Genomic DNA, 112,993 nt, shown 5'->3' on the forward strand with positions numbered 1-112,993 from the left:
CGAACACCACGACCAGGAAGCCACCGCCACCATCACCGACAGCTGGATCGTCGAGAACACCGCCGGACGCTTCGGCGGCGGCATCTTCAACGGCGACCAGAACGCCCGCATCGTCGAAGGCTTCCCGCAGAACCAGCACGGCGACGACGACAACGCCACCCTGACCCTGCGCAACACCGAGGTCAAGGGCAACACCGCCCTCAACGGCGGCGGCATCTTCAACAACAAGGGCACGGTCACCCTGAACCGCACCCACGTCACCAAGAACACCGCCACCGACCCGTCCAAGACCCACCGCGCCGCCGGCGGCATCCTCAACAACGAGGGCAAGGTCCGCCTCGACGACGAATCCACCATCACCAACAACGACCCCACCAACTGCGCCGGCACCGTCAAGGACTGCTTCAACTGACGGACGTACCGCGGCGCGAGCGCGCAACGGTCCGGCCCCCTGCCACCTGACGGTGGCAGGGGGCCGGACCCCGTTCGGCGTCAGCTCCGCACGAAGACCGCCACGCTGCGCGGCGGCACGGTGAACGTGCCGTCGGCCCGGTCGAACGAGGCGGTCCGCAGCGCCGGGTCGGCGGAGTCGCGCAGCACCGGGTGCAGCGCCACGTTCGCGCCGCGCAGGCCGGTCACCGTCTGCTTCGCCGTCGCCGGGGTGGCGTTGAAGACCACGGTCACCGACTGCCACGACCCGCCCAGCCCGCGGGCGTCCAGGGTCATGGTGAGCACGCCCGGGGTCTCCCGGTCACCGGAGAGCGGGAAGGCGACCCGCTGCTGCACCTGGCCGGCGGTGGCCAGCCCGAACACCGGCGAGGACCGGCGGATCTCCAGCAGCTCGGCGTACCGGGCGTCGGCCAGGCCGATCGCCGCGCAGTCGGGCACCAGTGCCGGGTCGGCCAGCAGCGGCTTCGCGTACGGCCACTTGTCCTTGTTGTCCTGCTCGGGCGGGAGGCCGGCGCCGAAGCCGTTGCCCTCGGCGCAGTCCCACCGGATCTGGTTGAACCAGTCCCCGGAGTTGTAGGAGTTGCGGTCCAGCGACTTGGAGCGCAACCGCTCCGAGCCGGCCGTGACGAACCCGGTGCCCTGCCCCAGCACCACCGTGCCCAGCGCGAGCACCTGCATCCGGGCCCGGTCCGGGGCCGAGGTGGCCTGCGGCAGCTTGTACGCCAGCGCGTCGTAGAGGATCTCGTTGTCGTGCGCGTCGACGTAGGTGACCGCCTCCCCGGGCGCCGCCGTGTAGCCGGCCGGCGAGCCGTTGTAGTCGACCTGAGCGCCGGTGACCCGCCGGCCCGAGGAGTCGGTGAACCGGTAGTCCCGCAGGTTGCCGGTCAGCCCCACCTTGATCAGGTCCTGCTGGTGCAGCAGCCGCGCCCGCTGCTCGGCGGCCGAGCCGTTGGCGCCGTCGCCGTTCGGGTCGGTGAACAGCCCGGACGCGAAGCCCTGCAGCCGCGGGTTGCCGTCGAACGGCCCGCCGCCGCGCACCGCGTCGCGGAGCCGGTCGTTGAACGTGCCGATCCCGGTGCCGGCCATGTTGGCCTGGGTGGCCTGCACGAACCGGGCGTCGTCGGCGACCTCGCCGAAGTTCCAGCCCTCGCCGTAGAGCAGGATCTTCTTCCCGTCCACCCCGTCGCGGGCGACGGTGAGCCGGTCCAGCGCGGCCCGGACGGCCAGGATGTTGGCCTTCGGGTGGTGGCCCATCAGGTCGAACCGGAAGCCGTCCACCTTGTACTGCTTCGCCCAGGTGACCAGGGAGTCCACCACGAGCTTGCCCATCATGGCGTGCTCGGGGGCGGTGTTGGCGCAGCAGGTCGAGTTGGCGACGCTGCCGTCCTCCAGCAACCGCTGGTAGTAGCCCGGCACGATCTGGTCGAGCACCGACTTCGGGTCGGTCCCCGCCGCCGAGGTGTGGTTGTAGACCACGTCCATCACCACGCGCAGGCCGGCCCGGTTGACGCCGGCGACCATCTGCCGGAACTCGGTGGTCCGCTTCGCCCCGGTCGGGTCGACGGCGTAGCCGCCCTCCGGCACCGTGTAGTGCAGCGGGTCGTACCCCCAGTTGTAGCCGTCGGTGTCGGCGACCGCCGCCACGCACTTCTGCTGCTGGTCGGAGTCCGGCGGCAGCGCGGCCAGGTCGCAGGCGGGCTGCTTCTGGTCGGCCCGCTTCTCGGGGATGGTGGCGAAGTCGAAGGCCGGCAGCAGGTGCAGGTAGTTCACGCCGGCGTCGCCGAGCGCCTTCAGGTGCCTCATGCCGGCCGTGTCCGGGTCGGTGAAGGCCAGGTAGGTCCCGCGCCGTTCGGCCGGTACGGTGCCGTCGGCGATGGAGAAGTCGCGGACCGACAGCTCCTGGATCTGCGCCTTCGCGGGTGGCACCGCGGCCGGTTTGCGCAGGTCGGCCCAGCCGGCCGGGGCCAGTGCCCGGTCGTTCAGGTCGACGATCTGGCTGTGTGTGGAGTCCGCCGCCAGCGCCACCGAGTACGGGTCGGTCACCGACGCGGTGACCACCTTCTGCGCCGCCGGCTGCCACGCCTCGACCTGGTAGCGGTAGTACTTGCCGGTCCAGGCCCGGCTGCCGCGTACCGACCAGACGCCGGTGCCGTCGTCGCGGCGCATCGCCACCGTCTTCGCCGGCGCGGTCGGCGAGTCGTAGAGCTGGAGCGACACCGCGCGGGCGGTGGGCGCCCAGACGGCCAGGGTCGGCACCCCGCCGGTGAAGGTCGGCCCGAGCCGCGCGTCGGTCGCGCCCCGGTAGACGTCGTCGAGCACGCCGGGGATCTGTACCCCCGTGGCGCCGAGCAGGCGCCCCTCGGCGTCCCGCTCGGTCACCACGAGTTGCCCGCGCAGCGCCGCCGGAACCTTGGCCAGGTCGGCCCGATCCAGGGTGAACGCGCGGTAGGCCCAGAGCTGGGGGTACGCCTGCCGCTGGGCCTCGGTGAGCCCGTTGCGCCGCGCGGCCAGCGGCAGGGTGGTGTACGTCCCGGTCAGCTCGCCGTCGGCGATGCCCAGCCCGCCGGTCGGTGCCGCCACCAGGGCGTACCGTTTGCCGTCGGTGGGGCCGGTCGACCAGGCGATGGTGGCGCGGTCGATCCACTGCGCCTTCTGCTTGGTGAGGTCGAGATCCTTGGCGACGCCGGAGGTGGTCGGCGGAAGCAGCCGGCCCTTGACCCCGGCCAGCAGCCAGACCTCGGGCCCGGCGGTGGCGAGGTCGAGCCGCTGGTCGTCCGGCTGGTCCTTGGTGTCGCCGCGGTGCACGATGTAGCTCAGCCCGGTGGCGCCGGCCGCGAGGGGCACCCGGAACACCGCCCCGTACGCGTCGATCTTCTCCGGCATGAGCGGGCTGCCCCAGTCCGTCGGGGTGGCCGCGCCGTCCCAGAGGTGCAGGCCCCAGCCGGCGTAGTCGCCGTCGGCCTTGCGCCAGTGGATGACCGCGGTGCTCGGGTCGGCCGGCGGGTCGGGCTCGCCGGTGGCGGCCTGCCGGGTCGGGTAGAGCGTCGGGTCGCCCTGCTTGACCCAGACCTCGCCGGTCTGTGTCACGTCGATGGTGCGGTCGTTCGCGACGTCCTTGGTCCCGTCGGAGTCGACCACGAGGAAGCCGACCGACGTGGCACCCGGCTTCAGCTTGACCCAGGCGAACCGGCCGTAGGAGTCCTCACCGGCGAACGGCTGCCCCTTCGGCCAGTCGGTCTGGTACGCCGGGTCGATGTCGCCCCAGGTGTAGAGGCCCCAGTCGGCGTACCCGCCGGCCGGGCGCTGGTAGTGCACGACCGCCCAGTCCCGCGACGCGCCCTGCGCCGGGGTGCCGACCACGCCGGTGGACCGGGTGGTGGCGAGGCGGCCCCGGCCGTCGCGGACCACGGCCTTGTACTCGACCTGCGTCCCGCCGGCCAGGCCGGTCAGGTCGTGGTGGACGGTGTACGGGGCCCGGTGCGCGCTGCCCAGCAGCGTCCACTTCCCGCCGGGCACCCGGGCGGCGAAGGTGACCGTCGCGAGCGGGTCGCCGGTGACCTGCGCGGTCACGGTGGCGGTGGTGGCGACCGGGGCGTCGCCCGGCGCGGTGAGGGTGATCGTCGGGGCGGCCCCGGCCGGCGGGATGGCCCGGTCGGCGCGGAGCACCACGGCCGACATGGCCGGCACGGTGACGGTCAGCTTGCCGTCGCCGGCCACCGTCGCGCTCGCCGCGCCGCCGTAGACGCCGGTGAAGCGCGCGCCGGCCGACCAGGTGTCCACCGTGACAGTCTGCGGGCTGGCGGCGTTGTTCACCGCTGCCACGTACTCGACCCGCTCGGACGGCTGGACCCGGGAGAAGGCGAAGACGCCGGGGCCGTCGGCGGCGTACCGGGTGACCTGGATGCCGTCGCGCAGCGCCGGGTGGGCCTGCCGCAGCCGGCCCAGCTCCGCGATGGTCCGGTACAGCGGGTGGCCGGTGTCGTACTGGTCGGCGGCGTGGGTGCGGGTGGTGCCGATCAGGTCGTCGTCGAGGTAGTCCGCGGTCTTCGAGGCGAACATGTCCTGCCGGGCGTCCTTGTCGCCGCCCGGGCCGGTGAAGCCCTGCTCGTCGCCGGAGTAGACGACGGGCTGGCCGCGGGTGAGGAACATCAGCTGGTGGGCGACCTGGTCCCGGTTGAGCTGGGCGGCGTCGTCCCCGCCGGTCGCCGCGATGAAGGAGCCGATCCGGCCCATGTCGTGGTTGCCGAGGAAGGTGGTGAGCCGGTTGGCGTCGGTGTTCCGCGCGGCGTACAGGTCGTCCCTCGCGTACACGTCGGCGAGCGCCTTGGCGGAGCCGTCGGCGGCGGCGTAGCCGCGGGCGGCCTCCTGGAAGGAGAAGTCCAGGGTGGCCGGCAGCCCGCCGCGCCGCACGTACGTCGACTCGATCTCCTGGTCGGCGCTGTAGACCTCGCCGAACATGAAGAAGTCCGGCTTGCCGGCCCGGGCGGCGGCGGCGTTGATGCCGCGGGTGAACTGCGGCCAGAAGTCGAGGTTGGTGTGCTTGACGGTGTCCAGCCGGAAGCCGTCCACGCCGGCCCGGCCGATCCACTGCGCGTAGATGTCGGTCATGCCGCGGACCACCTCGGGGCGCTCGGTCCAGAGGTCGTCCAGCCCGTAGAAGTCGCCGTACTCGCTGTTCTCCCCGGCGAAGGTGGAGTCGCCGCGGTTGTGGTACATGGTCGGGTCGTTGAGCCACGCCGGGACCTTGACCTTCGCGTCGGCCGGGCTGGCGAAGGTCGGCGTGTACGGGAAGGACTCCTTGTCGACCCGCGGGAAGGCGCGGGTGCCGTCGGCGTAGTTGCGGTCCTCGAAGGCCCGGCCCTGCGCGTCGGTGTACGGCGCGGTCTTCTTGTCCACGTAGCCGTACTTGTCCTCGGCGTACCGGATCACGTCGGCGGTGTGGTTGGCGATGATGTCGAGGTAGACCTTGATCCCGCGCCGGTGCGCGAGGTCGACCAGCTTCTTCAGCTCGGCGTTGGTGCCGAAGTGCGGGTCGACCTGGGTGAAGTCGGTGATCCAGTAGCCGTGGTAACCGGCCGAGACGTCGGCGCCGGTGCCCTGCACGGGCCGGTTCTTGAAGATCGGGGCGAGCCAGATGGCCGTGGTGCCCAGGCCCTGGATGTAGTCCAGCTTGTCGATGAGGCCGTTGAGGTCACCGCCGTGGTAGAAGCCCTTGTCCGTCGGATCCAGGCCGGTGGCGAGCCGGTCGCCGGTCAAGCCACCGGTGTCGTTGCTCCGGTCGCCGTTGGCGAACCGGTCCGGCAGGACGAAGTAGAACTGCTCGGCCTTGGCGTCGTCGTTGCCGGCCTTGAGCAGCGTCTCGGCGGACGGCTCGGTGCGCCACTGGGGTGCGCCGGCGGCGGCCAGCACGTCGGGGGTGGCGGGTACGCCGCCGTCGGCACCCAGCTGGTGGATGGCCACCGGCACGCCGACGAGGGTGAGCACCAGGGAGGAGACCAAGGCCAGCAGGGCCTTGCGAGATATCGGCGGGGGTTTCATCGACGGCCTTTCTCTGGTCGCTGATTCGCCCGCACGCTAGCCCTTGCCGAAACATTCTGCAATACCTTGCAAACCAGGTCGCAACAAAGCAGCAACCTTGCGAAAGCGCAGCATGAGCGATCTGCGGACCTACCGGCGTACCGCCGACGGCGGTCGATGCGTCAGCCGACGGTGCAGGGCGACCCGTCGACCGTGCAACTGGCCGGCCGGGTGGTGCCGGTGTTCTCGGCGTGGAAACGCAACCGCACCACCTCGCCCGGCTTCAGGTCCACACCGCTGCGATAGGTGAAGACACCGTCGACGACCGTGGCGGTCCCCTGCTCGGCGCCCTCCACCCAGGACGTGACGACCCGTCCGCGCGAGAAGGACAGCCGGACCGTCCAGCCCCGGGCGGCGCCGGCGGTGTTGGTGAGCCGCACCTGGCCGATGAAGCCACCGTCGAAGCTGCTCACCACCCCGTACCGGCCGGTCACCGCGGAGGACACGACCGGCGAGGCCGCCGAGGCCGGCGGTGGGGTGGCGGACCTCGGCGGGACCGGCCGGTCGCCGCCGGGAGTCCGGGTGGCCGACGCGCTCGACGTCGGCCGGCCGGAGAGCGCCGTCGACCGGGGTGACACCCGGGGCGCCACCGGAGCCGCGGCGGAGGTCGGCGGGGCCGACGCCGTGGTGGCCGCCAGGGCGGGCAGCGTCATCCGCCCGTCCGGTGGCAGCGGCGCATCGGCGTACGGACGCCGGCTCCGGGTCGCGCCCAGCGCGACGAGCAGCAGCACCACCATGACGAGCACGCCGATCGAGACCACGATCCAGGGCGACGACGCGATGGCGGCGCCGGCCGACGGGCGGGCACGCCGCGTGCGGGACATGATCCTCCCCCTGTTCCGGGGGTCAGCGTACCCCCAGCTGCCCCGTCGCGGCGCCAGCGTAGCCAGGGACAACGGCCGTTCCCAGCCGGGCCGGGGCGATCCGCCCGTCCGGTCGACGCGAGCCGGAGAACGGATGACCGGTGCGCGGCGGTTCGGCCCGGCCGCCCGGGGATCCGGCCGGTGCCGGACAGCCGGACGGCACCTCGACCGGGACGGCGAATCGGGGATGTGCCGACACGCCGCGCATCCGATGGACCGCAGCGCGTTGTCGGCTACGCTGTCCGGGCTCATCGATTGGAGATCCATAAATGGCTCGATTCCGGGCGATGTCGCGCAAGCTCGGATCGTCGGTCCACTGTGAATGACCAGTCGGCGGGCCCACCCCTCGCAGCACCGGCCGCGACCGGGGCCACGCCCGGCCGCCGGCCCACCCGTCCCATCCCGACAACCCATCCCTCACCCCGACTCGGAGCACCCCCCATGCAGATTGCCAGCGCGCCAACCGGGCTGATCCGCAAGTCCCTCGGGACCAGCGCCCTGTTGGTGTTCAGTGCGACCGCCTCCTCCCCCATGGCCGTGCTCGCCGGTGCGATCGTCGCCACGTACGCCTCGACCGGCGTCACCGGCACACCGCTCGGCTTCCTCGTGATGGCGGCCGCGTTGCTCTTCTTCTCCGTGGGTTACCTCGCGATGGCCCGCTACGTCTCCAGCGCCGGGGTCTTCTACGCCGCCCTCGCGGCCGGCTTCGGACGCTTCTGGGGCGTGGTCGCGGCCCCCGTCGTGCTGCTGGGCTACAACGCCATCCAGATCTGCCTGTACGGCCTGCTCGGCGCGGTGGCCAGCGGCAGCCTCGGCGGCGCCTGGTGGCTCTGGGCGCTCGTCGCCTGGGCCGCCGTCGCGCTGATCGGCGTGTTGAAGTCCCGGATCAGCGTCGGCCTGCTCGGCGCGGTGCTGGCCGTGGAGGTCGCCGTCATCCTGCTGTTCATCCTGGTCTCGTTCGCCAACCCGGCCGGCGGCACGGTCAGCTTCGCGCCCCTGAGCCCGGGCAACCTGCTGGTGCCCGGCATCGGTGGTGTGGTCGCCTTCTGCGCGGCGTCCTTCGTCGGCTACGAGTCCGCCGCCGTCTACTCCGAGGAGTCGCGGTCGCCGCAGGCGGTCTCCCGGGCCGCCTACTCCGCGCTGATCCTGCTCGGCCTGCTCTACGCCCTCGCGGCGTGGGCGCTGGCCGTGGCGGTCGGGCCGGACCGGGTGGTCGACGAGTCCCGCGACCCGGCCTCCGGGCTGCCCTTCTCGATCCTGGAGACGCACGCCAGCCCGCTGCTCGGCAGCGTGGCGACCGCCCTCGTGGTGACCAGCGTCTTCGCCGCCATGGTCAGCTTCCACAACTCGATCGCCCGGTACGCCTTCAGCCTGGGCCGGGAGCGGGTGCTGCCGGCGGTGTTCGAGCGGATCGGCCGGGGCGGCGCGCCGGTCGCCGGCTCGGTGCTCCAGTCGGCCGTCGCGCTGCCGGTGATCCTGATCTTCGCGCTCACCGGCGCCGACCCGGTGGCCATCATGTTCAGCTGGCTCTCCGGCGTCGCGGCCATCGCGGTCCTGCTGATGATGGCGGTCACCTCGCTCGCCGCGGTCGCCTTCTTCCGCAAGGGCGGCGGCTCCACGGAGAGCGCCTGGCAGCGTACGGTCGCGCCGCTGATCGGCGCGGTGCTGGTCGGCGCGGCGCTGCTGACCACCCTGGTCAACCTCTCCGCCGTGCTCGGCACCCCGGCGGACTCGGCCACCAAGTGGCTGGTCCCCGGTGCGGTCGCGCTGGCCGTGGCGGTCGGCCTCGGCTGGGCGTCGGTGCTGCGGGCCACCCGCCCCGAGGTGCTGGAGAACGTCGGGCAGGGGCAGCCGCGGCCGCTCGCCGTGATCGAGCAGGACCTGGTCGGTCGCTCCCTCTGACCGGCACACCACGGCCCGCCCCCGGACCCCGGGGGCGGGCCGTTCCTCGTGCTGGTCAGCGGCGGCGGCGACCGCCGGCCACGGTGGCCGAGGTGACCGCCGCCTTGCGCTCCTGACCGAGCATCGCCAGCTGGTTGAGGCGCCGCAGCCAGGGCCAGGCCGGATCCGCCTGCTGCTCCGCGGTGAACGGCCGCCAACTGCGGTACTCCACCCCGCCGCTGGTGAAGTGCGGGAAGCTGGCGTAGACCTCGACGTGCTCGTGGGAGCGGGCCGGCCGGTCGAGCAGGAGCAGGTTGCCGTCGGCGAGCGCCACCAGACACCGGCCGGGGATGCCCATACCGCCGCCGCTCGCCACCACCTCCTCGGCCACCCGCTCGTCGCCGAGCAGGGTGGACACGGCGACGCCGACGTAGGTGGCGCCGGCGGGCATCGGCTCCGCGGTCTGGGTCATCTGGGCCACCGGGTCGAAGACCCCGCCGTCGGCGAGGTAACCCTTGGCGATCTCGGTGAGCTCCTGCAACAGGGCCGGCAGATCCTGGACGTCGTCGCCGTCCCGGAACAGCCGGGACGCCGCCTTGATCTCGAAGTAGGGGCGGCGCGGGGTGGAGAAGGCCGGATCCAGGCAGGTGTAGAGGAAGACCAGGGCGTGCGGCCCGACCGGCTTGGTCCGGCGCAGGTCCCAGTAGTGCGAGGCGTGCAGCGCGTTGGCGTACTGCACGCGGTGCACCAGCGCCTGCCGGATCTGGTTCTGCACCGCCGGTCCGGAGTAGCCGTCGGCGACCTGCTCCGCCCCGCCCAGCCCGCCGGGACCGCCCAGCCCGCCGAGGCCACCAGGACCACCGAGGCCACCGGGACCGCCGAATTCACCAGGGCCGCCGAGGCCACCGGCACCGCCGGGGACGCCGGGGCCGGTGGGGGTGGCCGACCAGGCCGCGGGCGCCGGACGGCCGCTCGCCGGGCGGCCTGGGTCACCGGTCGGCTCGGCCGGCGACCGGAAACCCGGGTCGGGCATCCGGTGCCGCGGCACTTCCCCGGTGCGGTAGGCGGCCGCCTCCGGGGCGAAGGAGGCCGGCGGCGGGGCGTACCCCGGACCGGTCGCCACGCCCCGGCTGGTTGCCGGCGCCGGGCCACTGTAGCGGGACCGGTCGGTCACGGCGGCGTGCCCGGCAGTCTCCTGAGTGGAGTAACCACCGGGTTCCTGAGGCGCATAGCCGGCGGATTCCTGAGCTCCGTAGCGGCCAGTCTCCGGCGCGGCGTAACCGGCGGTCGGCTGAGCGCCGTAGCCACCGGTTCCCGGAGCGGCATACCCGGCGGCGTCCTGGGCGCCGTAGCGACCGCTCTCCTGCGCGGGGTAACCGCCGGCCTGCTGCGCGGCGTGACCCGCGGCGTCCTGGGCGCCGTAGCCCGCGGCCCGCTGCGCGCCATAGCCCGCCGTCCCCTGGGCGCCGTAGCCCGCGGCCTCCTGCGCGGCGTAGCCGGCGGCCTCGTGGGCGCGATAGGGGGGCCCGGGCGCACCGGGGTGGCCGGCGGGCGCCTGGCCGGTCGACGCCGCACGGTAGCCGCGGGGGTCCTGGGCGTCCCGGTCCGGCCCGGCCGGGACGCCGCCGTAGCCCTGCTCCGGGCCGCCGGTCGCGGGGAAGCGCTGGACGCCGTCCCGCAGCCACCGGGCCGGCGGCGGAACCGGGGGTGTCGCCGGTCGGTGTGTCGACCCGCGGGTCGCGCCGTGGTCCCGGGGGTCCTCGTAAGACGGACGCGGCAGCGGCGACCGGTGATCCTGCGACACGTGGAAGCTCCTGGCTAGCTGGGATTCGCCCGGCCGATGATCTCACTGTACGCACCGGCTTATCAACCGTACGCACACAATGCCCAGGCCACGGCGATCTGACTCGCGGCTCAGGAAGGGAGCGCCACCGTCGACAGTGGCCGGTGCCCAGGTCAGGCCGATGGGGACGGCAATTATGGACAATTGGTGGCCAAGTTCGTAACGCTTGCCTGCTCTCCGTGACTCATGGTCCACTCTTTGCTCCGAGCACCCGTGATGAGGAGCGCCCCGTTGCCAGCCGACCCGCGTCGCGACGAGTCCGCCACCGATCCACAGGAGCTCCTCGCCGACATCGCGGCACTGCGGGCGGCCGTCGCCGCCGGTCGGGGCACCCACGTCGGCTTCCCGGTCGCCACCGACATCGACTACAGCCCGCTCGCCCCGATCTTCGGCGCCCTGTTGAACAACATCGGCGACCCGTGGACCGACCCGGCCGGCGCCAACCACACCAAGCGCTACGAGCGGGAGGTGCTGGACTGGTTCGGCGACCTGTTCCAGGCGCCCGCCGACGACCGGTGGGGCTATCTGACCTCCGGCGGCACCGAGGGCAACCTCTACGCCCTCTACCTGGCCCGCCACCGGTTCCCGAAGGGCCTGGTCTACTACTCCGCCGACGCGCACTACTCGGTGCCGAAGTGCGTCGACATCCTCGGCCTGGACGCGGTGGCGATCCGCACCGACGAGCGCGGCGAGGTCGACTACGACGACCTCGCCCGGATGATCGAGCAGCACCGGGACCGTCCGGCGATCGTCGTGGCGACCTGCGGCACCACGATGACCGAGGCCGCCGACGACGTGCCGCGCATCCGGCGCCTGCTCGGCCGGGCCGCGGTCCGGCACCACCTGCACGTCGACGGGGCTCTCGCCGGCGTGCCGCTGGCGCTGGCCGACGGCCGGGCCGCGCTGCGGCTGGACGGCACGGCCGACAGCATCTCCGTCTCCGGTTACAAGTTCCTCGGCACGCCGGTGCCCTGCGGCGTGGTGCTGACCCGCCGCACCCTCCAGCAGCAACTCGGGCAGACGCCCAACTACACCGCCACGGTGGACACCACCATCAGCGGCTCGCGCAGCGGCCATCCGGCCCTGCTGCTCTGGTACGCGATCCGCAGCCTCGGCCGGCACGGCCTGCGCGAGCGCGCCGACCGCGCCCGGGAGCTGGCCGCGTACGCGGTCGACCGGCTCAACGAGGCGAACTGGCCGGCCTGGCGACACGAGCACGCGTTCACCGTCGTCTTCCCCACCCCGCCCGCGACGGTCACCGAGAAGTGGGTGCTCGCCAGCAGCGCCGGCCGCAGCCACCTGATCTGCATGCCCGGGGTGACCAAGGAGACCATCGACGAGTTCGTCGCCGACCTCGCCGCGGCGGTGGCGCCGCGCCGGGCCCGACGCCGGGCGCAGCCCTCCCCGCCCACGCCGGTCCGGCCGGTCGGGTCGGTCCACCCGGCGCCCTGTCCGGGCTGATCCGCCTCAGGCGGTCCGGATCACCGTGCAGATGGCCGGGCCCTCGTCAGTGGAGCGCAGCAGGTAGCGGTAGCGCTCCCCCGGCACCGTCCGGCCCTGGCTGTCCAGGAACTCCCACCGCACCGCCACCTCGGTGAGCAGCACGGAAAGCTGCTGCACGTCCTCGATCTGCGCGTGCGCCGCGATCAGCTCGCGCTCCTGGTAGTCGGGTGCCGCGCCGACGAAACTGAGCGCCACGGCCGCCGGCGAGGTGAACGAGAAGCTGTACGTGTCCGCGACCACCAGCCCCGGCAGCGCGTAGCAGCCGGCGATGGCGGGCACGTCGGCGGTGGTCAGCGCCACCCCGTACCGGCCGAAGAAGTCGGTCAGCGCGTCCAGGTCCGTCGAAGCCGTCACGAGGCTCACCATTACCGGTGGGCGGTGCCGGCAAACCTGGTCAGCGCGGCGGGATCCGTACCTCGATCTCCGCGCCGAGCTGGGCGCCCCCGGTCAGGTCCAGGTCGTCGCCGCTCCAGAACCGGCCCGGGTCGTACCAGTTGGGCCGTCGGCCGGCGGGCAGCAACCCCATCGCCTCGTAGGTCACCGCGACCACCTCGGCGCAGTAGGCCGTCTCCAACGCCCGGTCGCGCACCGGCACCACCCCGTCCCCACCCGACCGATCCACCTCGGCCGGCGCGCCACGGTCCGCACTGGACCGACCCCGGCGGCGCAGCTCCGGCACCCGGCCCCGGGCCCAGCGCCAGGCGAGCTGGGCGGTGGACGGGAACGGGGTGCCGTCGAGGCGGGCCACCGTGCGCAGCACGGCCTCCTCCATGGCCGGGCCGGCCGGCGGGTCGAGCTGACGCAGCCAGGCCCGCTGGCCGTACCGGTTGGCCCAGACGCAGACCGCGTCCCGCAGGTCGTGCAGCTGCACGCCGCGCTGGTGGCTGCCGGTCCACATGTCCGGCAGCGACCGGCCCAGCTCCGCGTGCCACATCAGCGGCGGCATGTCGTCCAGCACCACCGCCATCCCCACATGGTTCACCGGGCTGTTGGTGGTGAACTGGATGGCCCGGTCGGGCATGCTGCGCCCCCGGAACACCCACAGGTCGCCGGTGCGGGTCAGCTCCACGGCCTCGTCCAGGCTGATGCTCATGAAGGACTACCCTAGGCCGATGCGGCAACGGATGCGGTGGTGGAAGGTGCTCGGACTGGCCGGCCTCGCCGGCGTCGCGGCGACCGGCGTCGTCGTGGCCCGGGCCGAGCGGCGGCGGCGGGCGTACACCCCGGAGGAGATCCGGGAGCGGTTGCGCGAGCGGCACGCCAAGGCGGCCGGAGCCACCACCCGCGCCGACGACAGGCCCTGACCGCTCGCACGCCCCCGCACCGCCGCGTCGAGGGCGGCGTCAGCCGTCGCTGCGGCGGACTGCCTCGTCCAGCGACTCCGGGGTACGGCCGACCAGCGCGCTGCCGTCGTCGAGCAGCAGGATCGGGCGCTGGATGAGTTCCGGATGCGCGACCAGGGCGTCGATCCAGCGTGCCTCGGTGTCGTCGTCGCGCGCCCAGTCGGCCATGCCGAGGGCCACCGCGGCCGGTTCGCCGGTCCGGCAGATGTCCCACGCCCGGGCGTCCAGCCGACGCAGCACCTCGGTCACCTCGGCCACGCTCGGCGGCTCGGTCAGGTACGCCCGCAGCCGATAGGGCACCTGCGCCTCGTCCAGCGTGGCGCGCGCGGTAGCGCACTTCGAGCAGGACGGGTTGTGCCAGATCTCCATGCCCGACATCCTGGCAGACCCCGGACCCTCCGACCTGGACACCCGTCCGGCCAAGACGGCCGCCCGGGTGCGGTACAGCGCGCACGAGATGCGGCATTCCGTGCCATCCCCGAACCGGGATACACCGACGTGCCGCAACCGGAGTCGATCACCAGCCCTGAAAGCCGCGCCGGTCCTCACGTTTCACAATCCGGGCATAGGGCCCAGCCGGGCATGGGGTGAAGGCTCCCAGGCGCGTCACCGCATTCGGACATGCAGCCGTCCGTTGGGCGACCAGACGGCTCGGCCTGGTCGCCTGGGCCGGCGCCCTTCCGCTCGCTACTGATCTGATGACGTGAACGACTCACCGCCACAGTCCGCTGATCCGCGACGGGATGCGGCAAACGGGGCCATCCGGCGCCGAGGAAGCACCAGATCGCCGCAACCCGGGCAGACCAGCCTCCCGCCCGACGCGGCACCCGGGGCCGGTGTCCTCCACCTCGCTACTGGTCTGTTGACCTGAACGACTCGCCGTCACGGCGGCCAGCCGGTCATCGCGGCTGATCCGCGCCGGGATGCGGCAAGTGGGGGTGTCCGGCGTCGAGGAAGCACCGGATCGCCGCAACTGGGGTGGATCATCCTCCCGCCTGATGCGGCAGCCGGGGCCGGTGTCCTTCCGCTCGCTACTGGTCTGTTGACCTGAACGACTCGCCGTCACGGCGGCCAGCCGGTCATCGCGGCTGATCCGCGCCGGGATGCGGTAAACGGGGCCATCCGGCGTCGAGGAAGCACCGGATCGCCGCAACCGGGGTGGATCATCCTCTTCGTGCCCCGCTGTGGGTCGTTTCCGCCATCGAGGTCGGTAGTGTCCGGGACCCCCATCCCGGGCCGTGGCGACGGGCATGGTCGGCTCATCCGAATTCGGCTGGTGGGTGGTGGTGGCCGTTGGGTGGTTTGGGGCCTGGTGTGCCGTGGTCGGGGCCACCCGCAGGGCGGAATCATGCCGGGGTCGGGGTCGTTGAACATGGCAGGCCGTAGAGCAGCCCCGCCCCCAGGGTGCGGAAGCGCCGGCCGGAATGATCGGCCACCGGCCGTCGTTATACCCCCGGACCGCGCACCACCCCGGTCAAGCCGAGGGGAACGATCCCCGGCCCCGGGCCGTTACATCCCCCGGACCGTGCACCACCCGGTCCACCCGGGGTCAAGCCGAGGGGAACGATCCCCGGCCCCGGGTCGTTACATCCCCCGGGATCGTGCACCACCGGTCCACCCCCGGATATCGGCAAGGCCGAGGGAATCACTTCCCCGCCGCCGACGGTTACACCCCCCGGCACGCCCGAGCAGGTCACCGACCGCCAGGCATCCCCAAAGACTTTCCCCCCCCTTTTGCGCGCGGCAGCAGACACCCCCCTTTGTGTGGCTGTCGCGTCACCCCCGATCAGAGAGGCACTCATCATGCGTACCACTCTGCTGCGTAACACCGTCCTGACCGCCGCCGGCTTCGCCGCCACCGCCGGTGGGATCGCCGGCCCCGCCATCGCCGCCCACGCCGCCCCCGCGGAGAAGACCACGCAGGTCAGCACCGACCGCAAGGGCCACGGCGAGCGCGAACTCGACGTCCGCTACGAGGCCCAGCCCAACTTCTACTACTGCGGCCCCGCCGCCACCCGCAACGCCCTGTCCGTGCTCGGTAAGAACATCGACGTGGACGCCATGGCCAAGGAAATGGGCACCACCGAGGCCGGCACCAACAGCATCAACGACATCACCCCCGTCCTGAACAAGGAAACCGGCAAGCACTACCGGTCGGTGGAAATCAAGGACAGCAAGGCCGACGACAAGCAGACCGACACCCTGCGCGCCGACATCGTGCGCACCGTCGACGACGGCCGCGCCGTGGTCGCCAACATCGCCGGCACCACCACCGACACCGACGGCAACACCCACTCCTTCGAAGGCGGCCACTACATCAGCGTCACCGGCTACCACGACAACGGCCACACCGTCACCATCGCCGACAGCGCCAACCCGAACACCGCCTCCTACCGCATCAGCGTCGACAACCTCGCCGACTGGATCGCCACCCGCGGCTACAGCGCCTCCTGACGATCCGAGCACCACTCGGCAGCCCGAGCAACACCCGAAAGGGCCCGACCCCACAGGGGTCGGGCCCTTTCGGCACGTCAACCGCCAGAACCAACTCGACGCCGCCCGCCCCGGAGCCGTCCAGGTCGACGCCGCCAGCCCGGGAGCCGACCAACCCGGCACCGCCCGCCCGGGAGCCGACCAACTCGACGCCGCCAGCCCGGGAGCCGACCAACCCGGCACCGCCCACCCGGGAGCCGACCAACCCGGCACCGCCAGCCCGGGAGCCGCCCGGGAGCCGTCCAGGTCGACGCCGTCAGGCGGGGCGTCGTCCAACTCGGCGCGGTCTGGCGGGGAGTTGTCGCGCGGGAGCGGTCAGCGGTCGCCGGCCGGTACCCGCTGCGCCTCGTCCGGCACCTCCACGGCCGCCGGCCGGTGCGCCCGGCGGCGCAGCCACCAGGTGCTGACCACGCCGGCCAGCACGGCCAGCGCCAGGCCGGCCCAGGAGAGGTCCTTGAGCCAGTGCTCGGCCGCCCGCCCCACGCTGAAGAGCAGGTACGTCGTGCCGAACGCCCAGACCAGGCCGCCGGCCGCGTTGGCCAGCAGGAAGCGGCGGTAGGGCACGTGCAGGGCGCCGGCCAGGGGCCCGGCGAGGATCCGCAGCAGGGCCACGAAGCGGCCGAAGAAGACGGCCCAGACGCCGTGCCGGGCGAAGCTCTGTTCGGCGCGGGCGAGCTGCGCCGGGCCGAGGTGCTTCGGGAAGCGCCGGCCGAGCCGGACCAGCAGGGGACGCCCGCCGCGCCGGCCGATGGCGTACCCGATGGAGTCGCCGACGATGGCCCCGGCCGCGGCGGCGGTGGCCACCCAGTGGGGTTCGATCACCCCGGTGGCGGCCAGCAGCGCGGAGCTGACCAGCACGATCTCGCCGGGCAGCGGCACGCCCATGCTCTCCACGCCGATCACCGCGGCGACGATCAGGTAGGCGACGCCCGGGGGAAGCGCGGCGAGCAGGTGTTGTACGTCCACCACACCCACCCCTTCCGGTCCGACCTCGAACCCTACCCGGGAGCGGGCGGCCGAACCGCCTCGTCAGCCGGTGGTCACCGGGGCGAGGAACTCCAGCCGGTTGCCGTGCGGGTCGTGGGTGTGGAACCGCCGCATGCCGGGAACCTCCTCGTCACCCCAGGTGACGGGATGGCCGGCGGCGGTCAGCCGGGCGGCGAGCGCGTCGAGGTCGGGGCGGAGCAGCGCGGGATGCGCCTTCCGGGCGGGCCGGAAGTCGTCCTCGACGCCCAGGTGCAGTTCGGCGTCGTACCCAGTGAACCAGCAACCACCGCGGGCGGCGAGGGCCGGTGGTTTGGCCTTCTCGGTCATGCCGAGCAGGCCCGTGTAGAAGGAGCGGGACAGCTCCTCGGAGCCGCGTGGGCAGGCGAGCAGGACGTGGTGGATCATGGAGGCACCTCCTCGTCCCGAACCCTGACACGAGGTTGCGCGGATAGCAAGACGGACGTACGGTTTTGTTGGAAGCACGGCCGGGTAAGTGTTGCCTAAGCGCGGCGGCGCCCCGGCCGGTGCGACAGACTGCTCAGGACTACTCACGGTCGCTGGTGTGAAGGAGTACGACGTGGCGAGCCTCGACACCTTCGGTGCGAAGACCCAGCTACGCGTCGGAGACGCGAGCTACGAGATTTTCAAGATCGGCAAGGTGGAGGGCCACGACCGGCTGCCCTACAGCTTGAAGATTCTGCTGGAGAACCTGCTGCGGACCGAGGACGGCGCGAACATCACCGCCGACCACATCCGCCAGCTCGGCGCGTGGGACGCCAGCGCCGACCCGAGCGTGGAGATCCAGTTCACCCCGGCCCGGGTGCTGATGCAGGACTTCACCGGCGTGCCCTGCGTCGTGGACCTGGCCACCATGCGGGAGGCCGTCCGCGACCTCGGCGGCGACGCCACCAAGGTGAACCCGCTCGCCCCGGCCGAACTGGTCATCGACCACTCCGTCATCGCCGACCTGTTCGGTCGCGAGGATGCCTTCGAGCGCAACGTCGAGCTGGAGTACCAGCGCAACAAGGAGCGCTACCAGTTCCTGCGCTGGGGCCAGACCGCGTTCAACGAGTTCAAGGTCGTCCCGCCGGGCACCGGCATCGTGCACCAGGTCAACATCGAGTACCTGGCCCGCACGGTGATGGAGCGCAACGGCCAGGCGTACCCGGACACCGTGGTCGGCACCGACTCGCACACCACCATGGTCAACGGCCTGGGCGTGCTCGGCTGGGGCGTCGGTGGCATCGAGGCCGAGGCCGCGATGCTCGGCCAGCCGGTCAGCATGCTCATCCCCCGGGTCGTCGGCTTCAAGCTCTCCGGTGAGATGCCGGCCGGCACCACCGCCACCGACCTGGTGCTCACCATCACCGAGATGCTGCGCAAGCACGGCGTGGTCGGCAAGTTCGTCGAGTTCTACGGCCCGGGCGTGAGCGCGGTGCCGCTGGCCAACCGGGCCACCATCGGCAACATGTCGCCGGAGTACGGCTCGACCGTGGCGATCTTCCCGATCGACAGCGAGACCGTCCGCTACCTGCAGCTGACCGGTCGCGACCCGCAGCAGGTCGCGCTCGTCGAGGCGTACGCCAAGGAGCAGGGCCTCTGGCACGACCCGGACCACGAGCCGGAGTACTCCGAGCGCCTGGAGCTGGACCTCGGCACCATCGAGCCGTCCCTGGCCGGCCCGAAGCGCCCGCAGGACCGGGTGCCGCTGGGCTCGGCCAAGACGCTGTTCCGCTCGGCGCTGACCGACTACGTGGCCGCCGACGAGACCGGCGGCGACCCGGGCCGCAAGCCCGGCGTGCCGCAGCAGGAGAAGCCCTTCGGCGCCGACGGCCCGGCCGACGAGGCGTCCGCCGAGTCCTTCCCGGCCAGCGACTCCCCGGCCAACGGCATCAACGACCCGGCCGACGCCCCGCGGGACCTGGAGACCGCCGCGGTCGGCGCGGGTGGCCGGGCCAGCAACCCGGTCCGGGTGACCGCCGCCGACGGCGTCGAGTACGAGTTGGACCACGGCGCCGTGGTGATCGCCGCGATCACCTCCTGCACCAACACCTCCAACCCGCAGGTCATGATCGGCGCCGCGCTGCTGGCCCGCAACGCGGTGGAGAAGGGCCTGAACCGCAAGCCGTGGGTGAAGACCACCCTGGCGCCGGGCTCCAAGGTCGTCATGGACTACTACGACCGCGCCGGCCTCACGCCCTACCTGGAGAAGCTCGGCTTCAACCTGGTCGGCTACGGCTGCACCACCTGCATCGGCAACTCCGGTCCGCTGCCCGAGGAGGTCTCCGCCGCGGTCAACGAGGGCGACCTGGCCGTCGTCTCGGTGCTCTCCGGCAACCGCAACTTCGAGGGCCGGATCAACCCGGACGTCAAGATGAACTACCTGGCGTCCCCGCCGCTGGTGGTCGCGTACGCGCTCGCCGGCACCATGGACATCGACCTGGCCAACGAGCCGATCGGCGAGGACGCCCAGGGCAACCCGGTGTTCCTGCGGGAGATCTGGCCGAACAGCGCCGAGATCCAGGACGTCATCGCCTCGGCGATCGGCGCCACCGGCTTCAGCTCCGCGTACGCCGACGTGTTCGCCGGTGACGAGCGTTGGCAGTCGCTGCCGACCCCGACCGGCGACACGTTCTCCTGGGACGGCGAGTCCACCTACGTGCGCAAGCCCCCGTACTTCGAGGGCATGGCAAAGGACCCGCAGCCGGTGCGGGACATCGCCGACGCGCGGGTGCTGGCCAAGCTGGGCGACTCGGTGACCACCGACCACATCTCCCCGGCCGGCTCGATCAAGGCGGACTCCCCCGCCGGCAGGTACCTGGCCGAGCACGGCGTGGCCCGGCACGAGTTCAACTCGTACGGCTCCCGCCGGGGCAACCACGAGGTGATGATCCGCGGCACCTTCGCCAACATCCGGCTGCGCAACCAGCTCGTCCCGGGTGTGGAGGGCGGCTTCACGGTCAACCACCTGACCGGCGAGCAGACCTCGATCTACGACGCCTCGGTGGCCTACCAGGAGGCGGGTGTCCCGCTGGTCATCCTGGCCGGCAAGGAGTACGGCTCCGGCTCGTCGCGCGACTGGGCGGCCAAGGGCACCATGCTGCTCGGCGTCAAGGCGGTCATCGCCGAGTCGTACGAGCGGATCCACCGCTCGAACCTGATCGGCATGGGCGTCCTGCCGTTGCAGTTCCCGGTCGACACCACCGCCGAGTCGCTGGGCCTGACCGGCACCGAGACGTTCTCGATCAGCGGCGTCACCGCGCTCAACGACGGCGACACCCCGCGCACGGTGAAGGTCACCACCGACACCGGCGTGGAGTTCGACGCCGTGGTCCGCATCGACACCCCCGGTGAGGCGGACTACTACCGGCACGGCGGCATCCTGCAGTACGTGCTGCGCCGCATGATCGCCAACTGAATCGCGTACGACTCGTCGACGGCCGCTTCCCGCTCCGGCGGGGGGCGGCCTTCGCCGTACCGCGGTCAGCGCAGCCGGAGCGCGACGGCGCGCGCCTCGGCGTCGGTGAGCGGCAGGAACCACAGGAAGCGCCGCACGATCGCGATCGGGTCCGGGCCGCCGGGCTGACCGCGCAGGTCACGGATGGCCTGCCGGGTGATCCGGGAGAACTCGGGGATCATCGTGGCGCGGCGGGTCGCGTCGGTGGGCGCGGCGCGCAGGGTCGGGCAGGGCCAGGGCTCGCCGCAGCGGTCGCAGCGCCAGGCCGGACCGCACGCGCGGTGTCCGGTCAGCGGCAGCACCACCCGGGGGTACGCCGATGTCGGCGTCGGATCGGTCATGCCTCCACCGTGCCGACGGTGCCCGTACAATCACACAGCGTTGTGTAATCTCCTTCGGACGGTTCTTTTGCTCCGGGGAGGAACGGGCATGAACCATGCCTTCGTCACCGCGCTGGCCGGCGCCGGCCTCACCGCCGAGAGCCTGGCGGAACGGCTCGGCCTGCACCCGAAGACGGTGGCCCGGTGGGCGAACCCCGGGCACATCCCGCAGAGCCGGCACCGCGCGACCGTCGCGAACCTGCTGGGCCAGCCGATCGAGGCGCTCTGGCCGGACGCGATCCGCCGCCGCGAGCCCGTGTGGTTCCGCCCGTGGGTCGACATCGAGCGCGAGGCGGTCGCGCTGCGTGCCTTCCAACTGGCCTGGGTGCCGGGCCTGTTGCAGACCGAGGCGTACGCGCGGGCGACGTTCATCGGTCAGCCGCTCACCCCCGACGAGATCACCGATCTGGTCACCGCCCGGCTGGACCGCCAGGCCGTCCTCACCCGGGCGCGCGGGCCGCTGTACGTCGTGGTGCTCGACGAGCAGGTGCTGCGCCGCGCCGCCGCCGGTGACCGGGCGCTGATGGCCGCGCAGGTGACCCATCTGGTCGCCTGCGCCGAGCTGCCGAACGTGCAGCTCCACGTGGTGCCCCTGGACACGCCCAGCTATCCCGGGCTGGACGGGCCGTTCGTCATCGCCGAACTGCGCGACGGCAACCGGGTGGCGCATGTGGACAGCCAGGCCCGCGCGCAGATCATCGAGCAGCCCTCGGAGATTGCTACCCTGGAGCGTCGGTGGGAACGCATCCGGGGCGAGGCCCTGCCCCGCGCGCGGACCCTGGAACTGCTGAGGGAAGTTGCGGCGGCATGGAGCTGAGCGGCGCCCGGTGGCGCAAGAGCACCCGCAGCGGCGGCAACGGCGGCGACTGCGTCGAGGTCGCCGCCAACCTGCCCGGCGTGGTCGGCGTACGCGACTCGAAGGACCCGGCCGGGCCGGTGCTCACCTTCACCCCGGCGGCGTGGACCCGGTTCCTGACGCTGGCCCGCCGCTGAGCTCGCACCCGCCGTCACGCACGCCGGCTCACCAGGGCAGTCAGGGCGACCGACGTCGTACCGCGACGACGACCATTCAGGCCCCACCGCGCGCTCGCGGCCCGAAGCCACCGGTCACAGCTCCGCCGACTCCAGCACGGCCTTGAGCCGGGCCAGGTCGGCCTCGACGAGCGCGGTGTCCCGGTCGAAGTCCGCGTCGCTCATGCCGGGCATCCGCCGCAGGCTGAACACCACCTCGGTGGCGTCGCCGTCGGCGATGGCGCGCAACGGCACGTACACCGTCTCGCCCGACGGCGTCAGCACCTCGTGGTCGAGCACCCCGTACTCGTTGGCCGGCGCGAACGTCAGCCGAGCCCGCCCCTCGGGGGTGTCGACGAACCACTGGCCGTCGACCCGGATCACCGAGCCGCCGAGGCCCGGCGCCCAGCGGGACAGGTTCGCCGGGTCGGCGGCGAAGGCGTAGACCTCCGCGACCGGGCGGTCGATGGGGACGCTGAGGTGTCGGGATTCGCTGGCCATCCGCCGATGATGGCACGGGGGTCCGACGCTCGCGGTCACCTGAGCCGCCGGAAACCGGGACGCACCGCCGGGCGGGCGCCGGTAGCGTGCCGGCGTGGGACTCGACGCGTTCGTGTACTGCCGGTGCTGGCAGGACGGCCTCGCCACGCCGTGCCCGGTCGGCCCGGTCGGCTACGACGAGGACGGCTGGCTCGCGCTGTTGCGGCCGTGGAAGGGCAACCAGGCCGCACACGCCACGTTCGACGCCTGGCTGAAGGGCGCGTGCCCGCACCAGGCCATGGAGCAGGCGACCGAGCACGTGTCCAACTGGGCCGGCGTACGGCTGTTCCAGCAGGCGCTGCGCACCGCGGGCACGGAGCGCTTCCCGACGCTCGCCACCGCGCTCCCGGGCGTCAACGGCGGCTCGTTGCCGGCCGACCGGGCGGCGGTAGCGCTCGCCGAGCTGGACGCGTTCGCCCGCGCCGACCGGCTCGCGGACGAGGTGGAGCTGATCGACGAGGCGACCGGCCGGGTGCTGATGCAGTACGTCGAGAGCTACCACGGGGTGTTCATGTTCGGCCCGGGCTTCCAGGCCGGCGTCGACCCGGACGGCTTCTTCGTCCTCGACCGCGCCGACCCGCCGGCCACGCTGTTCCGGGCCAGCCGGTTCACCCAGCGGCCGCTGCCCGGCGACCGGGTGGAGTTCACCGTCGGCGGGGCACGGACGGTCCTGACGATGCGACCGGTGGGCGAGCACGGCGAGCCGCCGCCCGAGCGGCTCGCGGTACGGACCCGGAGCCGGTCGGGCGACGACTTCGCCTACCTCGTGGAGCCGCTGCGCCGGCTGTGCGCCGCGGCGGTGGCCACCGGCAACCCGGTGCTGTGGTGCTGACCAGCCCCGCTCACCACGGGATCACACCCGCGTCCTCGAAGTACCCGCCGGTCGGCCCGTCGTCGGGCAGCGTCGCCAGATGGATCGCGATCGCCGCGCCCTGCTGCGGGGTCCGCACGCCCCGGAAGCCGTTCAGGTCGGTCGCGGTGAACCCCGGGCAGCCGGCGTTGATCAGGATGTTCGTGTCGGCAAGCGCCCGCGCGTACTGGATGGTCACCGCGTTGAGCATGGACTTCGACGGCGAGTACGCCACGGACAGCGGCCCGGTCTGGTGTTCGCCTTCCGAGGCGCTCTGCCGGGCCAGCGAGCCGACGCCGCTGGACATGTTGACGATCCGCGGCGACGCCGAGCGGCGCAGCAGCGGCAGCATCGCCTCGGTGACCCGGACCACGCCGATCACGTTCACCTCCACGGCCGTCCGCACGGTCGCCAGGTCGACGTCACCGGGGCGCTGCCGCCCGCCGCCGGTCACGCCCGCGTTGTTCACCAGCACGTCGAGACCGCCGGCCTCGGTCTCCAGCAGCCGCGCGGCGGCGGCCACGCTCGCGTCGTCGGTCACGTCCAGCGGTACGCCGAACGCGTCCACGCCGTCCGCGCGCAGCTTCGCCACGGCCGCCTCCCGGCGCTGCTCGTCCCGCGCGCCCACACCTACCCGCCAGCCGAGCGCCCCCAGGCCGGCCGCGATCTCGTACCCGATCCCCTTGTTCGCGCCGGTCACCAGCGCGATCGTCCGTTCGCTCATGGTGTCGATGCTGTCCGCGCGGCGTACCGGCCGCCAACACCGCTTCGGTAGCGTGCGATACCCGGACGGTATCGCCCAGGGGTAGGGTTGCCGGGTGGAGACCCGCGAGTTGCGCTACTTCGTGGCGGTGGCCGAGGAACTGCACTTCAGCCGCGCCGCGCGCCGCCTGGGCATCGCCCAGCCGCCGCTGTCCCGGGCGATCCGGCAGCTCGAGCGGCGGCTCGGGGTGACCCTGCTGGAACGGGACAGCCGCAGCGTCGCGCTGACCCCGGCCGGGTCGGTGCTGCTGCGGGAGGGCCGGGCCGCGCTCGACGCCGTGGCGGCCGCCGACCGCCGTACCCGCCGCGCCGGTCAGGCCGCGAACGGCGGCGCGGGGCTGGTGCTGGCGACGAAGGCGGGGGCATCGAGCGAGCTGCTGCCGAAGCTGCTCGACGCGTACGCCGCCGAGCCGGACGCCGTCCCCGTCGAGGTGCTGCTGTGCGGCATCGGCGAGCAGGAGCGGCTGCTGCGCGACGGGCGCGCCGACGTGGCGCTGCTGCACCGGCCGTTCGACTCGACCACCGGGCTGGACACCGAGGAACTGATCACCGAGCAGCAGGTGGTGATCCTGCCGGCCGGGCATCCGCTGGCCCACCGGCCACACCTGCGGATGGCCGAGGTGGCGAAGCTGCCCGACCTGCCGATGCCGCGGTGGCCCCGGTCCGACGGGTCGTATCCGCCCGGTCCGGGCCCCGAGGTCCGGGACCACGCCCAGCTGCTCCAACTGGTCGCGCTCGGGCGTACCTCGGTGGTGCTGCCGGAGTCGTGCCGGTCCCTCCTGCGGCCGGACGTGGCCGCCGTGCCGGTGCTGGACGCGCCCTCGGTGACCACCGTGATCGCCTGGCCGCCGCACAGCCGGTCCCGGGCGCTGGCCGACCTGGTCCGGACCGCCACCCGCCTCTGAGCCCCGCCCCTAGGTCAGCAGGCTCTTGCGCATCTGCTGGGTGACGACCCGGTAGACGCTCACCTCGGTCATGCCGGACACACTGCCATGGTTGCCCGGCCGCCACCGCCCCGCCGGCGGTGCCGCGGATCAGTCCTCGGCGGCCCGGCGGCGCGCCTCGCGCAGCTTCATGGCGTGCTCCAGCAGCGTGACCAGCACCTCCTTGGCCGACTCGCGTTCCCGCGCGTCACAGAGCACCACCGGTACGCCCGGGTCGAGGTCGAGCGCCGCCTGCACCTCGTCGAGCCGGTAGTTCCGGGCGCCCTCGAAGCAGTTCACGGCGACCACGAACGGGGTGCCACGCCCCTCGAAGTAGTCGATCGACGGGAAGCAGTCGGCCAGCCGGCGGGTGTCGGCGAGCACCACGGCGCCGATCGCGCCGAGCGCCAGCTCGTCCCAGACGAACCAGAACCGGTCCTGGCCCGGCGTGCCGAACAGGTAGACCACCAGGTCGTCGCTGATGGTGATCCGGCCGAAGTCCATCGCCACCGTGGTGGTCGACTTGCCCTCCACCCCGGACAGGTCGTCGATGCCGACGCCGGTCTCGGTCAGCACCTCCTCGGTCCGCAGCGGGCGGGTCTCGCTGACCGCGCCGACCAGGGTGGTCTTGCCGACGCCGAAGCCCCCGGCGACCAGGATCTTGATCGCGGTGGGCAGCGGTGCCGCACCCGCCGGTCGCTCAGAGCGCCCGTAGTCCATTGATAACCGCCTCGAAGACACTTTCATCGGGAAGGCCGGCGGAGGTCGCGCGCGGCTCACGGACCTGCACCAGGCTGCGGGCCACCAGGTCGCCGAGGAGCACCCGGACGGTGCCCACCGGCAGGTCGAGGTGGGCGGCGATCTCCGCCACCGACTGGATCCGCTGGCAGAGCGCGACGATGGCGACGTGCTCGGGCCCCAGCCCGGACTCCGCGCCCGCGTCCGCCCGGGTCGCCGTGACCAGGGAGATCAGGTCGAACGTGCCGGTCACCGGGCGGGCCCGGCCACCGGTCACCGCGTACGGGCGGACCACCGGACCGGCGTGGTCGTCCACCCACTCGTCCGCCGCGGACTCCCTCCCGCCGGTCATCGCGCCGGATTCTCGCCGGCGGACGGTTCCCGGGTCGGTGAGGCGACGAACCGCCCGACCCGGGTGACCAGCATCGCCATCTCGTAGGCGATCAGGCCGACGTCGGCGTCCTCGGCCGCCAGCACGGCCAGGCAGGCGTTGCGCCCGGCCGCGGTGACGAAGAGGAACGACGACTGCATCTCGATGATGGTCTGCTGCACCTGGCCGCCGCCGAAACGCTTGCCGGCGCCCCGGGCCAGGCTCTGGATGCCGGCCGCCATGGCCGCCAGGTGCTCGCCGTCGTCCCGGCTGAGCCCTCGCGACGAGGCCATCAGCAGGCCGTCGGTGGAGAGCGCCACGGCGTGTTCCGCCGCCTTGACCCGGCCCACCAGGTCATCCAGCAGCCAGGTCAGGTCCGCGCTCGAAGCCGTCTTCTGCGCCACTCGTCGTCCTCTTCTCCCCGGTTGGTGTCGCCGTAATCGTCTGCGGTTCGCCGCCGCGGCGTCTCCGTCAGGTCGCCTGTTCGTCTCCCGGGTCCGGCCCGCCGTTGACGCCGTGCGCCCCGCCGAGCAGCCGCGCCGCGTCGGTGCGCCCGCGCCGGGTGCCGCTCTGGTAGGAGGTCATCATCCGGCGCACCTGCTCCGGCGGGCGCACCGTGTCCTCGTCCGGCTCGTCCGCCACGGTGGCCGTGTCGACGCGCAGTTCGGGCGCGAGACTCGCCTGGCGTACCCGGACGGGCAGACCGGAGCCGGTCGACCCGTCGGCGTCACCATCCGCCGCCGGCTCGGCGGCACCCCCGGGCACCACCGCCGGCTCGGCGGCCCCGCCGGGCGCCGCCGCCGGCTCGGCAGCGTCGGGCGCCACCGCCGGGCTCGCGGGCGTACCGGCCGGCGCCGGCCGCCGGCGCACACGCGCCGGCAGCCCGGACGGGGTGAGCCGGGGCGCCTCGGCCGCCACCTCGGCCGGCTCCGGCGCCGGCTCGGCGTCCGACCCGGTCTCCGCGGCGGTCTCGACGGCGGTTCCGGTGGCGGTCGCCGGCTCCGTGCCGGCCCCGGCCTCGGCGCCCGGCGCCGCCGGGGCGCTCCCGCCGGTCCCGGCACCGGCCCGGAAGCCGCCCGAGGTCTCCGCGTCCGGCCCGTTGTCGGTGACCAGCTCGCGCGGGATCAGCACGACGGCCGTGGTGCCGCCGTACGCGGACTCCTTGAGCTGCACCTTCACGCCGTGCCGCTCGGTGAGCCGGCTGACCACGTAGAGGCCGAGCCGGGCGGCGTCGGCGAGGTTCAGCTCGGACCGGTCCACGATGCGGTGGTTCGCGGCGGACAGTTCCTCCTCGCCCATGCCGAGGCCGCGGTCCTCGATCTCGATGGCGAAGCCGTTGCCGACGAGCTGGCCGCGCACCTCGACCGTGGTGTGCGGGGGCGAGAAGGAGAGCCCGTTCTCGATCAGCTCGGCCAGCAGGTGGATGACGTCACCGACGGCCCGGCCGGCGAGCGAGACCGGCCCGAGCGGCAGCACCTTGACCCGGGTGTAGTCCTCGACCTCGGCCACCGCGCCGCGCACCACGTCGACCATGGGCACGTTGCGCCGCCAGGCCCGACCCGGGGTGGACCCGGAGAGGACGATCAGGTTCTCCGCGTTGCGCCGCATCCGGGTCGCCAGGTGGTCGACGCGGAACAGGTCCTCCAGCTCCTCCGCGTCGTGCTCCCGGCGTTCCATGGCGTCGAGGAGGGTGAGCTGCCGGTGCACCAGGGCCTGGGTCCGTCGGGCCAGGCTGAGGAAGACCTCGCGGACGCTGCGGCGCAGCTCGGCCTGCTCGACAGCGGTCCGGATCGCGGTCTCCTGCACGACGTTGAACGCCCGGCCCACCTGACCGATCTCGTCGGCGCCGAACTCCAGCGGGGGCGCCTCCCGGGCGACGTCCACCTCGTCGCCCCGGCCGAGCCGTTCGACCACGCCCGGCAGCTGCTCGTTCGCCAGCCGGAACGCGGCGTCGCGCAGCCGCTCCAGCTGCCGGACCAGCGCCCGGGCCGTGGTGATCGAGACCACGATGGACGCGATGACGGCGATGAGGCCGAGGCCGGCGGCGAGCACCATCCGGATGATCACCCAGACGGCCACCGGTTTGGCCCGGTCCACGAGCGCGTCGCCGGCGGCCAGCACCGCGGCTTCCTGCTCGTCCAGCGCCGGCGTGATGGCCGCCTGCCACTCGGTGGCCGCCACCGGCAGCGGCCGGTCCGGCCGCCCGTCCTTCATGAGCCGGTCCTCGAGCGTCCGCAGCCGGGTGAAGGACGGGCTCGCCGTCATCCGCGCGTACCGGTCCCGGTCGGCGGCGGGCAGCTCGGCGATCGCCTCGCCGGCGAGGAACCGCTGCGCCCCGACCAGCCGGGCGAAGAGGATGTATTCCTGCTCGGTGATCCGGCCGGCCGCCGCCACGCCGGCGTAGAGGGCATCCTCCTGGGACATCAGCTCGCGTACCCGTACCAGCTGGGTGAGGGTCGAGGTGTCCTTGGCGATGTTCTCGTCGTCGAGCTTGCCCAGGGCCGCGTACATCCGGAAGAGCGAGTCCAGCACGCCGCTGTACGCGGCCGCGGCGCCCCCCCGGTCGATGGAGCGGGCCGCCACCTCGTCGCGCACCGGGCCCAGGGAGTCCAGCCGGTCGGCCACCTCGTCGATCCGCTGCACCAGCTCGTCGCTGGCCGCCGCGCGGGCCCGCCAGGAGCGGGCGGAGGCCACGAAGGCGGTCGCCAGCTCCTCGCTGCGCTGGCGCTGCTCGCGCAACTGCTCGACCTGCTTCGGCGAGGGCTGGCCCAGGTACGCCACCGACATCCGGCGTTCCTCCTGCAACGCCGTACGCAACGATTCGCTGGGCTCGGCGACCTGGGCGTCCAGCGTCTGCACGCCGAGCACGTTCAGTCCATCCTGGAGGGTCACCCAGGCCGCGAACGCCCAGAGCGCGGCCAGCGAGACCAGCAGGGCCACGACCTTGGTGCGCAACCGTGTAGTGCGGGAGCCCATCACACCGTCCCTGGCTGATCCTGACCGACGTTCGCCGATGGCCGAAACGTTCGAAGCCGGCCCTGGCGCACGCTAGCAGTGTCCGGAACCTCGCTCAAGAAGTGTCGATCAAGAGACGGCGGAAACGGGCGGGCTCAGTTGCGCCACCTGGCGCAGCCGCTCCGCCGCCAGCTTCTGCGCGGCCAGCACGGCGGCCCGCACGATCAGCGGCGGATGATAGAGATCCTTGTCGTGCCACAGTGGTGGGTGCTGGATGGCCGCACCCACCCGCAGGTGATCGACCGCCCGGGCGAGGGCGGCGTCCGTCTCCGGCCGGGCCGGCGCGGCCAGCAGCACCTGCACGGCGTACGCGGTCTCCTCGGCCGTGCCGCCCCAGCGTCCCCAGGAGCCGTCGGCGTGCTGGCTGCCGAGCACCCCGTCGGCCGCCCGCCGCAGCGCCGGCGCCACCTCGGGCGCGGTCTGCGCGCGCAGGGCCGCCACCGCCGAGGCGGTGGCGTAGTAGGGGGAGGCGTGCCAGCGGTCCGACCAGGAGCCGTCCGGCTGCTGCTGGTCGAGGAGCCAGCGGGTCACCCGGCGGGCCGCCGACACCGCGCGGTCGTCGGTCCCGCCCGCCGCCGGGCCGAGCGCCTCCAGCACGTGCGCGTTGGTGCTGACCGACGCCCCGTCCTCCCCCTGCCAGGTGCAGAAGTGGGTGCCCAGGTCGTACCGGAACAGGCCGGACGGGTCGGCCCGGGTGCCGGCCGCCGCCAGGGCGTACAGGGTCGCCGCGGTGGTGTCGGCGTCGGCGGGCAGGCCGGGGCCGGTCGCGGCGCCGTCGGGACCGAGGGCCTCCCGCAGGCCGGCGGCGAGCGGGGCGGTCACCGCCGCCGGCACGCCGGCGCGGGCCAGGGCGCCGAGCACCCAGGACCGTTCGAAGACGGTGATCGGCGTGGCACACGGGACCGGGCCCTGGTAGTCGGCCACCACCTGGTCGAGGAAGTCGACGGCGGCGCTCTGGTCCCCGTCCGGGGTGCCGAGCCAGGCGGCGGTCGCCGCCGGTGACGCGCCGACGGCGCCGTGCGGGGTGGGCGCCACGGACCGCAGCCGCGTCGCGGCGGGGCCGAGCACCTCCAGGGCGTGGACCAGTTTCTGCGGGACCGGGGCACCGGAGCGGACCAGCCGCCGGACCGCGTCGAGCCGGCCGCGTCCCATGCCGGCGGGCAGCGGCGGGCGGGCTCCCCGCCAGTCGGCCAGCCCGGCGGGCGGGTCGGCCAGGCGCGCGCCGATCCGTTCCGCCAGCGCCGGCGCGATCAGGTCGCCCGCCGGCAGGTCCGGCGGCGGAAAGGCGGACGGGCCGACCGACCGGTCCAGCAGCAGGCGCAGCCCCCGGTCGATCGCCTGCCGCACGCCGTCCCGGGACCAGCCGGCCGGCTCGTCCCGGTCCAGCGTCGCCAGCAGCCCGTCCACGACGCTCAGCGTGGGCACCAGGGCGTATCCCTCCGGTCCGCCCCAGCCGCCGTCGGCGCGCTGGCCGGCCAGCAGGAAGCGGATCCGTTCGGCGTGGTAGCCGAGCCAGGGCGCCGAGGCGACCAGCCGGGCCGTCTCGTACGGGGACGGGCAGGTGCGCCCCGCGGGCCGGGCGAGCACGTCGGCGACCAGGCGGGACACGGCGTCGGCGGTGGCCGCCGCGGCCTCGGCCGGGGCGGCGTCGGCGGCCGGCTCCGGGCCGCTCACGGGACGCCCCAGAAGTCGGTGGAGCGGTAGAACCCGCTGGTGTAGCCGAGCTGGCGGGTGAGGTAGGTCGCCTCCCGCGGCACGTCCGGGCGCAGTTCGTCGATGAGGCCGGTGGCCCGGCGCACCTGGTCGGCGAGTTCCCGCTCGACGACCGCCCGGTCCGGCACCAGCAGCAGCGCGTTCAGATCGCCCCAGCGCAGGTCCCGCTCGTAGCTGGCCAGGTCGTTGACCAGTCGCAGCGCCCGTTGCACCGCGTCGCTGGCGGTCACCAGCCGGTCGAGGTGGGCGTGCGCCCCCGGCCCGCCGACGCCGGCCCAGTGCGCCACGTTGACCACCGTGCAGGCCAGGTTGTCGGCGTTGGCGAGGTAGTCGGCCAGCGCGGGGCGGTGGCCGTCGGCGCGCCAGTGCCACTCCCGGGCCATCGCGGCCAGCGTCCGGTCCACCGCGTCCCGCCAGGCCTCGCTGGCCGCCGCGAACCCGGGACCGGCGGCCAGCTCCGCCCGCAGCTCGGCGAGGAACACGCCGAGCGGGTCCGCCGGGTCGGGCGGCGCGCCGCCGGCGACCGCGCGCTGCCGGCGTACCAGCAGGTCGAGGTCGGCGGCGGCGGTCGTCTCGTGGTCCACCTGCCAGTCCAGCGCGAAGCCCCAGAGCACCGCCCGGTTGCTCAGGCGCAGCTGCGCGGCCGTGCACCACGGCGCGCTGAAGGCCATCGCCAGGGCGATGCTGCTGGCCAGGGCGGCGTCGAACGGCCCGGCGCCGAACAGGTCGGGGTGCGCCGCCAGGCCGCGCTGCAGCTCCCGCTGCCCCTGCGCGGCCAGGGCGCAGACCCGCCCGTGCTCGGCGGCCGCACGCAGCTCGTCGGTCCCGGCGAGGGCCGGTGCGTTCACGCCGGTACCCGTTGCCGGTGCGGGGTGAGCAGCAGCGGCACCCGCTCCCGGGGCCGCAGCGACGCGGCGAGCTGCGGGTTCGGCATGCCGGGCGTACGCAGCCGGTAGCGGAACCGGCTCAGCAGCGTCGCCACGATCAGCGGGGCCTCCAGTTGGAACAGGTACTGGCCGATGCACTGGTGGGCACCGCCGCCGAACGGGTAGTAGGCGTACCGGTGGGACCGCCGCGGCCGGTCGGGCGCGAACCGCTCCGGGTCGAAGACGTCCGGCCGCTCCCAGAACCGGGCCAGCCGCTGGGTGACGTACGGGCTGAGGATCACCGTGCCGCCGGCGCGGATCCGGGTGTCGCCGATGACGTCGTCGGCGATGGCGGTGCGGGGCACCAGCCAGCCCGACGGGTACATCCGGACCAGCTCGTCGAGGACCATCCGGGTGTACTGGAGCTGGCCGAGCTGCTCACGGCTGATCACCTCGCCGGGGCCGACCACCCGGTCGATCTCCGCGTAGAGCCGGTCGGCGATGTCGGGCAGCTGCTCCAGCAGCGGGAAGAGCCAGGTGAGCACCACGTACGTGGTTTCCGTGGTGGTGGCGAACATGGACACCAGGTCGTCGCGGACCCGCTGCTCGGTCAGTTCCCGGCCGTCCGCGTCCCGGGCCCGGGCCAGGGCGGCCAGGATGTCGTCCCCGCCGTCGGGGTGGGCCCGCTCGGCGCGCACCAACGGCAGCAGGATGTCGTCGATGTTGCGCACCGCCCGGCGGAAGGCGCGGTCCCCCGGGGCCGGCACGGCCTCCGGCAGGAACGGGGCGAGCAGCCGGAACCGGAGCGAGGTCGCCACCGTGTCCTGCTCGGCCACCACCCGGACGCCGTCGGGGACACTGATCTTGTTACCGAAGAAGACCCGGATGACCGCCTGGCAGATGATCCGGGAGATCTCCGTCGCGGCATCGACCGGGACGCCCGCGCGGGCCGGCTCGGCCAGTTCGTCGACGGCCTCGCTGATCGCCCGGCTCATGTCGTCGACCACGGCGTCGATCCGCTTGGCGGTGAAGTGCGGCTGGAGCCGCCGCCGGCTGTCCTCCCAGGCCGGACCCTCGGAGAGGATGCCGTCGCCGGCCAGCTTGCGGACCGACTTCCACATCATGCTGTTGCCGGCGCGGGTGTAGTTGGCCGCGTTGTCCCGCAGCACGTGCTGGACGTGAGCGGGCTCGGCGACCAGGTAGGGGCGGATCGTGCCGAGGTTGAGCTGGACGACCTGGCCCGGCGCCGCGTCGGCGAGTCCGACCAGGGTGCCGAGCGGATCCCGCAGCAGGCCGCGGAGCGTACGACGCAGGGGTGCGATGTGCGGTCGGCCGGCCCCGTCCGGGGGCGCGGCCGCCTCAGCCATGGGTCACCTGCACGGGATCCTCCTTCGGACGCTGCCTCATGAACCTGGCGGCACGGTCCATGCTGGTCACCGGCGCCCGCCGACCCCGGGTCGGGCCGGAGCCGGCGGGCGGAGAACGTCCGCTGAACGCCCGCTCCGGATCAACTCACAGTCGCGACGCGGTGATGGCCCGTGACGTCTTTGCCGCCGAGCATGCCAGCCGGACGAGAAGAGGAGAAGACGGGAAGGGAAAATATTTCACCAGTGAACCTTCCCACAGTCGACAATGGATCTCGTGGGACGTGCGCGGCCGGAAGGCTTCCGCAGGTGGTGGCCCTCGGGCCCGGCGACGGGCCCGGCCAGGGCCGCGGCGGCCGACCAACACCATGTCTGCGGCGGGGACCGCGTGCCGGTGGCACGGTCCGGTTACCGACGGTGACCGGGTGCGAGTTGCCCAGGTCGGGCGGGGCCGGGCCGGGCGGCGCTCGCCAGCGGGTATCCGAACCCCACCGCCGACCCGGCGCAGAACGCGGGCACGGCCCCGCCCCCTGTGCCAAGCTTCGGGGCATGGACGACATGACCATCCTGAACCGGATCTCCGAACTCGTCGACGAGGAGCACCGGCTGCGCGCGGCCGCGCAGGAGCACGAGTCCGGCACCGACGACGAGGCCCGCGAGCGGCTGCGCGCGCTCGAGGAGTCCCTCGACCAGTGCTGGGACCTGCTGCGCCGCCGGCGGGCCGCCCGCCAGGCGCACGGCGACCCGGACGCCCAGGGCGAGCGCCCGCTGCCGGAGGTCGAGCGCTACCTCCAGTGAGCCCCGACCGCCGGCCGGCGACAGGCGGCGACTGCGCCCGCGGGCGGGCGGCCGGCAGCAGACGGCGACCGCGGGCAGCCGGCCGGTAGCCGGCGGCGACCGCGGGCAGCCGGCATCAGGCGGCGGCGTCCCGGGTGGGCGGAGGCCCACCCGGGACGTGTCGCGCTCAGCGGAGCCCCGCCTCCTCCAGCAGCAGCCCGGTCAGGTCGGCCGGGTCGGCGGCCGCGGCGGCCAGCCCCCGGGCGGCGAACCACCCGGCGACCACCCGGACGTCCCGGGCCAGGAACTCCGGGCCCTGCGGGTTGGCCACCACGTCGACCACCTGGGGCAGGTCGATCATCACCAGCCGCCCCCGGTGCACCAGCAGGTTGTACGGGGACAGGTCGCCGTGGGCGTAGCCGGCGCGGGCCAGCACGACCAGCGCGTCGACCATTTGCTCCCACAGGTCGCGCAGCTCGGCGTGCTCCGGTCGGAGCTGGGCCAGCCGCGGCGCGGCCTGCCCCTCCTCGGCGTCGCCGACGAACTCCAGCATCAGCTCGGTGCCGAGCAGCTGCACCGGGTACGGCACGGCGATCCGCCCGGAGGCGGCGCCGAGCTCCCAGAGCCGGGCCAGCGCGTCGAACTCGGCGGCCGCCCACTGCCCGGCGATCATCTGCCGGCCGAACGCGGTCCGCCCGGCCATCGCCCGCATCTCCCGGGACCGGCGCACCCGGCGCCCCTCGAGGTAGCCGGCGTCGCGGTGGAAGAGCCGGTGCTGGGGGTCCCGGTACCGCTTGGCCGCCAGCAGGCAGGAGCGGTCGGTGCCCGGCACCGCGCGGCGGACCAGGTGGACGTCCGCCTCCTTGCCGGTCTTGAGCACGCCGAGCTCGGTGTCCCGGGCCGCCAGCTCGGTGACCAGCCAGCCGGGATGGGGTTCGGGCCCGTGCACGGCCGCGTCCCAGGAGGACCAGGGGTCCTCCTGATCGGGTTCGTCGTCGGGTCCGGGCAGGACCGGCTCGGCGTGCCGGCCCCGCTTCAGGAAGTACGGTTCGTCGTCGTCGAAGCGGCTCTTGCCGCGGCCACGGCGCTGCGGCGCCGGGAGGTCTGGTTCACGCACGGGTGGGTTGATCCTTCGATCGAGGCTGGTGGAGGCAGGTGGAAAGACCCCGCAAAGACGGCCATGACCGACCTCCTCTCCTCGACCGGGCCCCGCCCGGCTGCGCCCACGCGCGGCCCCATGTTCACCGGACCGCCGACGCGGGTCAACCGATTTAGGCCCCGGGACCACCAGGGCCGTGGGGGCCGGCGTACCGCTCAGCCGGCCAGCACGGCCGCCACCGCCGCGATCAGCCCGTCCTCGGTGCGGGTGGGCGCGAACCGGGTGTCCGACCAGCGCCGTCCCCGGTGCAGCCAGACGCTGGGCAGGCCGACCGCGGTCGCCCCGCCGATGTCCGCCTCCGGGCTGTCCCCGATCACCCAGGCGCCGCGCAGCGGCATCCGGACCCGGTGGGCGGCGAGCGCGAAGATGCGCGGATTGGGCTTGCTGACCCCGGCCTCCTCGGAGATCACCCAGTCGGCCACGTACCGGTCCAGGCCGGTGCGCCGGATCTTCGCCTCCTGCTGGCGGACCACCCCGTTGGTGACCACCACCGGGACCCAGCCGGCGTCGTCGGCGATCCGCAGCGCGCAGGCGACCAGCGGGTCCAGCCGGGTGTACGCCACCACCCCGTCGTGCAGCTCCTCGACCAGGTCGATGCCGGACATGATCGGCCCGTACCGGTCCCGGATCGCGTCGGCGACGTCCCACCGGTCGGTCAGTCCGTCCGCGTCGATGGAGAGCAGCCAGTCGATGTCGGTGGGCGGCGCGCCGATGCCGTCCAGGAACCGCTCTCCCCAGGCACGGAACGGCCCCGCGCGGTCGAGCAGGGTGTTGTCCAGGTCGAGCAGGAGCAACGGCACTCGCGCACCCTACGGGACCGAGGCGGGCGACCGACAGGGTGTGCGGTGGCCTTCCCCGCCGTCAGCCACGCAGCACCACGCGGGGCAGCCCCTGGTCGGGCAGCCGGTCGCCGAGCATGGTGTGCGCGGCCCGGGTGGCCGCCAGCGCGGCCGGGTCGAGGGTGGCCACCAGCACGTCCTCGCCGGTGTCCGCGCCCCGGGCCAGCGGCCGCCCCTCCGGGTCGTAGATCGCGGCGCCGCCGTTGAACCGCCACGGGTCGACGCCGTCCACGCAGTTGGCGAAGACGACGAACATGGTGTTGTCCAGGGCCCGGGCGGCGTAGTAGAGGTCGCGGCGGTGCGCCGACCCGGCCAGGTAGCCGCTCGGGCACAGGTAGCCGTGCGCCCCGTCGTCGGCGGCGGCCCGCCCGTGTTCCGGGAAGCAGCCGTCGTAGCAGATGCCCAGGCCGAACCGCCAGTCGTCGATCAGCAGCGTGGCGCCCCGCCGGCCCGCCTCGAACAGCTCGCGCTCGCCGCTCCAGAGCTGCTGCTTGTCGTACCCGGCGCGGACCGCCCCGGTGGGGTCGACCACCAGGGCGGAGATGGTGCGCCGCCCGTCGGGGTGCCGCACGGCCGCGCCGACCACCACGGTCGTCCTGCGGTCGCGGGCCACCGCGCGCAGCGGGTCCAGCCGCGGGTCGGCGACCGAGCCGTCCGGGGCGGCCGGCACGTCGGTGCCGGCCGGGTCGGCGGCCAGCGCCGGCAGGTGGTACGCCGGCAGGTACAGCTCCGGCAGCACGACGACGCGGGCGGCGCCGGCCCGCGCGACGAGGCCGGCGGCGCGGGCGGCGTTGCCGGCGACGTCGCCGGGGACCGGCGTGGCCTGCACGGCGGCCACGGTCAGCGGGCGGGCGGGAAGGGGTGCGGCCTGGGTCACCGGGCGATCCTAGACCGGCCCGCGCCGGCGGGCGGATCATGGAAAACCGCGTTTCAAGCCGTACGTACGGTTTGCATTGGGTCTCGTCGGCTGCGACGATCGGTGTGTGCCCAGAGTAAGTCAGGACCAGCTCGACGCGCGCCGGCAGGAGATCCTCGGCGCCGCCCGGGCGTGTTTCGCCCGGCACGGCTACGAGGGCGCCACCGTCCGCCGGCTGGAGGAGGCCACCGGGCTGTCCCGGGGCGCGATCTTCCACCACTTCCGCGACAAGGACTCGCTCTTCCTCGCCGTGGCCGAGGACGACGCCGCCGTGATGGTGGAGACGGTGGCCCGCAACGGCCTGGTCCAGGTGATGCGGGACCTGCTCGCCCGGGCCGTCTCCCCGGACACCACCGGCTGGCTCGGCAGCCAGCTGGAGGTCTCCCGGCGGTTGCGCACCGACCCGGCGTTCGCCAAGCGCTGGGCGGAACGCTCCGCGGCCATCGCCGAGGCCACCCGCGAGCGCCTGCTCCGCCAGCGCGAGGCCGGCGTGCTCCGCGAGGACGTGCCGATCGACGTGCTGGCCCAGTTCCTGGAGCTGGCGTACGACGGCTTGGTGCTGCACCTGGCGATGGGACGTCCGGCCGGTGACCTGGGCCGGGTGCTCGACCTCGTCGAGGAGGCCGTCCGCCGGCACTGACCGGTCGCCCGGTCTCGGTCCGATAACTGGGCCGGCGGGCTTGATCACCGGTGGCAGGGCTGCTCCACAATGAGCCGCGACCCCTCGCGACAGGAGCAGAGCATGGCCGTCCTCGCCGCACCGGGTGACACCTGGGGCATCCCGGGCCCCGTCTTCCTCCGCTGGTATCTGCTCGTGGCGGCCGTGCTGGTCGTCGGCGCCATCGCGTACCGGATCCGGGCCCTGGCCGGCGATCCGGCCGCCGGGGACGCGCAGCTCGGGCCGCAGCAGGTGGCCTACCTCAACGGCGGCGACCAGCTCGCCGTCTGGACGGCGCTGGGCGGGCTGCGCCGGGCCGGGGCGGTGGGCGTCCGGCCGGACCGCCGGCTCACCACGGGCGGCCCGCTGCCGGCCGGCGTCACCCCCCTCGACCAGGCGATCCACCACGCCGCCGTGCGCGGCGTGCACTCCCGCGAGCTGCGCCACGACGAATGGGTGCTGCGCGCCCTCCAGCAGCTGCGCGAGGGCCTCGAACGGCGCGGCCTGGCCCTCGACCCGGCGCGCCGCAAGGCCCTGCGGCGCGGGGCGGTCCTGATCGGCGCGCTGCTGGCGCTCGGCATGGTCCGCGCCTTCGCCGGCATCTCGAACGGCCGGCCCGTCGGCTACCTGATCTTCGCCATGATCCCGCTGTTCATCGCCTTCCTGCTGCTCAACCGGGTGCCGTGGCGCACCCGGGCGGCGGACCGGGCGCTGCGCGAGCTGCGCCGCCAGCACACCTGGCTGCGGCCCTCGGCCGCGCCGGCGTACGCGACCTACGGCCCGACCGAGGCGGCGCTGGGCGTGGCGCTGTTCGGCACCGCCACCATCTGGGCGATGGATCCGGGCTTCGCCCAGCAGGCCGAGATCCAGCGGCAGGCGCTCGGCGCCAGCGGCATCTCGTCCGGCGGCAGCAGCAGCTCGTGCGGGGGCGGCAGCTCATGCGGCGGCGGCAGCTCCTGCGGGGGCGGCGGCGGGTGCGGGGGCGGCGGCGGGTGCGGCGGATGACCGGCGGGCCGACCGCTCCGGCGGACCAGCCCGGCACCGGGCCGTACGGCGTCGGGATCGGCTGGCGGCCGGAGATCGCCGGGTTCGTGGCCGGCCTGCCCGGGCTGCGCTTCGTCGAGGTGGTGGCCGAGACGGTCGCCCCGACCGGGGCGCTGCCCGACGGCCTCGCCGAGCTGCGCGGTCGCGGCGTCACCGTCGTACCGCACGGGGTGAAGCTCTCCCTCGGTGGGGCCGAACCGGTCGACCCGGCCCGGGTGGCGCACCTGGCCGGGGTGGCCACCGCGCTGGACGCGCCGCTGGTCAGCGAGCACATCGCGTTCGTCCGGGCCGGCGGCGTCGAGGCCGGCCACCTGCTGCCGCTGCCGCGCAGCCGGGAGGCGGTCGCCGCGGTGGTGGCCAACGTGCGGCGCGCCCAGGCCGAGCTGCCGGTGCCGCTCGCGCTGGAGCCGATCGCCGCGCTCTTCGACTGGCCGGACGACGAGCTGGACGAGGCCGACTTCCTCACCGAGATCCTCGACGCCACCGGCGCCCTGCTGCTGCTCGACGTCGCCAATGTGCACGCCAACGCCCGCAACCGGGACGGCGACCCGCTCGCGCTGCTGGACCGGCTGCCGCTGGAGCAGATGGCCTACGTGCATGTGGCCGGCGGCGCCGAGCGGGGCGGCTTCTACCACGACACGCACACCGACCCGGTCCCCGCCGAGGTGCTCGACCTGGTCGGTGCGCTCTGCGCCCGGCACCGGCCCCCGGCGCTGCTGCTGGAACGCGACGGCCGGTACCCGCCCGGCGCCGAGCTGCGCGGCGAACTGGACGCGCTCGCGGCCGCGTCCGGCTACCCGGTGGTCACGTGACCGGCGGCGACCCGTCCGGCCTCGCCGCCCGGCAGGCGCAGCTCGTCGCGGCGCTGGTGGCCGGCGGCCCGCTACCGCCCGGGTTCGACCCGGCGCCGGTGGAGGCGGCCCGCCGCGCGCTGCTGCGCAAGCGCGCCGGCGACGTGGCGCGGCACTGGCCGCTGCTCGCCGCCGGGCTGGGCGCCGGCTGGCCGGGCCGGTTCGCCGAGTGGGCCGCCGGGCGGCCCACCAACGGCTCGCTGCGCGACGGCTGGGACCTGGCCCGGGAGCTGCGGGCGGCGGGCACCCTGCCGCCGCTGGGCGCGGAGGAGCTGGCCGGGCGCGAGGCCGGCGCCCGCTACGACGGCCGGCGCGCGCCCCGGCCCCGCCGGCTGCCCGCCGTCGCCCAGGCCGGCGGCGCCGTCGCGGTCCAGGTCGCCGGTCGGGTACGCCTGCTTCGCCCGGCGCGGCACTGAACATCGCTGGCACGGCCGCGGCGGGTACGGCAGGATCGGGTCATGGATCTCGGACTCGCCGACCGGGTGTACGTGCTGACCGGCGCCTCCGGCGGCCTCGGCTTCGCCACCGCCGAGCAGCTCGTCGCCGACGGCGCCCGGGTGGTGCTCTCGGCCCGTGCCCCGGAGCGCGTCGCTGCGGCCGTCGAGGCGCTCGGCGGGCCGGAGCGGGCGGTCGGGCTGACCGCCGACCTGACCGACCCGGGCACCCCGGACCGGCTGGTGGCGGCGGCCCGGGAGCGGTTCGGCCGGCTCGACGGGGCGCTCATCTCGGTCGGCGGCCCGCCCCGCGGCACCGCCGCCCAGGTCAGCGACGAGCAGTGGCGGGAGTCCTTCGAGACGGTCTTCCTGGGCACCGTCCGTACCGTCCGGACGGTCGCCGCCGCGCTCACCGACGGCGGCGCGATCGCGCTGGTCCTCTCCACCTCGGCCCGCAGCCCGCTGCCCGGCCTCGGCATCTCCAACGGGCTGCGGCCCGGTCTGGCCGGCGTGGCCAAGGACGTCGCCGACGAGTACGGCCCGCGCGGGGTACGCGTGGTCAGCCTGCTGCCCGGCCGGATCATGACCGACCGGAACCGGGAGCTCCTGGCCGCCGGCGGCGACCCGGAACGCGGCCGCGCGGAGGCGGAGGCGGCCATCCCGCTGCGCCGCATCGGCGACCCGGCCGAGTTCGGCCGGGTGGCCGCCTTCCTGCTCTCCCCCGCCGCCGGCTACGTCACCGGGGTGACCGTGCCGGTCGACGGCGGCGCGTTGCGCGGCCTGTGACGGCGGCCGGGCGCCGCCGGAGCGGGGACGTGCCCTCCGAACCGGCCGCGCGGCGGTATCCCCGACCGACGAAGGAGCAGTTGGCGGCGGCGGCCGACAAGCTGCTGCCCGACGTCGTCGCGCCCGGGCTGGACGTGCTCTTCGTCGGGATCAACCCCGGGCTGTGGTCGGCGGCCACCGGCTGGCACTTCGCCCGACCCGGCAACCGGTTCTGGCCCGCCCTGCACCGGGGCGGCTTCACCCCACGCCGGCTGCACCCCAGCGAGCAGGACGAGCTGCCCCGCCTCGGGCTGGGGATCACCAACATGGTGGCCCGGGCCAGCGCTCGGGCCGACGAGCTGACCGCCGAGGAGCTGGTCGCCGGCGCCGCGCTGCTGGCCGGCAAGGTCGAGCGGTACCGGCCGCGCTGGGTGGCGGTGGTCGGGGTGACCGCGTACCGGATCGGTTTCGCCCGGCCGAAGGCCGGCTTCGGCCCGCAGCCGGAGCCGCTCGGGCCGGCCCGGCTCTGGGTGCTGCCCAACCCCAGCGGGTTGAACGCGCACTTCACCCCGGAGACGCTCGGCGCCGCCTTCGCCGAGCTACGCGCGGCGTCCGCCGACTAGGTGCCTGGTCCCCGCCCGGGTTGAGGGAGTAACACGCGGTATCCAGGTCGGGGTTTCTCTTGTGCAGAGAGGTCTGTAATGCAAAGCTCTATTCATGGCAGACGAAACCGTTCCCCAGGCGAGCGGCCCTCAGGAGCTGCTGGCCACCGTCCGTGACCTGACCCGCCGGGTCCGTGCCGCCCAGCGCGGCACCTGGTTCCCGCTGCTGGTCTTCGCGACCATCACCCTGCTCGCGATACCCGTCTACCGGTACGCCCCCTACGTCGACGTCTTCGACGCCTGCCGATCCGGGCCGCGGCAGATGGTCTGCCCGGCGCCCAACCCGGCGGAGCTCGGCTACTGGACAGTCGCGCTGCTGCTCGCCTACGCGGCCATCGCGGCCTTCTACGTCAGGCAGTCCCGGGCGCGCGGTCTCGGCACGCCCGTCCGGCCCTACGTCGTGGCCGGCGTCGCGCTGGCCGTCCTCATGACGGCGGTGTCGATCTGGTTGACGTTCCACCCGCTCCTGCCCCCACCCGCCGACCCCGCCGCCGACCCGGCGCCGCCCGAGGTCGGGCCCGCCGCCTGGCTCGTCAACGGGCTGACCGGTCCGCTGGCGGCGATCGGGCTGGCACTGCTGGCGCTCGCCTGGGTCGAACGCCACTGGGCGCTGCTGGCGTACACCCTCGGCTTCCTCGCGATCGGCCTGGTACAGGGCAACCGGGTCATCCACTCGTCGTCGCCCTGGTTCTTCCTGCCCAACCTGCTCGTCCCGGCGGCGGTGCTGCTCCTGGGCGCCGCCGCCTTCGCCCTGTTCCGGCCGACCCCCGAGGTTCGCAGGTGACGACCGACCACCCCGCCAACGGCCTCGACGACGTCGTCCACCAGCGCGTCCGGCTCGGCATCATGGCCATCGCGCATCAGGCCCGTCAGGTCGAGTTCGGTTTCCTGCGGACCACCCTGCAACTGACCGCCGGCAACCTCGGGCAGCACCTGACCGTGCTGGAGAAGGCCGGGCTGGTCCAGATCGAGAAGGGCTACGAGGGCAGGCGCCCGCGCACCTGGGTCACCCTCACCGCCGCCGGTCAGGCCGCCCTGCGCGACGAGATCGCCCGCCTCAAGCAGCTCATCCACCAGGTCGAACAGGCCGAGACCAGGCTGCCCGCCGACCAGTGACCGGCGGGCAGCGGAGGCCGTGGCGACGGCCGGCCCGGACGGGCGGGCGGCCGCACCGCCGCGCTCAGTTGGCCGCCGCGGGCGGCAGCGCCTCCTGCGCCACGTACGTGCCGAGCGGCACCGTGGTGACCACCGGCTCGGGCTGCTGGTCGGGCTCGACGTACGGGGCGGGCGAGTCGGCGACCGCGAACTGGGTGCGGTACAGCTCGGCGTACAGGCCGCCGACCGCGACCAGCTCGTCGTGCCGGCCCCGCTCGACGATCCGCCCCTCGTCGAGCACGAGGATCTGGTCGGCGTCCCGGACCGTGGAGAGCCGGTGCGCGATCACCAGGGCGGTGCGCCCGGTCAGCGCCACGGCGAGCGCCCGCTGCACCGCCGCCTCGCTCTCCGAATCCAGGTGCGCGGTCGCCTCGTCGAGGATCACGATCGACGGGGCCTTGAGCAGCAGCCGGGCGATCGCGATGCGCTGCTTCTCGCCGCCGGAGAAGCGGTAGCCCCGCTCGCCGACCGTGGTGTCCAGCCCGTCGGGCAGGGCCCGGACCAGGTCGGCGACCTGGGCGCCGGCCAGCGCGGCCCAGATCTCGTCGTCGGTGGCGTCCGGCTTGGCGTAGCGCAGGTTCTCCCGGATGGTCTCGTGGAACAGGTGGGAGTCCTGGGTGACCACGCCGATCTCGTCGCGCAGCGAGGCCAGGGTGGCGTCCCGGACGTCGACGCCGCCGACCAGCACCTGGCCGTCGGTGACGTCGTAGATCCGGGAGATCAGCATGGACAGCGTCGACTTGCCGGCGCCGGAGGGCCCGACCAGCGCCACCATCTGGCCCGGCTCGACGCTGAACGAGACGCCCTTGAGCACCGGCTCGTTGGCGGTACGGTCCAGCGCGGCGACGTCCTCCAGCGAGGCCAGCGACACCTCGGCGGCGCTCGGGTAGCGGAACCGCACGTCGCGGAACTCGACCCGGCCGTTGCGCCGGGGCACCGGCACGGCGTCGGGCTTCTCGGCGATGCCGGGGCGCAGGTCGAGGACCTCGAAGACCCGGTCGAAGGAGACCAGCGCGCTCATCACGTCGACCCGGACGTTGGAGAGCGCGGTGAGCGGCCCGTAGAGCCGGGTGAGCAGCAGGGCCAGCTTGACCACGGTGCCGGCGCTGACCGCGCCGGTGACCGCGAGCCAGCCGCCGAGGCCGTAGGTGAGGGCCTGGGCGAGCGAGGCGACCAGCAGCATGGCCACGAAGAAGGTGCGCGAATACATCGCGGACTGGATGCCGATGTCGCGTACCCGCTCGGCGCGGCCGGCGAACCGGGCCGCCTCCACCTCGGGCGAGCCGAAGAGCTTGACCAGCAGCGCACCGGCGACGCCGAACCGCTCGGTCATCGTGGCGTTCATCTTGGCGTCGAGGTTGTACGACTCGCGGGTGATCTCGGCCAGCCGGCGGCCGACCCGGCGGGCCGGGATGATGAAGATCGGCAGCAGCACCAGCGCCAGCACGGTGATCTGCCAGGACAGGAAGAGCATCGCGCCGGCGGTGAGCACCAGTTGGATGACGTTGCTGACCACGCCGGACAGGGTCGAGGTGAACGCCCGCTGGGCGCCCAGCACGTCGTTGTTGAGCCGGCTGACCAGGGCGCCGGTCTGGGTGCGGGTGAAGAACTGCAACGGCATCCGCTGGACGTGGTCGTAGACCCGGGTGCGCAGGTCGAGGATGATGCCCTCGCCGATGCGGGCCGAGTACCAGCGCTGGGCCAGCGAGAAGAGCGCGTCGGCGACGGCCAGCACCGCGATGATCACCGCGAGCCGGACCACGGTCTGGCGGGCGTTGGACCCGCCACCGGCGATCGCGTCGATCACGTCGCCGGCGAGCAGCGGGGTCGCCACCCCGATCACCGCGGCGATCACCACGGTGACCAGGAAGATCACGATGTCCCGCCGATAAGGGCGGGCGAACGCCACGATCCGCTTCGCGGTGCCGTGCTTGAGCTGGTGGCTGGAGATCTCGTCGCGGCTGCGCATCGACCGGAGCATGCTCCAGCCCCCCATGCCACCACCGGCCATGTGGTTGGACATCCGTCACCTCCGGGTGGTCGGGCAGCATGAACCGTCGGGCTCAATTCTCCCGACGCCTGTGACAACCTCGCGAGTAACCCGGATCTTCCCGAAGGGTCCTTACTATTCGCCCCGGCCGGCCAGGTCACGCAGCCGGCGGGTCTGCGCCTCCCGCTCGACCCGCTGCTGCTCGGCGTGGCTGCGCTGGCCGGCGCCGGCCAGCAGCGCCTTGATCTCGATGATCGCGTCCCGGTTGTTGGCCAGCAGACCGGCGGTCAGGTCGTGCACCGCCGCGTCCAGGTCGGCGGTGGGCACCACCAGGGTGGCCAGGCCGATCCGGTCGGCCTCGGCCGCGTCCATCCGGCGGCCGGTGGCGCAGATCTCCAGGGCGCGGGAGTAGCCGACCAGCTCGACCAGGCGCTTGGTGCCGGCCAGGTCCGGGACCAGGCCGAGGGTCACCTCGGCCATGGAGAGCCGGGCATCCTCGGCGAGCACCCGCAGGTCACAGGCGAGGGCGAGCTGGAAGCCCGCACCGATGGCGTGGCCCTGCACCGCGGCGATCGAGATCACGTCGGGACGGTGCAGCCAGGTGAAACCGCCCTGGTACTCGGCGATCCGGTCGGCGCACTCCTGCTCGGGCAGGGTGGCCAGCTCGGCGAAGGAGCCCGGGCCGGCGGCACCGGCCACCGACAGGTCGAGGCCGGCGGAGAAGGCCCGCCCCTCGCCGCGCACGACGACGACGCGTACGTCACCGGGCAGATCCCGGGAGAAGTCGCTCATCGCGCGCCACATGGCCGGGGTCTGGGCATTGAGCACGTCGGGCCGGCACAACGTGACCGTCGCGACCGGCCCGTCGCAGTGGAGTCGCACCCCGGTCGTCTCGGCGGTCACCGGACCGCCCGGGGCGCGGCGCTGATGGACGACGCTGCGGGGCGGGTCACGCCTTCTTGCGGCGCCGGGCGCCGCCGCGCTGCCGCAGCTGCACCCCGGACTCGGTGAGCACCCGGTGGATGAATCCGTAGGACCGGCCGGTCGAGGCCGCGAGCGCCCGGATGCTCTCTCCGCCGGTGTACCGCTTTACCAGGTCCTTGGCGAGCGTCTGACGCTCGGCTCCGACGATCCGGCGACCCTTCTCAGTGCTGGTGGCTGTGCCAGTGGCTGCCATGCTGTGTCCTCACGTCCCAGACTGTGCGGTTCGGATACGGTCCCACCTATTAGACCGCCTCGAACGATCATGCGCCAGATATCAACTCTTCGCCAACCGACACGCTATGCGATGTCACCTTCCCGATAGAGTGATCCTTCCGACCGATCGGTCGCGGCCGACCGGGTGGATCACCAGCGGCCCGCCGGCCGTTCCGTACGCTGCCTCGGGTGACCGACCTGCTCGCCGCGGTGGCCGGCGCGGCGACCGTCTTCGCCGCCACCAACGTCGACGACATCGTCGTGCTCACCGTTCTCTTCGTGACCGCGCGCGGCACCGGCCGGCCCCGCCCCTGGCAGATCGTCGCCGGGCAGTACGCGGGCATCGGCACGCTGGTCGCCGTCGCGGTGGTGGCGGCCGCCGGGCTGCTGGTGGTGCCCGACCCGTGGCCCGGGCTGCTCGGGCTGCTGCCCATCGCGCTCGGCGTGCGGGCGCTGCTGGCCCGCCGCGCCGACGGTGAGGAGCCGCCCGCGGTGGTCAACGGGCTGCTCGGGGTGGCCGGCGTGACGATCGCCAACGGCGCCGACAACATCGCGGTGTACGTGCCGGTGTTCCGTTCGCTCGACCCGGTCGCCGGCCTGGTCTGGCTGCTGGTCTTCGCCGCCCTCGTGGCCCTCTGGTGCGCGGTGGCCGCCCTGCTCGGCAACCACCCGCGGGTGGTCGACCTGGTCGGCCGCGCCGGTCACCGACTGGTCCCGCTGATCTTCATCGCCGTCGGCGTGACCATCGTGGTCACCTCCGGCGTGCTGCCCCGCCTGGCCGGCCTGCTCGCCTGACCCCGGCGCACCGGCGCCGGGGTCCCACGCGGTCGGTGGTGCGGCCGCGGTGGGCCGCGACCGCCGCGCGAGCGACGAGGCGGTCAGGCGAGCTCGACCAGTTCCAGGAGGTCGTCGGACCAGGCGTCCTCGTCGCCGTCGGGCAGCAGGATGGCGCGGTCGGGCTTGAGGGCCATGACGGCGCCGGGGTCGTGGGTGACCAGGACGATGGCGCCGGGGTAGCGGGCGATCGCGTCGAGCACCTGCTCGCGGCTGACCGGGTCGAGGTTGTTCGTCGGCTCGTCCAGCAGCAGCACGTTCGCGCCGGAGCAGACCAGGGTGGCCAGGGCCAGCCGGGTCTTCTCGCCGCCGGAGAGCACCCCGGCCGGCTTGTCCACGTCCTCGCCGGAGAAGAGGAACGCGCCCAGGATCTTGCGCAGGTCGGTGTCGGTCTGCTCCGCCGCCGCGCTGCGCATGTGCTCCAGGATCGTCCGCTCCACGTCCAGGGTCTCGTGCTCCTGGGCGTAGTAGCCGAGCCGCAGGCCGTGCCCGGGGCGTACCTCGCCGGTGTCCGGCTCGAGCAGGCCGCCGAGCATCCGCAGCAGGGTGGTCTTGCCGGCGCCGTTGAGGCCGAGGATGGCCACCCGGGAGCCGCGGTCCACCGCGACGTTGACGTCGGTGAAGATCTCCAGCGACCCGTACGACTTGGACAGGCCGGCCGCGGTGAGCGGGGTCTTGCCGCACGGCGCCGGGGTGGGGAAGCGCACCTTCGCCACCTTGTCGGCGACCCGCACGTCCTCCAGGCCGGACAGCAGCTTCTCCGCCCGCCGGGCCATGTTCTGCGCGGCGACGGTCTTGGTGGCCTTGGCCCGCATCTTGTCGGCCTGGGCCATCAGCGCGCCGGCCTTCTTCTCGGCGTTGGCCCGCTCCCGGCGGCGGCGCCGCTCGTCGGTCTCCCGCGCCTCCAGGTACGCCTTCCAGCCCAGGTTGTAGACGTCGACCACGGAGCGGGTGGCGTCGAGGAACCAGACCTTGTTGACCACGGCCTCGAGCAGCGACGCGTCGTGGGAGATCACGATCAGGCCGCCCTTGTGGTTGGCCAGGAAGCCGCGCAGCCAGGTGATCGAGTCGGCGTCGAGGTGGTTGGTGGGCTCGTCGAGGAGCAGGATGCCGCCGCCGTTCTCGCCCGCGTCGCGGAACAGGATCCGGGCCAGCTCGATGCGGCGGCGCTGGCCACCGGAGAGGGTGCCGATGCTCTGCGCCAGGGCCCGGTCGGGCAGGCCCAGGTTGGCGCAGATCCGGGCCGCCTCGGCCTCGGCCGCGTACCCGCCGAGGGCGGCGAACTGGTCCTCCAGGGCGCCGTAGCGGCGGACCAGCCGCTCGTCGTCGGCGCCCTCGGCGAGCTTGTCCTCCACTTCCTTCATCTGGGCCATCAGCACGTCCAGCCCGCGGGCGGAGAGCACCCGGTCCCGGCCGGTGACGTCCAGGTCGCCGGTACGCGGGTCCTGCGGCAGGTAGCCGATGGCGCTGCGCCGGTCGATCTGCCCGGCGTACGGCTGACCCTCCCCGGCGAGCACCTTGAGGGTGGTGGTCTTGCCGGCGCCGTTGCGGCCGACCAGGCCGATCCGGTCGCCCGGCTGGACCCGCAGGGTGGTGTCGGACAGCAGGATCCGGGAACCGGCGCGCAGTTCCAGGCCGGTGGCAGTGATCATGGTGAGGTACTCGCTCTCGGGGTCCGGAAGGCTGACTCAGGGCACGCGAAAGCGCCGGCGGGTCGTCATTTCCCGTCGGCGCGGGGCGGTTCAGCCTTCGCAGCGCAGCACGCGGGCAATTGTACCGGGCGGCTCCGGGTGCCACCCCCGGATTACCTGACAAGATCATCGGGTACCGAAATGCCGTCCGGACCCGGTCCGGTACCGCAACCACCACACACGGACATAACGGTGATCGGGGTCAACATGGAGCTGAACGAGAACGCACGGATCGACACCAGTCAGGTCGATGACCGGCGAGGGTCCGGCGGAGGCGGCGGGATGGGCATCCCGATCCCGATGGGCGGCGGTGGCCGGGGCGGCCTCGTGGGCCTCATCATCGCCGTCCTCGTCGCCCTGGTCGGCGGCGGTTTCGGGCTGAACGCCATGACCGGCGGTGACGGCGGCTCGAGCCAGGGCGACAACACCTCGCTGGAGCAGAAGTGCTCGGCGCAGGACGCGCTCCAGCAGCTGGACTGCCGCAACACCCTCTACGTCAACTCGATCCAGGCGTACTGGCGCACCGCCCTGCCCGAGGTCTTCGGCGACCAGTACCAGCCCTCCAAGACCGTCTTCTTCAGCCAGGCGGTGAGCACCGGCTGCGGCCAGGCCGACTCCGGGGTCGGGCCGTTCTACTGCCCGGCCGACGACCTGGTCTACATCGACCTCACCTTCTACCGGCTGCTCGCCGACCAGCTCGGCGCGGAGGGTGAGTTCGCCCAGCCGTACGTGCTGGCCCACGAGTACGGCCACCACGTGCAGGACCTGCTCGGCACCGAGGCGCAGATGCGCCGCCAGCAGCAGCGCGACCCGCAGAGCGCGAACGCCCTCTCGGTGAAGCTGGAGCTGCAGGCCGACTGCTACGCCGGCGCCTGGGCCAAGAACGCCACCGGCACCGCCGACGAGGGCGGCCAGAAGATCTTCAAGAGCATCTCCGAGCAGGACATCCAGCAGGCGATCGACACCGCTGAGAAGATCGGCGACGACGCGATCCAGCAGCGCTCGGGCCGGCCGGTGAACCCGGACGAGTTCACCCACGGCACGTCCGAGCAGCGCAAGCAGTGGTTCACCAAGGGCTACTCCACCGGCGACCCGAAGGCCTGCGACACCTTCGGCAGCGCGCGGTGACCACCGCCTGAGCCGCCACTCCCCCGGGCATCGGCCCGCACCGCCGGAGACCAGCGGTGCGGGCCGATGTCGTGTCCGGGCCGGTCAGGCCGGCAGGGTCACCTGCCCCGGCGTGGACCGGCCGACGGTGCTGCCGTCGCCCAACTGTCCACCGCTGTTGTCACCCCAGCACCACAGCCCACCGTCGGTCCGGATCCCGCAGCCGTGGTCGGTGACCGCCAGCCCGCCGGTCCAGGTGGTCGCCGTGCCGACCTGCACCGGCGCCCACCGGTGCGTGGTGCTGCCGTCGCCCACCTGCCCCGCCGTGTTCTTGCCCCAGCACCACAGGGTGCCGTCGGTACGGGTCGCGCACGTCGTGTCGCTGCTCGCGGCGATCCGGCTCCAGGTGGTGGCCGTGCCGATCTGCACCGGCGCGGTCCGGTAGGAGCCGCTCACGCCCAGCTGCCCGTACCCGTTCTCGCCCCAGCACCACAGCGTGCCGGACCGGATGCCGCAGGCGTGCGCGTACCCGGTCGCGACGCCGGTCCACCCGGTGGCGGTGCCGACCTGCGCGGGCGTCGCCTGCGGAGTCAGGTTGCCCATCCCGAGCTGCCCGTCGGAGTTGGAGCCCCAGCACCAGAGCGTACCGCCGGTGCGGACCCCGCAGGTGTGGCCGAAACCGGTCGACACGCTCACCCAGTCGGTCGCCGTGCCCACCTGCAACGGGGTGTTCGCCACGTACGGCGAGGCGCCGACGCCCAGCTGGGCGGTCCGGTTGAATCCCCAGCACCAGAGCGTGCCGTCGGTGCGTACGGCGCAGGTGTGCGAGGGGCCGGCGTCCACCCTGGCCCAGGTGGTCGCGGTGCCGACCTGCACCGGGGCGCTGCGGCTCGTGGTGGTCCCGTCGCCGAGCTGGCCCCGGAAGTTCGAGCCCCAGCACCAGAGCGTGCCGTCCGTCCGGACCGCGCAGGTGTGTCCGGTGCCCGCGTCGACACCGGTCCAGGTGGCGGTGCCGACCCGCGCCGGGGCGCTCCGGTTCGTGGTGGTCCCGTCGCCGAGCTGGCCGCCGTAGTTCGAGCCCCAGCACCACAGGCCCCCGTCGGTGCTGATCGCGCAGGTGTGCGCGCCGCCCGTGGTGACGCTGGTGGCCGCGGGGGCGGCCAACGCGGCGCGCGCCGCCGGGCTGCCGGCGGCGGCCGCCGGGCCGACCGTCAGCGCGACGGTGAGCCCGGCGCTCGCGGTGACCATCGCCGACGCGGCGGCGAGGAGCCGAGCCGCACGGCGCCACCGGGTCCGCAGCCGGCCGTCCTGATGTCCGTTCATGTAGTTGTGCTCTCCCAACGATGTCGGTGCCTGGATGACGGAGACGGAAGCTGCCCCGGCGGGTCGCCCGGAGACCCACCACTTCGCTGGCACCGACTTTATGCATCGAGTCGATTCGATGCACCGTCGACGGGTTGGATTGACCGCCTTGAGGGGGATCTTTCCCGCTCAGCGGACCAGAATGTGGACCGCTCGGGCGGCGGAGACCGCGGCGACCAGCACCGCGTGCCGGGGCTCCGGCACGTTGAGCAACCGGTCCGCGCGCAGCGCGGCGAGCGGTGCCAGCCGCCGGTCGGCGAGCACGGTGTCGACCGCCCGCCGGTCGCCGCCGCCGACCAGCGCGGCGAGGGTCGCCACCTCCGGCAGCAGCAGGCGTACGGCCAGCTCCGCCGCGTCGCCCAGGGCGGCCTTCGCCTGGTTGTCGCGCCGCCGGGCGAACCGCTGCTGGGACCACCCGCCGGCGGCGGTACGGCCCTGCACGTACCGGGTGTCCACCTTGGAGACCACCAGGTCGGTGCCGTCGGCCACGCCGACCGCCACCGCGCCCTTGCGGGCCAGCAGCAGCCCCAGGCGGCGCGGCCCGGCCGCGGCAGCGACGAAGCCGGGTACGTCGACGCCGGCCGGCGCACCGGGCGGGGTGTGCAGCTCGGCGGTCGCGCCGTCCGGGGCGGCGAGCAGCAGCCCGTACCCCTGGACGGTGGTGGTGGGCGGGCCGTGCCGGTCGGCGAAGCCCTCGACCCAGCGGGCGACGCGGGCCGGGTCGACCTCGACCCACCGGCCGCCCCCGGCTGCGGGTCGGCTGGTCACCGTCCGACCGTACGGCATCGCCGAGCCGGCCGGCCCGCCAGACCGAGCCGCGCCCCGGACCGAGCCCGGGTCCACCAGCCGGACCAGCGCCGGCCCGGCGCCGGGGCACGGCTCAGTCGGGCAACAGGGTGACGATCGCGAGGGTGGCGATCAGGGCGCTGGAGACCAGCCCGGTGACCAGGCGTCCGCGCGCGCCGGCCAGTACCCGGCCGACCATCGTGCCGCCGCCGGCCACCAGCAGTTGCCAGCTCGCCGAGGCCAGGAACGCGCCCGCCGCGAAGAGCGCGGCGGTGGCCGCGTCCGGGTCGGCGGTGTCCTGGCGGCCGAGCACCAGCGCGGCGAAATAGACCACCGTGGCCGGGTTGAGCAGGGTCAGGGCCAGCAGCACCGCGTACGCCCGCCCGGGGCTGTGCAGCCCCCGTCCCGCCGGCGCCTCCGCGACCTCCCGGGTCCGCGCCGACCAGGCCCGCCACAGGCCGTGGCCGGCGAGCCCGAGCAGCACCAGCGCGGCGACGATCCGCAGCGGACCGGCGACCGGCGCGATGACCCCGGCCAGTCCGGCGCCGCCGAACGCGGCGACCGCCGCGTAGATCCCGTCGGCGGTCGCCACGGCGAGGGCCGCCGCCGCGCCGACCCGGAAACCGGTGCGGGCACTGAGCCCGAGGATGAGGACCGCGATCGCGCCGACCGGGACGGCGACCCCGTAGCCGGCCACCAGGCCGGCGAGGAACGCCCCGGTCACGACGGTGGGCGGCGGGTCGAGGCGGCCGGCGGCAGGGTGCGCTGTCGACGCGCGGCGGTGGCCGCGCGGACAGAGACCTGCTTCGGGTACGCCTCGATCACGGGGTCATCCTGGTCGCCGCTCCCCCGGTCCCGCCACTGGTTTTCGCCCGCCCCGAGCGACGGCCCTACCGGTCGATGAGCTCGCGGGTGGCCGCGCGCAGGCGGGCGCGGGCCACGGCGTCGTACGCCTGCTCGTGGGCGCGGGCCTCGTCGAACCGGTCGAAGTAGCGCCCGGTCACCGTCCCGAGCGCGGAGTCGATGATCAATCGCAGGGTGGGCAGCGCACCGTCGTGCACGGTGACGGCGGGCGCCAGGCCGCTGGTCCGGACCATCGGCGTGTCCATGAGATGGGCAGGGTGCAGTGCGTTCACGGTGATGCCGTGGCCGCCCAGTTCCGCCGCGAGATCGAAGCTACTCATGATCATGGCGAGCTTGGCCCGGCAGTAGGCCTGGACTCCGTCGTAGTGCCGGTTGAACATCAGGTCGTCGAAGTCGATCGGCGCCTGGCCCATCGACGCGACGTTCACCACCCGGGCCCGGCCGGAGGCGGCGAGCAGCGGCGTCAACTCCCGGGTCAGCAGGTGGGGCGCTAGGTGGTTCACGGTCAGCCGCAGCTCGTGCCCCTGTCGGCCGATCTCGCGCCGGGTGGGATCACTGCCGCCGCCGACCGCGGCGTTGTTGACCAACACGTCGAGTCGCGGCTCGACCTGCCGGATGCGGTCGGCCAGCCCGCGTACCTGCGCCAGGTCGGCGAAGTCGGCCGGGTAGGTCCGCACGGTCGCCTCCGCGCCCAACTCCCCGGCCACCCGACCCAACCGCTCGGGGTCCCGGCCGTGCAGCAGCAGCGTGGCGCCGCGCCCGGCCAGATCCCGAGCCACCTGCCGGCCCAGCCCGGTGGTCGCGCCGGTGATGAGGATGGTCTTTCCGTCCACGAGGCCCCCAAAGCCTGATCTACCATCAAGGCCTTGATGCTAATACGAGGCTTGATTGAAGTTCCAGAGGCTACGATGTGCGTCATGGGAATGCCGGCCGGGGAGCGACTCGGCCTTGACATCAAGCGCGCCGAACAGGCGCTCATGGCGGCGAAGAACGCCGCGTTGCGGCCCGCGAACCTGACCGTCGCGCAGTACGCCGCGCTGTTGGCGCTCGCCGACAGCCCTGGCATCTCGGGCGCGGCGCTCGCCCGGTCCTGCCTCGTCACTCCGCAGGCCATGGCGGCCGTGCTGAAAACCCTCGAGGAACGCGGCCTGGTGGCCCGCGCACCGCACCGGTGGCACCGGCACGTCCTCGAAACCCACCTCACCGAGGCGGGCGAGGAAGCGCTGACCGTCGCCGACCGGGCGGCCGTACGCATCGAACGCCGCCTCGCGGACACGTTCACGGACGAGGAGCGACGGATCCTACGCCACCTGCTGGCACGCTGCGTGCAGGCGATCGAGGAGCGCGACTGACCGCCGGCCCCGACCACGTACGGGCCCGCGAACGCGTCGAGCGCGACCCCCACAAGGGGTGTCGCGCTCGACGGGTGACCGGTCGGTCAGACGTTGAAGCCGAGGGAGCGGAGCTGGTCCCGGCCCTCGTCGGTGATCTTGTCGGGTCCCCACGGCGGCAGCCACACCCAGTTGATCCGGATGTCGCTGACCAGGCCGCCACCCGGTCCGGTGGTCAGCGCCTGCCGGGCCTGGTCCTCGATCACATCGGTCAGCGGGCAGGCCGCCGAGGTGAGCGTCATGTCCAGGGTGGCCACGTTCTCGTCGTCGACGTGGATGCCGTACACCAGGCCGAGATCGACCACGTTGATGCCCAGCTCGGGGTCGACGACGTCCCTCATCGCCTCTTCGATGTCGTCGATCGCGGCCTTGCCGCCGCCCGCCGCGCCGGCCGGTGCCGTGCCGTCGGTCGCCACGGCGCCGCCCTCCGGCGTGCTGGTTTCGTCGCTGCTCATGCCTTCACCTCCGGGCTCACGCCCACCCCGGCGCGTGCCGCGGCGTCCTTGAACGCCATCCACGACAGCAGCGCGCATTTCACCCGGGCCGGGTAGCGCGCGACACCCGCGAACGCCACCCCGTCTCCGAGCACGTCCTCGTCCGGCGTGACCTGGCCACGCCCGGACATCAACTCGACGAACGCCTCGTGCACCACAGCCGCGTCGTCCGCGGCGCGGCCGCGCAGCAGCTCGTGCAGCACGCTCGCCGAGGCCTGGCTGATCGAGCAGCCCATCCCGTCGTACGAGATGTCGGTGAACACCTTGCCGTCGGTCGCCACCCGCACGGTGATCTCGTCGCCGCAGGTCGGGTTGACGTGGTGCGCCTCGCCGACCCGGGCGCCCGGCTCCGCCGTGTCCCGCAGGCCACGGCCGTGCGGGTGCTTGTAGTGATCCAGGATGATCTCCTGGTACAGCGACTCAAGCTGCATCAGGCTGCCCTCCCGTCGAGTCGCCGGGCTCCCCGCGTCGCCCGGCTCACCGGAACACCTTCCGCACCTGCTCGAGGCCGGCCACCAGCGCGTCGATCTCCGCCGTGGTGGTGTACAGGTAGAACGACGCCCGCGTGGTGGCCGGCACCCCGAACCGGGTGCACACCGGCTTCGCGCAGTGGTGACCCACCCGCACCTGCACACCGAGCGAGTCGAGCACCTGCCCCACGTCGTGCGGGTGCACGTCGGCGAGCGCGAAGGAGATGGTGCCGCCCCGGCCCACCGGCACGGTCGGCCCGAAGATCCGCAGCCCCGGCACGGTGGCGAGGGCGTCCAGCGCGTACGCCGTCAGCTCCTTCTCGTGCCACTGGATGGCCCGCATCCCCACCCCGGAGAGGTAGTCCACCGCCGCGCCGAGCGCCACCGCCTCGGCGATGGGCGGGGTGCCCGCCTCGAACCGGGCCGGCGGCGCGGCGAACGTCGACCGGGCCATCGTGACCGTCTCGATCATCGACCCGCCGCCCAGCACCGGGGGCATCGCGGCGAGCAGCTCGGCCCGGCCCCAGAGCACCCCGATGCCGGTCGGGCCGCACATCTTGTGCCCGGTGAAGGCGATGAAGTCGGCGTCGTAGTCGACCACGTCCATCGGCAGGTGCGGCACCGACTGCGAGCAGTCGAGCAGCAGCAGCGCGCCGACCTCGCGGACCCGCCGGGTGATCCGCCCGGTGGCGTTCACCGTGCCGAGGATGTTCGAGGTGTGCACCAGGGAGACGATCTTCGTCCGCTCGGTGACCAGGTCGTCCAGCCCGGACTCGTCCAGCCGGCCCTGCTCGGTGAGCGGGAACCAGCGCAGCGTCGCGCCGGTCCGCTCGGCGAGGAGCTGCCACGGGACGATGTTCGAGTGGTGCTCCATCTCGGAGATGACGATCTCGTCACCCGGCCCGATCCGGAACCGCGGGTCGGCGTCCGGCCGCAGCGAGGCGTTGGAGAACGCGTACGCCACCAGGTTGATCGCCTCGGTGGAGTTCTTGGTGAACACCACCTCGTCCACGCTCGGCGCGTTGATGAACGCGGCGATCTTCGCCCGGGCCCCCTCGTACGCCTCGGTCGCCTCGGTGCCCAGGGTGTGCACCGAACGCGACACGTTGGCGTTGTGCCGCGCGTAGTGCTCGGCGAGCACGTCGAGCACCTGACGCGGCTTGTGCGAGGTGTTGGCGCTGTCCAGGTAGACCAGCGGGTGCCCGTTGATCTCCCGGTCCAGGATCGGGAAATCGGCCCGCACCCGCGCCACGTCGTAGCGGGGCACGTCGTCGTACTGCGGCATGCCCGCCGGGATCGCGATGGAGCTCATGTCAGGTCAGGCCCGCGCCGCGCCGGCCCCGGCGACGTACCGCTCGTAGCCCTCTTCCTCGAGCTTGTCGGCCAGCTCCGGGCCGCCCTGCTCGACGATCCGGCCGGCCACGAAGACGTGCACGAAGTCGGGCTTGATGTAGCGCAGGATCCGGGTGTAGTGGGTGATCAGCAGCAGGCCGGTGTCGCCGGTGTCGCGGACCCGGTTCACCCCCTCGCTGACCACCCGCAGCGCGTCCACGTCCAGACCGGAGTCGGTCTCGTCGAGGATGGCGATCCGCGGCTTGAGCAGCTCCAGCTGCATGATCTCGTGCCGCTTCTTCTCCCCGCCGGAGAAGCCCTCGTTGACGTTGCGCTGGGCGAACGCCGGGTCCATCTGGAGCTTCTCCATGGCGCCGCGCAGCTCGCCGGCCCAGGTGCGCAGCTTCGGCGCCTCGCCGTCGATGGCGGTCTTGGCGGTACGCAGGAAGTTGGCCACCGAGACGCCGGGCACCTCGACCGGGTACTGCATGGCCAGGAAGAGCCCGGCGCGGGCCCGCTCGTCGACGGACATGGCCAGCACGTCCTCGCCGTCGAGGGTCACCGAGCCGCCGGTGATCTCGTACTTGGGGTGGCCGGCGATCGAGTACGCCAGGGTCGACTTGCCGGAGCCGTTCGGGCCCATGATCGCGTGGGTCTCGCCCGACTTCACGGTGAGGTCGACACCGGCCAGGATCGGCTTGAGCTCACCCTCGGGCAGCTTGACCGACACCTTCAGGTCGCGGATCTCCAGGGTGCTCATCAGCGGGTCACTCCATTGCTCGGCAGCGGGCGGCCGTCGGCGCCCACGGGAAGGTAGATGTCGCCGTCGCGGACTTCGACGGGATAGACGGGAACGGGTTCGGTCGCGGGCAGCCCGGTGGGCTCACCGGTACGCAGGTCGAAACGGGATCCGTGCAGCCAGCATTCCAGCGTGCAGCCGTCGACCTCGCCCTCGGAGAGGGGCACCGCGGCGTGCGAACACTCGTCGTACACGGCGTAGAACGCGTCGTCCTCGGCGTGCACGATGGCGATCTGGGTGCCGTCGACGTCGGCGCTGATCGCGGTGCCCTTCGGCACGTCCTCGGTGGAACAGATCTTGATCATCAGGCGCCGGCCTTGGCGAGGCGGGCCTCGATCGCGTCCCCGAGCCGCTCGCGCAGCTCCTCGACCGGGATCTTGTTGATCAGCTCGGCGAAGAAGCCGCGCACCACCAGGCGGCGGGCCTCGGACTCCGGGATGCCCCGGGCCATCAGGTAGAAGAGCTGCTCGTCGTCGAAGCGGCCGGTCGCGCTGGCGTGGCCGGCGCCGGCGATCTCGCCGGTCTCGATCTCCAGGTTCGGCACCGAGTCCGCCCGCGCGCCGTCGGTGAGCAGCAGGTTGCGGTTGATCTCGTACGTGTCGGTGCCGGTCGCCTCGGCCCGGATCAGCACGTCACCGACCCAGACGGTGTGCGCGCTGTCGCCCTGCAGGGCGCCCCGGTAGCCGACGTAGCTGCGGCAGTCCGGCACGGTGTGGTCGACCAGCTGACGGTGCTCCAGGTGCTGGCCCGAGTCGGCGAAGTAGAGGCCGTACAGCTCGGCCTCGCCGCCGCGCCCGGTGTACTCCACCGAGGTGTACTGGCGGACCAGGTCGCCGCCGAGGCTGACCTGCACGTGGATCACCTTGGCGTCGCGGCCCAGCTTCACCTTGAGGTGCTGGGCCTGCACCGCGTCGTCCGCCCAGTCGGCGACGGTGACCAGGATGAGCTTCGCCCCGTCGCCCACGGCCACCTCGACGTTGTCCGCCAGGGTGGCCGAGCCGACGTGCTCCAGCACCAGGGTGACCTCGGCGAACCGGCCCACCTCGACGACGGTGTGGCCGAGGGCGAGTGCGTCCGCGCCGGCGCCGACCACCCGCAGGCTCACCGGCGCCGCGACCACGGCGTCCCGGGCGACCTGCACCAGCAGCGCCTCGTCGAACCCGCCGTAGGCCAGGGCGCTGACCCGGTCGAACGGGGTGAGCACGCTGCCCACCCGCGGGTCGTCCCGGCCGATCCGGCCGACGGTGACGCCCTCGGGCAGGTCGCCGTGCTCGTGGCGGACCGTGCCGGTCGCGGCCGGCACCTCGCCGCCGGTCAGGCCGCGCAGGCGCTTGAGCGGGGTGAAACGCCACTCCTCCTCCAGGCCGGTGAGGGCCGGGAAGTCGGCGACGTCGTACGAGCGGAGCGCCTGCGACTTGGTCGCGGGCGGCGCGGAAGCCTGGGTAGTCATCTCTTCCTTGGTCTGTCTGTGCCGGGACGACGAGATCTGGGGGCTGGTGCGGCGGGCCGGGGAGACCGGCCCGCCGCCCGGGAGCGGCGGCGTCAGCCGACCGCGCCCTCCATCTGCAGCTCGATCAGGCGGTTGAGCTCCAGGGCGTACTCCATCGGGAGTTCCTTGGCGATCGGCTCGATGAAGCCACGCACGATCATCGCCATCGCCTCGTCCTCGCTCAGGCCCCGGCTCATCAGGTAGAAGAGCTGGTCCTCGCTGACCTTGGAGACGGTCGCCTCGTGCCCCATCGACACGTCGTCCTCGCGGATGTCCACGTAGGGGTAGGTGTCCGAGCGGGAGATGGTGTCGACCAGCAGGGCGTCGCACTTCACCGTGCTCCGGCTGTTGGTCGAGCCCTCCAGCACCTGCACCAGACCCCGGTACGAGGTGCGGCCGCCGCCCCGGGCGATCGACTTCGACACGATGGTCGAGGAGGTGTGCGGCGCGGCGTGCACCATCTTGGCGCCGGCGTCCTGGTGCTGGCCCTCGCCGGCCATGGCGACCGAGAGCACCTCGCCCTTGGCGTGCTCGCCGGTCATGTAGACCGCCGGGTACTTCATGGTCACCTTGGAGCCGATGTTGCCGTCGATCCACTCCATGGTCGCGCCCTCGTGGCAGACGGCGCGCTTGGTGACCAGGTTGTAGACGTTGTTCGACCAGTTCTGGATGGTCGTGTAGCGGCACCGGGCGTTCTTCTTGACGATGATCTCCACGACCGCGCTGTGCAGCGAGTCGGAGGAGTAGATCGGCGCGGTGCAGCCCTCGACGTAGTGCACGTACGCGCCCTCGTCGACGATGATCAGCGTCCGCTCGAACTGGCCCATGTTCTCCGTGTTGATCCGGAAGTAGGCCTGCAGCGGGATCTCCACGTGCACGCCCTTCGGCACGTAGATGAACGAGCCACCGGACCAGACCGAGGTGTTCAGCGCGGCGAACTTGTTGTCGCCGACCGGGATCACCGTGCCGAAGTACTCCTTGAAGATGTCCTCGTGCTCGCGCAGCGCGGTGTCGGTGTCCAGGAAGATGACACCCTGCTCCTCGAGGTCCTCACGGATCTTGTGGTAGACGACCTCGGACTCGTACTGCGCCGCGACGCCGGCGATCAGCCGCTGCTTCTCCGCCTCGGGGATGCCCAGCCGGTCGTAGGTGTTCTTGATGTCCTCGGGCAGGTCCTCCCAGCTGGTGGCCTGCTTCTCGGTGGACCGCACGAAGTACTTGATGTTGTCGAAGTCGATCCCGGTGAGGTCCGCGCCCCAGTTCGGCATCGGCTTGCGGCCGAACAGGCGCAGGCCCTTCAGCCGCAGGTCGAGCATCCAGGCCGGCTCGTTCTTCTTGGCCGAGATGTCCCGGACCACCGCCTCGTTGAGGCCGCGCTGGGCGACGGCCCCGGCGACGTCGGGGTCGGCCCAGCCGTACTCGTAACGACCGAGGGCGGCGAGCTGCTCCTCCTGGGTCAGGGGCTGGACGATCTGCTCGGTCATCTATCTGTCCTCACAGTGGTGACGGTGTTACCGGACTGGGCGCCCGCACGCGGGCTCTGCCGCGGCTGGGTCGGGATGTGCGTGGTGCACACCCCGTCGCCGTGCGCGATAGTGGCCAGGCGCTGCACGTGGGTGCCGACCAGGCGGGAGATCACCGCGGTCTCGGCCTCGCACAGCTGGGGGAACTCGGCGGCCACGTGCGCCACCGGGCAGTGGTGCTGGCAGAGCTGGCCGCCGGAGGCGATCGTGGACGCGTTGGCAGCGTAACCCTCGGCGGTCAGCGCCCCGGCGAGCGCCTCCGCCCGGGCGAGCGGGTCGTCGCCGGCGTCCTCCATGGCGGCCCGGCAGCGCTCCTCCAGCGCGGTCACCTGCTCGGCGGCGAACGCCTCGACGGCCCGCGCGCCGCCGCTGCGGGCGATCCAGCGCAGCGCGGCGGTGGCGATGTTGTCGTAGTGGTGGGTGCCGCAGCGCACCCGCGCCGCCTCGGTCAGCACGAAGACCTTCGCCGGCCGGCCCCTGCCCCGGCTGCCCCGCACGACCTGCTCGCGGGCCACCACGTCGCCGTCGGCGAGCATCGCGTCGAGGTGCCGGCGGATCGCGGCCGGGCTGAGCCCGAGCGCCGAGCCGAGCTGGGCGGCGGTGGTCGCCCCCCGCTCCAGCAGCAGCTGGGTGACCCGGTCCCGGGTGGAGAGATCGGCGGACGCGGCCGGCGACGGCTCGAGCTCGGCGCCCGGGAGGGCGCGCGTCGGCCGGGAGCCGTCAGCGGTGACCGGACCGGTCGCCGGCTGGGGCCCGGAGAGCGCCGCCGCGTTTTTCACAACGCCAACGTTACGTAATTCGCCGGAGGGCCGCAAACCCGGGGTCCGGTGATCCCGACCACCGGGCCGGCGGAGTCACCCGATCGTGGTCCACTACGGTGCGTAGGATTCGCTCCGTGAAGGCTTCCGTCCGGTTCCCGGTCTCCGCCGCGCTGCTGCGCCGCCTCGCGTACACCTCGATCATCGCGAACGTGGCGATCGTGGTCACCGGCGGGGGGGTCCGGCTCACCCGGTCCGGACTGGGCTGCCCGACCTGGCCGCGGTGCACCGACGAGTCCTACACCACCACCCCGGAGATGGGCATCAACGGGGTGATCGAGTTCGGCAACCGGCTGCTCACCTTCGTGGTGGGGATCATCGCGCTGGCCGTGGTGCTGGCCGTGCTCGCCCACCGCCCCCGCCGGCGCGGGCTGCTGCCGCTCGCGGTCGCCGTGCTGCTGGGCATCCCCGCCCAGGCGGTGATCGGCGGCATCACCGTGCTCACCAACCTCAACCCGTGGGTGGTCGGGCTGCACTTCCTCGCCTCGATGGCGGTGATCGCCGCCGCGTACGCGCTGTGGAAGCGCACCACCGAGCCGGACGGACCGGTCACCCCCACCGTGCCGGCGCCGCTGCGTACCCTCGCCGCGCTCACCACCGTGGTGAGCGCGGCCGTGCTCGTGGTCGGCACCTGGGTGACCGGCAGCGGGCCGCACGCGGGCGACCAGGGCGCGGCCCGCAACGGGCTGGACCCGGAGGCGATCTCCCAGGTGCACGCCGACGGGGTGTTCCTGCTGATCGGCCTCTCGGTGGCACTGCTCTTCGCGTTCCGGGCGGTCGGCGCCGCCCGCGCCGCGCGGGCCGCCGGCGTGCTGGTGGCGGTCGAGCTGGGCCAGGGGCTGATCGGCTTCGTGCAGTACTTCACCCACCTGCCCGCCGCGCTGGTCGCCGCGCACATGCTCGGCTCCTGCCTGGTGCTGCTGGCCACCCTGGGCGTGCTCTGGGCCACCCGGGAGCGGCAGCCGGCCGCCCCGCCGGCCCCGGCCGCGCCGACCGGGCAGCGGGTCACCGCCGCCGCCTGAGCCCCGCTCCCGGCGTTACCGGCCGGCGGCAGCGGGAATGCGCTCCGCGGCAGGACCGTCCGCCGAGGGGAGCCGCCGGTGTCGCGCAAGGGCCTATCCACGACCGTCCCGCAGCGGCTGACCCCGGTGGCCGGCGCGCCGCTGTGGTGCGACGCCCAGCAGTTCGGGCTCACCGGCGACGGCGTGACCAACGACCAGCCGGCGCTGGCCGCCCTGGTGGACCGGCTGGGCGAGGGGTACGAGGCCGACGGCCGGGCCCGGGTGATCTACTGCCCGCCCGGCATCTACGCGATCCGGGACGCCGGCACGGTCTGGCGCAGCGGCGTCTCGCTGCTCGGCGCCGGCCCGGCGGCCACCCGGTTCCTGCTCAGCAACGAGGGCAACCGGAGCGACCCGGTCCCGCTGGCGTACTGGACCACCGTGCAGCACGGCGCGGACCGGGACCGGCACATCGCCGACTGCACGTTCGCCGACTTCGAGATCGACGGCTCCGGTGTCGGCATGGCCCGGTACGACTACCTGGCCAAGGGCCTGGGCCTGCAGTACGTGGTGCGCGGCGTGTTCCGCAACCTCTACATCCACCACACCGGGGCGACCGGGCTGGGCTGCGACTTCCTCCAGGACAGCCTGATCGACGGGGTGGTCGTGGTGGGCTGCGGCCGGCTGGACAACGGCGAGCAGATGGGCGGCGCGGGCATCGGGGTGGGCATCGGCGGCTGGGGCGACGTGGAGCGGCTCACCATCGCCAACTGCACCACCCTCGGCAACGGCACCAACGGGATCTTCCTGGAGCTGCAGAAGGACTACTGGGCGCCGCCGCGCGGCTTCCGCATCATCGGCTGCCACAGCCAGGCGAACCGGTTCGGCATCTCCGACTGGGGCGCCGACGGCCTGATCGTCTCCGGCTGCACGCTCACCAACAACCTGGAGGCCGGCTTCGACGTCTCGGCCAACGGCACGGCCGGGATCGCCGGTCGCGGCGGGCTGCTCACCGGCTGCGTGGTCGACCGCAACGTGGGCGACGGGATCAGCATGGGCAACACCCCCGGCCCGTACGCGGTGCGCGGCAACCGGATCAGCCGCAACGGCGGGTACGGCTACCACGAGCACGACCTCGGCCACGGGTACCGCGGCGCCGCGGCGGACGTGGTGATCGAGGAGAACGACATCTGGGACAACGGGCTCGACGGGATCCGGATCGACCGGCCGATGATCGACGCGGCGGTGGTGGGCAACCGGCTCCGGGACAACGGGCGGCGATCCGGGCCGGCCTGCCGGGGTTCGGGCGACACGGTGCGCTACGGCCCGCGCCGGGTCAGCGACGGGGCCGCGGACTGGCCGGCCGGCGGGCACCGGGGCAAGGTCGTGCACGTCGGCTCGCGGACCGCCGTGGTGGCCGACAACACCGGCACCGAGCTGTCCCTGGCCGAGGTCCGCCCGGACGGCGCCACCGGCTGGAACGAGGCCACGCCGGAGCCGGGCACGCCGTACGAGCTGCCGGCCGGGCCGCCGGAGCGCGCCGGGATCGCGGTGAACGCCCCGTTCGACTCGGCCATCGTGCGGGGCAACCGGATCTGGCACCGGGACGAGGACACCCAGACCTACGGGTTCTGGATCACCGGCGCGGGCAGTTGCGTGTCCTGCCGGGTGGAGGAGAACGACCTCGCCGGCAACGAGGCCGCCGTCCGGCTGGACACCCCGCCGATCGGCGGCCGCTGGGAACGCAACCACTGCGACGAGCGGTGACCCGGGCCGCGGCCCGCTCGGGCGCCGGCCGCTCCGGCGCGGGCCGCTCGGGCGCGGGCCGCGGCGTGGGTCAGGGCCGGCGGGCCAGGTGGGTGGCGACCGCCTCGGCGAGCCGGTCCGGGGCGCCGTCGGCGTACCCGACGAACAGGCTCGGCTCGGTCAGCTCCAGCTCGACCAGGACGGGCGCCCCGTCCGGTCCGGGAATCAGGTCCACCCGGGCGTAGAGCAGCCGGTCCGGGCCGCCGGGAACGGCGGCCAGGGCCCGCTCGGCGGCATCCCGCTGGGCGGGCGTGGCCGTCCGGGGCTCGATCCGCTCCTCCTTGTAGAGCGCCGCCACGCCCAGGTCCGGGCCGGTGAGCATCGGCCCCTTGCGGATCGCGTGGCTGAAGGCCAGGCCGTCCGGACCGGCCAGGAAGAGCAACGCGGTCTCGCCGGCGGCGTCCACCGCGTCGAGGTACGGCTGGACCATGGCGACCCGGCCGGCCCCGCCGAGCCGCCGCAGGTGCGCGGCGGCCAGCTCCCGGTGCTCCGGGTCGGCCAGGTCGTACCGGCCGGTGTCCTGGCTGCCGGCGCTGACCGCGGGCTTGATCACGTACTCGCCGGTGTCGGCGGGCGGGTGCCAGTCCGTGCCCGGCTCCACCCAGGCGGTCGGCACCGTGGGCACGCCGGCCGCGGCCAGCTCGGCCAGGTAGCGCTTGTCGGTGTTCCAGGCGACCACGTCGGCCGGGTTGGCCAGGGTGGGCACGGTACGCGCCCAGGTGACGAACGCGTCGCGCCGCAGCGCGTAGTCCCAGGGCGAGCGGAGCACGGCCAGGTCGTACGCCGTCCAGGTCACGGCCGGGTCGTCCCAGACCACCGCCTCCGCGGCGATGCCACGGGCGGCGAGCGGGGCGAGCACGAGCCGGTCGTCCGGGTCGAGGTCGGGCAGGGCGGTGCAGGTGACGAGAGCGACCCGGGGTTTCCCCCGGGTCGACTGGTGGTGATCGGTCAATTTATGTCAACGGGCCATCGTGCGCCGGGCCATCGACCGCCAGAGGTCGTTGCTCGGACGCATCTGGTCCATCAGCTCACGCTCCCACGCGTTCTCGACGGTGACTCCCGCCGTGGCGCAGGCCTGCCGTGCCACGTCGGTGCCGTCCGCGAACTGGTCGGCCCACGCTCCGTCGGAACCCACCAGCACGATGCGCGCGCCACGCTTGCCGACGTACTCGATGACCGCCTTCGCCCCGCCGTGCCCGGCGGCAAACGACTTGATGCCCGCGACCAGGCCGTTGGGGGCCTGCTCGGCGACGGTCTTGTCGGCCGTCAGCGTCGTATCGGAACCATCTGCCATGACGCGAAGCCTAAGCAGACTTCCACCCACGTGTGCGAGAACGATGAACTAATTGTGATGCCAATTACCTACGGGTTTAAGGAAGACCACAGGTGATTCGCCCCCCTGTGTCCGTCTATGGCGGGGCGAAACGGACGGCCGGGATCGTCACGGTCTGTCCCACTTCGATGACCCTGGCGGGGCCCGGAAAAAATTCTGATGAATTCCGCGCGCCGGGGAAACCAGCCAGCCCCGACGGGGCCGGCGCGGGCCTCACAACAGGGCGTCGAGCGCGACGGCCGCGAAGAGAATGGTGAGGTAGGTGGTGGACCAGTGGAACAGCCGCATCGGCTTGACCGCCTCGCCGCGCGTCGCGCGCCGGCACAGCTTGTGCGCCTCGACCACGAAGACGCCCCCGACGACCAGCGCGGTCACCCCGTAGATCGGGCTCATGCCCAGCGGCCAGACGGCCAGCGAGGAGAGCAGGGTCAGCCAGGAGAAGGCCAGGATCTCGGCGTTGACCCGGCGGACCGAGGCCACCACCGGCAGCATCGGGATGCCGGCGCGGGCGTAGTCGGTCTTGTACTTGATCGCCAGCGCGTAGAAATGCGGCAACTGCCAGAAGAAGACCACCAGGAACAGGCCCCACGCGGCCGGCGCCAGCGAGCCGGTGACCGCGGCCCAGCCGATCAGCACCGGCGCCGCCCCGCAGATCCCACCCCAGAAGGTGTTCGCCGCCGTGGTCCGCTTGAGCCAGAGCGTGTAGACCAGGTCGTAGTAGGCGATCGCGGCGAGGGTGAGGCCGGCCGCCAGCCAGTTGGTGGTCGCCGCCATCAGCGCGACCGAGATCACCGCCAGCACCAGCCCGAAGATGAGCGCGCTGCGCGGCGACACGGTGTGCGCGGGCAGCGGACGGCGCTTGGTGCGCCGCATCAACTGGTCGATGTCCCGGTCGATGTAGCAGTTGAGCACGCTGGCCGCACCGGCGGCGAGCGAGCCGCCGACCAGCACCACCGCCACCAGCCAGAGCGACGGCATCCCGCCGTCGGCGAGCATCATCGCCGGCACGGTGGTGACCAGCAGCAGCTCGACGATCCGCGGCTTGGTCAGCGCCACGTACGCGCTCACCACGGCCCGGACGTCCCGCCGGCCGGCCGCCGGCGTCTCCGTCAACGTGCTCACCGGCGGCTGCCCGGCAGAGTTGCTGACGGGGCGCTCGGTGATCATGCTCACGGATTGCCACCTTCCGGCTTCGGCGGGGGAGGTCGGGGTCGCCCGGACCCGCCCGGCGGGCCCACATACCGCCCCACACACTACGCGTCGTCGTTTTGGCTGCCCCGGGGACCCGGCAACGGTGCGGACCGTCACACGGCGAGGTGAACGGTGGATCCGGTCGGAGCCGTACAGACGAGCATGCAGAGATCCCCGGGCGGACGTTTAGGGCCGCTCGATAGGGTCATCAGTGAGGGTTCCGCCCATCTCCCGAGGAGCACACCAATCGTGGCTGCCAACCGACCCGAGCTTCCCGCTCTCAACTGGTCCGACCTCGACCGCAGGGCCGTCGACACGGTCCGCGTGCTGGCCATGGACGCCGTGGAGAAATCCGGCAACGGCCACCCGGGTACGGCGATGAGTCTCGCCCCGGCGGCGTACCTGCTCTTCAACCGGGTGATGCGGCACAACCCGGCGGACCCGAACTGGCCCGGTCGGGACCGCTTCGTCCTCTCCGCCGGCCACTCCAGCCTCACCCTCTACATCCAGCTCTTCCTCTCCGGCTACCCGCTGGCCCTGGAGGACCTCAAGGCGCTGCGCCAGTGGGGCTCGCTCACCCCGGGCCACCCGGAGCACGGCCACACCCCGGGCGTGGAGACCACCACCGGCCCGCTCGGCCAGGGCCTCGGCAACGCGGTCGGCATGGCGATGGCGGCCCGCCGCGAGCGCGGCCTGTTCGACCCGGACCCGGACTCCGGGCGGTCCCCCTTCGACCACGACATCTGGTGCATCGCCTCCGACGGCGACATCGAGGAGGGCATCAGCCACGAGGTCAGCTCGCTCGCCGGCCACCAGCAGCTCGGCAACCTCTGCGTGATCTACGACGACAACGAGATCTCGATCGAGGACGACACCCGGATCGCCAAGAGCGAGGACGTGGCGGCCCGCTACGCGGCGTACGGCTGGCACGTGCAGACCGTCGACTGGCGCCGCGGCGACGCCGACCAGGGCGACTACCACGAGGACGTCGAGGCGCTGTACGAGGCGCTGCTGGCCGCCAAGGCGGAGACCGGCCGCCCCTCCTTCATCGCGCTGCGCACCATCATCGGCTGGCCCGCGCCGCACAAGCAGAACACCGGCAAGATCCACGGTTCGGCGCTCGGCGCCGACGAGGTCAAGGCCACCAAGGAGATCCTCGGCTTCGACCCGGAGCGCACCTTCGAGGTCGACGAGGAGGTGCTCAAGCACGCCCGCCAGGTGATGGAGCGCGGCGCCGAGGCGCAGGCGGAGTGGACCACCTCGTTCGACGCCTGGGCGCAGGCCAACCCGGAGCGCAAGGCGCTCTGGGACCGGATGTCGACCCGTACCCTCCCGCAGGGCTGGGCCGACGCCCTGCCGACCTTCCCGGCCGACGCCAAGGGCATCGCCACCCGGGCCGCCTCCGGCAAGGTGCTGGAGGCGCTCGCCCCGGTGCTGCCCGAGCTCTGGGGCGGCTCCGCCGACCTCGCGGAGAGCAACAACACCACCATGAAGGGCGAGCCGTCGTTCGTCCCCGCGGTGCACGCCACCAAGGACTTCCCGGGCGACGAGTACGGCCGCACCCTGCACTTCGGCATCCGCGAGCACGCCATGGGCGCGATCCTCAACGGCATCGCCCTGCACGGCGGCACCCGCCCCTACGGCGGCACCTTCCTGGTGTTCAGCGACTACATGCGCCCCTCGGTGCGGCTCGCCGCGCTGATGAAGCTGCCCGTGGTCTACGTCTGGACGCACGACTCGATCGGCCTCGGCGAGGACGGCCCGACCCACCAGCCGGTGGAGCACCTGACCGCGCTGCGCGCCATCCCCGGCCTCGACGTGGTGCGCCCCGCCGACGCCAACGAGACCGCCTGGGCGTGGCGGCAGGCCCTGGAGCACACCGACCGGCCGACCGCGCTGGCGCTGAGCCGGCAGGCGCTGCCCACCCTCGACCGCACCGAGCTGGCCGGCGCCGAGGGCGTCGCCAAGGGCGGCTACGTGCTGGCCGAGGCGTCCAACGGCAAGCCGCAGGTGATCATCGTCGGCACCGGCTCCGAGGTGCAGCTCTGCCTCACCGCGCGGGAGCGGCTGGAGGCCGACGGCACCCCCACCCGGGTCGTCTCGATGCCCTGCCAGGAGTGGTTCTTCGAGCAGGACGAGGCGTACCGGGAGTCGGTGCTGCCGCGCGGGGTAAAGGCACGGGTGAGCGTGGAGGCGGGAATCGCCATGTCCTGGCGGGGCGTCGTCGGGGACAGCGGCGAGAGCGTGAGCCTGGAGCACTACGGGGCGAGCGCGCCGCACACCGTGCTTTTCGAGCAGTTCGGGTTCACCCCCGACCGGATCGTGGCCGCCGCGCACGCGGCGCTGACCCGGGTGGGCGACATCACCGGTTTCACGACCGGCAACTGAGGGGAGCGGACGTCATGACGGACCGGCTGAGCGAGCTGCAGGCCACGGGGGTGGCCATCTGGCTCGATGATCTTTCCCGGGTACGACTCAGCTCCGGCGGGCTGGACCAGCTCCGCCGCGAGTCCCACGTGGCCGGCGTGACCACCAACCCGACCATCTTCGCCAAGGCGCTCGCCGACGCCGACGAGTACAACTGGCAGCTGCACGACCTGGCCATCCGGGGCGTCCAGGTGGAGGAGGCGGTCCGCCTGCTCACCACGTACGACGTGCGGTGGGCCTGCGACGTGATGCGCCCGTCGTACGACAAGAGCGCCGGGGTGGACGGCCGGGTCTCCATCGAGGTGGACCCGCGGCTGGCCCACGAGACGGACCGCACGGTCGCCGAGGCGAAGTCGCTCTGGTGGCTGGTCGACCGGCCGAACCTGTTCATCAAGATCCCGGCCACCGAGGCGGGCCTGCCGGCGATCACCGCCACGCTGGCCGAGGGGATCAGCGTGAACGTCACCCTGATCTTCGGGCTGGACCGGTACTCGCAGGTCATGGAGGCCTTCCTGGCCGGTCTGGAGCAGGCGAAGGCGAACGGCCACGACCTGTCGAAGATCGGGTCGGTGGCGTCGTTCTTCGTCTCCCGGGTCGACACCGAGGTGGACAAGCGGCTGGAGAAGATCGGCTCGGACCAGGCCAAGGCGCTGCGCGGCAAGGCCGCCGTGGCCAACGCCCGGCTGGCGTACGAGCGGTACTGCGAGGTCTTCGGCTCCGCGCGGTGGCAGCAGCTGGCCGAGGCCGGCGCCCACCCGCAGCGCCCGCTCTGGGCCTCCACGTCGACCAAGAACCCGGACTACCGGGACGTCATCTACGTCGAGGAGCTGATCGCGCCCGGCACGGTCAACACCATGCCGGAAGCGGTCATCCACGCGTACGCCGACCACGGCGAGACCCGCGACGACACCGTCACCGGCGGGTACGACGGGGCCCGCAAGGTCTTCACCGACCTGGAAGCGGTGGGCGTCGACATGGCGGACGTGATCGAGACGCTGGAGCGGGAGGGCGTGGAGAAGTTCGAGGCGAGCTGGCGGGAGCTGCTCGACGGGGTGCGCAAGTCGCTCGAGGCGGCCGCGCAGGGCAGTGGGCAGCCGCGCCGCGCCGCGAAGGGCAACGCGCAGGCCGCCGCCCAGGCCGGAGGCAACGCGTGACGAACGGCGCCGGACGCGTCCCGGGGCAGCGCCCCGGGACGTGCCCCGCCGTTCCCACCCGGACGGGCCCGCACGCGGTACGGATCGCGCGCGCGGGACGTGAGCCGGTCCGGCACGCCCCGTGGTCGCCAACCGGGGTGACCCCGTGAGCGAGCCGCTCGCCGGTCCCGCGGAGAGCGCCGGCGGGCTGGCCGTACGCGGCGCCGACGCCGTCGACCGGTCCGCGCCCGCCTCGGTGCGGCAGGACCTGGTCGCCCGGGGCGTCCCGGGCCGGCTCGCCGGGCAGGACCCCAGCCTCTGGGGGCCGGCCGCGGCGGCCGGGGCGAAGCTCCGGCTCGGCTGGCTGGACACCCACCGCCGCAGCCGGGAACTCCTCCCCCAGCTCGCCGAGCTGACCGCCGAGCTGGAAGGCCTGGACCACGTGGTGCTCGCCGGGACGGGCGGTTCGTCGCTCGCCGCGGAGGTGACCGCCCGTGCCCTCGGCCGGCCGCTGACCGTGCTGGACACCGCCGACCCCGGGCAGGTCCGCGCCGCCCTCACCGACCGGCTGGACCGGACCGTCGTGGTGGTCTCCGGCAAGTCCGGCGCGACGGTGGAGACCGACAGCCACCGGCGGGCCTACTGGCAGGCGTTCCTGGACGCCGGGATGACCGAGGCGGAGACCGCCCGGCACTTCGTGGTGGTCACCGACCCCGGCTCGGCGCTGGAGGCGACCGCGAACGAGCTGGGCGTGCTGACCATCCCGGCCGACCCGCAGGTGGGCGGCGGGTACGCCGCGCTGACCGCGTTCGGGCTGGTCCCCACGGCACTGGCCGGGGTGCCGGTGGCCGATCTCCTGGACGAGGCCGACGCGCTCGCCGGGGCGCTGGGACGCGACCGGGACAATCCCGGCCTGGCCCTCGGCGCGGCGCTGGGCGCGGCGGCCACCACCGGCCGGGCCACCGTCGCCCTGGTGCCCGACGGCACCGGCGCCGAAGGGCTCGGCGACTGGGTCGAGCAGTTGCTCGCCGAGTCCACCGGCAAGGCCGGGATGGGCCTGCTGCCGGTGGTCGTGGAGGCCCCCGACGCGCCCGGCGCCGCCGGCCCGGACGTGCTCACGATCAGCTACGGCGGTGCCCTCGCCCCCGGCCGGGCACCGGCCGTCGGCGCGGACGTGGCGGTCAACGGCCCCCTCGGCGCCCACTTCCTGACCTGGGAGTACGCCACCGCGGTGGCGGCCGTCACGCTGGGCGTCGACCCGTTCGACGAACCGGACGTCGCCGCGAGCGAGGAGCACACCGCCCGGCTGCTCGGCGCCGGGGTGCCGGCCGAGACCCCCTCGTTCACCGAGGGCGCGGTCGAGGTGCACGCCCCGGACGGCTTTCCCACCGACCTGGCCGGGGTGCTGCGCCGGCTGCTCGACGGGCTCGGTGACGACGGGTACCTGGCCGTGACGGCGTACCTCGACCGGTCCGCCGACGCGGCGGTGGCCGGGCTGCGCGCGCTGCTGGCGGGGGCGACCGGCCGACCGGTCACCTTCGGCTGGGGCCCGCGGCACCCGCACGCCACCGGGCAGTACCACCTGGGCGGTCCCCCGGTCGGGAGCTACCTTCAGGTGACCGGCGCGGTCACCACCGATCTGCCGGTGCCCGGCCGCCCGTACACCTTCGGGGAGCTTCAGGCGGCCCGGGCCGCCGGCGACCGGCAGGCGCTGGCCGGTCGTGGGCGAGCGGTGCTACGACTGCACCTGACCGAGCGGGCGGCGGGCGTCGCCCAGCTGCTGGATGCGGCCGGACGGACACGGACGTGACGATGAACGATGTGGATTCGGCGGAGCGAGGAGGCACCGTGAGCGCGAGGAGTGAGCCGGCCCTGCGGACCCCGCAGTCGGCAGGCGAAGCGGCCACGGGGAACCCGTTGCGCGACCCGCAGGACCGGCGGCTGCCCCGGATCCCGGAGCCGTGCGCTCTGGTGATCTTCGGGGTGACCGGTGACCTGGCCCGCAAGAAGCTGTTGCCGGCGGTCTACGACCTGGCCAACCGGGGGCTGCTGCCGCCCGGTTTCGTGGTCCTGGGCTTCGCCCGGCGCGACTGGGGCGACGGCGACTTCGAGGGGCTGGCCCACGACGCGGCGAAGAAGCACGCCCGCACCCCCTGGCGGGAGGAGGTCTGGGCCCGGCTCGCCGGCAACATCAAGTTCGTCGGCGGCTCGTTCGACGACGACGCCGCGTTCGACCAGCTCGCCAACACCCTCGACGAGCTGCGCGACTCGCACGGCATCACCGGCAACGCCGCCTTCTACTTCTCCATCCCCCCGGCGGCCTTCCCGGTGGTGCTCAAGCAGCTCGCCCGCACCGGCATGGCCGACAACGCCAAGTCCGGCGGCTGGCGCCGGGTGGTGGTGGAGAAGCCGTTCGGCAACGACCTGCCCTCCGCCAAGGCGCTCAACGACCTGGTCGACGACGTCTTCACCCGCCAGGACGTCTTCCGGATCGACCACTACCTGGGCAAGGAGACGGTCCAGAACATCCTGGCCCTGCGGTTCGCCAACAACCTGTTCGAGCCGCTGTGGAACTCCAAGTACGTCGACTCGGTGCAGATCACCATGGCCGAGGACGTCGGCATCGGCACCCGGGCCGCCTTCTACGACTCGGTGGGCACCGCCCGCGACGTGCTGCAGAACCACCTGCTCCAGCTGCTCGCCCTGGTCGCCATGGAGGAGCCGACCAGCTTCGACGCCGACGAGATCCGGACCGAGAAGCTGAAGGTGCTCAAGGCGATCACCGTGCCGCAGGACGCCGCCCGGGACACCGTGCGCGGCCAGTACCTGCCCGGCTGGGTGGGTGGCGAGCGCGCCGTCGGGTACCTGGAGGAGGAGGGCGTCCCGCCGGACTCCACCACCGAGACGTACGTGGCGGTCAAGCTCGGCATCCAGAACCGGCGCTGGGCCGGGGTGCCGTTCTACATCCGGGCCGGCAAGCGGCTGCCGCGGCGGGTCACCGAGGTGGCCATCATGTTCAAGAAGGCGCCGCACCTGCCGTTCGAAGCGGCCGACATGGAGTCGCTCGGCCCCAACCAGCTCGTCATCCGGGTGCAGCCCGACGAGGGCGTGGTGCTGAAGTTCGGTTCCAAGGTGCCCGGCACCACCATGGAGGTCCGGGACATCGCGATGGACTTCCAGTACGGCGAGGCGTTCACCGAGTCCAGCCCGGAGGCGTACGAGCGGCTGGTGCTGGACGTGCTGATCGGCGACCGGACGCTCTTCCCGGACGCGGCCGAGGTGGAGCAGAGCTGGCAGGTCGTGGACCCGCTGGAGCACGCCTGGGTGGGCACCAAGCCGGAGCCGTACCGGGCCGGCGAGTGGGGACCGCGGGCCGCCGACGAGATGCTGGCCCGCGACGGCCGGGCCTGGCGGCGGGCGTGAGTGGCATGAGCGAGCGGACCAACGGGCACAGCAACGTGGCGGCGTCGCACGGCGGCGCGGGCCGACGGACCAGGAGGCTCCCGTGATCGGGCTGTGGGACACGACCGGCAACGAGGTGGTCAAGGCGCTCGCCGCCGAGCGGCGCAGCGCGGGCGGGGTGGCCAGTGGCATGGCACTCAGCCTGATCGTGGTGGTGGACGAGAAGCGGGTCCGGGAGGCGGAGGCGGCGGCGACCATCGCGGCCGCCGCGCACCCGTGCCGGCTGCTCGTGGTGGTGCGCAGCGACGTCGAGCGGGAGCGCAACCGGCTGGACGCGGAGATCGTCGTCGGCGGCCGGCTGGGCCCGTGCGAGGCGGTGGTCATGCGGATGTACGGCCGGCTGGCGCTGCACGCCGAGTCGGTGGTCATGCCGCTGCTGGTGCCGGACGTGCCGGTGGTCACCTGGTGGCACGGCGAGCCGCCGCAGGAGATCGCCACCGACTTCCTCGGCGTGGTGGCGGACCGGCGGATCACCGACGCGGCGCAGGCCGCCGACCCGATCGCCGCGCTGCGGCAGCGGGCCGCCGACTACGCCCCGGGCGACACCGACCTGGCCTGGACCCGGATCACCCCGTGGCGCACCCTGGTGGCCGGCGCGTTCGACACCGCCCAGGCCAGGATCATCGAGGCGACCGTGGTGGCGCCCCGGAGCGACCCGACGGCGGCGCTGATGCGCGGTTGGCTCACGGCCCGGCTCGGCATCGACCCGGTCCGCAAGGACACCGACGAGTACCCCCGGATGCGGGAGGTGCAACTGCGTTGCGCCAACGGCGACTCGCTGACCCTGACCCGGGACGACAGCGTGGCCGTCTTCCGGCGTACCGGGCAGGAGGACCGCACCCTGCCGCTGGTCCGCCGCCCGCTCGGCGACGAGCTGGCCGAGGAGCTGCGCCGCCTCGACGCCGACCAGGTGTACGCGGAGGCGCTCGGCGCCACCGCCGGCCTCTCCGGCCTGGACCAGCGGCCCAGCCAGCGGGTGCACGTGTGGAAGGATCCGGCGACCGCCGAGCGGGCCGAGGCCGGGATCTCCGCGCACGCGGGCGCGACCGCCAACGGGTGACGGGCGACGGCCCGGCCGCACCGCGGCCGGACAGCACAGGTGACCGCCGTGGGGCGGTCGGAACACGAAGGCGCGATGGATGAGTGAGGCGAGTGTCGCCGTACACGCCGATCCCGACCTGCTGGCGCAGGCCGTGGCGGCCCGGCTGGTGGTGAAGCTGCTCGACGCGCAGGCGGACCGGGGCCAGGCGTCGGTGGTGCTGACCGGCGGGCGGATCGCCGCGGCGGTCTACCGGGCGGTGGCCGCGCTGCCGGCCCGGGACGCCGTGGACTGGTCCCGGGTGGATGTCTGGTGGGGTGACGAGCGGTTCCTGCCGGCCGGCGACCCGGAGCGCAACGAGACCCAGGCCCGGGCCGCGCTGCTGGACGTGGTGCCGCTGGACCCGGCGCGGATCCACCCGATGCCGGCCTCCGACGGACCGGCCGGCAACGACCCGGAGACCGCCGCCGCCGGGTACGCCGAGGAACTGGCCCGGGCCGCCCGGCCGGGGCACGCCGCGCTCCCCCACTTCGACGTGCTTCTGCTCGGTGTCGGTGAGGACGGGCACGTCGCCTCGGTCTTCCCGGAGCACCCGGTGCACCACGACAACCGCCCGGTCAGCGCGGTCCGGGGCAGCCCGAAGCCGCCCCCGGTACGCACCACGCTCACCCTGCCGGCGATCAACACGGCCGAGGAGGTCTGGCTGGTGGCGGCGGGCAGCGACAAGGCTCGGGCGGTCGGCATGGCCCTGGCCGGGGCCGGTCCGGTGCAGCTGCCGGCGGCCGGGGCGCACGGGGTGACCCGTACCCTCTGGCTGCTGGACCGGGCCGCGGCGGCCGACGTGCCGCCCAGGTCGCGCAGCCTGCGCTGACGGCGGCGGCGCAGCCACACCACCGAGGCGGACGCGCCGAACCCGCTCAGGCTCCCCCACGGCGGCGGCGCAGCACCACACCACCAAGGCCGACGCGCCGAACCCGCTCACGCTCCCCGACGGCGGCGGTGCAGCACCACACCACCAAGGCGGACGCGCCGAACCGCTCAGGCTCCCCGCCGGCGGCGGTGCAGCGCGTCGAGGGCCTCGGCGAGCAGGGCCTCGGCCTGCTCGGGCGTGCGCCGCTCCTGCACGTACGCCAGATGGGTCTTGTAGGGCTCGGGGCGGGCCTGGCCCGGCGGGTTGTCGGGGTCGGGGCCAGCCGGCTCGCCGCAGCGCGGGCAGTCCCAGACCGCGGGGGCCTCGGCCTCGGCGGCGATGAGGAACTCGACCCGGTGGGCGTTGCGGCACCAGTAGGCGACCGGGCGGCGCGGGGCCGGCTCGGTGCGCTGGTCGAAGCGTTCGGGGGCGGACCCGATCCGGGAACCCCGGATGACGTTGCCACTCGGCACGGCTGCTCGCTCCTGTCGTCGGAGGGGACCACCGCCGGGGGGTGGGCGGCGGGCGACGCGGTGCACAGCGGAAAACAAAACTGCGCGCGGTCCGTGACGGACCGCGCGCAGATTGTACGCCTCTGAGTGCCGACTCAGGTGGCGCTGTTGAGCTGGAGGCGGAGCCAGAGCCCGATCCCGACGATGCACGCGAACCAGACGATCCCGACCAGAACGGTGTAACGGTCGAGGTTCTTCTCCGCCACCGAGGAGCCGGCCAGGCTGGAGCTGACGCCGCCGCCGAACATGCTCGACAGCCCGCCACCCTTGCCGCGGTGCAGGAGGATCAGCAGGGTGAGCAGGATGCTCGTGATGACCAGCAACACGATCATCGTGTAGGCGAACCAGATCGGCATGGCGGGGGTCAGTCCTCTCGTTGCGATCACTGCCCGTCCTGTCGGGCACGGTGGCACCGACCGGTGGACGGGCAGCGTCAAGGATAGCGAGCGATCAGCGGGAGATGTGCTCCGGGAACCGGCAGATCTGCGCGAATTCCTCAGCGTCCAGGCTCGCGCCCCCGACCAGGGCGCCGTCGACGTCCGGCTGGGCCATGATCGAGGCGACGTTGGACGACTTCACCGAGCCGCCGTAGAGGATCCGGACCTGGTCCGCGGTGTCCTGGCCGAAGGTCTCCACGAGCCGCTTGCGCACCTCGCCACAGACCTCCTGGGCGTCCTCCGGCGTCGCCGTCTTGCCCGTGCCGATCGCCCAGACCGGCTCGTACGCGACGACGACCTTGGTGACCTGCTCCCCGGTGAGCCCCCGGAGCGCGCCGTCGAGCTGGTCGCAGCAGTGCGGCACGTGCCGCAGCTGCTCCCGGACCTCCAGGCCCTCACCGATGCAGAGGATCGGGGTCAGCCCGTTCGCCAGCGCGGCGGTCACCTTGTCGTTGACCAGCGCGTCGTCCTCGTGGTGGTACTGCCGCCGCTCGGAGTGGCCGACCACCACGTAGGTGCAGCCCAGCTTGGCGAGCATCGGCCCGGAGATGTCCCCGGTGTACGCGCCCGACTGGTACGGCGACAGGTCCTGCGCGCCGTAGCCGATCAGCAGCTTGTCGCCGTCCACCGCGGTCTGCACGGTGCGCAGGTCGGTGAAGGGCGGCAACACCACGCACTCGACGTCGGTGAGCTGCTTCTCGTTGAGGCTCGCGGCCAGCTTCTGCACCAGCAGGTTGGCCTCGAGGTGGTTCAGGTTCATCTTCCAGTTGCCGGCCATCAACGGCCGGCGGGTCGGGCTCGCCATTCAGTTCTCCAGGGCCGCGATGCCGGGGAGGGTCTTGCCCTCCAGGTACTCCAGGGAGGCGCCGCCGCCGGTGGAGATGTGGTCGAACGCGGACTCGTCCAGCCCGAGCGTCCGCACCGCCGCCGCGGAGTCACCGCCGCCCACGACGCTGAACGCCCCGGACTTGGCGATCGCCTCGGCCACCCCGCGGGTCCCGTTGGCGAACGCGGCCATCTCGAACACGCCCATCGGGCCGTTCCAGAAGACGGTCTTCGCCTGGGACAGCGCGGCGGCGAAGCCGGCCACCGTCTCCGGACCGATGTCCAGCCCGACCCGCTTGGACGGGATGCCGTCCGCCGGGACCGTGTGGTGCTCGGCGTCCGGCGCGAAGGCGACCGCGGCCACCACGTCGACCGGGAGCATGATCTTGCCGGGCTCGCGCTCCAGGAGGTTGCGGCAGGTCTCCACCATCTCGTCCTCGAGCAGCGAGCTGCCCACCTCGTGGCCCTGGGCCTTGAGGAAGGTGAAGCACATGCCGCCGCCGATGAGCAGCCGGTCGACCGTCGGCAGCAGGGCCTCGATCACCGCCAGCTTGTCGGAGACCTTGGACCCGCCCAGCACCACCACGTACGGCCGCTCCGGCTCGCCGGTGAGCCGGCTGAGCACCTCGACCTCGCGCAGCACCAGCCGGCCCGCCACGTGCGGCAGCCGGGCCGGCACGTCGTAGACGCTGGCGTGCTTGCGGTGCACCGCGCCGAACGCGTCGTCGACGTACGCGTCGCCGAAGGCGGCGAGCTGGTCGGCGAAGGCGCCCCGCTCGGCCTCGTCCTTGCTGGTCTCGCCCTTGTTGAAGCGCAGGTTCTCCAGCACGGCGACCTGACCGTCGGCCAGGCCCTCCACCGTGGCGCGGGCCGAGTCGCCGACGGTGTCCTCGGCGAAGTGGACCGGCGCGCCGAGCAGCTCGCCCAGCCGCCCGGCCACCGGGCGGAGGCTGAACTGCGGGTCCGGCGCGCCCTTGGGACGGCCCAGGTGCGAGCAGACGACCACCTTCGCGCCGGCCTGCACGAGCGCGCTCAGCGTCGGCAGCACGGCCCGGATCCGGCCGTCGTCGGTGATGTCACCGGTCTGCTTGTCGAGCGGGACGTTCAGGTCGGCGCGCACCAGCACGCGCCGACCCGACACCCCCTCGCCGAGCAGGTCGTCGAGGGTGCGGATGCTCACAGAGCCAGCCCTCCGTTCGTGCCTGCGGGCGCAAGCTCGCTCCTCGCACTCACAGCGAGCTACCCACCAGCTTGACCAGGTCGACGAGGCGGTTGGAGTAGCCCCACTCGTTGTCGTACCAGCCGACGACCTTGACCTGGTTGCCGATCACCTTGGTCAGCGGCGCGTCGAAGATGCACGACGCCGGGTCGGTGACGATGTCGGCGGAGACGATCGGGTCCTCGTTGTAGACCAGGATGCCCTTGAGCGGGCCGTCCGCGGCGGCCTTCAGCGCGGCGTTGACCTCGTCCACCGTGGTCTCCCGGCCGACCTCGACGGTCAGGTCGGTGGCCGAGCCGGTCGGGATCGGCACCCGCAGCGCGTAGCCGTCCAGCTTGCCCTTCAGCTCCGGCAGCACCAGGCCGATCGCCTTCGCGGCGCCGGTCGAGGTCGGCACGATGTTCAGCGCGGCGGCGCGGGCCCGGCGCAGGTCCTTGTGCGGCGCGTCCTGCAGGTTCTGGTCCTGCGTGTACGCGTGGATGGTGGTCATCAGACCCTTGGTGATGCCGAACGTGTCCTGCAGGACCTTCGCCATCGGGGCCAGGCAGTTGGTGGTGCAGGACGCGTTCGAGATGATGTTGTGCTTGGCCGGGTCGTACTGGTCCTGGTTGACGCCCATGACCACGGTGACGTCCTCGTTCTTCGCCGGCGCGGAGATGATGATCTTCTTGGCCCCGCCGTCGAGGTGCGCCTTCGCCTTGGTGGCGTCGGTGAAGAAGCCGGTGGACTCGATCACGACGTCGGCGCCGACCTCGCCCCACGGCAGCTTGGCCGGGTCCTTCTCGGCGTACGCCTTGATGGTCTTGCCGCCCACGGTGATCTCGTCGGCGGTCGCCTTCACCTCGTGCGGGAGGCGGCCCAGGATGCTGTCGTACTTGACAAGGTGGGCGAGCGTCGCGTTGTCGGTCAGGTCGTTCACCGCCACGACCTCGATGTCCGCACCGGACGCCAGCACTGCCCGGAAGAAGTTACGGCCGATCCGGCCGAAGCCGTTGATGCCAACCCGGATGGTCACAGGTCCCATCTCCTCGCGTTCTGGTCCGCCGGCGTCAGACCACGGCCGGCGGAGGTGTGTGCGCCGACCGTAGGAGCCGGCCGTTGACGATGTCATCTCGGCCACCCCGCCGCGGTCCATGGAGACCTGACCGCCCGAGGCGGTGAGTACGGCGAGGAATGCCTGTGCCGGCCCCCTTGCCGTACGCAGCGACCCTATCCGAGCGTGCGCCACCGCGCTGCGGCGGGTGGTGATCCCGCCCGCACGCGAACAGCCGCACGGTCCTATCAGACCACGAGCATGTCGGGCGTGACGGCCGCTTCGGTATCCGGGATGCCCAGGTCGCGGGCCCGCTTGTCGGCCAGCGCGAGCAGCCGGCGGATCCGGCCGGCGATGGCGTCCTTGGTCAGCGGCGGCTCCGCCAGCGCGCCCAGCTCCTCCAGCGAGGCCTGCCGGTGCTCCAGCCGCAGCCGGCCGGCCGAGGTGAGGTGGTTGGGGGCGTCGTCGGCGAGGATCTCCAGCGCCCGGGTGACCCGGGCGGCGGCGGCCACCGCGGCGCGGGCCGAGCGGCGCAGGTTGGCGTCGTCGAAGTTGGCCAGCCGGTTGGCGGTCGCCCGGACCTCCCGGCGCACCCGCCGCTCCTCCCAGGCCAGCACGCTGGAGTGGGCGCCGATGCGGGTGAGCAGGGCGGCGATCGCGTCGCCGTCCTTGACCACGACCCGGTCCACCCCGCGTACCTCGCGGTTCTTCGCGGTGATGCCGATCCGGCGGGCCGCGCCGACCAGCGCCAGGGCGGACTCCGGGCCCGGGCAGGTGATCTCCAGCGCGCTGGAGCGGCCCGGCTCGGTGAGCGAGCCGTGCGCCATGAACGCGCCCCGCCAGGCGGAGACCGCGCAGCAGACGTTCGCGGCCACCACGTGCGGCGGCAGCCCGCGCACCGGGCGGCCACGGACGTCGAGCAGGCCGGTCTGCCGGGCGAGGGCCTCCCCGTCCTTCACCACCCGGACGATGAAGTGGCTGCCCTTGCGCAGCCCGCCGGAGGCGAGCACGTGGATCTCGCTCGGGTAGCCGTAGACCTCGGCGATCTCCCGGCGCAGCCGCCGGGCGACCGCGCCGGTGTCCAGCTCCGCCTCGACCACCACCCGGCCGGACACGATGTGCAGGCCACCCGCGAAGCGCAGCAGGGCGGCCATCTCCGCGCGCCGGCAGCACGGCTTGGGTACGTCGACCCGACTCAGCTCGTCCTTGACCGCGGCCGTCATCGCCATAGTGCGCCCCCTCACGGACCGGTACCGGCGTGTCGCCGGTGATTACGTACGTGTCTAACGATCGGCGCCCAGGACGGGCACCAGTGCGGCGCCCAGCGCGGCTGGATCATGACGGGGCGTGCCGTCGGTGACGGCGACGGGGGCGAGGACCAGCCGGGCACCCAGCGATTCTGCCGCACGTTCGACCGCCTCGGGATCACCCACCGCCGTGGAGTCCGCCAGCACCATGTCCACCTTCAGCTCGGGCAGATAGCGCCCGAGGGTGTCCAGATGGTCGGGCAGGGAGAGCCCCAGGGTCTCCTTCTCCGCCACCAGGTTGAGCGTCACCAGCCGGCGGGCCGGGCTGGACACGATCGCGTCGGCCAGCCCGGGCACCAACAGGTGAGGCAGCACGCTGGTGTACCAGCTGCCCGGCCCGAAGATCAACCAGTCGGCGGCACGGACCGCGGCGACCGCCTCCGCGCAGGCCGCCGGCGCGGCCGGGGTGAGCCGCAGCGACTCCACCCGCCCCGTGGTGACCGCCACGTGGTGCTGGCCACGCAGCACGCGTACCTCGTCGGGGTGGTCCGGGTCGGCGCCGCGCACCCGGGCCTCGATGCCCACCGGCTGGCACGACATGGGCAGCACCCGGCCGACCGCGCCGAGCATCGCCCCGGCGTGGTCGAGCGCGGCCACCGGGTCACCGAGCAGTTCCATCAGCCCGTGCAGCAGCAGGTTGCCGACCGCGTGCCCGGCGAGCGGGTCGGCCGCCGTCGCGCCGGCCCCGGCGGTCACCGCGGCGCCGCCGGGCGGCGGTCCCACGGCGACGCCCGCCTGCCGCGCCGCGGCCGCGAAGCGGTGCTGGAACAGCGCGGCGCTGCGCCGGGTGGCCGGGTGGTCGCCGGCGAGGGCGACCAGCGCCTGCCGCAGGTCACCCGGGGGCAGGCCGCCGCGCTCGGCGCGCAGCCGCCCGCTGGAGCCGCCGTCGTCGCCCACCGTGACCACCGCGGTGATGTCCAGGTCCAGCTCGGGTACGCAGCGCCGCAGCGCGCGCAGCGACGCCGAGAGCCCGTGTCCGCCGCCGAACGCGACCACCCTGGTCGGGATCATTCCCGCCCCAGGTCCCGGTGCTGGGCGTTGGCCGCGATGCCGGACTGGCGCAGCCGGGCGGCCAACTCCTCGGCGATGGCGACGCTGCGGTGCTTGCCGCCGGTGCAGCCGACCGCGACGGTCAGGTAGCGCTTGCCCTCCCGCTCGAAACCGGCGGTGGTGGCGTTGACCAGGTCGGCGTAGCCGGCCACGAAGCCCTCCGCGCCCTCCTGGCCCAGCACGTACGCGCTGACCGCCTCCTCCCGACCGGTGTGCTCGCGCAGCTCCGGCACCCAGTACGGGTTGGGCAGAAACCGGGCGTCCATCACGAAGTCGGCGTCCGGGGGGAGGCCGTACTTGAAGCCGAAGGAGAGCACGGTGATCCGCAGCCGGCGGGCGTCCTCGCCGCCGAAGAGCTCCTCCACCCGGCGGCGCAGCTGGTTGACGTTCAGATGGCTGGTGTCGATGATCACGTCGGCCTGGTCGCGGGCCTCCTCCAGCAGCGCCCGCTCGACCGCGATGCCGTCGGCCAGCCGCCCCTCGCCCTGCAACGGGTGGGACCGGCGGACGCTCTCGAAGCGGCGGATCAGCACCTCGTCGTCGGCGTCGACGAAGACCACCCGGGGGTGGAAGCCGCGCTCGCGCAGCTCCCGGATCGCCCCGGCCAGGTCGGTGGAGAAGGCGCGGGAGCGCACGTCCAGCACCATCGCGGTACGCCGGGCCGCGCCGCCGGCCTTGAAGGCCAGCTCGGCCATGTCGAGCATCAGCGCCTGGGGCAGGTTGTCGACCACGTAGAAGCCGACGTTCTCCAACGCCCGGGCGACCGTGCTGCGGCCACCGCCGGAGAGGCCGGTGACCACCACCAACGTGGTGTCCGCCTCGGCCGGCGCCGGCCGGCCGAGGGCCGGCTCCGTGCCGGCCGTCGGCACCGGGTCTCCCGTCCGCGACTCGCTCACCCGCTACCCCCAAGCCGTGGCGCCGCGGCCGGTCGGCCGCGCATGGTCAGTCAGCGACTCTAACGGCTGCACGCCCGTCCGGGATTCCACGGGTGCGGACCCGAACAGGTACTTGTCCGGTTTGCCGGGATTGGCGCCGGCCCGGTCGGCTTCGCGGGGTGCGTGCTGAACGGCGGGCGCGCGACGACCTGGTCGCGACGGTGGGCGGGGCGGAAGGCAGGGCCGGGGCATCAGGCGTGGGGGATGCCCCGACGGCGGAAGGCGACGAACCCCACCAGGGCGAGGGCGACGGCCACGACGGCCAGCGCGGCCAGATCGCCGGCGTCGACAGCTGCCCGCGGCGGTGCCCCGACATGCGTGGTGGGGGCGAGGTCGAGCACCCAGCGCCGGAGTTTCAGGCCGGGACCGAGCAGGGCGATGAAGGTCGCCACGGCGTACGCCGCCCGGCTGAGCGCGAAGCCGCGCGGCCAGAGGCCGAACACGGCCAGGGCGAGGCCGGCGAACACCAGTTCCGCCGGCAGGTAGTCCAGGCCGGCCCGCAGCACGGCCCCGGTCTCGCCGGGACTTCCCACCGACCACGCGGTCGACAGGGCGAGGACCGCCGACGAGCCGGCGACGATGAGCACCAGCCCGGCCGCGACGACGGCACCGTGGGCGGCAAGCCAGCGGGTCCGGGAGAGCGTGCCGGCGAGCCGGGTCTCCAGGCGGCCCTCGGCTTCCTCGGCCCGCAGGGTGCCGATCGCCTGGGTGACGTACCCCGCGCCGAGGACGGCGAGGTAGAGCTGGGTCATCGCGATGAAGCCGTCCAACGGCCGGGGGCCGCTGATGCCCACGGCGTCGCCCAGCGCGGGATTGCCGGCCAACGCGTCGAGAAACTGTCGGGCCAGCGCGCCCATCATCCCGGTGAGCAGGATCGCGCCCGCCAGCCAGCCCGCCGTCGCCGGGCGGTGCAGCCAGACCGCGAAGCCGATCGGCCGCCGCCGCGGCCGGGTCGCGCGGGCCGGGCCCGGGCCGCCACGCAGCAGGGCGCTGCCGACGTCCCGGCGCGCGGCCAGCCACACCGCCGCGCCGCCCGAGGCCACGCCGGCAACGGCCGGGACGGCGAGCACCCACCACCGCTGGTTCCCGAACGGCGCGGTCTTCTCCGCCCACCCCAGCGGGGACAGCCAGGTCAACCGGCTCGTGGCCGTGTCGCCGACGCCGCGCAGGACGTACGCCCCGGCGAGGGTGATCAGGCTCCACGTGTACACCCCGCGGGCATGGCGCACGAGTTGCGCCAGCAGAGCCGCGAACCCGGCGAACACGAAGGCCAGCGCGCCGAGTGCCGCGCCGTAGAGGATCGCGCCGGACACCGGGACACCGGCGAGCACCAGGCCGGCGGCGAACAGGACCGACGTGACGACGATCGCCGCGGTCGCCACCACGAGGGCCGCCAGGACGGGCTGGTGCCGGGCGATCCGGCCGCCGAGGATCGTCTCGAGCCGGCCCGACTCCTCCTCGCGTCGCGTCGACCCGGCGATCAGGCCGATGCCCAGCAGCGGAAGCAGGAACGAGGCCAGGAAGCCGAACTCGTCCTGGATCACCCCACCCAGGCTGTCGATGCCCTCGACGTGGCCGTTGATCGCGGCCAGCGCGCTGCCCGCGGTGACCGCCTCGGCATAGGTGTGGATCTTGGCCGGGGTGTCGTAGAGGCCGGCGACGGCGACGGCTGTCGCGATCATGCTCGCGGCGAGGGCGAGCACCCAGACCACGATGCCGCGCCGGCGGGTACGCCAGACGATGCCCACCATGACGCCCAGCCCGCTCCGGCTGGAGACCGCCGGTGGGTACCAGCCGCTCATCGCGCGTCCTCAGCAACCGGTTCGCCGGTCTCCCGGGCGCCCGCGGCGTCCCCGTAGGCGCGCAGGAACAGCGCATCGAGCCTCGGCGGGGCGACGGTCAGGGTGCGGATCCGTGCGGCGTGCAGCCTCCCGATCACCTCGTCGAGGTGGTCGGCGTCGGTGGTGAACCGGACGTCGAGCTGGCCATCGCGCCGTTCGCAGGCCCAGTCGGCCACCCCGTCCGCCTGCGCCAGGTCTCCGGGTTCCTCGACGGTGACGGCGTGCACCGAGGTCCGGGCGTGGCGGCCCAGGTCGGCGAGGCTGCCGGTGGCGACGGTGCGGCCACGGCGAATGATGCTCACCCGGTCGGCCAGCGCTTCGACCTCGCTGAGGATGTGGCTGGAGAGCAACACGGTGACACCGTCGTTCCTCCGTTCCCGCACGCACTGCTGGAAGACCTGCTCCATCAGCGGATCGAGCCCGGACGTGGGCTCGTCGAGGACGAGGAGGTCCACCTGGGCGGCCAGCGCGGCCACCAGGGCGACCTTCTGACGGTTGCCCTTGGAGTAGTCCCGGATCCGCTTGGTCGGATCGAGCTCGAAGCGTTCGATCAGGCGGTCCCGGCGCCTCTCGTCGACCGCGCCGTGCGTGGCCCCGATGACGTCGAGGCACTGGCCGCCGGTCAATCCGGGCCACAGCGCGACGTCCCCGGCGACGTAGGCCAGCCGCCCGTGCAGCGTGGCGGCCGCCCGCCAGGGGTCGGCGCCGAACAACTCGACGTGACCGCCGGTGGCCCGCATCAGCCCGAGCAGGATGCGGATGGCGGTGGACTTGCCCGCCCCGTTCGGACCGAGGAAACCATGCACCTCGCCCGGCCGCACGGTGAGATCCAGTCCGTCGAGGGCACGTACCTTTCCGAATGTCTTGGTGAGGTTCTGGATGTGGATGACATGGGCCGGCTGAGTCACGAGGCTTCCTCCCCGGGCGCCGTCACGAACGCGCCCTCCGTGTAGACGGCGGTGGCTTCTCTGGCCCAGCGGGCGATGCCCTCCGGGGTGAGCGGATCAACTCCGATCGCGGCGGCGATCTGGTTGCGCAGCAGGACCAGCGCGAGGTCGTTGACCAGGAGGAACGCCGCCCGGACCGCGGGGTCCTCAGCCGGTCGAGCGGCGCCGATCTCGGTCATCGAGTCGAGCAGTTGGCGGGTGCGGGCGTGCCAGCGACCGAACAACGCCGCTCCCGCCGGGTCGTTGACGAGCAGCAGGCGGCGCAGGTACGCGGGCAACGGCGAGCCGTGCGGGAAGGCCCGGGCGAACATCTCGGCGATGGACGCCCCGCCGTCCCCGCTGATCGCCTCGGCCACGTCCCGCTCGTCCATCGAGAAGAGCGCGTCGAACGCCTGCGCGGCGTAGCCGTCCACGGCGGCCCGCAGCCCGTCCTTGCTGCCGAAGTGATGCACGACGAGCGCGGGGGACACCCCTGCCGCCGCGGCGATCTCCCGCACCGTGACGGCGTCATGCCCTCGCTCGGCGAACAGGCGCAGCGCGGCGTTGCGGATGTTGGCCTTGCCGGTGAGGTCGCTATCGTCAGAGGCTGAACGCATGTTCAATAGATTAAACGCTTGTTCAGCGCCCGGTCAACACCTCCCCGCGACGGGGACGAGTCGTAGCGGTCTTGTCCGGGCCCGCTCGTAGACTGCGCGAATGGTCTCCCCCACCGATCAGCGGACCGAGGACGCGCTGCGGGTGCTCAACCGGGTGTTCGGCTACGACACCTTCCGCGGCTTCCAGCAGGACGTCGTCGAGCACGTGGTGGCCGGCGGCGACGCGCTGGTGCTGATGCCGACCGGCGGCGGCAAGTCGCTGTGCTACCAGATCCCGGCGCTGGTCCGGGACGGCGCCGCGGTGGTGGTCTCGCCGCTGATCGCCCTGATGCAGGACCAGGTCGACGCACTCACCGCCGTCGGCGTCCGGGCCGGCTTCCTCAACTCGACGCAGGACCTCACCGAGCGGCGCCGGGTCGAGGCCGCCTTCCTCGCCGGCGAGTTGGACCTGCTCTACCTGGCGCCGGAGGCGCTGGCGGTGCGCGCCACCCTCGGCCTGCTGGAGCGAGGCCGCATCGCGCTGTTCGCGATCGACGAGGCGCACTGCGTGTCGCAGTGGGGGCACGACTTCCGCCCCGACTACCTCAACCTGTCGATGCTGCACGAACGCTGGCCGGCGGTGCCGCGCATCGCGCTGACCGCCACGGCGACCCGGGCCACCCGCACCGAGATCGCCACCCGGCTCCAACTCACCGACGCCCGGCACTTCGTGGCCAGCTTCGACCGGCCCAACATCCAGTACCGGATCGTGCCCAAGCGGGAGCCGCGCAAGCAGTTGCTCGCCCTGCTGCGCGACGAGCACCCCGGCGACGCCGGCATCGTCTACTGCCTCTCCCGCGCCTCGGTGGAGAAGACCGCGGAGTTCCTGGTCCAGCAGGGCATCCCGGCGCTGCCGTACCACGCCGGGCTGGACGCGACGACCCGGGCGACCAACCAGCAGCGCTTCCTGCGCGAGGACGGCCTCGTCATGGTCGCCACGATCGCCTTCGGCATGGGCATCGACAAGCCCGACGTGCGCTTCGTCGCCCACCTCGACCTGCCCAAGTCGGTGGAGGGCTACTACCAGGAGACCGGCCGCGCCGGGCGCGACGGGCTGCCGTCGACCGCCTGGCTGGCGTACGGGCTGCAGGACGTGGTGCAGCAGCGCAAGATGATCGAGACGTCCGAGGGCGACCTCGCGCACCGGCGCAACCTGGCCAGCCACCTGGACGCCATGCTGGCGCTCTGCGAGACGGTCCGCTGCCGCCGGGCGCAGCTGCTCGAATACTTCGGCGAGGGCGGCACGGCCAACTGCGGCAACTGCGACACCTGCCTCGAGCCGCCGGAGTCCTGGGACGGCACGGTCGCCGCCCAGAAGCTGCTCTCCACCGTCTTCCGGCTGGACCGGGAACGCAACCAGCGCTTCGGCGCCGGGCACAGCATCGACATCCTGCTCGGCAAGCACACCGACAAGATCGACCAGCACGGTCACGACGCGCTGAGCACGTTCGGCATCGGCACCGAACTGCGGGAGGCCGAGTGGCGGGGCGTGGTGCGGCAACTGCTCGCCGAAGGGCTGCTCGCCGTGGAGGGCGACTACGGCACCCTCGCGCTCACCGAGGCCAGCGCCGAGGTGCTGGGCCGCCGCCGCACGGTCACCCTGCGGCGCGAGCCGGAGCGGCCGGCGGCCGGCCGGTCGGCGAAGCCACGCGGGGCGGCCACCGTGGTCGCCGACCTCACCCCGGCCGCCGCGTCGGTGTTTGAACGGCTGCGCGCCTGGCGCGCGGCCACCGCCAAGGAGCAGGGCGTCCCGGCGTACGTGATCTTCCACGACGCCACCCTGCGGCAGATCGCCACGGAGGCACCCGCCTCGCTGGCCGAACTGTCCCGGATCAGCGGCGTCGGCGAGAACAAGCTGGCCAAGTACGGCGACGGGATCCTCGGCGTCCTCGCCGAGTCCTGAGACCGGGCCCGTCCGCGGACACGACGAAGGGCCGACCCCTTGTGGGGGCCGGCCCTTCGTGCTCGCTCCTGTCAGCGGATAGCCGGTCAGGAGGCGCTGTAGCCGCGGGTGGCGATCCAGTCGGCGAGGTTGTCGACGCTGATGCGGTAGGAGGCGGTGTTCGGGTCGGCCGAGTCGGCGATCGTGACGGTCTTCCCGCCGTCGCGGTAGCCGATGACGCTGATGTAGTGGCCGCCTTCGAAGGAGTGGGTGTTGCCGTCGGTGTCGGTGGCGGTGCCGGCGATGTTGGCGACCACGGCGCGGCCGTCGTCGACGGTGCGCACGATGTCGGCGCGCAGGGTGTCGGTCTGCTTGTCGTCGGCCTTGCCGTCCTTGATTTCCACCGACCGGTAGTGCTTGCCGGTTTCCTTGTTCAGGACGGGGGTGATGTCGTTGATGCTGTTGGTGCCGGCCTCGGTGGTGCCCATCTCCTTGGCCATGGCGTCCACGTCGATGTTCTTACCGAGCACGGACAGGGCGTTGCGGGTGGCGGCGGGGCCGCAGTAGTAGAAGTTGGGCTGGGCCTCGTAGCGGACGTCGAGTTCCCGCTCGCCGTGGCCCTTACGGTCGGTGCTGACCTGCGCGGTCTTCTGCGCGGGGGCGGCGTGGGCGGCGATGGCGGGGCCGGCGATCCCACCGGCGGTGGCGGCGAAGCCTGCAGCGGTCAGGACGGTGTTACGCAGCAGAGTGGTACGCATGATGAGTGCCTCTCTGATCGGGGGTGACGCGGCAGCCACACAAGGGGGGTGTCTGCTGCCGCGCGCAAAAGGGGGAAAGTCTTTGGGGGATGCCGGCGGTCAGGGGGTGACCTGCTCGGGCGTGCCGGGGGTGTAACCGTCGGTGGCGGGGAAGTGATTCCCTCGACCTCGTTGGTATCCCGGGGTGGACCGGTGGTGCACGGTCCCGGGGGATGTAACGGCCCGGGGCCGGGGATCGTTCCCCTCGGCCTTGACCCGGGGTGGACCGGGTGGTGCACGGTCCGGGGGATGTAACGACGGCCGGTGGCCGATCATTCCGGCCGGGCTCCACGCACCCTGGGGTGGGGCTGCTCTACGGTCTGCCATGTTCAACGACCCCGGCCCCGGCATGATTCCGCCCTGCGGGTGGCCCCGACCACGGCACATGAGGCCCCAAACCACCCAACGGCCACCACCGCCCACCAGCCGAATTCGGATGAGCCGACCATGCCGCGTCGCCGCAGCCCGGGATGGGGGTTCCGGACACTACCGACCTTGATGGCGGAAACGATCCACAGCGGGGCACGGAAGGGATGATCCACTCCGGTTGCGGCGATCTGGCCCTTCCTCGACGCCGGATACCCCTGTTTGCCGCATCCCGGCGTGTATCAGCCGCGCTGACCGGCTGGCCGCCGTGGCCGCGAGTCGTTCAGGTCAACAGACCAGTAGCGAGCGGAAGGACACCGGCCCGGGTGCCGCACCAGGCGAGAGGATGATCCACCCCAGTTGCGGCGATCTGGTGCTTCCTCGGCGCCGGATGGCCCCGGGTGCCGCATCGGGCGGAGGATGATCCACCCAGTTGCGGCGATGCGGCCCTTCCTCGACGCCGGATACCCCACTTGCCGCATTCCGGCGTGGATCAGCCGCGATGACCGGCGGGCCACCCCCGGCGGACGAGGCGGGCCCGCCGGGAGTGGGTCAGGAAGGGGTCTTGGCCGAGCCGGACTCGTCGAGGGCGGCGAGGATCGCCTCGGCGGTCCGCCGGCCCACGCCGGGCACCTCGGTGATCTCCTCGACGGTGGCGGCGGAGAGCCGCTTGAGTGAGCCGAAGTGCCGCAGCAGCGCCTTGCGGCGTACCTCGCCGAGGCCGGGGATGTTGTCCAGCGCCGATTCGGTCATCCGCTTGGACCGGCGCTGCCGGTGGAAGGTGATGGCGAACCGGTGCGCCTCGTCGCGTACGCGTTGCAGCAGGTAGAGCGCCTCGGAGGTGCGGGGCAGGATGACCGGGAACTCGTCGTCGGGCAGCCAGACCTCCTCCAGCCGCTTGGCCAGGCCGCAGAGCGCCACGTCGTCGATGCCCAGCTCGGCGAGGGCCTGCCCGGCGGCGGCCACCTGCGGCGCGCCGCCGTCGACCACGACCAGCTGCGGCGGGTACGCGAACTTGCGCGGCCGCCCGGTGGTCGGGTCGATGCCGGGCCGGTCGGGGTCCCCGGCGGTCTCCTCGCCGATCTCTCCGGTCTCGGCGCGGGCATCGAGGTAGCGGGCGAAGCGCCGGCGCAGCACCTCGGACATGGCGGAGAGGTCGTCGGTGGCGCCGCGGACGATGAACCGCCGGTATTCGCTCTTGCGGGGCAGCCCGTCCTCGAAGACGACCATGCTGGCCACCACGTCGGTGCCCTGGATCTGGGACACGTCGAAACACTCGATCCGCAGCGGCGAGGTACGCATGCCGAGCGCCTCGGCGATCTCGTCGAGCGCCTGGCTGCGGGTGGTAAGGTCGCCCGCCCGCTTGAGCTTGTGTCGGGCGAGCGCGTCCTTGGCGTTGCGCTCGACGGTCTCCAGCAGCGCGCGCTTGTCGCCGCGTTGCGGCACCCGCAGGGACACCCGGCTGCCCCGCCGGGTGGAGAGCCAGTCGGCGAGCGCGTCGGCGTCGCCGGGCAGCTCGGGGACGAGCAGCTCGCGGGGCACGTCGGCCTCGCCCTGCTCGCCGCCGTAGACCTGGGTGCAGAAGTGGTGCACCAGGTCACCGGTGGTCAGCTCCTCGGTCTTCTCCACCACCCAGCCGCGCTGGCCGCGGACCCGGCCGCCGCGGACGTGGAAGACCTGGACGGCGGCTTCGAGGGGGTCGTCGGCGAAGGCCACCACGTCGGCGTCGGTGCCGTCGCCGAGCACCACGGTCTGCTTCTCCATGGCTCGCCGCAGCGCGGCCACGTCGTCGCGCAGCCGGGCGGCCCGCTCGAACTCCAGCTGCTCGCTGGCCTCCAGCATGTCCTTCTCCAGCCGCCGGACCATCGTGTCGGTGCGGCCGGCCATGAAGTCGCAGAAGCTGTTGACGATCTCCCGGTGCCGCTCGGCGGTGACGCTGCCGACGCAGGGCGCGGAGCACTTGCCGATGTAACCGAGCAGGCAGGGCCGGCCGACCTGGCCGGCCCGCTTGAACACCCCGGAGGAGCAGGTCCGCGCCGGGAAGACCCGCAGCAGCAGGTCCAGCGTCTCGCGGATCGCCCAGGCGTGGGAGTACGGCCCGAAGTAGCGCACCCCCTTGCGCTTGGCGCCGCGCATCACCTGCAGGCGCGGGTATTCCTCGTCGAGGGTGACCGCGAGATAGGGGTACGACTTGTCGTCACGGTAGCGGACGTTGAACCGGGGGTCGTACTGCTTGATCCAGGTGTATTCCTGCTGGAGCGCCTCGACCTCGGTGGCCACGGTGATCCAGTCCACCGACTCGGCGGTGAAGACCATCTGCCGGGTGCGCTGGTGCAGGTTGACCGGGTCGGCGAAGTAGGAGTTGAGCCGGCTGCGCAGGTTGCGCGCCTTGCCGACGTAGATCACCCGGCCGGTGCCGTCCCGGAAGCGGTAGACCCCTGGCGACTCCGGGATGGTGCCGGTCGCGGGACGGTAGGTCGAGGGGTCAGCCACGCCGCAAGCCTAGTCCGCACCCCCGACAGGGACCGGTGCCGCGCGTCCCCGGCCAAGACTGCGCGGCGGGGGCCGCGGCGGTACGGCTCAGGCCAGGGTGATCTGCTCCCCGGTGATCTTGATGTTCTTCGGCGCCAGTGGCCTGGTCGCCGGGCCCTGCTTCACCGAGCCGTCGGTGATCGAGAACCGGCTGTTGTGGCAGGTGCAGTTGATCGTGCCACCGTCGACGTTCGACACCGGGCAGCCCTGGTGGGTGCAGATCGGGTCGAAGGCCTTGAACTCGCCGGCCGCCGGTTGGGTGATCACGACCCCCTTCGTGGCGAACACGGCCCCGCCGCCGACCGGGATGTCGGTGGTCCGGGCGAGCGGGCCGCTGCTGTCCCGCTCGCCGCCCTCCGGATCGCCGGCGTTGGTGGCGCCGGGAGGACCGGCGCTGGTCGGCGCCGAACCGCCGGCGGTGTCCCCCGCGTCGTCGCCACAGCCCGCCAGCACCACCGCGGCCCCGACCGCGCCGGCGCCCGCCAGCAGGGTGCGCCGGGTCTGGCCACCCGGTCCGGTCAGCACCTGATCGTCACTCATGTCCGGCCCTTCTCTCGGCTGCCGCCACTCGTCATGATCCCGTGGCCCCGCTTCGCAACACGGACCAGGGTGCCGCACGGTTCATACCGGCGCGTCACCAATCGGATTTCCGAACAGATACCGCGCCGGCCTGACCCGGCGCCGCGGCCGGCGTGGAGCGAGCACGGCACGGGCAGGACCGCTCCTGGGGCCGGCGTGGAGCGAGCACGGCACGGGCAGGACCGCTCCTGCGGCCGACGTGGAGCAAGGACGGCACGGGCAGACCGCTCCTGGGGCCGGCGTGGAGCGAGCACGGCACGGGCGGACCGCTCCTGCGGCCCGCCCGTGGTACGCCCGGGTCAGCGCGCCCCGGCGGGAACCTTGCGGCTGGCCCGCGGCCGGGTGGCGCCGTTGGCCTTGGCCGCCCGCGAGGTGGCCGCCGCGGCGCCCTTGGCCGCGCCGTCGAGCTTGAGCATCGGGCGCAGGAACTGGCCGGTGTGGCTCTCCGGCACCTCGGCGACCTCCTCCGGCGTGCCGGTGGCGAGCACGGTGCCGCCCCGGTGGCCACCCTCCGGACCCATGTCGATGATCCAGTCGGCCGACTTGATCACGTCGAGGTTGTGCTCGATGGTGATCACCGTGTTGCCCTTGTCGACCAGACCCTCGAGGACCATGAGCAGCTTGCGGATGTCCTCGAAGTGCAGGCCGGTGGTCGGCTCGTCGAGCACGTAGACGGTCCGGCCGGTGGAGCGCTTCTGCAGCTCGGAGGCGAGCTTGACGCGCTGCGCCTCACCGCCGGAGAGGGTCGGTGCGGGTTGGCCGAGCCGGACGTAGCCGAGGCCCACGTCGACCAGCGTCTTGAGGTGCCGGTGGATGGCCGGGATCGCGGAGAAGAACTCGGCGGCCTCCTCGATCGGCATGTCCAGCACCTCGGCGACCGTGCGGCCCTTGTAGTGCACCTCCAGGGTCTCCCGGTTGTACCGGGCGCCCTTGCACACCTCGCACGGCACGTAGACGTCGGGCAGGAAGTTCATCTCGATCTTGATGGTGCCGTCACCGGAGCACGCCTCGCAGCGGCCACCCTTGACGTTGAAGGAGAACCGGCCCGGACCGTACCCCCGGACCTTGGCCTCGGTGGTCTCGGCGAAGAGCTTGCGGACGTGGTCCCAGACGCCGGTGTAGGTGGCCGGGTTCGACCGGGGCGTGCGGCCGATCGGTGACTGGTCCACGCCGACGACCTTGTCCACGTTCTCCAGGCCGGTGATCCGGGTGTGCCGGCCGGGGACCAGCCGGGCGCCGTTGATCTGGTTGGCGAGCACCGCGTAGAGGATGTCGTTGACCAGGGTCGACTTGCCGGAGCCGCTGACCCCGGTGACCGCGATGAGCTGGCCCAGCGGGAAGCTGACGGTGAGGTTGCGCAGGTTGTGCTCGCGCGCCCCGTGCACCACCAGCTCCCGTTCCGCGGTCTGCGGCCGGCGGACGGCCGGCGTCGGGATCTGCCGGCGCCCCGACAGGTACGCCCCGGTGACCGACTCCTCGTTCTCCAGCAGCGCCGGCACCGACCCGCTGTGCACGATCTTGCCGCCGTGCTCGCCGGCGCCGGGGCCGATGTCGACGATCCAGTCGGCGACCCGGATGGTGTCCTCGTCGTGCTCGACCACGATCAGGGTGTTGCCCAGCCCGCGCAGCCGCAGCAGCGTCTCGATCAGCCGGTGGTTGTCCCGCTGGTGCAGGCCGATCGACGGCTCGTCCAGCACGTAGAGCACCCCGACCAGGCCGGAGCCGATCTGGGTGGCGAGCCGGATGCGCTGCGCCTCGCCGCCGGAGAGGGTGCCCGCCGGCCGGTCCAGGGAGAGGTAGTCCAGCCCGACGTCGAGCAGGAACTTCAGCCGGGCGTTGATCTCCTTGAGCACCCGCTCGGCGATCATCTTCTGCCGGTCGGTCAGCTCGATGCCGGCGAGCAGGTCGGCCGCCTCGCCGACGGAGAGGTTGCAGACCTCGGCGATGCTCTTGCCCGCCAGGGTGACCGCGAGCACCTCCGGCTTGAGCCGGGCGCCACCGCAGGCCGCGCAGGGCACGTCGCGCATGTAGCCCTCGTACTTGTCCCGCGACCACTCCGACTCGGTGTCGCCGTGCCGGCGCTCGATCCACTGCATCACGCCCTCGAAGCCCGTGTAGTACGAGCGCTCGCGGCCGTACTTGTTGCGGTAGCGGACGTGCACCTGGTCGTCGGAGCCGTGCAGGATCGTCTTCTGGGCCCGCGACGGCAGCGCCCGCCACGGGGTGTCCACGTCGAAGTGCTGGGCCTCGCCGAGGGCCTCCAGCAGGCGCAGGAAGTATTCCAGGTTGTGCCCGGTGGCCCAGGGCTGGATGGCGCCCTCGCGCAGGGTCCGCTCCGGGTCCGGGATGACCAGCTCCGGGTCGACCTCCTTCTTGGTGCCCAGGCCGGTGCACTCGGGGCAGGCGCCGTACGGGGCGTTGAAGGAGAAGACCCGGGGCTCCAGGTCCTCGATCGCGAGCGGGTGGTCGTTGGGGCAGGCCAGGTGCTCGGAGTAGCGGCGCTCCCGGTCCGGGTCGTCCTCGGCCAGGTCGACGAAGTCGAGCAGCACGATGCCGCCGGACAGACCGAGCGCGGCCTCGACCGAGTCGGTCAGCCGCCGCTTGGCGCCGGGCTTGACGCTGAGCCGGTCGATCACCACCTCAATGGTGTGCTTCTCCTGCTTCTTGAGCTTCGGCGGCTCGGTCAGCGGGTGCACCACGCCGTCGACCCGGGCCCGCGCGTAGCCCTTGGCCTGGAGTTCGGCGAAGAGGTCGACGTACTCGCCCTTGCGGCCGCGCACCACCGGGGCGAGCACCATGAACCGGGTGCCCTCGGCCATCGCGAGCACCCGGTCGACGATCTGCTGCGGGCTCTGCTTGGAGATCCGCTCGCCGCAGATCGGGCAGTGCGGCTCGCCGACGCGGGCGAAGAGCAGCCGGAGGTAGTCGTAGACCTCGGTGATGGTGCCGACGGTGGAGCGCGGGTTGCGCGAGGTGGACTTCTGGTCGATGGAGACCGCGGGGCTGAGGCCCTCGATGAAGTCGACGTCGGGCTTGTCCATCTGGCCGAGGAACTGCCGGGCGTACGAGGACAGCGACTCGACGTAGCGCCGCTGGCCCTCGGCGAAGATGGTGTCGAACGCCAGGCTCGACTTGCCCGACCCGGAGAGCCCGGTGAAGACGATCAGGGCGTCCCGGGGCAGGTCGAGACTGACGTCACGCAGGTTGTGCTCGCGCGCGCCACGGATGATCAGTCGGTCGGCCACAGTGCCTGTGCTCCCGGAGAAAGAATGGAGGCGGATCTGTCCGCTCGGAGCGTGGTCTGAGCGGTTTTCGAGGGTTGTCGAGGCGCACGGAAGACGCCCGGGCAACTCTAGCCCCGAGGTATGACAAGTTTCCGCGCGCGCACATTCCCCCAGGTCAGCTCGGTCGGGCGGGGCGTGCTCGCCCCACCCGACCCCACCGTCCTCCGGTCAGAATCCGCCCGGCGCCGGCGGCGCCGTCGGACGCCCCGTCCGCCGCCGGCCACCCCGCCAGCCGCCCCGCCGCTCGGCCGCGAGCCGAGCCTCCCGGCGGCCGCTCTCGTAGGCCACCTCGCGCTGCAGCCGGCGCCAGCTCTCCCAGCGCCGGGGCGGCAGCTCCCCGCTGTCCAGCGCGGCGCGCACCGCGCACGCCGGCTCGGCGTCGTGCGCGCAGTCGGCGTACCGGCAGCCGCTGGCCAGCTCGGCGATGTCCGCGAAGGCCCGGTCCAGGCCGGCCGTGCCGTCGAGCAGACCGACGGCCCGTACGCCGGGGGTGTCCAGCACCGCGCCGCCGCCGGGGATCGGCACCAGGGCCCGCCAGGTGGTGGTGTGCCGGCCCTTGCCGTCGGAGCGGCGGATCGCCTGGGTACGCATCACGTCCGTCCCGGCCAGGGCGTTGACCAGGCTCGACTTGCCCGCGCCGGACGGCCCGAGCAGCCCGAGCGTCCGGCCCGGGGCGACGTGGCGGCGCAGCGGGTCCAGCCCGGTGCCGCGCTCGGCGCTGACCGGCAGCACCGGCACCCCGGGGGCGAGCGCGGTGAGTTGCCGGGCCACCGCCGCCGGGTCGGCGGCCAGGTCCGCCTTGGTGAGCACGAGCAGCGGCTCGGCCCCGGACTCGTGGGCCAGGGAGAGCAGCCGCTCGATCCGCTCGGCGTCCGGCGCGGGGTGCACCGGCTCGACCACCGCGGCGGCGTCGAGGTTGGCGGCGAGCACCTGCCCGCTGGCGTCCTTGCCGGCGGTGCGCCGGATCAGGGCGGTACGCCGGGGCAGCACCGTCTCGACCGTCACCGGCCCGTCCGGCCAGGTGGCGAGCAGCACCCAGTCGCCGGCGCAGGGCAGCGCGGTCAGGTCGCGGGCGGCGGCGGCCAGCACGGCCCCGCCCAGGCTGGCCCGGACCGGCCCGTCCGGGCAGAGCACGGTGCAGACGCCACGGTCGACGCGGGCCACCCGGCCCGGCCGGCGGTCGGCGTGCCGCGGTACGTGGGCCGCCCGGTCGGCGTCCCAGCCGAGGGCGGTCAGATCCAGTGTCATGGTGTCCTCATCGGTGTCGAGGGGGTTCAGGGCGGAACACGGGTGCTGCGACCGGCATGCTCACCACCTCCCCTCCGACTCCCGGCTGCGGCGTCCGGCGACGACCCCGACCCGGCGCGTCCGAACCGGTGCCGCGACCGAAGCCGTCGACCAGACGGTAGGGGGCGCGCCGGCGCGCCGAAAGCTATTTCCCCGGCGACGTTGCCGGGCCGTACCGCTAGGGTCGTTTCGTGACCAGCGATCCCCTCCTGCTGACCGGCGAGCTGGACGAGGCCATGGCGCGGCTGCTGCGTACCGTGTCCGGTTTCGGCCCGGCGGACGTCGCCGCCGCGTCCCTGCTGCCGGGCTGGACCCGCGGCCACGTGCTGACCCACCTGGCCCGCAACGCCGACGGCTTCGTCAACCTGCTCACCGCCGCGCGCACCGGCGAGCCGATCCCGATGTACGCCAGCCCACAGGCCCGCTCCGCCGACATCGAGACCGGGTCCGGGCGGCCGGCCGCCGACCTGCTGGCCGACCTGCGGCACAGCGCCGAGCGGTTCACCGCGGCGGTGGCGGCCATGCCGGTCGAGGCGTGGGCGGCCACGGTGCAGACCCGGCGCGGCCCGTGGCCGGCCGCGATGCTGGTCTGGGGGCGGCTGCGGGAGATCGAGGTGCACCACGTGGACCTCGCCGCCGGCTACCGGGCGGCGGACTGGCCGGACGCGTTCGCCCAGCGGTTGCTGCACGAGGTGGTCACCGGCCTGGCCGGCAACCCGGCGGCGCCGGCCATGGTGCTGCGCTTCGACGGCGTCCGGTCCGAACTCGTCGTGGGTGACCCCGAGGGGGCGCCCACGATCACCGGCCCCGCGCCGGAACTCGCCGCCTGGCTGACCGGGCGCAGCGCCGGCGAGGTGCTCACCGTCACGCCCGACGGTCCCCTGCCGATCCCACCGGAATGGATATAGAAGCCGCATGACCTACACCGGAGACGTCACGCCCGGCGGCACGCCGGACGTCCGCGACCTCGACCGGCTCACCATCACCAAGGTTTCGGTGGGGCCGATGGACAACAACGCGTACCTGCTGCGCTGCCGGGAGACCGGCGAGCAGGTGCTGATCGACGCCGCCAACGAGGCGCCGCGGCTGCTCGAGCTGATCGGCGACGGCGGGCTGGCCAGCGTGGTCACCACCCACCAGCACATGGACCACTGGGTGGCGCTGGAGGAGGTGGTGGCGAAGACCGGCGCCCGCCCGCTGGTGGGCGCCGAGGACGCCGAGGGCCTGCCGATCGAGGCCGCCCCGCTGCGCGAGGGGGACACCGTGCCGGTCGGCTCCTGCGCCCTGGAGGTGATCCACCTGCGGGGGCACACCCCGGGCTCGATCGCGCTGCTCTACCGCGACCCGTCCGGCGTGCCGCACCTGTGGACCGGCGACTCACTTTTTCCCGGCGGGGTGGGGAACACCAACCAGGACCCGGAGCGGTTCGGCCAGCTCATCGACGACGTGGAGGGCAAGCTCTTCGACCGGCTGCCCGACGAGACCTGGTTCTATCCGGGCCATGGCAAGGACAGCACGCTCGGCGCCGAGCGCCCGGCGCTGCCGCAGTGGCGGGCCCGCGGCTGGTGAGCCGCCGCCGGCGCGGGTCGTGGACCCGCGCCGGCGCACCGTCCCCCCCGGACGGTCAGCTCGCCGACCCCACCCCGGTCAGCGCGCGCAGCGGGCGCCGCGCGCCGTAGAGCAACGCCCCGGCGAGCAGCAGCCCGACCAGCATGGTGAGCAGCGTCGGGCTGGGCGCGCCGGGCAGCAGCGCCGCCACCGCCCGGGCCGCGGTGCCGAGCCCCACGTAGAGGCCCGCCCAGAGGGTCGCCCCGGCCGCGGCCGCGGCCAGGAACCTCGGGTACGACATCCGCAGCCCGCCGGCGGCCAGCGGCAGCAGCGCGTTGAACACCGGCAGGAACGGCGCGACCAGCACCATCCGGCCGCCGCCGCGGCGCAGCACCGCCTCCGCCGCGGCCCACCGGGACTCGCCGATCCAGCCGCCCAGCCGGCTGCCCCGCAGCGCCGCCCCCCAGCGCCGCCCGGCCAGGAAGCTCAGCGACCAGCCGGCCAGGCAGCCCAGCACCACCGTCACCACGGTGGCCACCGCGGTCGACGGCCGGCCCGCCCCCACCGCGGCGAGGACCGCCGCGTCACCGGGCACCAGCACCCCGACCAGCGGTACGGCGTCGGCGAGCATGACCAGGCCGAGAGCCGCCATCAGCGACTCGACGGGCAACTCTCCGAGGTGGGCCAGTAGATCGATCACGGGTGGAACGCTACGGCCGCGACGCACCCGGCACATCCGGCCCGATCCCCCACCCGACCCTGACTCCACCCTCGGGGTCGACCCCCGGTCCACTCAGTGCGGTCGCAGCACCTGGACCCGGCGGACCGGGGAGTCGACCGCGGGTTCGGTGGTGGGCACCCGGTAGCTGGCCACCACCTCCAGCCCGTCCGCCGGCAGGTGTCCCCGGTCCGGATCGCCGACCAGCACCTGCGCGCCGCGCGCGGCGGAGCGCTGGAGGAACGGCAGCACCCGGGCGGCCAGCGCCGCGTCGTAGAACACGTCACCGGCCACCACCAGGTCGACGTCGGCGGTGCCGTCCAGCAGGTCGCCGCCGGTGGCGGCGACGCTCACCCGGTTGGCCCGCGCGTTGACGGTCACGGCCGCCACCGCGTACGGGTCGACGTCGTTGGCGACCACCAGCTCGGCGCCGGCGAGCGCGGCGGCGATGGCGACCAGCCCGGATCCGGCGGCCAGGTCGAGCACCCGCCGCCCGGTGACCAGCTGGGGGTGGTCGAGCAGGTGCCGGGCGATCGCCTGCCCGCCGGCCCAGACGGACGCCCAGTACGGCGGCGGCAGCGACCGGCCGGCCGCCGCTTCCATCCGGGCCCACCAGAGGATGGCGTCCTCGGCCAGGTGCAGCCGCACCTCCGGCACGAACGGGGTGTCGACCAGCCGGAGACCGTCCAGGCCGCCACCATCGCCCGCGATCTCCCGTTCCAGGTCGGCCAGCGCCGTCCGTGTGCTCATCGGGGCAAGCATGCCCCGCACCGGCCCCGGGCGGAGGGATTTCCCGCCGACGACGTATTCGTGGGCGCGCCCGGGCACTTCCGGCAGCGGATCCCCGTCCGGGCGGTTACTGTCGGGACAGCACAGGGCGATCACCGGCAGCGACCGGTGCTCCCCCGCATTGAACAGGGAGAGACGCATGGCAACCGGCACGGTCAAGTGGTTCAACTCGGAAAAGGGCTTCGGCTTCATCGAGCAGGACGGCGGAGGTCCGGACGTGTTCGTCCACTACTCGGCCATTCAATCCAGCGGCTACCGCGAGCTGAACGAGGGCCAGAAGGTCGAGTTCGAGGTGACCCAGGGCCAGAAGGGCCCGCAGGCGGACAACGTCCGTCCGATGTAGCTACGTGCCGGTGGCGGCGGTCGGATGCCGACCGCCGCCGCAGCGCATCCTCACGCCGGGGCAGCCGGCAGGTCACGACGTCGCCGCAGCGGCCCGGCCAGCAGGATCAGCGGGGTCAGCGCCAGCCAGGCGGTCATCATCCGGATCGCCCCGGCCGGCCCCCACACCGCGCCCAGCGCGCCGGCCAGCACGGCCGCGGCCGGGATCGTGCCGTAGTTGAGCAGCTGCATGCTCACCGTCACCCGGCCGAGCAGCCGGTGCGGGGTGTACGTCTGCCGGAAGCTGCCCTTGATCACGTTGCCCACCGCGACGCCCAGGCTCACCAGCACGCCGCCGAGCACCAGCCACGCCGTGCGTGCGCCGGGTCCGGCCAGCGGGATGAACAGCGCGGGCGGGCCGGTGAGGGCACCGGCGAGCAGCAGCGTACGGGCGCTGCCGAGCCGGTGGGCCAGGCGTGCGGCGAGCGCGGCGCCGATCACGCCGCCGAGGCTGGCGAGACCGATCAGGAGGCCGACCAGGCCCGCCGGGAGGTCGGCCGAGCGGACCAGGAACACCACGAGCACCGCCTGGTAGCCGGTGAGCCCGATGTTGCTCGCCGCCCCGAAGACCGTCAGCACCCGCAGGTACGGGTCGCGGACGACGAACCGCAGCCCGGCGGCGACCTCGCGGCGCAGCGACGTCGTCCCGCCGGGACGGTCCGGCCGAGGCTCGACGGCGCGGATGCGACGCACGCACAACGCGGACAGCAGGAAGCTGAGCGCGTCCAGCGCGACAGCGGTCACCGCGCCGACGAGCTGGGCGATCAGGCCGGCGAGTCCGGGCCCGACGAGGTAGCTCGCCGTCTGCGTGGCGTGCAGCCGGGCGTTGGCCTCGGGCACCTGCTCGGGACGCAGCAGCGTGGGCAGGTAGACCTGGTCGGCGGTTTCGAAGAAGACCCGGGCCAGGCCGGCGCCGAGCGCCACGATCAGCAGGTGCGCGACGGTGAGCAGCCCGGCCAGGGCGGCCACCGGCACGCTGGCGAACAGCGCCGCGGCGGCGAGGTCGGCGGCGATCATCACCGGGCGACGGCGGACCCGGTCGACCCACGCCCCGACCGGCAGACCGGCCAGCAGCCAGGGCAACCAGGCCGCGGCGGTGAGCACCGCCACCTGGAAGGTGGTGGCATCGAGCACCGCGACCGCGACCAGCGGCAGCGCCACTGTGGTCATGTTGCTGCCCACGGCGCTCACCGTGTGACCGGTCCAGAGCAGCCGGAAGTCGCGGTGCCGGAACAGCCCGCCGCGCGTCGCCGACGCGGACCCGCGGGCCGGCGCGGTGGTCACGGCCGGCCCGGGACGCCGTGGGCGAACAGGAAGACCGGCTCGCGGCGCTGCCCGTCGTCGGGCACCGGCCGGTCGGCCCACCGGGCGAACAGCGCGATCACCTCGCGGCTGAGTTCGGCCAGCTCGTCCGGCGTCAGACGCAACCACTTGTCGGTGCTGAACGGCCCTTCGCCCCACTCGGCGTGGGCCTCGTCGGGGGCCGCGTGCCAGGCGCGGACCAGTTCGGCGTGCCGTTCCAGGTTGAGCGAGCTGGCGGCGTCGACCACCACCCGGGCCGCCGGGTCGTCGGCGAAGTCGCTGCTGGACCAGCGCACCCCGCGGTCACGCAGCCGCCACCAGCGTTCCCGCCGGTCGCGGGCCAGCTCGGGCGCCTCGAGCAGCAGGTCGGCGGCGGCGAGCACCTTGAGGTGGTGGCTCACGTTCGCCGGCGCCTGGTCGGTGCGCTCGGCGAGCATGCCGACGGTGCACGGGCCGTACACCTTGAGGACGTCCATGAGCCGGCGGCGCAGCGGATGGGCGAGCGCGGCGAGCACTCGCGAGTCGGTGACCTGTCGGACGTCGTTCCGTTCCATGCCGCGACCCTGCCATGTGCAAGAGTTATTGCGCAATAGCTCTTGCGTTTATCTCGCCCGCGACCGGTGCGGTGGGGGCCGTGCCACCGCACCGGCGGCGGATCAGGCCACCATCCGCCGGGCCAACTCGTCGGCCACGTCCTTGGCCATCTGCGGCGGGATGGCAGCGGCGATCTTCTCCGGCGGCAGGCCGGCCAGCACCCCGTTGACGATCGCCTGCTCGTCGGTGAAGTCCTTGCCGGACAGCGCGGTCACCTGCGCGGCGAGGGCGTCCACCCGGAGCATCAGGTAGTCGATCTTGGCGACCAGGCTGTTGCTGCTGGTACGGGGGCCGGAGCCGTCCGGGTCGACGCTGCGACCCATGCTCGACCCGCCATAGAACATGCCGGTGTAGATGTTCTTGATCTGCTCCTCGGCCTTTGCGCTCATGTCGTCGTCCTCCAGTAGCCCGATGGTGGTGAGGTAGCGGCGGAACAGCGGGGTCTGGTCCCGGCCCGCCTTGGTGGAGTCGCGGAAGAAGCTGAAGTGGGTGTGGAAGAGATGGCTGGAGTCGCCGGTGCTGCGCTTGCCCAGCCGGTCCCACCGCCGCACGGTCCGGCCGTCCGGCGAGTAGATGATCTCCCTGAGGTCCCCGGTGCCGGCCGCGCCGGCCACGCACTGGGCGACGCACCAGGTGGAGAACGTACGCAGGTTGTGGGTGGCACCGCCGGACTTCACGGTGAACTCGCCGACGTCCAGCGCGGACGCGTACAGGGTGAGCCCGGAGGAGTCCCGGGTGGACTCCACGACGGAGTAGTCCCGGGCCACCACCCGGTCGGAGCCACAGTGGTAACCACCGCGGTGACCGGCGTCGCCGACGATGCCGACCTCGGCGGGTTCGAGGTCCACGGCGCGCACGGCGCCCTTGTCGATGTTGAGGTGGGTGAGTAGCAGGTTGCGGACGGCCAGGAGATTCGGTGGGGCTGTGGTCATACGGAACCGCCTTCCGGATCGTTCACCGACCGGACACGGCAATCACTGCCCGTGAGGCAACCGACGCGGGGACACGTCCGGTCGGGAGGATGCACAGCGCCGGGCACTTGCACCGAGAATATCCGCGCCGACGGCTAAATGCCCAGGTCAGAGGCACTATCTGGAACTATGGGGCGGCTGTGGACGGTGCCTCGACGCGCGGCGGGACCAGCCACGAAGGACACTCGCGATTCGGTGGCACCTCGGGCGGGTCCAGCACACAGAGTTACGACACCGTCCGGCGGCCCGCCGGCACCGCCGGGTGGATCCCCCGGCGACGGTCAGTCCGCCGCCCCGGCGTCCGCGGCGCGCTTGGGCGGTTCGCCCCGGGCGGCGCGCATCGCGTTCCGGTGCTCGCGCATCGAGGTCACCATCTCGGCCATGAACCGGTGCACGGTCTCCAGTTCCTCGTCGCTGAACCGGGCCATCACCTGGTCGTTGCGGCGCCCGAGCGGGGCGAAGAAGCTGCGAGCCAGTTCCGCGCCCTGGTCGGCGTAGCGCAGGAACACCTTGCGTCGGTCGGCGGTGTCCCGGTCCCGGCGGATGTGCCCGGCCCGCTCGAGGCGGTCGATCAGCGCGGTCACCGAGCCGGAGGAGAGGTTCAACCGCTCACCGAGCCGGCCGGGGGTGATCGGGTCGCCGACCAGTTCGGCGTCCATCACGGCGATGAGGGCCTGCAGGTCGGTGGCGTTGAGCCCGTGCAGGCCGGCGAACGCGTGCCCGACGTGCTGGGCGTCCGCCGCGTAGCGCCGCAGGTCGTTGGTGATGTCCGCGATCATCCGGGCGCGCCGGTCGTCCCGCCGCCGATACATGCTCTGCGCTGCCACGTCTCGCTGCCGCCCCCTGTCCGACCGGTCCGGTTGCAGCATAGAACCCCGGCGGATAATCTCGGTTGTCAAGATACTAGGTCACCGAGTAACCCGGCACACGATCACGTGAGGGCACCCCGATGTCTCTGTTCACCCGCGTCGCCCGGGGCCGGCTGGCCGCCTGGCTCACCGTGGCCGCCGCGCTCGTCGTCAGCGCGCTCGTCTTCGGCCTGCCCAGGCCCGACAACCCCGCCCCGGTCTCCGCCACCGGCCTCTCCGTGCAGTGGCAGTCGACCCAGGTCGAGCGCCTCCAGGAGCAGCTGCCGGCGAGCGACGTCCAGCCGGCGATCGTGGTGGTCTCCCGGGCCGACCGGGCGCCGCTGTCGGAGTCCGACCGGGCCGCGCTCGACGGCGCGTCGGCCGCCCTGGGCGGGCTCGCCGCCGGGGGCCGGGTCGCGCCCGCCCAGTTCTCCCCCGACGGCACCGTGGCGCTGGTGGCCGTACCCCTGTCCGCCGTCGGCGGCCGGGACGCCCTGGTCGACGAGGTGACCTCGGTGCGCGAGGCGCTGGCCGACCTGCCCGACGCGCTGACCGTCGAGGTGACCGGGGCGCCCGCCTTCACCACCGACCTCGCCCAGGTCTTCGACGGTGCGGACATCACCCTGCTCGCGGTCACCGCCGCCGTCGTGGCGGTGCTGCTGCTGCTCACCTACCGCAGCCCGTTCCTCTGGATCGTGCCGCTGCTGGTGGTCGCCGCCACCGAACAGGTCACCCTGCGCGCGGTCGACAGCCTCGTGCCGGCGCTCGGCATCCACCTGCAGGACGGCCAGGTCACCGGCATCGCCAGCGTCCTGGTCTTCGGCGCCGCCACCGACTACGCCCTGCTGCTGATCGCCCGTTACCGGGAGGAACTGCGCCGCGAGGAGAACCGGTTCACCGCCATGCGGGCCGCGCTGCGCCGGACCGCCGAGCCGATCCTGGCCAGCGGCGGCACCGTCGTGCTCGGCGTGCTCACCCTGCTGCTGTCCGAGCAGGAGACGAACCGGGCGCTCGCGCTGGCCTGCGCCACCGGCGTGGTGTTCGCCATGCTCTCCGCGCTGTTCGTCCTCCCGGCCGCGCTGGTGCTCTTCGGCCGGGGGCTGTTCTGGCCCTTCGTACCCCGGGTCGGCAGCCCGGCCCGCGAGGGCCGGCTCTGGGGCCGGCTGGGCGCGGCGGTGATCCGCCGGCCGGCGCCGGTCGCGGTGGTGGCCACGCTGGTCCTCGCCGGCCTGGCCCTCGGCGGTCTCGGCATCCGCACCGGCCTGTCCGAGACCGAGCAGTTCCGGGTGAAGCCGGAGGCGGTCGCCGGTGCGGAGACCCTCGCCCGGGCCTTCCCGGCCGGCGCCACCCAGCCGCTGGCCGTGCTCACCAACCCGGGCGCGGCCCCGGCCGTGCTGGCCGCCGCCGGCGCGGTCGACGGGGTCGCCTCCGCCCGGCCGGGCGCCACCGGGGACCGGGTCGCCCAGATCGACGTGGTGCTGACCGCCGAGCCGGGCACGGCCGCCGCCGACCGGTCCGTGACGGCGCTGCGGGACGCGGTCGCCGCGGTGCCGGACTCGGCGCCGCCGGCGGTGGCCGGCGCGGACCGCCCGGACGGCGCGTTGGTCGGCGGTACGGTCGCCGCCAGCTACGACTCGGAGCGGGCGAACACCAACGATCTGCGGCTCATCCTGCCGATCATCCTGCTGCTGGTCGGGGCGGTGCTGGTGCTGCTGCTCCGCGGCCTGGTCGCCCCGGTCCTGCTGGTGCTCACCGTGATCGCCTCGTTCTTCGCCAGCCTGGGCGCCGCGTGGCTGATCTTCGACCACGTGCTCGGCTTCCCGGCGCTGGACAGCGGGGTGCTGCTGCTCGCCTTCGTCTTCCTGGTGGCGCTCGGGGTGGACTACAACATCTTCCTGGTCACCCGGGCCCGGGAGGACGCCCGCCGGACCGGCACCCGGGACGGGATGCTCTCCGCGCTGCGGGTCACCGGCGGGGTGATCACCAGCGCCGGGGTGCTGCTCGCGGCGGTCTTCGCCGTGCTCGGCGTGCTGCCGTTGCTCACCCTCACCCAGATCGGGATCATCGTCTGCGTCGGCGTGCTGCTGGACACCCTGCTGGTCCGCACGGTGCTGGTCCCGGCGCTGGCCTTCCTGCTCGGCGACCGGTTCTGGTGGCCGGGCCGGATCGCCCGCGAGCCCGACGCCCCGGCCGGCACGCCCCCGGCGCCCGCCGAGCCGGTCGGTGCCCGGGACTGACCAGACGGCGGGGGCCGGGTGGACGACCACCGGGCCCCCGCCTCGGGCCAGCCGGCCCGAGGTCTGCCAGCGCACCCGAGTTGCCGCGAAGCGGCCCCTCAACGGGCCGGGAAACACCGACATGCCGCAACTCGGGGTCGGTCCGGCCGGCGGGCGTCACCCAGGGCCAGCGGGCGTCACCCAGGGCCGGCGGGCGTCACCCGGGGTCGACGCCGCCCCGCCGGGCGCGGGAGGCCGGTCGGGAGCGGCGCGGACGCGGCGGGTGGCCCCCCTGGCCCGGGGTGGACGACGGTGCGGCGTCGTCGAGCGCCCGGTCCCGGGTGGCCCAGGCCACCACGAACACGGTCACCCAGGCCGCCCCGAGCAGCACCGAGGTGGCCGTACCGCTGGCCGTGCTCAGGCCCAGATAGAGCCGGGCGCCGCCGACCGCGACGACGCCGGCCAGGGCGGCCGTCCACACCGCCACCGCCACCGGCCAGCGGGCGCCCCGGGACAGCAGCCAGGCCAGCGTGCCGAAGCTCGCGGTCACCACCGCGTTCTGCCCGGGGAGGTACTCCGCGGTCGCCGCCGGGCCGCCGGGACCGGTCAGGTCGGCGACCACGGCCAGCACCACCAGCGGCACGAACGCCCCCGCCGTGCCGACCACGCTGAGCGGGTCGGCCCGCCAGGGCCGGTGCCGCCAGGCCAGCACCGCGGCGACCAGAGCCACCGCGAGGATCAGGAACGACCCGCGCAGCACCGACACCACGGCCAGCGCCGCGTCGGCCACCCCGGGGGTACGCCGGGCGGCGAACCACTCGGCCAGCAGGCCGTCCAGCACGCCGAGCCCGCTGTGCCGGACCACCGCCTCCAGCACCGCGGCGATGGCCAGCCCCGCGGCGAAGAGCAGCAGCAGCCCGGCGGCGAGGCTCAGCAGCAGCGTCCAGGCCGGCCCGACCCGCATGACGACCAGGAAGAACAGCACCCCGTAGCGGGCTCGCAGCCAGCGCAGCGGCGGCAGGGCGGCGGCCCGGGCGGCCAGCGCGCGCGCCGGGTCCGGATTGCGGCCCAGCCAGCGCCCGGCCAGCACCACGGCGGTCAGGCAGAGCAGCAGCACCAGCACCGCGCCGGTGGCCCGACCCAGCAGCCGGGAGACCTGCTCGTAGGACTCCCCGGCGGCGTAGCCGACCAGCACCGAGGCGCCGACCCAGCTCACCACCCCGGCCAGGTTCCACGGCGCGAACCGCCGGTACGGCAGCCCGGCCGCCCCGGCCAGCCGCGGCGCGAGCGTCCGGGCGAAGGCCACCCACCGGGCGGCCAGCACGCCCCGCCCGCCGAGCCGCTCGAGCAGCGAGTCGGCCCGCCGCCAGCGGTGCGGGCCCACCCGGGCGCCCAGCCCCGAGGCGCGCAGCCGCGGCCCGTACCGCCGGCCGGCCCGGAAGGCGAGTGTGTCTCCGATCACGGCCGCCGCCGTCATGGCCAGCAGCGCCGGAATAATCCGCAGCGTCCCCGCGTAGGCTAGGAAGCCGACCAGCAGCAGGGTCGCCTCGCCCGGCACCAGCAGTCCGAAGATCACCGCGGTCTCCCCCGCGACGATCGTCGCGGCGACCAGGTAGATCAGCAGGGCCGGCAGGCCTTGTAGCCAGCTCAGCAGGTCAGGCATCCGGTCCCCCGCACGGGAGCCAGCATGCCAGTCGCTGCAACGGTCGGGACAGCAGTTTCGCCAGAGATCCGGGCCATCTCGGGGTCACCCCGAGGCGTGCCCCGGCAACCGCAGACAGGAGTATGGAGGGTATGCAGCTACGCACCGACCTCCGCAACGTCGCCATCATCGCCCACGTCGACCACGGCAAGACGACCCTGGTCGACGCCATGTTGCGGCAGGCCGGCGCCTACGGCGCCCGCGGTGAGGACACCGAACGGGTCATGGACTCGATGGACCTCGAGCGGGAAAAGGGCATCACCATCCTGGCCAAGAACACCGGCGTGCGGTACCTGCCGGCGGACGGCTCCGACCCGGTCACCATCAACATCATCGACACCCCCGGCCACGCCGACTTCGGTGGTGAGGTCGAGCGCGGCCTGACCATGGTCGACGGGGTGGTGCTGCTGGTCGACGCCAGCGAGGGACCGCTGCCGCAGACCCGCTTCGTGCTCCGCAAGGCCCTCAAGGCCCGGATGCCGATCATCCTGGTGATCAACAAGGTGGACCGGCCGGACGCCCGGATCAAGGAGGTCGTGGACGACACCTACGAGCTCTTCCTCGACCTGGACGCCGACGAGGAGCAGATCGACTTCCCGATCGTCTACGCCTGCGCCCGCGACGGCATCGCCTCGCTGACCCAGCCCGCCGACGGCTCGGTGCCCGACGACAGCCACAGCCTGGAGCCGCTGTTCCGCACCCTGCTGGACACCATCCCGCCGCCCGCGTTCGAGGAGGACGCGCCGCTGCAGGCGCACGTCACCAACCTCGACGCCTCGCCGTTCCTGGGCCGGCTGGCGCTGTGCCGGGTCCGCCAGGGCACGATCAGCAAGGGCCAGACCGTGGCCTGGTGCCGCACCGACGGCAACACCCAGCGGGTCCGCATCTCCGAGCTGCTGATGACCGAGGGCCTGGAGCGCAAGCCGGCCGACAGCGCCGGCCCGGGCGACATCATCGCCGTCGCCGGCATCCCGGAGATCATGATCGGTGAGACGCTGGCCGACGCCGAGAACCCGATCCCGCTGCCGCTGATCACCGTCGACGAGCCGGCCATCTCGATGACCATCGGCACCAACACCTCGCCGCTGGTCGGCCGGGTCAAGGGCGCCAAGGTCACCGCCCGGATGGTCAAGGACCGGCTCGACAAGGAGTTGGTCGGCAACGTGTCGCTGCGGGTCCTGCCGACCGAGCGGCCGGACGCCTGGGAGGTGCAGGGCCGCGGCGAGCTGGCGCTGGCCATCCTGGTCGAGCAGATGCGCCGCGAGTCCTACGAGCTGACCGTCGGCAAGCCGCAGGTGGTCACCAAGGAGATCGACGGGAAGACCTGCGAGCCGGTCGAGCGGCTGACCATCGACGCGCCCGAGGAGTACCTGGGCGCGATCACCCAGCTCCTGGCGACCCGCAAGGGCCGGATGGAGCAGCTGGTCAACCACGGCACCGGCTGGATCCGGATGGAGTGGCTGGTCCCGGCGCGCGGCCTGATCGGCTTCCGCACCGAGTTCCTCACCGACACCCGCGGCACCGGCATCCTGCACCACGTCTTCGAGTCGTACGAGCCGTGGTTCGGCGAGCTGCGCACCCGCCAGAACGGCTCCCTGGTCGCCGACCGGGCCGGCGCGGTGACCTCGTTCGCCATGATCAATCTGCAGGAGCGCGGCCAGCTCTTCGTCGAGCCGACCACCGAGGTGTACGAGGGCATGATCGTCGGGGAGAACTCCCGCTCCGACGACATGGACGTCAACATCACCAAGGAGAAGAAGCTCACCAACATGCGCGCGTCGACCTCGGACGAGACCGAGAAGCTGATCCCGCCGCGCAAGCTGTCGCTGGAGCAGGCCCTCGAGTTCTGCCGCGAGGACGAGTGCGTCGAGGTGACCCCGGCCGCGGTGCGGATCCGCAAGGTGGTGCTGGACCAGACCCAGCGCGGCCGGATGGCGGCCCGCCGCAAGCACGCCGGCTGATCCACAGCCCGACGGGAGCCCGGTCCGCTCAGGCGGACCGGGCTCCCGCCTTTTCCCGGGCCCGCCCCCCACGAGGGGGTGGGTCAGGCGGGTTTGCCGGCTTGGAGGGCCAGAATGTCGGGGAGCGGGCCGGCGCCCGATTCCCGGACAGCGGTCAGCGCCAGCCCGGCGTCGGTGACCGCGTTGAGCAGGTCGGCCAGCGGCAGGTGCCAGGCGCCGACCCGGGCGCGCACCCCGGTGCTGTTCCAGGACCGGAAGCTGCGGTCCCGCTCGGCGTACCCGCCGTCGATCACGGCCCGCCCCGGCTCGGAACGGTCGGCGAACGCACCGACGAAACACGGGTGCACGCCGACGTGGACCAGCCGCCCGCCGGGCGCCAGCACCCGGGCCGCCTCGCGGACCATCGCCGGGTAGTCCGGCATGTCGGTGTGGGCCAGCACGCAGACCACCGCCGGCAGCGAACCGTCCGCCAGGGGCAGCGAGGTGCCGTCGCCCCGGGCCACCGGCAGCCGCGCCCGGGCATGCCGCAACTGGCCGGCCGACAGATCCACCCCGACCGGCCGCCAGCCCAGCCGGCGCAGCTCGGCGGCGTGCGCCCCGGTACCGCAGCACAGGTCGAGGCAGCGCCCGGCACCCGGCCCCAGCAGCTCGGCCAGCGCCGCCCGGACCCGGTCGCCGTAGTCGGCGGCGGCGGTCGTGACGTAGTCGTCGTACCAGTCGGCGATGGCGTCGTACGCAGCGGTCGTCATCTGCGCACGCTAGACCGCGCCCGCCGGGGACCGCAGCCCCGCGCGCCCCGAAGATCCGCTACGGTCACCGGCATGACCTGGGATGATCTCGACGCGCACCTGGACAGCGTGCCCGGCACCGTCTCCGCGTACGTGGGGCGGCTGGACGCGGCACCCACCTGGACCCGGCTGCCCGACGCCACCCACTACGCGGCGAGCACCATGAAGGTCGCCGTGCTGGTGGCGCTGCACCGCGCCGCCGAGGCCGGCCGGCTCGACCTGGACCAGCCGATCCCGGTGCGCAACGCGTTCGACTCCGCGCTGCCCGGCGCGCCCCGGTACGCCAACGCCCAGCACTACGACAACGACGACGCGGTCTGGGCGCGGGTCGGCGGCACGGCGTCCACCCGCTGGCTCGCCGAACGCATGATCATCCGGTCCAGCAACCTGGCCACGAACATCTGCCTGGCCCAGGTCGGGCTGCCCGCGGTGGCCGAGGCGTGGGCGCTGGCCGGCGCCCGGCACAGCCTGACCGGCCGCGGCATCGAGGACTTCGCCGCCCGGGACGCCGGGATCGACAACCTGGTCACCGCCGCCGACCTGGCCGCGCTCCTCGGCGAGCTGGCCCTCGGGGCGCACCGGCCGGGCCCGCTCGCCTCCCCGGCCGGCTGCGCGTCCATGCTGGACGTCCTCTTCGCCCAGGAGCACCGCGAGGACCTCGCCGCCGGCCTGCCCGAGGGCACCCGGATCGCGCACAAGAACGGCTGGGTGCGCGGGGTCCGGCACGGGGCCGGGGTGGTCTTCCCCGACGACGCCCCGCCGTACGCGATCGTCGTCTGCACCACCACCGAACTGGCCGACGGCGGGCCCACCGGCGAGGAGGCCGAGGACGACGCCTGCCGGCTCATCGCCGGCATCTCCGCCCGGGTGTGGCAGTCCCGGCACGAACTCTGACCGCCGGACCGGCCGGCGACGGCGCTCAGTCGAGCAGGTTCGCCCGCAGCGCCGCGAGCACGTCGTCGGTCAGGCCCAACCCGTCACGCAGGTACGCCCCGAACGACCCGTGCGCCCGCCGCACCTCGTCGTATGCGGCGTCCAGGTATTCCGGCCGCACCTCCAGCAGCGGGCGCGCCGCGGCCGGATCCAGCTCCGGCCGCCGCCGGCTCATCGCGGCCAGCAGCACCTCGCGCAGGCTCTCGGTCAGCTCGTTGTGCCGCAGGTAGTCGGCCCGGATCACCGCCTCGTCCAACCCGAGCGCGGTGAGCAGCACCACCGCCAGCCACCCGGTGCGGTCCTTGCCGGCCGAGCAGTGGAACAACAGCGGCAGGTTCTCCGCCTCGGCGGCCAGCCGGACCGCCGCCCCGAACCCGGCCCGCGCCGACTCCCCGGTGACGAACCACCGGTAGATCGCCGCCATCGCCGCCGGCATGCCCTCCCGGGCCAACTCCTCGTACGCGTCCACGTCGTGTCCGAGCAGCACCGCCGAGACGTAGGTGAAGACCGGGTGCGCCGGGTCGTACACCGGCAGGTGCACCACCCGGGGCTCGCCGACCAGCCGGTCCGGCGGGGCGAGCCGCTGCTCGCCGGCGTGCCGCAGGTCGACCACGCACGCCGGGGCCAGCTTGCCCAGCACCGGCAGGTCCTCGTCGGTGAGCCGGCCCAGCGCGGCGCTGCGCAGCAGCCGCCCGGCGCGCACCCGCCGGCCGTCCGCCGCGGGCAGCCCACCCAGGTCACGGGCGTTCGGCGCGCCCACCAGCTCCCAGTCCCGTACCGCCATCGGCCCTCCCCTGTCGCCGGCTCTCTGCGTATAGGGTGCCGCACATGACGATCGCCGCGGTACGCACCCACCGGCTCTCCGCCCCCTTACACACCCCGTTCGTCACCGCGCTGCGCCGCACCACCACGGTGGACACCCTGGTCGTCGAGGTGCTGGACAGCGACGGGCGGTCCGGGTTCGGCGAGGCCCCGCAGGTGTGGCAGGTGACCGGGGCGTCGATCGCCGGCGCCGAGGCGTGCGTGCGGGAGCTGCTGGGGCCCGCGCTGACCGGCCGGGACGCCGACGACCTGCAGGCCCGTTGCGCCGAGGTGCGCCGCGCGGTGGCCGGCAACGAGTCCGCCAAGGCGGCTGTCGACGTCGCCCTGCACGACCTGGCGGCGCGACGGCTCGGCGTACCCCTGGTGCGCCTGCTCGGCGGCACCGCGCTGCGCGTGCCGACCGACGTCACGCTCGCCGCCGGCGACGCGGTGGACCTGGCCGCGGCGGCGAAGCAGCGCCGCGCGGAGGGCTTCACCGTGCTGAAACTGAAGGTCGGCACGGACGCCCGGGGCGACCTGGACCGGGTGCGGGCGGTCCGCGCCGCGGTCGGCCCGGACGTGCGGATCCGGCTCGACGCCAACCAGGGCTGGACGCCCCGCGAGGCGGTCCGGGTGATCCGCGGCATCGAGGACGCCGGGCTCGACGTGGAGCTGGTCGAGCAGCCGGTGCACCGCCGCGACCTGGACGGGCTGGCCTGGGTCAGCGACCGGGTCGACCTGCCGATCCTCGCCGACGAGTCGGTCTTCGACCTGCGTGACCTGGTGGAGGTGATCCGCCGCCGGGCCGCCGACATGGTCAACGTCAAGCTGGCCAAGAGCGGCGGCCTGCACACCGCCCGGGCGCTGCTCGACCTGGCCACCGCGCACGGCATGGGCACCATCGTCGGGTCGATGATGGAGAGCCAGGTCGGGGTGGGCGCCGCGGCGAGCCTGGTCGCCGCGTACGGCACCAGCGCCGTCTCGGACCTCGACGCCGCCTGGTGGCTGGCCTGGTCGCCGGTCACCGGCGGCATCCGGTACGACGGCTCGACCGTGGTGCTCCCGGACGCGCCCGGGCTGGGCATCGCGAACGTGAGTGAAGTAAAAGTTCAGCGCCATGGTTGAGTGGCGTTGGAATTTTTCATAGGGTCGCGGGGCGGGAAGCACGAGCTGGGGGTGGACGTGGAGCTGCAGCCGGGCCACGAGGCCGTCGTCCGGGTCCCGGTGGCGACCCTCTGGGCCGCACCCGAGGCGGTCCGGTCGGTCGACGGGCCCGCCCTGACCGACACGCCGGACATCGCCGCCTGGGTCGCCGGGATGGACCGCGACCAGCAG

General features: G+C 73.5%; 103 protein-coding genes and 1 pseudogene (1 of these 104 running past the window's edge). 39 read left to right on the forward strand and 65 right to left on the reverse strand.

Annotation, left to right across the window (positions count from 1 at the left end):
- Nucleotides 1-412 (forward strand): annotated as a pseudogene (locus ACIBPB_RS08030) (hypothetical protein); the annotation flags it as partial.
- An 80-nt stretch (nt 413-492) separates the two neighbouring features.
- On the opposite strand, the gene pulA reads toward ACIBPB_RS08030, so the two are convergent.
- Both pulA and ACIBPB_RS08040 read right to left on the reverse strand, forming a co-directional pair.
- Complete coding sequence (gene pulA / locus ACIBPB_RS08035; protein WP_396838857.1) at nt 493-5,988, reverse strand: pullulanase-type alpha-1,6-glucosidase; 5,496 nt, start codon at nt 5,986-5,988, stop codon at nt 493-495.
- 161 nt (nt 5,989-6,149) lie between these two features.
- The gene (locus ACIBPB_RS08040) at nt 6,150-6,851 is read right to left on the reverse strand and encodes a cellulose binding domain-containing protein (RefSeq protein WP_396838858.1); all 702 of its coding nucleotides are present in this window, start codon (nt 6,849-6,851) and stop codon (nt 6,150-6,152) included.
- Between the two features lie 480 nt (nt 6,852-7,331).
- Between ACIBPB_RS08040 and ACIBPB_RS08045 the strand changes: the two genes are divergently transcribed.
- On the forward strand, nt 7,332-8,792 hold the full coding sequence (locus tag ACIBPB_RS08045; protein ID WP_396838859.1) for an APC family permease: 1,461 nt from the start codon (nt 7,332-7,334) through the stop codon (nt 8,790-8,792).
- Between the two features lie 55 nt (nt 8,793-8,847).
- Here the strand turns inward: ACIBPB_RS08045 and ACIBPB_RS08050 are convergent, their stop codons facing one another.
- Entirely contained in the window at nt 8,848-10,575 is a 1,728-nt protein-coding gene (locus tag ACIBPB_RS08050; RefSeq protein ID WP_396838860.1) for a hypothetical protein, read from the reverse strand.
- A gap of 270 nt (nt 10,576-10,845) precedes the next feature.
- Here ACIBPB_RS08050 and ACIBPB_RS08055 point away from each other — a divergent pair, with 270 nt between their 5' ends.
- A complete protein-coding gene (locus ACIBPB_RS08055) occupies nt 10,846-12,075 on the forward strand; it encodes a histidine decarboxylase (protein ID WP_396838861.1) in 1,230 nt (409 codons plus the stop codon).
- Between the two features lie 6 nt (nt 12,076-12,081).
- On the opposite strand, the gene ACIBPB_RS08060 is transcribed toward ACIBPB_RS08055, so the two are convergent.
- Both ACIBPB_RS08060 and ACIBPB_RS08065 read right to left on the reverse strand, forming a co-directional pair.
- Nucleotides 12,082-12,471, reverse strand: a complete 390-nt coding sequence (locus tag ACIBPB_RS08060) for a hypothetical protein (protein ID WP_396838863.1) — start codon at nt 12,469-12,471, stop codon at nt 12,082-12,084.
- Nucleotides 12,472-12,511: 40 nt separating this feature from the next.
- Nucleotides 12,512-13,210, reverse strand: a complete 699-nt coding sequence (locus ACIBPB_RS08065) for a hypothetical protein (RefSeq protein ID WP_396838864.1) — start codon at nt 13,208-13,210, stop codon at nt 12,512-12,514.
- 19 nt (nt 13,211-13,229) lie between these two features.
- On the opposite strand from ACIBPB_RS08065, the gene ACIBPB_RS08070 reads away from it, so the two are divergent.
- Nucleotides 13,230-13,421, forward strand: coding sequence for a hypothetical protein (locus ACIBPB_RS08070; RefSeq protein ID WP_396838865.1), 192 nt, complete (start codon nt 13,230-13,232; stop codon nt 13,419-13,421).
- Nucleotides 13,422-13,460: 39 nt separating this feature from the next.
- Here the strand turns inward: ACIBPB_RS08070 and ACIBPB_RS08075 are convergent, their stop codons facing one another.
- Entirely contained in the window at nt 13,461-13,829 is a 369-nt protein-coding gene (locus ACIBPB_RS08075; RefSeq protein ID WP_396838866.1) for an ArsC/Spx/MgsR family protein, read from the reverse strand.
- Nucleotides 13,830-15,263: 1,434 nt separating this feature from the next.
- On the opposite strand from ACIBPB_RS08075, the gene ACIBPB_RS08080 reads away from it, so the two are divergent.
- On the forward strand, nt 15,264-15,914 hold the full coding sequence (locus tag ACIBPB_RS08080) for a C39 family peptidase (RefSeq protein ID WP_396838868.1): 651 nt from the start codon (nt 15,264-15,266) through the stop codon (nt 15,912-15,914).
- Between the two features lie 354 nt (nt 15,915-16,268).
- Here ACIBPB_RS08080 and ACIBPB_RS08085 read toward each other — a convergent pair whose 3' ends face one another.
- Together ACIBPB_RS08085 and ACIBPB_RS08090 are read right to left on the reverse strand one after the other, a co-directional pair.
- Complete coding sequence (locus ACIBPB_RS08085) at nt 16,269-16,919, reverse strand: DedA family protein (protein WP_396838870.1); 651 nt, start codon at nt 16,917-16,919, stop codon at nt 16,269-16,271.
- Nucleotides 16,920-16,982: 63 nt separating this feature from the next.
- Nucleotides 16,983-17,345 carry a VOC family protein gene (locus tag ACIBPB_RS08090; protein WP_357323281.1) on the reverse strand — a complete coding sequence of 121 codons (363 nt, stop codon included), beginning with the start codon at nt 17,343-17,345 and terminating at the stop codon, nt 16,983-16,985.
- Between the two features lie 157 nt (nt 17,346-17,502).
- On the opposite strand from ACIBPB_RS08090, the gene ACIBPB_RS08095 reads away from it, so the two are divergent.
- Entirely contained in the window at nt 17,503-20,358 is a 2,856-nt protein-coding gene (locus ACIBPB_RS08095) for an aconitate hydratase (RefSeq protein WP_396838871.1), read from the forward strand.
- 65 nt (nt 20,359-20,423) lie between these two features.
- Here the strand turns inward: ACIBPB_RS08095 and ACIBPB_RS08100 are convergent, their stop codons facing one another.
- The gene (locus ACIBPB_RS08100) at nt 20,424-20,738 is read right to left on the reverse strand and encodes a hypothetical protein (protein ID WP_396838873.1); all 315 of its coding nucleotides are present in this window, start codon (nt 20,736-20,738) and stop codon (nt 20,424-20,426) included.
- Nucleotides 20,739-20,826: 88 nt separating this feature from the next.
- Between ACIBPB_RS08100 and ACIBPB_RS08105 the strand changes: the two genes are divergently transcribed.
- Together ACIBPB_RS08105 and ACIBPB_RS08110 are read left to right on the forward strand one after the other, a co-directional pair.
- Nucleotides 20,827-21,594: a DUF5753 domain-containing protein gene (locus ACIBPB_RS08105; protein ID WP_357323273.1), complete on the forward strand. Its 768-nt coding sequence runs from the start codon at nt 20,827-20,829 to the stop codon at nt 21,592-21,594.
- The gene (locus ACIBPB_RS08110; protein WP_357323270.1) at nt 21,585-21,770 is read left to right on the forward strand and encodes a DUF397 domain-containing protein; all 186 of its coding nucleotides are present in this window, start codon (nt 21,585-21,587) and stop codon (nt 21,768-21,770) included. Before ACIBPB_RS08105 ends, ACIBPB_RS08110 begins: the two co-directional genes overlap by 10 nt.
- Nucleotides 21,771-21,884: 114 nt before the next feature.
- On the opposite strand, the gene ACIBPB_RS08115 is transcribed toward ACIBPB_RS08110, so the two are convergent.
- Entirely contained in the window at nt 21,885-22,289 is a 405-nt protein-coding gene (locus tag ACIBPB_RS08115; RefSeq protein WP_396838874.1) for an SRPBCC family protein, read from the reverse strand.
- A gap of 94 nt (nt 22,290-22,383) precedes the next feature.
- Between ACIBPB_RS08115 and ACIBPB_RS08120 the strand changes: the two genes are divergently transcribed.
- Nucleotides 22,384-23,160 (forward strand): hypothetical protein, encoded by a 777-nt coding sequence (locus tag ACIBPB_RS08120; RefSeq protein WP_396838875.1) that lies wholly within the window; start codon nt 22,384-22,386, stop codon nt 23,158-23,160.
- A gap of 10 nt (nt 23,161-23,170) precedes the next feature.
- Here ACIBPB_RS08120 and ACIBPB_RS08125 read toward each other — a convergent pair whose 3' ends face one another.
- The gene (locus tag ACIBPB_RS08125; protein WP_396838876.1) at nt 23,171-23,902 is read right to left on the reverse strand and encodes an SDR family oxidoreductase; all 732 of its coding nucleotides are present in this window, start codon (nt 23,900-23,902) and stop codon (nt 23,171-23,173) included.
- A 94-nt stretch (nt 23,903-23,996) separates the two neighbouring features.
- On the opposite strand from ACIBPB_RS08125, the gene ACIBPB_RS08130 reads away from it, so the two are divergent.
- Complete coding sequence (locus tag ACIBPB_RS08130) at nt 23,997-24,845, forward strand: LysR family transcriptional regulator (RefSeq protein WP_396838877.1); 849 nt, start codon at nt 23,997-23,999, stop codon at nt 24,843-24,845.
- A gap of 129 nt (nt 24,846-24,974) precedes the next feature.
- On the opposite strand, the gene ACIBPB_RS08135 is transcribed toward ACIBPB_RS08130, so the two are convergent.
- The 7 genes from ACIBPB_RS08135 to ACIBPB_RS08165 all read right to left on the reverse strand — a co-directional run bounded on the left by ACIBPB_RS08135 (nt 24,975) and on the right by ACIBPB_RS08165 (nt 32,932).
- Nucleotides 24,975-25,583: an ATP/GTP-binding protein gene (locus ACIBPB_RS08135; RefSeq protein WP_046563368.1), complete on the reverse strand. Its 609-nt coding sequence runs from the start codon at nt 25,581-25,583 to the stop codon at nt 24,975-24,977.
- On the reverse strand, nt 25,564-25,953 hold the full coding sequence (locus ACIBPB_RS08140; protein WP_357323253.1) for a DUF742 domain-containing protein: 390 nt from the start codon (nt 25,951-25,953) through the stop codon (nt 25,564-25,566). Before ACIBPB_RS08140 ends, ACIBPB_RS08135 begins: the two co-directional genes overlap by 20 nt.
- Nucleotides 25,950-26,375 carry a roadblock/LC7 domain-containing protein gene (locus tag ACIBPB_RS08145; RefSeq protein ID WP_046563370.1) on the reverse strand — a complete coding sequence of 142 codons (426 nt, stop codon included), beginning with the start codon at nt 26,373-26,375 and terminating at the stop codon, nt 25,950-25,952. Before ACIBPB_RS08145 ends, ACIBPB_RS08140 begins: the two co-directional genes overlap by 4 nt.
- A 67-nt stretch (nt 26,376-26,442) precedes the next feature.
- Entirely contained in the window at nt 26,443-28,947 is a 2,505-nt protein-coding gene (locus tag ACIBPB_RS08150) for a nitrate- and nitrite sensing domain-containing protein (protein ID WP_396838878.1), read from the reverse strand.
- A gap of 108 nt (nt 28,948-29,055) precedes the next feature.
- A complete protein-coding gene (locus ACIBPB_RS08155) occupies nt 29,056-30,660 on the reverse strand; it encodes a prenyltransferase/squalene oxidase repeat-containing protein (protein WP_396838879.1) in 1,605 nt (534 codons plus the stop codon).
- Nucleotides 30,657-31,547, reverse strand: a complete 891-nt coding sequence (locus ACIBPB_RS08160) for a terpene synthase family protein (RefSeq protein WP_396838880.1) — start codon at nt 31,545-31,547, stop codon at nt 30,657-30,659. The genes ACIBPB_RS08155 and ACIBPB_RS08160 overlap by 4 nt, the downstream gene beginning before the upstream one ends.
- Nucleotides 31,544-32,932 (reverse strand): cytochrome P450, encoded by a 1,389-nt coding sequence (locus tag ACIBPB_RS08165; protein ID WP_396838881.1) that lies wholly within the window; start codon nt 32,930-32,932, stop codon nt 31,544-31,546. Before ACIBPB_RS08165 ends, ACIBPB_RS08160 begins: the two co-directional genes overlap by 4 nt.
- A 546-nt stretch (nt 32,933-33,478) precedes the next feature.
- Between ACIBPB_RS08165 and ACIBPB_RS08170 the strand changes: the two genes are divergently transcribed.
- The gene (locus tag ACIBPB_RS08170) at nt 33,479-33,727 is read left to right on the forward strand and encodes a DUF2630 family protein (RefSeq protein ID WP_357323237.1); all 249 of its coding nucleotides are present in this window, start codon (nt 33,479-33,481) and stop codon (nt 33,725-33,727) included.
- Nucleotides 33,728-33,893: 166 nt separating this feature from the next.
- Here the strand turns inward: ACIBPB_RS08170 and ACIBPB_RS08175 are convergent, their stop codons facing one another.
- The 3 genes from ACIBPB_RS08175 to ACIBPB_RS08185 form a co-directional block, all read right to left on the reverse strand.
- Nucleotides 33,894-34,823: a serine protein kinase RIO gene (locus ACIBPB_RS08175; protein WP_396838882.1), complete on the reverse strand. Its 930-nt coding sequence runs from the start codon at nt 34,821-34,823 to the stop codon at nt 33,894-33,896.
- Between the two features lie 197 nt (nt 34,824-35,020).
- Nucleotides 35,021-35,665 (reverse strand): HAD-IA family hydrolase, encoded by a 645-nt coding sequence (locus ACIBPB_RS08180; protein WP_396838884.1) that lies wholly within the window; start codon nt 35,663-35,665, stop codon nt 35,021-35,023.
- Between the two features lie 61 nt (nt 35,666-35,726).
- Nucleotides 35,727-36,581: a carbon-nitrogen hydrolase family protein gene (locus ACIBPB_RS08185; protein WP_396838885.1), complete on the reverse strand. Its 855-nt coding sequence runs from the start codon at nt 36,579-36,581 to the stop codon at nt 35,727-35,729.
- 106 nt (nt 36,582-36,687) lie between these two features.
- Here ACIBPB_RS08185 and ACIBPB_RS08190 point away from each other — a divergent pair, with 106 nt between their 5' ends.
- From ACIBPB_RS08190 to ACIBPB_RS08225, 8 genes are all read left to right on the forward strand, one after another.
- A complete protein-coding gene (locus ACIBPB_RS08190; protein ID WP_357323226.1) occupies nt 36,688-37,260 on the forward strand; it encodes a helix-turn-helix domain-containing protein in 573 nt (190 codons plus the stop codon).
- Between the two features lie 102 nt (nt 37,261-37,362).
- Nucleotides 37,363-38,283 carry a TIGR04222 domain-containing membrane protein gene (locus tag ACIBPB_RS08195; RefSeq protein WP_396838886.1) on the forward strand — a complete coding sequence of 307 codons (921 nt, stop codon included), beginning with the start codon at nt 37,363-37,365 and terminating at the stop codon, nt 38,281-38,283.
- The gene (locus ACIBPB_RS08200; RefSeq protein WP_396838887.1) at nt 38,280-39,134 is read left to right on the forward strand and encodes a DUF692 domain-containing protein; all 855 of its coding nucleotides are present in this window, start codon (nt 38,280-38,282) and stop codon (nt 39,132-39,134) included. The genes ACIBPB_RS08195 and ACIBPB_RS08200 overlap by 4 nt, the downstream gene beginning before the upstream one ends.
- The gene (locus ACIBPB_RS08205; protein ID WP_396838888.1) at nt 39,131-39,589 is read left to right on the forward strand and encodes a hypothetical protein; all 459 of its coding nucleotides are present in this window, start codon (nt 39,131-39,133) and stop codon (nt 39,587-39,589) included. Before ACIBPB_RS08200 ends, ACIBPB_RS08205 begins: the two co-directional genes overlap by 4 nt.
- A gap of 42 nt (nt 39,590-39,631) precedes the next feature.
- Complete coding sequence (locus ACIBPB_RS08210) at nt 39,632-40,393, forward strand: SDR family oxidoreductase (RefSeq protein ID WP_396838889.1); 762 nt, start codon at nt 39,632-39,634, stop codon at nt 40,391-40,393.
- Between the two features lie 29 nt (nt 40,394-40,422).
- Nucleotides 40,423-40,995, forward strand: coding sequence for a G/U mismatch-specific DNA glycosylase (mug, locus tag ACIBPB_RS08215; RefSeq protein WP_396838890.1), 573 nt, complete (start codon nt 40,423-40,425; stop codon nt 40,993-40,995).
- 94 nt (nt 40,996-41,089) lie between these two features.
- Nucleotides 41,090-41,818 carry a hypothetical protein gene (locus tag ACIBPB_RS08220; RefSeq protein ID WP_396838891.1) on the forward strand — a complete coding sequence of 243 codons (729 nt, stop codon included), beginning with the start codon at nt 41,090-41,092 and terminating at the stop codon, nt 41,816-41,818.
- The gene (locus ACIBPB_RS08225; protein WP_396838892.1) at nt 41,815-42,150 is read left to right on the forward strand and encodes a winged helix-turn-helix domain-containing protein; all 336 of its coding nucleotides are present in this window, start codon (nt 41,815-41,817) and stop codon (nt 42,148-42,150) included. Before ACIBPB_RS08220 ends, ACIBPB_RS08225 begins: the two co-directional genes overlap by 4 nt.
- A gap of 64 nt (nt 42,151-42,214) precedes the next feature.
- Here the strand turns inward: ACIBPB_RS08225 and ACIBPB_RS08230 are convergent, their stop codons facing one another.
- The 3 genes from ACIBPB_RS08230 to ACIBPB_RS08240 all read right to left on the reverse strand — a co-directional run bounded on the left by ACIBPB_RS08230 (nt 42,215) and on the right by ACIBPB_RS08240 (nt 45,356).
- Complete coding sequence (locus ACIBPB_RS08230) at nt 42,215-44,200, reverse strand: ABC transporter ATP-binding protein (RefSeq protein ID WP_396839474.1); 1,986 nt, start codon at nt 44,198-44,200, stop codon at nt 42,215-42,217.
- Nucleotides 44,201-44,314: 114 nt separating this feature from the next.
- The gene (locus tag ACIBPB_RS08235) at nt 44,315-45,082 is read right to left on the reverse strand and encodes an enoyl-CoA hydratase/isomerase family protein (RefSeq protein WP_396838893.1); all 768 of its coding nucleotides are present in this window, start codon (nt 45,080-45,082) and stop codon (nt 44,315-44,317) included.
- A 46-nt stretch (nt 45,083-45,128) separates the two neighbouring features.
- Nucleotides 45,129-45,356: a helix-turn-helix domain-containing protein gene (locus tag ACIBPB_RS08240; protein ID WP_007072022.1), complete on the reverse strand. Its 228-nt coding sequence runs from the start codon at nt 45,354-45,356 to the stop codon at nt 45,129-45,131.
- A 209-nt stretch (nt 45,357-45,565) separates the two neighbouring features.
- On the opposite strand from ACIBPB_RS08240, the gene ACIBPB_RS08245 reads away from it, so the two are divergent.
- A complete protein-coding gene (locus ACIBPB_RS08245) occupies nt 45,566-46,171 on the forward strand; it encodes a cadmium resistance transporter (RefSeq protein WP_396838894.1) in 606 nt (201 codons plus the stop codon).
- Between the two features lie 83 nt (nt 46,172-46,254).
- On the opposite strand, the gene ACIBPB_RS08250 is transcribed toward ACIBPB_RS08245, so the two are convergent.
- Nucleotides 46,255-47,862: an ABC-F family ATP-binding cassette domain-containing protein gene (locus tag ACIBPB_RS08250; RefSeq protein ID WP_396838895.1), complete on the reverse strand. Its 1,608-nt coding sequence runs from the start codon at nt 47,860-47,862 to the stop codon at nt 46,255-46,257.
- 246 nt (nt 47,863-48,108) lie between these two features.
- Here ACIBPB_RS08250 and ACIBPB_RS08255 point away from each other — a divergent pair, with 246 nt between their 5' ends.
- Nucleotides 48,109-49,029, forward strand: coding sequence for a neutral zinc metallopeptidase (locus ACIBPB_RS08255; protein ID WP_357323322.1), 921 nt, complete (start codon nt 48,109-48,111; stop codon nt 49,027-49,029).
- Between the two features lie 84 nt (nt 49,030-49,113).
- On the opposite strand, the gene ACIBPB_RS08260 is transcribed toward ACIBPB_RS08255, so the two are convergent.
- From ACIBPB_RS08260 to ACIBPB_RS08275, 4 genes are all read right to left on the reverse strand, one after another.
- Nucleotides 49,114-50,331, reverse strand: coding sequence for an RCC1 domain-containing protein (locus tag ACIBPB_RS08260; protein ID WP_396838897.1), 1,218 nt, complete (start codon nt 50,329-50,331; stop codon nt 49,114-49,116).
- Nucleotides 50,332-50,499: 168 nt separating this feature from the next.
- Nucleotides 50,500-51,138: an acVLRF1 family peptidyl-tRNA hydrolase gene (locus tag ACIBPB_RS08265; RefSeq protein ID WP_396838898.1), complete on the reverse strand. Its 639-nt coding sequence runs from the start codon at nt 51,136-51,138 to the stop codon at nt 50,500-50,502.
- Nucleotides 51,139-51,250: 112 nt separating this feature from the next.
- Entirely contained in the window at nt 51,251-51,880 is a 630-nt protein-coding gene (locus ACIBPB_RS08270; protein ID WP_357323193.1) for a LysE family transporter, read from the reverse strand.
- Nucleotides 51,881-52,046: 166 nt separating this feature from the next.
- Nucleotides 52,047-52,853, reverse strand: a complete 807-nt coding sequence (locus tag ACIBPB_RS08275) for an SDR family NAD(P)-dependent oxidoreductase (protein WP_396838899.1) — start codon at nt 52,851-52,853, stop codon at nt 52,047-52,049.
- 84 nt (nt 52,854-52,937) lie between these two features.
- Here ACIBPB_RS08275 and ACIBPB_RS08280 point away from each other — a divergent pair, with 84 nt between their 5' ends.
- Nucleotides 52,938-53,372: a MarR family winged helix-turn-helix transcriptional regulator gene (locus ACIBPB_RS08280; protein WP_396838900.1), complete on the forward strand. Its 435-nt coding sequence runs from the start codon at nt 52,938-52,940 to the stop codon at nt 53,370-53,372.
- Nucleotides 53,373-53,458: 86 nt separating this feature from the next.
- Here the strand turns inward: ACIBPB_RS08280 and ACIBPB_RS08285 are convergent, their stop codons facing one another.
- The 8 genes from ACIBPB_RS08285 to ACIBPB_RS08320 all read right to left on the reverse strand — a co-directional run bounded on the left by ACIBPB_RS08285 (nt 53,459) and on the right by ACIBPB_RS08320 (nt 60,297).
- Complete coding sequence (locus ACIBPB_RS08285) at nt 53,459-53,866, reverse strand: metal-sulfur cluster assembly factor (RefSeq protein ID WP_396838901.1); 408 nt, start codon at nt 53,864-53,866, stop codon at nt 53,459-53,461.
- Nucleotides 53,863-54,336, reverse strand: a complete 474-nt coding sequence (sufU, locus tag ACIBPB_RS08290; RefSeq protein ID WP_357323181.1) for a Fe-S cluster assembly sulfur transfer protein SufU — start codon at nt 54,334-54,336, stop codon at nt 53,863-53,865. Before sufU ends, ACIBPB_RS08285 begins: the two co-directional genes overlap by 4 nt.
- 46 nt (nt 54,337-54,382) lie before the next feature.
- Complete coding sequence (locus tag ACIBPB_RS08295) at nt 54,383-55,687, reverse strand: cysteine desulfurase (RefSeq protein WP_396838902.1); 1,305 nt, start codon at nt 55,685-55,687, stop codon at nt 54,383-54,385.
- A gap of 6 nt (nt 55,688-55,693) precedes the next feature.
- Nucleotides 55,694-56,467, reverse strand: coding sequence for a Fe-S cluster assembly ATPase SufC (gene sufC, locus ACIBPB_RS08300; RefSeq protein ID WP_357323175.1), 774 nt, complete (start codon nt 56,465-56,467; stop codon nt 55,694-55,696).
- On the reverse strand, nt 56,467-56,811 hold the full coding sequence (locus ACIBPB_RS08305) for a non-heme iron oxygenase ferredoxin subunit (protein ID WP_046571233.1): 345 nt from the start codon (nt 56,809-56,811) through the stop codon (nt 56,467-56,469). Before ACIBPB_RS08305 ends, sufC begins: the two co-directional genes overlap by 1 nt.
- On the reverse strand, nt 56,811-57,956 hold the full coding sequence (sufD, locus tag ACIBPB_RS08310; protein ID WP_396838903.1) for a Fe-S cluster assembly protein SufD: 1,146 nt from the start codon (nt 57,954-57,956) through the stop codon (nt 56,811-56,813). Before sufD ends, ACIBPB_RS08305 begins: the two co-directional genes overlap by 1 nt.
- Before the next feature lie 92 nt (nt 57,957-58,048).
- Nucleotides 58,049-59,479 (reverse strand): Fe-S cluster assembly protein SufB, encoded by a 1,431-nt coding sequence (gene sufB / locus ACIBPB_RS08315; protein WP_357323165.1) that lies wholly within the window; start codon nt 59,477-59,479, stop codon nt 58,049-58,051.
- Nucleotides 59,476-60,297 carry a helix-turn-helix transcriptional regulator gene (locus tag ACIBPB_RS08320; RefSeq protein WP_396838904.1) on the reverse strand — a complete coding sequence of 274 codons (822 nt, stop codon included), beginning with the start codon at nt 60,295-60,297 and terminating at the stop codon, nt 59,476-59,478. Before ACIBPB_RS08320 ends, sufB begins: the two co-directional genes overlap by 4 nt.
- A gap of 98 nt (nt 60,298-60,395) precedes the next feature.
- Between ACIBPB_RS08320 and ACIBPB_RS08325 the strand changes: the two genes are divergently transcribed.
- On the forward strand, nt 60,396-61,358 hold the full coding sequence (locus tag ACIBPB_RS08325; protein WP_396838905.1) for a heme A synthase: 963 nt from the start codon (nt 60,396-60,398) through the stop codon (nt 61,356-61,358).
- Between the two features lie 78 nt (nt 61,359-61,436).
- Nucleotides 61,437-63,104, forward strand: coding sequence for a right-handed parallel beta-helix repeat-containing protein (locus ACIBPB_RS08330; protein ID WP_396838906.1), 1,668 nt, complete (start codon nt 61,437-61,439; stop codon nt 63,102-63,104).
- A gap of 70 nt (nt 63,105-63,174) precedes the next feature.
- Here the strand turns inward: ACIBPB_RS08330 and ACIBPB_RS08335 are convergent, their stop codons facing one another.
- From ACIBPB_RS08335 to ACIBPB_RS08345, 3 genes are all read right to left on the reverse strand, one after another.
- On the reverse strand, nt 63,175-64,095 hold the full coding sequence (locus ACIBPB_RS08335; protein ID WP_396838907.1) for a RimK family alpha-L-glutamate ligase: 921 nt from the start codon (nt 64,093-64,095) through the stop codon (nt 63,175-63,177).
- A 6-nt stretch (nt 64,096-64,101) separates the two neighbouring features.
- Nucleotides 64,102-64,437, reverse strand: coding sequence for a hypothetical protein (locus ACIBPB_RS08340; protein ID WP_396838909.1), 336 nt, complete (start codon nt 64,435-64,437; stop codon nt 64,102-64,104).
- Between the two features lie 252 nt (nt 64,438-64,689).
- Nucleotides 64,690-65,649 (reverse strand): heme o synthase, encoded by a 960-nt coding sequence (locus ACIBPB_RS08345; protein ID WP_357323149.1) that lies wholly within the window; start codon nt 65,647-65,649, stop codon nt 64,690-64,692.
- Between the two features lie 267 nt (nt 65,650-65,916).
- Here ACIBPB_RS08345 and tkt point away from each other — a divergent pair, with 267 nt between their 5' ends.
- The 6 genes from tkt to pgl all read left to right on the forward strand — a co-directional run bounded on the left by tkt (nt 65,917) and on the right by pgl (nt 74,599).
- Complete coding sequence (gene tkt, locus ACIBPB_RS08350; protein WP_396838910.1) at nt 65,917-68,055, forward strand: transketolase; 2,139 nt, start codon at nt 65,917-65,919, stop codon at nt 68,053-68,055.
- Between the two features lie 14 nt (nt 68,056-68,069).
- A complete protein-coding gene (gene tal, locus ACIBPB_RS08355) occupies nt 68,070-69,248 on the forward strand; it encodes a transaldolase (RefSeq protein WP_396838911.1) in 1,179 nt (392 codons plus the stop codon).
- Between the two features lie 145 nt (nt 69,249-69,393).
- The gene (locus ACIBPB_RS08360) at nt 69,394-71,037 is read left to right on the forward strand and encodes a glucose-6-phosphate isomerase (protein WP_396838913.1); all 1,644 of its coding nucleotides are present in this window, start codon (nt 69,394-69,396) and stop codon (nt 71,035-71,037) included.
- A gap of 2 nt (nt 71,038-71,039) precedes the next feature.
- Nucleotides 71,040-72,650 carry a glucose-6-phosphate dehydrogenase gene (zwf, locus tag ACIBPB_RS08365; protein ID WP_396838914.1) on the forward strand — a complete coding sequence of 537 codons (1,611 nt, stop codon included), beginning with the start codon at nt 71,040-71,042 and terminating at the stop codon, nt 72,648-72,650.
- A gap of 82 nt (nt 72,651-72,732) precedes the next feature.
- On the forward strand, nt 72,733-73,749 hold the full coding sequence (locus tag ACIBPB_RS08370; protein WP_357323134.1) for a glucose-6-phosphate dehydrogenase assembly protein OpcA: 1,017 nt from the start codon (nt 72,733-72,735) through the stop codon (nt 73,747-73,749).
- A gap of 79 nt (nt 73,750-73,828) precedes the next feature.
- Complete coding sequence (gene pgl / locus ACIBPB_RS08375) at nt 73,829-74,599, forward strand: 6-phosphogluconolactonase (protein WP_357323131.1); 771 nt, start codon at nt 73,829-73,831, stop codon at nt 74,597-74,599.
- Nucleotides 74,600-74,766: 167 nt separating this feature from the next.
- Here pgl and ACIBPB_RS08380 read toward each other — a convergent pair whose 3' ends face one another.
- The 11 genes from ACIBPB_RS08380 to ACIBPB_RS08430 form a co-directional block, all read right to left on the reverse strand.
- Complete coding sequence (locus ACIBPB_RS08380) at nt 74,767-75,111, reverse strand: RNA polymerase-binding protein RbpA (protein WP_396838915.1); 345 nt, start codon at nt 75,109-75,111, stop codon at nt 74,767-74,769.
- Between the two features lie 134 nt (nt 75,112-75,245).
- Nucleotides 75,246-75,506: a preprotein translocase subunit SecG gene (gene secG / locus ACIBPB_RS08385; protein WP_046571212.1), complete on the reverse strand. Its 261-nt coding sequence runs from the start codon at nt 75,504-75,506 to the stop codon at nt 75,246-75,248.
- Between the two features lie 94 nt (nt 75,507-75,600).
- Nucleotides 75,601-76,392: a triose-phosphate isomerase gene (tpiA, locus tag ACIBPB_RS08390; protein ID WP_357323124.1), complete on the reverse strand. Its 792-nt coding sequence runs from the start codon at nt 76,390-76,392 to the stop codon at nt 75,601-75,603.
- Entirely contained in the window at nt 76,393-77,592 is a 1,200-nt protein-coding gene (locus ACIBPB_RS08395) for a phosphoglycerate kinase (protein WP_357323121.1), read from the reverse strand.
- A gap of 49 nt (nt 77,593-77,641) precedes the next feature.
- Entirely contained in the window at nt 77,642-78,646 is a 1,005-nt protein-coding gene (gene gap, locus ACIBPB_RS08400) for a type I glyceraldehyde-3-phosphate dehydrogenase (RefSeq protein ID WP_396838916.1), read from the reverse strand.
- Nucleotides 78,647-78,912: 266 nt separating this feature from the next.
- A complete protein-coding gene (gene whiA / locus ACIBPB_RS08405; protein ID WP_018788213.1) occupies nt 78,913-79,893 on the reverse strand; it encodes a DNA-binding protein WhiA in 981 nt (326 codons plus the stop codon).
- Between the two features lie 54 nt (nt 79,894-79,947).
- A complete protein-coding gene (locus ACIBPB_RS08410) occupies nt 79,948-80,982 on the reverse strand; it encodes a 2-phospho-L-lactate transferase CofD family protein (protein WP_396838917.1) in 1,035 nt (344 codons plus the stop codon).
- Nucleotides 80,979-81,890, reverse strand: coding sequence for an RNase adapter RapZ (gene rapZ, locus ACIBPB_RS08415; protein ID WP_357323315.1), 912 nt, complete (start codon nt 81,888-81,890; stop codon nt 80,979-80,981). The genes ACIBPB_RS08410 and rapZ overlap by 4 nt, the downstream gene beginning before the upstream one ends.
- 257 nt (nt 81,891-82,147) lie before the next feature.
- The gene (locus ACIBPB_RS08420) at nt 82,148-83,758 is read right to left on the reverse strand and encodes an ABC transporter permease (protein WP_396838918.1); all 1,611 of its coding nucleotides are present in this window, start codon (nt 83,756-83,758) and stop codon (nt 82,148-82,150) included.
- Nucleotides 83,755-84,705 carry an ABC transporter ATP-binding protein gene (locus ACIBPB_RS08425; RefSeq protein ID WP_396838919.1) on the reverse strand — a complete coding sequence of 317 codons (951 nt, stop codon included), beginning with the start codon at nt 84,703-84,705 and terminating at the stop codon, nt 83,755-83,757. The genes ACIBPB_RS08420 and ACIBPB_RS08425 overlap by 4 nt, the downstream gene beginning before the upstream one ends.
- Nucleotides 84,702-85,340 (reverse strand): TetR/AcrR family transcriptional regulator, encoded by a 639-nt coding sequence (locus ACIBPB_RS08430; protein WP_396838921.1) that lies wholly within the window; start codon nt 85,338-85,340, stop codon nt 84,702-84,704. The genes ACIBPB_RS08425 and ACIBPB_RS08430 overlap by 4 nt, the downstream gene beginning before the upstream one ends.
- A gap of 100 nt (nt 85,341-85,440) precedes the next feature.
- Between ACIBPB_RS08430 and recQ the strand changes: the two genes are divergently transcribed.
- Nucleotides 85,441-87,282: a DNA helicase RecQ gene (gene recQ, locus ACIBPB_RS08435; RefSeq protein WP_396838922.1), complete on the forward strand. Its 1,842-nt coding sequence runs from the start codon at nt 85,441-85,443 to the stop codon at nt 87,280-87,282.
- 86 nt (nt 87,283-87,368) lie between these two features.
- Here recQ and ACIBPB_RS08440 read toward each other — a convergent pair whose 3' ends face one another.
- From ACIBPB_RS08440 to rsgA, 5 genes are all read right to left on the reverse strand, one after another.
- Complete coding sequence (locus ACIBPB_RS08440) at nt 87,369-88,019, reverse strand: C39 family peptidase (RefSeq protein WP_396838923.1); 651 nt, start codon at nt 88,017-88,019, stop codon at nt 87,369-87,371.
- Between the two features lie 957 nt (nt 88,020-88,976).
- Nucleotides 88,977-90,917, reverse strand: coding sequence for an excinuclease ABC subunit UvrC (gene uvrC / locus ACIBPB_RS08445; RefSeq protein ID WP_396838925.1), 1,941 nt, complete (start codon nt 90,915-90,917; stop codon nt 88,977-88,979).
- A gap of 87 nt (nt 90,918-91,004) precedes the next feature.
- Complete coding sequence (locus tag ACIBPB_RS08450; protein WP_396838926.1) at nt 91,005-91,496, reverse strand: Rieske (2Fe-2S) protein; 492 nt, start codon at nt 91,494-91,496, stop codon at nt 91,005-91,007.
- Between the two features lie 338 nt (nt 91,497-91,834).
- Nucleotides 91,835-94,780, reverse strand: coding sequence for an excinuclease ABC subunit UvrA (uvrA, locus tag ACIBPB_RS08455; protein WP_396838927.1), 2,946 nt, complete (start codon nt 94,778-94,780; stop codon nt 91,835-91,837).
- Between the two features lie 207 nt (nt 94,781-94,987).
- A complete protein-coding gene (gene rsgA / locus ACIBPB_RS08460) occupies nt 94,988-96,067 on the reverse strand; it encodes a ribosome small subunit-dependent GTPase A (protein ID WP_396838928.1) in 1,080 nt (359 codons plus the stop codon).
- A 230-nt stretch (nt 96,068-96,297) separates the two neighbouring features.
- Between rsgA and ACIBPB_RS08465 the strand changes: the two genes are divergently transcribed.
- A complete protein-coding gene (locus ACIBPB_RS08465) occupies nt 96,298-97,014 on the forward strand; it encodes a maleylpyruvate isomerase family mycothiol-dependent enzyme (protein ID WP_396838929.1) in 717 nt (238 codons plus the stop codon).
- A gap of 7 nt (nt 97,015-97,021) precedes the next feature.
- Nucleotides 97,022-97,675, forward strand: coding sequence for an MBL fold metallo-hydrolase (locus ACIBPB_RS08470; protein WP_396838930.1), 654 nt, complete (start codon nt 97,022-97,024; stop codon nt 97,673-97,675).
- Between the two features lie 55 nt (nt 97,676-97,730).
- Here the strand turns inward: ACIBPB_RS08470 and ACIBPB_RS08475 are convergent, their stop codons facing one another.
- Together ACIBPB_RS08475 and ACIBPB_RS08480 are read right to left on the reverse strand one after the other, a co-directional pair.
- On the reverse strand, nt 97,731-98,354 hold the full coding sequence (locus ACIBPB_RS08475; RefSeq protein WP_357329269.1) for a VTT domain-containing protein: 624 nt from the start codon (nt 98,352-98,354) through the stop codon (nt 97,731-97,733).
- Between the two features lie 93 nt (nt 98,355-98,447).
- Nucleotides 98,448-99,122, reverse strand: a complete 675-nt coding sequence (locus tag ACIBPB_RS08480) for a 50S ribosomal protein L11 methyltransferase (protein WP_357329267.1) — start codon at nt 99,120-99,122, stop codon at nt 98,448-98,450.
- Nucleotides 99,123-99,300: 178 nt separating this feature from the next.
- Here ACIBPB_RS08480 and ACIBPB_RS08485 point away from each other — a divergent pair, with 178 nt between their 5' ends.
- Nucleotides 99,301-99,504, forward strand: a complete 204-nt coding sequence (locus tag ACIBPB_RS08485; RefSeq protein ID WP_013287480.1) for a cold-shock protein — start codon at nt 99,301-99,303, stop codon at nt 99,502-99,504.
- Nucleotides 99,505-99,554: 50 nt separating this feature from the next.
- Here ACIBPB_RS08485 and ACIBPB_RS08490 read toward each other — a convergent pair whose 3' ends face one another.
- From ACIBPB_RS08490 to ACIBPB_RS08505, 4 genes are all read right to left on the reverse strand, one after another.
- Nucleotides 99,555-100,826, reverse strand: a complete 1,272-nt coding sequence (locus ACIBPB_RS08490; RefSeq protein WP_396838931.1) for an MFS transporter — start codon at nt 100,824-100,826, stop codon at nt 99,555-99,557.
- On the reverse strand, nt 100,823-101,398 hold the full coding sequence (locus tag ACIBPB_RS08495; protein ID WP_396838932.1) for an ArsR/SmtB family transcription factor: 576 nt from the start codon (nt 101,396-101,398) through the stop codon (nt 100,823-100,825). Before ACIBPB_RS08495 ends, ACIBPB_RS08490 begins: the two co-directional genes overlap by 4 nt.
- Before the next feature lie 102 nt (nt 101,399-101,500).
- Nucleotides 101,501-102,370: a hypothetical protein gene (locus tag ACIBPB_RS08500; RefSeq protein ID WP_357329260.1), complete on the reverse strand. Its 870-nt coding sequence runs from the start codon at nt 102,368-102,370 to the stop codon at nt 101,501-101,503.
- Between the two features lie 320 nt (nt 102,371-102,690).
- The gene (locus ACIBPB_RS08505) at nt 102,691-103,221 is read right to left on the reverse strand and encodes a MarR family winged helix-turn-helix transcriptional regulator (RefSeq protein WP_396839475.1); all 531 of its coding nucleotides are present in this window, start codon (nt 103,219-103,221) and stop codon (nt 102,691-102,693) included.
- A 137-nt stretch (nt 103,222-103,358) separates the two neighbouring features.
- Between ACIBPB_RS08505 and ACIBPB_RS08510 the strand changes: the two genes are divergently transcribed.
- Nucleotides 103,359-105,494, forward strand: coding sequence for an MMPL family transporter (locus ACIBPB_RS08510; RefSeq protein ID WP_396838934.1), 2,136 nt, complete (start codon nt 103,359-103,361; stop codon nt 105,492-105,494).
- A gap of 196 nt (nt 105,495-105,690) precedes the next feature.
- Here ACIBPB_RS08510 and ACIBPB_RS08515 read toward each other — a convergent pair whose 3' ends face one another.
- Nucleotides 105,691-107,136, reverse strand: a complete 1,446-nt coding sequence (locus tag ACIBPB_RS08515) for a DedA family protein (protein WP_396838935.1) — start codon at nt 107,134-107,136, stop codon at nt 105,691-105,693.
- A gap of 131 nt (nt 107,137-107,267) precedes the next feature.
- On the opposite strand from ACIBPB_RS08515, the gene typA reads away from it, so the two are divergent.
- Nucleotides 107,268-109,136: a translational GTPase TypA gene (gene typA / locus ACIBPB_RS08520; RefSeq protein ID WP_396838936.1), complete on the forward strand. Its 1,869-nt coding sequence runs from the start codon at nt 107,268-107,270 to the stop codon at nt 109,134-109,136.
- 83 nt (nt 109,137-109,219) lie between these two features.
- On the opposite strand, the gene ACIBPB_RS08525 is transcribed toward typA, so the two are convergent.
- Nucleotides 109,220-109,885 (reverse strand): class I SAM-dependent methyltransferase, encoded by a 666-nt coding sequence (locus ACIBPB_RS08525; RefSeq protein ID WP_396838937.1) that lies wholly within the window; start codon nt 109,883-109,885, stop codon nt 109,220-109,222.
- Nucleotides 109,886-109,957: 72 nt separating this feature from the next.
- Between ACIBPB_RS08525 and ACIBPB_RS08530 the strand changes: the two genes are divergently transcribed.
- The gene (locus ACIBPB_RS08530) at nt 109,958-110,818 is read left to right on the forward strand and encodes a serine hydrolase (RefSeq protein ID WP_396838938.1); all 861 of its coding nucleotides are present in this window, start codon (nt 109,958-109,960) and stop codon (nt 110,816-110,818) included.
- Between the two features lie 25 nt (nt 110,819-110,843).
- On the opposite strand, the gene ACIBPB_RS08535 is transcribed toward ACIBPB_RS08530, so the two are convergent.
- Nucleotides 110,844-111,641, reverse strand: coding sequence for a tyrosine-protein phosphatase (locus ACIBPB_RS08535; protein ID WP_396838939.1), 798 nt, complete (start codon nt 111,639-111,641; stop codon nt 110,844-110,846).
- Nucleotides 111,642-111,685: 44 nt separating this feature from the next.
- Here ACIBPB_RS08535 and ACIBPB_RS08540 point away from each other — a divergent pair, with 44 nt between their 5' ends.
- Complete coding sequence (locus ACIBPB_RS08540; protein WP_396838940.1) at nt 111,686-112,783, forward strand: mandelate racemase/muconate lactonizing enzyme family protein; 1,098 nt, start codon at nt 111,686-111,688, stop codon at nt 112,781-112,783.
- Between the two features lie 51 nt (nt 112,784-112,834).
- Nucleotides 112,835-112,993: the beginning of an NlpC/P60 family protein gene (locus tag ACIBPB_RS08545; RefSeq protein WP_396838941.1), read on the forward strand. It continues 765 nt past the right edge of the window; only the first 159 of its 924 coding nucleotides appear in the window; its start codon is at nt 112,835-112,837; its stop codon lies off the right edge, out of view.

The sequence above is a fragment of the Micromonospora sp. NPDC049836 genome, from assembly GCF_044465125.1.
Classification (GTDB): domain Bacteria; phylum Actinomycetota; class Actinomycetes; order Mycobacteriales; family Micromonosporaceae; genus Micromonospora.

Coding starts and splice junctions, on each gene's coding strand:
- ACIBPB_RS08450 (WP_396838926.1), bottom strand. CDS start 91,496: ATGAGTGACGATCAGGTGCTGACCGGACCGGGTGGCCAGACCCGGCGC.
- ACIBPB_RS08045 (WP_396838859.1), top strand. CDS start 7,332: ATGCAGATTGCCAGCGCGCCAACCGGGCTGATCCGCAAGTCCCTCGGG.
- pgl (WP_357323131.1), top strand. CDS start 73,829: ATGAGTGAGGCGAGTGTCGCCGTACACGCCGATCCCGACCTGCTGGCG.
- ACIBPB_RS08505 (WP_396839475.1), bottom strand. CDS start 103,221: ATGTATCGGCGGCGGGACGACCGGCGCGCCCGGATGATCGCGGACATC.
- ACIBPB_RS08135 (WP_046563368.1), bottom strand. CDS start 25,583: ATGGACTACGGGCGCTCTGAGCGACCGGCGGGTGCGGCACCGCTGCCC.
- ACIBPB_RS08285 (WP_396838901.1), bottom strand. CDS start 53,866: ATGAGCAGCGACGAAACCAGCACGCCGGAGGGCGGCGCCGTGGCGACC.
- tal (WP_396838911.1), top strand. CDS start 68,070: ATGACGGACCGGCTGAGCGAGCTGCAGGCCACGGGGGTGGCCATCTGG.
- ACIBPB_RS08470 (WP_396838930.1), top strand. CDS start 97,022: ATGACCTACACCGGAGACGTCACGCCCGGCGGCACGCCGGACGTCCGC.
- ACIBPB_RS08280 (WP_396838900.1), top strand. CDS start 52,938: ATGGGAATGCCGGCCGGGGAGCGACTCGGCCTTGACATCAAGCGCGCC.
- ACIBPB_RS08260 (WP_396838897.1), bottom strand. CDS start 50,331: ATGAACGGACATCAGGACGGCCGGCTGCGGACCCGGTGGCGCCGTGCG.
- ACIBPB_RS08040 (WP_396838858.1), bottom strand. CDS start 6,851: ATGTCCCGCACGCGGCGTGCCCGCCCGTCGGCCGGCGCCGCCATCGCG.
- ACIBPB_RS08250 (WP_396838895.1), bottom strand. CDS start 47,862: ATGATCACTGCCACCGGCCTGGAACTGCGCGCCGGTTCCCGGATCCTG.
- ACIBPB_RS08530 (WP_396838938.1), top strand. CDS start 109,958: ATGACCTGGGATGATCTCGACGCGCACCTGGACAGCGTGCCCGGCACC.
- ACIBPB_RS08510 (WP_396838934.1), top strand. CDS start 103,359: ATGTCTCTGTTCACCCGCGTCGCCCGGGGCCGGCTGGCCGCCTGGCTC.
- pulA (WP_396838857.1), bottom strand. CDS start 5,988: ATGAAACCCCCGCCGATATCTCGCAAGGCCCTGCTGGCCTTGGTCTCC.
- ACIBPB_RS08110 (WP_357323270.1), top strand. CDS start 21,585: ATGGAGCTGAGCGGCGCCCGGTGGCGCAAGAGCACCCGCAGCGGCGGC.
- ACIBPB_RS08495 (WP_396838932.1), bottom strand. CDS start 101,398: ATGGAACGGAACGACGTCCGACAGGTCACCGACTCGCGAGTGCTCGCC.
- ACIBPB_RS08125 (WP_396838876.1), bottom strand. CDS start 23,902: ATGAGCGAACGGACGATCGCGCTGGTGACCGGCGCGAACAAGGGGATC.
- ACIBPB_RS08195 (WP_396838886.1), top strand. CDS start 37,363: ATGGCCGTCCTCGCCGCACCGGGTGACACCTGGGGCATCCCGGGCCCC.
- tpiA (WP_357323124.1), bottom strand. CDS start 76,392: ATGGCGAGCCCGACCCGCCGGCCGTTGATGGCCGGCAACTGGAAGATG.
- ACIBPB_RS08210 (WP_396838889.1), top strand. CDS start 39,632: ATGGATCTCGGACTCGCCGACCGGGTGTACGTGCTGACCGGCGCCTCC.
- ACIBPB_RS08165 (WP_396838881.1), bottom strand. CDS start 32,932: ATGGCTGAGGCGGCCGCGCCCCCGGACGGGGCCGGCCGACCGCACATC.
- ACIBPB_RS08115 (WP_396838874.1), bottom strand. CDS start 22,289: ATGGCCAGCGAATCCCGACACCTCAGCGTCCCCATCGACCGCCCGGTC.
- ACIBPB_RS08255 (WP_357323322.1), top strand. CDS start 48,109: ATGGAGCTGAACGAGAACGCACGGATCGACACCAGTCAGGTCGATGAC.
- recQ (WP_396838922.1), top strand. CDS start 85,441: ATGGTCTCCCCCACCGATCAGCGGACCGAGGACGCGCTGCGGGTGCTC.
- whiA (WP_018788213.1), bottom strand. CDS start 79,893: ATGGCGATGACGGCCGCGGTCAAGGACGAGCTGAGTCGGGTCGACGTA.
- ACIBPB_RS08090 (WP_357323281.1), bottom strand. CDS start 17,345: ATGATCCACCACGTCCTGCTCGCCTGCCCACGCGGCTCCGAGGAGCTG.
- ACIBPB_RS08480 (WP_357329267.1), bottom strand. CDS start 99,122: ATGAGCACACGGACGGCGCTGGCCGACCTGGAACGGGAGATCGCGGGC.
- sufB (WP_357323165.1), bottom strand. CDS start 59,479: ATGACCGAGCAGATCGTCCAGCCCCTGACCCAGGAGGAGCAGCTCGCC.
- zwf (WP_396838914.1), top strand. CDS start 71,040: ATGAACGATGTGGATTCGGCGGAGCGAGGAGGCACCGTGAGCGCGAGG.
- ACIBPB_RS08230 (WP_396839474.1), bottom strand. CDS start 44,200: ATGGCCGGTGGTGGCATGGGGGGCTGGAGCATGCTCCGGTCGATGCGC.
- typA (WP_396838936.1), top strand. CDS start 107,268: ATGCAGCTACGCACCGACCTCCGCAACGTCGCCATCATCGCCCACGTC.
- ACIBPB_RS08440 (WP_396838923.1), bottom strand. CDS start 88,019: ATGCGTACCACTCTGCTGCGTAACACCGTCCTGACCGCTGCAGGCTTC.
- ACIBPB_RS08105 (WP_357323273.1), top strand. CDS start 20,827: ATGAACCATGCCTTCGTCACCGCGCTGGCCGGCGCCGGCCTCACCGCC.
- ACIBPB_RS08305 (WP_046571233.1), bottom strand. CDS start 56,811: ATGATCAAGATCTGTTCCACCGAGGACGTGCCGAAGGGCACCGCGATC.
- ACIBPB_RS08150 (WP_396838878.1), bottom strand. CDS start 28,947: ATGGGCTCCCGCACTACACGGTTGCGCACCAAGGTCGTGGCCCTGCTG.
- ACIBPB_RS08515 (WP_396838935.1), bottom strand. CDS start 107,136: ATGCCTGACCTGCTGAGCTGGCTACAAGGCCTGCCGGCCCTGCTGATC.
- ACIBPB_RS08070 (WP_396838865.1), top strand. CDS start 13,230: ATGCGGCAACGGATGCGGTGGTGGAAGGTGCTCGGACTGGCCGGCCTC.
- ACIBPB_RS08220 (WP_396838891.1), top strand. CDS start 41,090: ATGGCAGACGAAACCGTTCCCCAGGCGAGCGGCCCTCAGGAGCTGCTG.
- sufU (WP_357323181.1), bottom strand. CDS start 54,336: ATGCAGCTTGAGTCGCTGTACCAGGAGATCATCCTGGATCACTACAAG.
- ACIBPB_RS08535 (WP_396838939.1), bottom strand. CDS start 111,641: ATGGCGGTACGGGACTGGGAGCTGGTGGGCGCGCCGAACGCCCGTGAC.
- ACIBPB_RS08295 (WP_396838902.1), bottom strand. CDS start 55,687: ATGAGCTCCATCGCGATCCCGGCGGGCATGCCGCAGTACGACGACGTG.
- ACIBPB_RS08170 (WP_357323237.1), top strand. CDS start 33,479: ATGGACGACATGACCATCCTGAACCGGATCTCCGAACTCGTCGACGAG.
- rsgA (WP_396838928.1), bottom strand. CDS start 96,067: ATGACACTGGATCTGACCGCCCTCGGCTGGGACGCCGACCGGGCGGCC.
- ACIBPB_RS08100 (WP_396838873.1), bottom strand. CDS start 20,738: ATGACCGATCCGACGCCGACATCGGCGTACCCCCGGGTGGTGCTGCCG.
- ACIBPB_RS08540 (WP_396838940.1), top strand. CDS start 111,686: ATGACGATCGCCGCGGTACGCACCCACCGGCTCTCCGCCCCCTTACAC.
- ACIBPB_RS08420 (WP_396838918.1), bottom strand. CDS start 83,758: ATGAGCGGCTGGTACCCACCGGCGGTCTCCAGCCGGAGCGGGCTGGGC.
- ACIBPB_RS08080 (WP_396838868.1), top strand. CDS start 15,264: ATGCGTACCACTCTGCTGCGTAACACCGTCCTGACCGCCGCCGGCTTC.
- ACIBPB_RS08500 (WP_357329260.1), bottom strand. CDS start 102,370: ATGACCACAGCCCCACCGAATCTCCTGGCCGTCCGCAACCTGCTACTC.
- ACIBPB_RS08240 (WP_007072022.1), bottom strand. CDS start 45,356: ATGGCAGCCACTGGCACAGCCACCAGCACTGAGAAGGGTCGCCGGATC.
- ACIBPB_RS08410 (WP_396838917.1), bottom strand. CDS start 80,982: ATGATCCCGACCAGGGTGGTCGCGTTCGGCGGCGGACACGGGCTCTCG.
- ACIBPB_RS08340 (WP_396838909.1), bottom strand. CDS start 64,437: ATGGCAGATGGTTCCGATACGACGCTGACGGCCGACAAGACCGTCGCC.
- ACIBPB_RS08075 (WP_396838866.1), bottom strand. CDS start 13,829: ATGGAGATCTGGCACAACCCGTCCTGCTCGAAGTGCGCTACCGCGCGC.
- ACIBPB_RS08140 (WP_357323253.1), bottom strand. CDS start 25,953: ATGACCGGCGGGAGGGAGTCCGCGGCGGACGAGTGGGTGGACGACCAC.
- ACIBPB_RS08485 (WP_013287480.1), top strand. CDS start 99,301: ATGGCAACCGGCACGGTCAAGTGGTTCAACTCGGAAAAGGGCTTCGGC.
- ACIBPB_RS08430 (WP_396838921.1), bottom strand. CDS start 85,340: ATGCGTTCAGCCTCTGACGATAGCGACCTCACCGGCAAGGCCAACATC.
- ACIBPB_RS08525 (WP_396838937.1), bottom strand. CDS start 109,885: ATGACGACCGCTGCGTACGACGCCATCGCCGACTGGTACGACGACTAC.
- ACIBPB_RS08065 (WP_396838864.1), bottom strand. CDS start 13,210: ATGAGCATCAGCCTGGACGAGGCCGTGGAGCTGACCCGCACCGGCGAC.
- sufD (WP_396838903.1), bottom strand. CDS start 57,956: ATGACTACCCAGGCTTCCGCGCCGCCCGCGACCAAGTCGCAGGCGCTC.
- ACIBPB_RS08200 (WP_396838887.1), top strand. CDS start 38,280: ATGACCGGCGGGCCGACCGCTCCGGCGGACCAGCCCGGCACCGGGCCG.
- secG (WP_046571212.1), bottom strand. CDS start 75,506: ATGCCGATCTGGTTCGCCTACACGATGATCGTGTTGCTGGTCATCACG.
- sufC (WP_357323175.1), bottom strand. CDS start 56,467: ATGAGCACCCTGGAGATCCGCGACCTGAAGGTGTCGGTCAAGCTGCCC.